At 51.5% G+C, this 112754-nt stretch carries 116 protein-coding genes, 2 tRNA genes and 1 other RNA gene (2 of these 119 running past the window's edge); 63 read left to right on the top strand and 56 right to left on the bottom strand.

All coding sequences use genetic code 11. The features are described 5' to 3' along the window. Positions 1-550 carry the start of a Lon protease family protein gene (locus ACH0VJ_RS04390; protein WP_000156457.1) on the bottom strand. 1211 nt of this gene lie to the left of the window's left edge, so 550 of the gene's 1761 nt are visible here — the first part of the coding sequence; the start codon lies at positions 548-550; its stop codon lies off the left edge, out of view. A 185-nt stretch (positions 551-735) separates the two neighbouring features. Between ACH0VJ_RS04390 and matP the strand changes: the two genes are divergently transcribed. Then, the gene (matP, locus tag ACH0VJ_RS04385) at positions 736-1188 is read left to right on the top strand and encodes a macrodomain Ter protein MatP (RefSeq protein WP_000877172.1); all 453 of its coding nucleotides are present in this window, start codon (positions 736-738) and stop codon (positions 1186-1188) included. Between the two features lie 71 nt (positions 1189-1259). On the opposite strand, the gene ompA is transcribed toward matP, so the two are convergent. Both ompA and sulA read right to left on the bottom strand, forming a co-directional pair. Then, on the bottom strand, positions 1260-2312 hold the full coding sequence (gene ompA, locus ACH0VJ_RS04380; RefSeq protein WP_001670727.1) for a porin OmpA: 1053 nt from the start codon (positions 2310-2312) through the stop codon (positions 1260-1262). A gap of 356 nt (positions 2313-2668) precedes the next feature. Continuing rightward, positions 2669-3178, bottom strand: coding sequence for an SOS-induced cell division inhibitor SulA (gene sulA / locus ACH0VJ_RS04375; RefSeq protein ID WP_000288732.1), 510 nt, complete (start codon positions 3176-3178; stop codon positions 2669-2671). Between the two features lie 216 nt (positions 3179-3394). On the opposite strand from sulA, the gene ACH0VJ_RS04370 reads away from it, so the two are divergent. Beyond that, a complete protein-coding gene (locus ACH0VJ_RS04370) occupies positions 3395-4000 on the top strand; it encodes a TfoX/Sxy family DNA transformation protein (protein WP_001202375.1) in 606 nt (201 codons plus the stop codon). On the opposite strand, the gene yccS is transcribed toward ACH0VJ_RS04370, so the two are convergent. Continuing rightward, entirely contained in the window at positions 3987-6140 is a 2154-nt protein-coding gene (yccS, locus tag ACH0VJ_RS04365) for a YccS family putative transporter (protein ID WP_000950861.1), read from the bottom strand. The two genes, ACH0VJ_RS04370 and yccS, sit on opposite strands and share 14 nt — an antisense overlap. A gap of 18 nt (positions 6141-6158) precedes the next feature. Continuing rightward, positions 6159-6605, bottom strand: coding sequence for a YccF domain-containing protein (locus ACH0VJ_RS04360; RefSeq protein ID WP_001261222.1), 447 nt, complete (start codon positions 6603-6605; stop codon positions 6159-6161). Between the two features lie 123 nt (positions 6606-6728). Between ACH0VJ_RS04360 and helD the strand changes: the two genes are divergently transcribed. Then, complete coding sequence (gene helD, locus ACH0VJ_RS04355; protein ID WP_000420519.1) at positions 6729-8783, top strand: DNA helicase IV; 2055 nt, start codon at positions 6729-6731, stop codon at positions 8781-8783. A 35-nt stretch (positions 8784-8818) separates the two neighbouring features. Here helD and mgsA read toward each other — a convergent pair whose 3' ends face one another. Together mgsA and ACH0VJ_RS04345 are read right to left on the bottom strand one after the other, a co-directional pair. Further along, positions 8819-9277, bottom strand: a complete 459-nt coding sequence (gene mgsA / locus ACH0VJ_RS04350) for a methylglyoxal synthase (protein ID WP_000424187.1) — start codon at positions 9275-9277, stop codon at positions 8819-8821. Positions 9278-9371: 94 nt separating this feature from the next. Then, positions 9372-10034, bottom strand: a complete 663-nt coding sequence (locus tag ACH0VJ_RS04345; RefSeq protein WP_000847719.1) for a DUF2057 family protein — start codon at positions 10032-10034, stop codon at positions 9372-9374. A gap of 173 nt (positions 10035-10207) precedes the next feature. Between ACH0VJ_RS04345 and ACH0VJ_RS04340 the strand changes: the two genes are divergently transcribed. Beyond that, positions 10208-10621, top strand: coding sequence for a CoA-binding protein (locus tag ACH0VJ_RS04340; protein ID WP_001537782.1), 414 nt, complete (start codon positions 10208-10210; stop codon positions 10619-10621). Positions 10622-10665: 44 nt separating this feature from the next. Here the strand turns inward: ACH0VJ_RS04340 and hspQ are convergent, their stop codons facing one another. Beyond that, positions 10666-10983: a heat shock protein HspQ gene (gene hspQ, locus ACH0VJ_RS04335; protein WP_000561983.1), complete on the bottom strand. Its 318-nt coding sequence runs from the start codon at positions 10981-10983 to the stop codon at positions 10666-10668. Positions 10984-11040: 57 nt separating this feature from the next. Further along, entirely contained in the window at positions 11041-12252 is a 1212-nt protein-coding gene (gene rlmI, locus ACH0VJ_RS04330) for a 23S rRNA (cytosine(1962)-C(5))-methyltransferase RlmI (RefSeq protein WP_000140480.1), read from the bottom strand. A 214-nt stretch (positions 12253-12466) separates the two neighbouring features. On the opposite strand from rlmI, the gene ACH0VJ_RS04325 reads away from it, so the two are divergent. From ACH0VJ_RS04325 to yccX, 3 genes are read left to right on the top strand one after another with little or no spacing between them, the layout of a single operon-like run. Next, positions 12467-13015 (top strand): YbhB/YbcL family Raf kinase inhibitor-like protein, encoded by a 549-nt coding sequence (locus ACH0VJ_RS04325; RefSeq protein WP_000859416.1) that lies wholly within the window; start codon positions 12467-12469, stop codon positions 13013-13015. A gap of 25 nt (positions 13016-13040) precedes the next feature. Then, positions 13041-13820: an AraC family transcriptional regulator gene (locus ACH0VJ_RS04320; RefSeq protein ID WP_000548080.1), complete on the top strand. Its 780-nt coding sequence runs from the start codon at positions 13041-13043 to the stop codon at positions 13818-13820. A 48-nt stretch (positions 13821-13868) separates the two neighbouring features. Further along, positions 13869-14150, top strand: a complete 282-nt coding sequence (gene yccX / locus ACH0VJ_RS04315) for an acylphosphatase (protein WP_000072884.1) — start codon at positions 13869-13871, stop codon at positions 14148-14150. On the opposite strand, the gene tusE is transcribed toward yccX, so the two are convergent. Beyond that, complete coding sequence (gene tusE / locus ACH0VJ_RS04310; RefSeq protein ID WP_000904446.1) at positions 14147-14476, bottom strand: sulfurtransferase TusE; 330 nt, start codon at positions 14474-14476, stop codon at positions 14147-14149. The genes yccX and tusE overlap by 4 nt on opposite strands. Positions 14477-14562: 86 nt before the next feature. Further along, positions 14563-15222, bottom strand: a complete 660-nt coding sequence (gene yccA / locus ACH0VJ_RS04305) for an FtsH protease modulator YccA (RefSeq protein ID WP_000374046.1) — start codon at positions 15220-15222, stop codon at positions 14563-14565. A 394-nt stretch (positions 15223-15616) separates the two neighbouring features. On the opposite strand from yccA, the gene ACH0VJ_RS04300 reads away from it, so the two are divergent. Continuing rightward, positions 15617-15704, top strand: a tRNA-Ser gene (locus ACH0VJ_RS04300). A 137-nt stretch (positions 15705-15841) separates the two neighbouring features. Here ACH0VJ_RS04300 and pipA read toward each other — a convergent pair. Together pipA and pipB are read right to left on the bottom strand one after the other, a co-directional pair. Next, complete coding sequence (gene pipA / locus ACH0VJ_RS04295) at positions 15842-16522, bottom strand: type III secretion system effector protease PipA (RefSeq protein WP_023196027.1); 681 nt, start codon at positions 16520-16522, stop codon at positions 15842-15844. Positions 16523-16743: 221 nt separating this feature from the next. Further along, positions 16744-17619, bottom strand: a complete 876-nt coding sequence (pipB, locus tag ACH0VJ_RS04290) for an SPI-2 type III secretion system effector PipB (protein ID WP_001123026.1) — start codon at positions 17617-17619, stop codon at positions 16744-16746. 217 nt (positions 17620-17836) lie between these two features. Between pipB and ACH0VJ_RS04285 the strand changes: the two genes are divergently transcribed. Continuing rightward, complete coding sequence (locus ACH0VJ_RS04285) at positions 17837-18157, top strand: hypothetical protein (RefSeq protein ID WP_077907596.1); 321 nt, start codon at positions 17837-17839, stop codon at positions 18155-18157. Between the two features lie 9 nt (positions 18158-18166). Here ACH0VJ_RS04285 and sigE read toward each other — a convergent pair whose 3' ends face one another. Both sigE and sopB read right to left on the bottom strand, forming a co-directional pair. Continuing rightward, positions 18167-18508 (bottom strand): type III secretion system chaperone SigE, encoded by a 342-nt coding sequence (sigE, locus tag ACH0VJ_RS04280; RefSeq protein WP_000444720.1) that lies wholly within the window; start codon positions 18506-18508, stop codon positions 18167-18169. 16 nt (positions 18509-18524) lie between these two features. Beyond that, positions 18525-20210 (bottom strand): SPI-1 type III secretion system effector inositol phosphate phosphatase SopB, encoded by a 1686-nt coding sequence (sopB, locus tag ACH0VJ_RS04275; protein ID WP_001166953.1) that lies wholly within the window; start codon positions 20208-20210, stop codon positions 18525-18527. A 332-nt stretch (positions 20211-20542) separates the two neighbouring features. On the opposite strand from sopB, the gene ACH0VJ_RS04270 reads away from it, so the two are divergent. Continuing rightward, complete coding sequence (locus tag ACH0VJ_RS04270; RefSeq protein WP_001111006.1) at positions 20543-20713, top strand: YlcI/YnfO family protein; 171 nt, start codon at positions 20543-20545, stop codon at positions 20711-20713. On the opposite strand, the gene ACH0VJ_RS04265 is transcribed toward ACH0VJ_RS04270, so the two are convergent. From ACH0VJ_RS04265 to hprR, 4 genes are all read right to left on the bottom strand, one after another. Further along, on the bottom strand, positions 20714-20824 hold the full coding sequence (locus tag ACH0VJ_RS04265) for a hypothetical protein (RefSeq protein ID WP_000174813.1): 111 nt from the start codon (positions 20822-20824) through the stop codon (positions 20714-20716). A gap of 108 nt (positions 20825-20932) precedes the next feature. After that, positions 20933-22402, bottom strand: a complete 1470-nt coding sequence (locus tag ACH0VJ_RS04260; RefSeq protein ID WP_000760226.1) for a C69 family dipeptidase — start codon at positions 22400-22402, stop codon at positions 20933-20935. Positions 22403-22574: 172 nt separating this feature from the next. Continuing rightward, positions 22575-23939 carry a heavy metal sensor histidine kinase gene (locus ACH0VJ_RS04255; protein WP_000240031.1) on the bottom strand — a complete coding sequence of 455 codons (1365 nt, stop codon included), beginning with the start codon at positions 23937-23939 and terminating at the stop codon, positions 22575-22577. Beyond that, positions 23932-24612 carry a response regulator transcription factor HprR gene (gene hprR, locus ACH0VJ_RS04250; RefSeq protein ID WP_000698207.1) on the bottom strand — a complete coding sequence of 227 codons (681 nt, stop codon included), beginning with the start codon at positions 24610-24612 and terminating at the stop codon, positions 23932-23934. Before hprR ends, ACH0VJ_RS04255 begins: the two co-directional genes overlap by 8 nt. A gap of 135 nt (positions 24613-24747) precedes the next feature. On the opposite strand from hprR, the gene hiuH reads away from it, so the two are divergent. Continuing rightward, a complete protein-coding gene (gene hiuH, locus ACH0VJ_RS04245; protein ID WP_000833182.1) occupies positions 24748-25158 on the top strand; it encodes a hydroxyisourate hydrolase in 411 nt (136 codons plus the stop codon). Between the two features lie 332 nt (positions 25159-25490). On the opposite strand, the gene ACH0VJ_RS04240 is transcribed toward hiuH, so the two are convergent. From ACH0VJ_RS04240 to hpaR, 3 genes are all read right to left on the bottom strand, one after another. Continuing rightward, on the bottom strand, positions 25491-26003 hold the full coding sequence (locus ACH0VJ_RS04240) for a 4-hydroxyphenylacetate 3-monooxygenase reductase subunit (RefSeq protein ID WP_001195551.1): 513 nt from the start codon (positions 26001-26003) through the stop codon (positions 25491-25493). Positions 26004-26020: 17 nt separating this feature from the next. Continuing rightward, positions 26021-27583: a 4-hydroxyphenylacetate 3-monooxygenase, oxygenase component gene (hpaB, locus tag ACH0VJ_RS04235; RefSeq protein ID WP_000801496.1), complete on the bottom strand. Its 1563-nt coding sequence runs from the start codon at positions 27581-27583 to the stop codon at positions 26021-26023. A 217-nt stretch (positions 27584-27800) separates the two neighbouring features. Next, entirely contained in the window at positions 27801-28241 is a 441-nt protein-coding gene (gene hpaR / locus ACH0VJ_RS04230) for a homoprotocatechuate degradation operon regulator HpaR (RefSeq protein ID WP_000543922.1), read from the bottom strand. A gap of 274 nt (positions 28242-28515) precedes the next feature. Between hpaR and hpaG the strand changes: the two genes are divergently transcribed. The 9 genes from hpaG to ACH0VJ_RS04185 all read left to right on the top strand — a co-directional run bounded on the left by hpaG (position 28516) and on the right by ACH0VJ_RS04185 (position 37567). Then, positions 28516-29805, top strand: coding sequence for a 4-hydroxyphenylacetate degradation bifunctional isomerase/decarboxylase (gene hpaG / locus ACH0VJ_RS04225; RefSeq protein WP_000679210.1), 1290 nt, complete (start codon positions 28516-28518; stop codon positions 29803-29805). Continuing rightward, the gene (gene hpaE / locus ACH0VJ_RS04220; RefSeq protein ID WP_000723524.1) at positions 29802-31268 is read left to right on the top strand and encodes a 5-carboxymethyl-2-hydroxymuconate semialdehyde dehydrogenase; all 1467 of its coding nucleotides are present in this window, start codon (positions 29802-29804) and stop codon (positions 31266-31268) included. The genes hpaG and hpaE overlap by 4 nt, the downstream gene beginning before the upstream one ends. 1 nt (position 31269) lies before the next feature. Beyond that, the gene (gene hpaD / locus ACH0VJ_RS04215) at positions 31270-32121 is read left to right on the top strand and encodes a 3,4-dihydroxyphenylacetate 2,3-dioxygenase (protein WP_000516978.1); all 852 of its coding nucleotides are present in this window, start codon (positions 31270-31272) and stop codon (positions 32119-32121) included. Positions 32122-32130: 9 nt separating this feature from the next. After that, positions 32131-32511: a 5-carboxymethyl-2-hydroxymuconate Delta-isomerase gene (locus ACH0VJ_RS04210; protein WP_001119849.1), complete on the top strand. Its 381-nt coding sequence runs from the start codon at positions 32131-32133 to the stop codon at positions 32509-32511. A gap of 144 nt (positions 32512-32655) precedes the next feature. Continuing rightward, on the top strand, positions 32656-33459 hold the full coding sequence (gene hpaH / locus ACH0VJ_RS04205) for a 2-oxo-hept-4-ene-1,7-dioate hydratase (RefSeq protein ID WP_000884795.1): 804 nt from the start codon (positions 32656-32658) through the stop codon (positions 33457-33459). Positions 33460-33469: 10 nt separating this feature from the next. Next, on the top strand, positions 33470-34261 hold the full coding sequence (hpaI, locus tag ACH0VJ_RS04200; RefSeq protein WP_000785082.1) for a 4-hydroxy-2-oxoheptanedioate aldolase: 792 nt from the start codon (positions 33470-33472) through the stop codon (positions 34259-34261). Positions 34262-34332: 71 nt separating this feature from the next. Then, positions 34333-35709, top strand: coding sequence for a 4-hydroxyphenylacetate permease (gene hpaX, locus ACH0VJ_RS04195; protein ID WP_001285795.1), 1377 nt, complete (start codon positions 34333-34335; stop codon positions 35707-35709). Between the two features lie 9 nt (positions 35710-35718). Further along, the gene (gene hpaA, locus ACH0VJ_RS04190) at positions 35719-36615 is read left to right on the top strand and encodes a 4-hydroxyphenylacetate catabolism regulatory protein HpaA (protein ID WP_000336602.1); all 897 of its coding nucleotides are present in this window, start codon (positions 35719-35721) and stop codon (positions 36613-36615) included. Positions 36616-36628: 13 nt separating this feature from the next. After that, entirely contained in the window at positions 36629-37567 is a 939-nt protein-coding gene (locus ACH0VJ_RS04185; RefSeq protein WP_000976561.1) for an MBL fold metallo-hydrolase, read from the top strand. Between the two features lie 407 nt (positions 37568-37974). Here ACH0VJ_RS04185 and ACH0VJ_RS04180 read toward each other — a convergent pair whose 3' ends face one another. The 3 genes from ACH0VJ_RS04180 to cbpA all read right to left on the bottom strand — a co-directional run bounded on the left by ACH0VJ_RS04180 (position 37975) and on the right by cbpA (position 40216). Continuing rightward, positions 37975-38337: an anti-adapter protein IraM gene (locus ACH0VJ_RS04180; RefSeq protein ID WP_001537781.1), complete on the bottom strand. Its 363-nt coding sequence runs from the start codon at positions 38335-38337 to the stop codon at positions 37975-37977. A gap of 653 nt (positions 38338-38990) precedes the next feature. Next, positions 38991-39296, bottom strand: a complete 306-nt coding sequence (cbpM, locus tag ACH0VJ_RS04175) for a chaperone modulator CbpM (protein ID WP_001284251.1) — start codon at positions 39294-39296, stop codon at positions 38991-38993. Then, positions 39296-40216, bottom strand: coding sequence for a curved DNA-binding protein (gene cbpA, locus ACH0VJ_RS04170; RefSeq protein WP_000420603.1), 921 nt, complete (start codon positions 40214-40216; stop codon positions 39296-39298). The genes cbpM and cbpA overlap by 1 nt, the downstream gene beginning before the upstream one ends. A gap of 235 nt (positions 40217-40451) precedes the next feature. On the opposite strand from cbpA, the gene ACH0VJ_RS04165 reads away from it, so the two are divergent. From ACH0VJ_RS04165 to agp, 5 genes are all read left to right on the top strand, one after another. Continuing rightward, on the top strand, positions 40452-40814 hold the full coding sequence (locus tag ACH0VJ_RS04165; protein ID WP_001118902.1) for a copper resistance protein: 363 nt from the start codon (positions 40452-40454) through the stop codon (positions 40812-40814). A 48-nt stretch (positions 40815-40862) separates the two neighbouring features. Continuing rightward, positions 40863-42749: a protein-disulfide reductase DsbD gene (locus ACH0VJ_RS04160; RefSeq protein ID WP_000972970.1), complete on the top strand. Its 1887-nt coding sequence runs from the start codon at positions 40863-40865 to the stop codon at positions 42747-42749. Continuing rightward, on the top strand, positions 42746-43369 hold the full coding sequence (locus tag ACH0VJ_RS04155; protein ID WP_000876682.1) for a DsbA family protein: 624 nt from the start codon (positions 42746-42748) through the stop codon (positions 43367-43369). The genes ACH0VJ_RS04160 and ACH0VJ_RS04155 overlap by 4 nt, the downstream gene beginning before the upstream one ends. Next, positions 43359-43865 (top strand): protein disulfide oxidoreductase, encoded by a 507-nt coding sequence (locus ACH0VJ_RS04150; RefSeq protein ID WP_000907528.1) that lies wholly within the window; start codon positions 43359-43361, stop codon positions 43863-43865. The genes ACH0VJ_RS04155 and ACH0VJ_RS04150 overlap by 11 nt, the downstream gene beginning before the upstream one ends. A 132-nt stretch (positions 43866-43997) precedes the next feature. Continuing rightward, a complete protein-coding gene (gene agp / locus ACH0VJ_RS04145; RefSeq protein WP_000749206.1) occupies positions 43998-45239 on the top strand; it encodes a bifunctional glucose-1-phosphatase/inositol phosphatase in 1242 nt (413 codons plus the stop codon). A gap of 33 nt (positions 45240-45272) precedes the next feature. Here agp and ACH0VJ_RS04140 read toward each other — a convergent pair whose 3' ends face one another. Then, the gene (locus ACH0VJ_RS04140; RefSeq protein WP_001143125.1) at positions 45273-45500 is read right to left on the bottom strand and encodes a YccJ family protein; all 228 of its coding nucleotides are present in this window, start codon (positions 45498-45500) and stop codon (positions 45273-45275) included. Positions 45501-45520: 20 nt separating this feature from the next. Continuing rightward, the gene (gene wrbA, locus ACH0VJ_RS04135; protein ID WP_001062898.1) at positions 45521-46117 is read right to left on the bottom strand and encodes an NAD(P)H:quinone oxidoreductase; all 597 of its coding nucleotides are present in this window, start codon (positions 46115-46117) and stop codon (positions 45521-45523) included. 384 nt (positions 46118-46501) lie between these two features. On the opposite strand from wrbA, the gene ACH0VJ_RS04130 reads away from it, so the two are divergent. Beyond that, positions 46502-46669, top strand: a complete 168-nt coding sequence (locus ACH0VJ_RS04130) for a general stress protein (RefSeq protein ID WP_001273663.1) — start codon at positions 46502-46504, stop codon at positions 46667-46669. A gap of 136 nt (positions 46670-46805) precedes the next feature. Further along, entirely contained in the window at positions 46806-47444 is a 639-nt protein-coding gene (gene rutR / locus ACH0VJ_RS04125) for an HTH-type transcriptional regulator RutR (RefSeq protein WP_000083128.1), read from the top strand. Here rutR and ACH0VJ_RS04120 read toward each other — a convergent pair. After that, positions 47441-47836: a lysozyme inhibitor LprI family protein gene (locus ACH0VJ_RS04120; RefSeq protein WP_000821068.1), complete on the bottom strand. Its 396-nt coding sequence runs from the start codon at positions 47834-47836 to the stop codon at positions 47441-47443. The genes rutR and ACH0VJ_RS04120 overlap by 4 nt on opposite strands. Before the next feature lie 58 nt (positions 47837-47894). Further along, on the bottom strand, positions 47895-51857 hold the full coding sequence (putA, locus tag ACH0VJ_RS04115; protein ID WP_000537513.1) for a trifunctional transcriptional regulator/proline dehydrogenase/L-glutamate gamma-semialdehyde dehydrogenase: 3963 nt from the start codon (positions 51855-51857) through the stop codon (positions 47895-47897). A 421-nt stretch (positions 51858-52278) separates the two neighbouring features. Here putA and putP point away from each other — a divergent pair, with 421 nt between their 5' ends. Both putP and phoH read left to right on the top strand, forming a co-directional pair. Then, positions 52279-53787, top strand: a complete 1509-nt coding sequence (gene putP / locus ACH0VJ_RS04110) for a sodium/proline symporter PutP (RefSeq protein ID WP_001018467.1) — start codon at positions 52279-52281, stop codon at positions 53785-53787. A gap of 892 nt (positions 53788-54679) precedes the next feature. Further along, entirely contained in the window at positions 54680-55468 is a 789-nt protein-coding gene (gene phoH / locus ACH0VJ_RS04105) for a phosphate starvation-inducible protein PhoH (protein ID WP_000533527.1), read from the top strand. A gap of 105 nt (positions 55469-55573) precedes the next feature. Here phoH and ACH0VJ_RS04100 read toward each other — a convergent pair whose 3' ends face one another. From ACH0VJ_RS04100 to ACH0VJ_RS04090, 3 genes are all read right to left on the bottom strand, one after another. Further along, positions 55574-56455, bottom strand: a complete 882-nt coding sequence (locus ACH0VJ_RS04100) for a MurR/RpiR family transcriptional regulator (protein WP_000433673.1) — start codon at positions 56453-56455, stop codon at positions 55574-55576. A 285-nt stretch (positions 56456-56740) separates the two neighbouring features. Continuing rightward, entirely contained in the window at positions 56741-58237 is a 1497-nt protein-coding gene (locus ACH0VJ_RS04095; RefSeq protein ID WP_000628085.1) for a sodium:solute symporter, read from the bottom strand. 336 nt (positions 58238-58573) lie between these two features. Continuing rightward, positions 58574-59254: an N-acetylmannosamine-6-phosphate 2-epimerase gene (locus ACH0VJ_RS04090; protein ID WP_001537455.1), complete on the bottom strand. Its 681-nt coding sequence runs from the start codon at positions 59252-59254 to the stop codon at positions 58574-58576. A gap of 505 nt (positions 59255-59759) precedes the next feature. Here ACH0VJ_RS04090 and ACH0VJ_RS04085 point away from each other — a divergent pair. The 4 genes from ACH0VJ_RS04085 (at position 59760) to ACH0VJ_RS04070 (ending at position 64338) form a co-directional block, all read left to right on the top strand. Beyond that, the gene (locus ACH0VJ_RS04085; protein WP_000525756.1) at positions 59760-60920 is read left to right on the top strand and encodes an N-acetylneuraminate epimerase; all 1161 of its coding nucleotides are present in this window, start codon (positions 59760-59762) and stop codon (positions 60918-60920) included. 45 nt (positions 60921-60965) lie between these two features. Beyond that, on the top strand, positions 60966-61658 hold the full coding sequence (locus tag ACH0VJ_RS04080) for an oligogalacturonate-specific porin KdgM family protein (RefSeq protein WP_000700610.1): 693 nt from the start codon (positions 60966-60968) through the stop codon (positions 61656-61658). 282 nt (positions 61659-61940) lie between these two features. Beyond that, positions 61941-63221, top strand: a complete 1281-nt coding sequence (locus ACH0VJ_RS04075; RefSeq protein ID WP_000560758.1) for an MFS transporter — start codon at positions 61941-61943, stop codon at positions 63219-63221. 10 nt (positions 63222-63231) lie between these two features. Then, the gene (locus ACH0VJ_RS04070) at positions 63232-64338 is read left to right on the top strand and encodes a Gfo/Idh/MocA family protein (protein ID WP_000988589.1); all 1107 of its coding nucleotides are present in this window, start codon (positions 63232-63234) and stop codon (positions 64336-64338) included. 150 nt (positions 64339-64488) lie between these two features. Here the strand turns inward: ACH0VJ_RS04070 and ACH0VJ_RS04065 are convergent. Beyond that, a non-coding RNA gene (locus ACH0VJ_RS04065) (RtT sRNA) lies at positions 64489-64624 on the bottom strand. Between the two features lie 48 nt (positions 64625-64672). Then, positions 64673-64760, bottom strand: a tRNA-Ser gene (locus tag ACH0VJ_RS04060). Positions 64761-64995: 235 nt separating this feature from the next. On the opposite strand from ACH0VJ_RS04060, the gene ghrA reads away from it, so the two are divergent. The 4 genes from ghrA (at position 64996) to ACH0VJ_RS04040 (ending at position 67917) form a co-directional block, all read left to right on the top strand. Next, positions 64996-65934, top strand: coding sequence for a glyoxylate/hydroxypyruvate reductase GhrA (gene ghrA, locus ACH0VJ_RS04055; RefSeq protein WP_000402551.1), 939 nt, complete (start codon positions 64996-64998; stop codon positions 65932-65934). Between the two features lie 84 nt (positions 65935-66018). Next, positions 66019-66756, top strand: a complete 738-nt coding sequence (locus ACH0VJ_RS04050) for a phosphatase (protein WP_000283643.1) — start codon at positions 66019-66021, stop codon at positions 66754-66756. Between the two features lie 23 nt (positions 66757-66779). Then, positions 66780-67334, top strand: a complete 555-nt coding sequence (locus ACH0VJ_RS04045; RefSeq protein WP_001001890.1) for a molecular chaperone — start codon at positions 66780-66782, stop codon at positions 67332-67334. A gap of 100 nt (positions 67335-67434) precedes the next feature. Next, positions 67435-67917 (top strand): DUF1097 domain-containing protein, encoded by a 483-nt coding sequence (locus tag ACH0VJ_RS04040; RefSeq protein ID WP_001546652.1) that lies wholly within the window; start codon positions 67435-67437, stop codon positions 67915-67917. A gap of 38 nt (positions 67918-67955) precedes the next feature. On the opposite strand, the gene csgG is transcribed toward ACH0VJ_RS04040, so the two are convergent. The 4 genes from csgG to csgD are packed head-to-tail and all read right to left on the bottom strand — an operon-like array spanning position 67956 to position 70309. Beyond that, positions 67956-68789 carry a curli production assembly/transport protein CsgG gene (csgG, locus tag ACH0VJ_RS04035; RefSeq protein WP_001137620.1) on the bottom strand — a complete coding sequence of 278 codons (834 nt, stop codon included), beginning with the start codon at positions 68787-68789 and terminating at the stop codon, positions 67956-67958. A gap of 26 nt (positions 68790-68815) precedes the next feature. Beyond that, entirely contained in the window at positions 68816-69232 is a 417-nt protein-coding gene (csgF, locus tag ACH0VJ_RS04030; protein ID WP_001264073.1) for a curli production assembly/transport protein CsgF, read from the bottom strand. A 26-nt stretch (positions 69233-69258) separates the two neighbouring features. Next, the gene (gene csgE, locus ACH0VJ_RS04025; protein ID WP_000833306.1) at positions 69259-69654 is read right to left on the bottom strand and encodes a curli production assembly/transport protein CsgE; all 396 of its coding nucleotides are present in this window, start codon (positions 69652-69654) and stop codon (positions 69259-69261) included. Between the two features lie 4 nt (positions 69655-69658). Continuing rightward, positions 69659-70309, bottom strand: a complete 651-nt coding sequence (gene csgD / locus ACH0VJ_RS04020; protein WP_000481517.1) for a biofilm master transcriptional regulator CsgD — start codon at positions 70307-70309, stop codon at positions 69659-69661. A gap of 754 nt (positions 70310-71063) precedes the next feature. Between csgD and csgB the strand changes: the two genes are divergently transcribed. The 6 genes from csgB (at position 71064) to ACH0VJ_RS03990 (ending at position 74904) form a co-directional block, all read left to right on the top strand. Next, positions 71064-71519, top strand: a complete 456-nt coding sequence (gene csgB, locus ACH0VJ_RS04015; protein ID WP_000791655.1) for a curli minor subunit CsgB — start codon at positions 71064-71066, stop codon at positions 71517-71519. A 41-nt stretch (positions 71520-71560) separates the two neighbouring features. Then, positions 71561-72016 carry a curli major subunit CsgA gene (gene csgA, locus ACH0VJ_RS04010; RefSeq protein WP_000771416.1) on the top strand — a complete coding sequence of 152 codons (456 nt, stop codon included), beginning with the start codon at positions 71561-71563 and terminating at the stop codon, positions 72014-72016. A gap of 61 nt (positions 72017-72077) precedes the next feature. Beyond that, on the top strand, positions 72078-72404 hold the full coding sequence (gene csgC, locus ACH0VJ_RS04005) for a curli assembly chaperone CsgC (RefSeq protein ID WP_000557256.1): 327 nt from the start codon (positions 72078-72080) through the stop codon (positions 72402-72404). Positions 72405-72534: 130 nt separating this feature from the next. Beyond that, complete coding sequence (locus ACH0VJ_RS04000; RefSeq protein ID WP_000111254.1) at positions 72535-72855, top strand: type 1 fimbrial protein; 321 nt, start codon at positions 72535-72537, stop codon at positions 72853-72855. A gap of 86 nt (positions 72856-72941) precedes the next feature. After that, positions 72942-73481, top strand: coding sequence for an O-acetyl-ADP-ribose deacetylase (ymdB, locus tag ACH0VJ_RS03995; protein WP_000203944.1), 540 nt, complete (start codon positions 72942-72944; stop codon positions 73479-73481). Then, complete coding sequence (locus tag ACH0VJ_RS03990; RefSeq protein ID WP_000976323.1) at positions 73417-74904, top strand: phospholipase D family protein; 1488 nt, start codon at positions 73417-73419, stop codon at positions 74902-74904. Before ymdB ends, ACH0VJ_RS03990 begins: the two co-directional genes overlap by 65 nt. 16 nt (positions 74905-74920) lie before the next feature. Here the strand turns inward: ACH0VJ_RS03990 and mdoC are convergent, their stop codons facing one another. Continuing rightward, the gene (gene mdoC, locus ACH0VJ_RS03985) at positions 74921-76075 is read right to left on the bottom strand and encodes a glucans biosynthesis protein MdoC (RefSeq protein ID WP_000100069.1); all 1155 of its coding nucleotides are present in this window, start codon (positions 76073-76075) and stop codon (positions 74921-74923) included. A 271-nt stretch (positions 76076-76346) separates the two neighbouring features. Here mdoC and mdoG point away from each other — a divergent pair, with 271 nt between their 5' ends. The 3 genes from mdoG (at position 76347) to ACH0VJ_RS03970 (ending at position 80719) form a co-directional block, all read left to right on the top strand. After that, entirely contained in the window at positions 76347-77882 is a 1536-nt protein-coding gene (gene mdoG, locus ACH0VJ_RS03980) for a glucans biosynthesis protein MdoG (RefSeq protein ID WP_023196183.1), read from the top strand. After that, on the top strand, positions 77875-80418 hold the full coding sequence (gene mdoH, locus ACH0VJ_RS03975) for a glucans biosynthesis glucosyltransferase MdoH (RefSeq protein ID WP_001044608.1): 2544 nt from the start codon (positions 77875-77877) through the stop codon (positions 80416-80418). Before mdoG ends, mdoH begins: the two co-directional genes overlap by 8 nt. A gap of 73 nt (positions 80419-80491) precedes the next feature. Next, on the top strand, positions 80492-80719 hold the full coding sequence (locus ACH0VJ_RS03970) for a YceK/YidQ family lipoprotein (RefSeq protein ID WP_001217832.1): 228 nt from the start codon (positions 80492-80494) through the stop codon (positions 80717-80719). Here ACH0VJ_RS03970 and ACH0VJ_RS03965 read toward each other — a convergent pair whose 3' ends face one another. The 3 genes from ACH0VJ_RS03965 to ACH0VJ_RS03955 form a co-directional block, all read right to left on the bottom strand. After that, on the bottom strand, positions 80720-81094 hold the full coding sequence (locus ACH0VJ_RS03965) for a MysB family protein (RefSeq protein ID WP_000180050.1): 375 nt from the start codon (positions 81092-81094) through the stop codon (positions 80720-80722). 81 nt (positions 81095-81175) lie between these two features. Next, complete coding sequence (gene mdtG, locus ACH0VJ_RS03960; protein WP_000075053.1) at positions 81176-82390, bottom strand: multidrug efflux MFS transporter MdtG; 1215 nt, start codon at positions 82388-82390, stop codon at positions 81176-81178. 154 nt (positions 82391-82544) lie between these two features. Further along, positions 82545-83465, bottom strand: coding sequence for a Kdo(2)-lipid IV(A) acyltransferase (locus ACH0VJ_RS03955; RefSeq protein WP_000163973.1), 921 nt, complete (start codon positions 83463-83465; stop codon positions 82545-82547). A gap of 219 nt (positions 83466-83684) precedes the next feature. Between ACH0VJ_RS03955 and ACH0VJ_RS03950 the strand changes: the two genes are divergently transcribed. After that, a complete protein-coding gene (locus tag ACH0VJ_RS03950) occupies positions 83685-84737 on the top strand; it encodes a rhodanese-related sulfurtransferase (RefSeq protein WP_001144637.1) in 1053 nt (350 codons plus the stop codon). A 51-nt stretch (positions 84738-84788) separates the two neighbouring features. On the opposite strand, the gene ACH0VJ_RS03945 is transcribed toward ACH0VJ_RS03950, so the two are convergent. From ACH0VJ_RS03945 to mdtH, 10 genes are all read right to left on the bottom strand, one after another. After that, a complete protein-coding gene (locus tag ACH0VJ_RS03945) occupies positions 84789-85364 on the bottom strand; it encodes a YceI family protein (RefSeq protein WP_000739886.1) in 576 nt (191 codons plus the stop codon). Next, complete coding sequence (locus tag ACH0VJ_RS03940; RefSeq protein ID WP_001159793.1) at positions 85361-85933, bottom strand: cytochrome b; 573 nt, start codon at positions 85931-85933, stop codon at positions 85361-85363. The genes ACH0VJ_RS03945 and ACH0VJ_RS03940 overlap by 4 nt, the downstream gene beginning before the upstream one ends. A gap of 262 nt (positions 85934-86195) precedes the next feature. Then, a complete protein-coding gene (locus ACH0VJ_RS03935; RefSeq protein WP_001253282.1) occupies positions 86196-86309 on the bottom strand; it encodes a YceO family protein in 114 nt (37 codons plus the stop codon). Positions 86310-86349: 40 nt separating this feature from the next. Then, a complete protein-coding gene (solA, locus tag ACH0VJ_RS03930; RefSeq protein ID WP_000872775.1) occupies positions 86350-87468 on the bottom strand; it encodes an N-methyl-L-tryptophan oxidase in 1119 nt (372 codons plus the stop codon). Positions 87469-87580: 112 nt separating this feature from the next. Continuing rightward, the gene (gene bssS / locus ACH0VJ_RS03925) at positions 87581-87835 is read right to left on the bottom strand and encodes a biofilm formation regulator BssS (protein WP_000414441.1); all 255 of its coding nucleotides are present in this window, start codon (positions 87833-87835) and stop codon (positions 87581-87583) included. 289 nt (positions 87836-88124) lie between these two features. After that, positions 88125-88370 (bottom strand): DNA damage-inducible protein I, encoded by a 246-nt coding sequence (dinI, locus tag ACH0VJ_RS03920; protein ID WP_001217764.1) that lies wholly within the window; start codon positions 88368-88370, stop codon positions 88125-88127. 73 nt (positions 88371-88443) lie between these two features. Continuing rightward, positions 88444-89490: a dihydroorotase gene (pyrC, locus tag ACH0VJ_RS03915; RefSeq protein ID WP_000126594.1), complete on the bottom strand. Its 1047-nt coding sequence runs from the start codon at positions 89488-89490 to the stop codon at positions 88444-88446. Between the two features lie 104 nt (positions 89491-89594). Next, positions 89595-90155: a lipoprotein gene (locus ACH0VJ_RS03910; RefSeq protein WP_000713054.1), complete on the bottom strand. Its 561-nt coding sequence runs from the start codon at positions 90153-90155 to the stop codon at positions 89595-89597. A gap of 124 nt (positions 90156-90279) precedes the next feature. Continuing rightward, positions 90280-90927 (bottom strand): glutaredoxin 2, encoded by a 648-nt coding sequence (gene grxB / locus ACH0VJ_RS03905; protein WP_000780888.1) that lies wholly within the window; start codon positions 90925-90927, stop codon positions 90280-90282. 63 nt (positions 90928-90990) lie between these two features. Continuing rightward, entirely contained in the window at positions 90991-92199 is a 1209-nt protein-coding gene (gene mdtH, locus ACH0VJ_RS03900) for a multidrug efflux MFS transporter MdtH (RefSeq protein WP_000092178.1), read from the bottom strand. A 236-nt stretch (positions 92200-92435) separates the two neighbouring features. Between mdtH and rimJ the strand changes: the two genes are divergently transcribed. The 4 genes from rimJ (at position 92436) to murJ (ending at position 96467) form a co-directional block, all read left to right on the top strand. Beyond that, the gene (rimJ, locus tag ACH0VJ_RS03895; protein WP_000468204.1) at positions 92436-93020 is read left to right on the top strand and encodes a ribosomal protein S5-alanine N-acetyltransferase; all 585 of its coding nucleotides are present in this window, start codon (positions 92436-92438) and stop codon (positions 93018-93020) included. Positions 93021-93055: 35 nt separating this feature from the next. Further along, on the top strand, positions 93056-93703 hold the full coding sequence (locus ACH0VJ_RS03890) for a YceH family protein (protein ID WP_000873048.1): 648 nt from the start codon (positions 93056-93058) through the stop codon (positions 93701-93703). A 1-nt stretch (position 93704) separates the two neighbouring features. After that, on the top strand, positions 93705-94628 hold the full coding sequence (locus tag ACH0VJ_RS03885; protein ID WP_001259727.1) for a Gfo/Idh/MocA family protein: 924 nt from the start codon (positions 93705-93707) through the stop codon (positions 94626-94628). A gap of 303 nt (positions 94629-94931) precedes the next feature. Then, positions 94932-96467 carry a murein biosynthesis integral membrane protein MurJ gene (gene murJ / locus ACH0VJ_RS03880; RefSeq protein ID WP_001537775.1) on the top strand — a complete coding sequence of 512 codons (1536 nt, stop codon included), beginning with the start codon at positions 94932-94934 and terminating at the stop codon, positions 96465-96467. An 81-nt stretch (positions 96468-96548) separates the two neighbouring features. Here murJ and flgN read toward each other — a convergent pair whose 3' ends face one another. The 3 genes from flgN to flgA form a co-directional block, all read right to left on the bottom strand. Further along, positions 96549-96971 carry a flagella biosynthesis chaperone FlgN gene (gene flgN / locus ACH0VJ_RS03875; protein ID WP_000197547.1) on the bottom strand — a complete coding sequence of 141 codons (423 nt, stop codon included), beginning with the start codon at positions 96969-96971 and terminating at the stop codon, positions 96549-96551. Between the two features lie 4 nt (positions 96972-96975). Continuing rightward, a complete protein-coding gene (gene flgM / locus ACH0VJ_RS03870) occupies positions 96976-97269 on the bottom strand; it encodes a flagellar biosynthesis anti-sigma factor FlgM (protein ID WP_000020893.1) in 294 nt (97 codons plus the stop codon). A 91-nt stretch (positions 97270-97360) separates the two neighbouring features. Next, positions 97361-98020, bottom strand: coding sequence for a flagellar basal body P-ring formation chaperone FlgA (gene flgA, locus ACH0VJ_RS03865; protein ID WP_001194074.1), 660 nt, complete (start codon positions 98018-98020; stop codon positions 97361-97363). 156 nt (positions 98021-98176) lie between these two features. Here flgA and flgB point away from each other — a divergent pair, with 156 nt between their 5' ends. From flgB to flgL, 11 genes are all read left to right on the top strand, one after another. After that, positions 98177-98593, top strand: coding sequence for a flagellar basal body rod protein FlgB (gene flgB, locus ACH0VJ_RS03860; protein WP_000887043.1), 417 nt, complete (start codon positions 98177-98179; stop codon positions 98591-98593). 3 nt (positions 98594-98596) lie between these two features. Next, positions 98597-99001, top strand: a complete 405-nt coding sequence (flgC, locus tag ACH0VJ_RS03855) for a flagellar basal body rod protein FlgC (RefSeq protein WP_001196448.1) — start codon at positions 98597-98599, stop codon at positions 98999-99001. An 11-nt stretch (positions 99002-99012) separates the two neighbouring features. Further along, positions 99013-99711 (top strand): flagellar hook assembly protein FlgD, encoded by a 699-nt coding sequence (gene flgD, locus ACH0VJ_RS03850; RefSeq protein WP_000020450.1) that lies wholly within the window; start codon positions 99013-99015, stop codon positions 99709-99711. A gap of 26 nt (positions 99712-99737) precedes the next feature. Then, positions 99738-100949, top strand: a complete 1212-nt coding sequence (flgE, locus tag ACH0VJ_RS03845) for a flagellar hook protein FlgE (RefSeq protein WP_000010563.1) — start codon at positions 99738-99740, stop codon at positions 100947-100949. Positions 100950-100969: 20 nt separating this feature from the next. Then, positions 100970-101725 (top strand): flagellar basal body rod protein FlgF, encoded by a 756-nt coding sequence (locus tag ACH0VJ_RS03840; protein ID WP_000349278.1) that lies wholly within the window; start codon positions 100970-100972, stop codon positions 101723-101725. Positions 101726-101738: 13 nt separating this feature from the next. Next, entirely contained in the window at positions 101739-102521 is a 783-nt protein-coding gene (gene flgG, locus ACH0VJ_RS03835; protein WP_000625851.1) for a flagellar basal-body rod protein FlgG, read from the top strand. Between the two features lie 54 nt (positions 102522-102575). Next, positions 102576-103274 carry a flagellar basal body L-ring protein FlgH gene (gene flgH, locus ACH0VJ_RS03830; protein WP_001174897.1) on the top strand — a complete coding sequence of 233 codons (699 nt, stop codon included), beginning with the start codon at positions 102576-102578 and terminating at the stop codon, positions 103272-103274. Between the two features lie 11 nt (positions 103275-103285). Next, complete coding sequence (locus tag ACH0VJ_RS03825; protein WP_001518955.1) at positions 103286-104383, top strand: flagellar basal body P-ring protein FlgI; 1098 nt, start codon at positions 103286-103288, stop codon at positions 104381-104383. Beyond that, positions 104383-105333: a flagellar assembly peptidoglycan hydrolase FlgJ gene (gene flgJ, locus ACH0VJ_RS03820; RefSeq protein WP_000578680.1), complete on the top strand. Its 951-nt coding sequence runs from the start codon at positions 104383-104385 to the stop codon at positions 105331-105333. The genes ACH0VJ_RS03825 and flgJ overlap by 1 nt, the downstream gene beginning before the upstream one ends. 64 nt (positions 105334-105397) lie before the next feature. Further along, on the top strand, positions 105398-107059 hold the full coding sequence (gene flgK / locus ACH0VJ_RS03815; protein WP_000096425.1) for a flagellar hook-associated protein FlgK: 1662 nt from the start codon (positions 105398-105400) through the stop codon (positions 107057-107059). Between the two features lie 14 nt (positions 107060-107073). Next, positions 107074-108027, top strand: a complete 954-nt coding sequence (gene flgL / locus ACH0VJ_RS03810) for a flagellar hook-associated protein FlgL (protein ID WP_001223032.1) — start codon at positions 107074-107076, stop codon at positions 108025-108027. 256 nt (positions 108028-108283) lie between these two features. Here flgL and rne read toward each other — a convergent pair whose 3' ends face one another. Next, entirely contained in the window at positions 108284-111490 is a 3207-nt protein-coding gene (gene rne / locus ACH0VJ_RS03805; protein WP_000827451.1) for a ribonuclease E, read from the bottom strand. Between the two features lie 573 nt (positions 111491-112063). Between rne and rluC the strand changes: the two genes are divergently transcribed. Continuing rightward, positions 112064-112754, top strand: partial view of a 23S rRNA pseudouridine(955/2504/2580) synthase RluC gene (gene rluC / locus ACH0VJ_RS03800; RefSeq protein WP_000846313.1) — the 5' portion only. Its footprint extends 269 nt past the window's final position; only the first 691 of its 960 coding nucleotides appear in the window; the start codon lies at positions 112064-112066; its stop codon lies beyond the right edge, outside the window.

The following is a 112754-nucleotide window of genomic DNA, read 5'->3' as shown; positions in this document are numbered from 1 at the left end:
CCACCCAGTCAAAACGCTCGCGGCTAACGATGGCTTTCAGACGCATCCACAGTAACGGCTGCGCCAGAAGGGTTCGTAAGGAAATAATCAGCACGCCGCCGTTCGCCTGATGAACCAGTCCCGGCTGCAGGGTAATGTCGCCGTTATACTGCCGCAGGCAACCAAAGAGCTGCTCGGCTTCGACCCAGTCCGCGCTGACGACTTGTGTGACGGTGGCAAAGTTGTCTTGCGCATTCTGCGCGGCGCGGTAATGAACAGTATGCCCGGAAACGTCATAATGTCCGCCGGTTAATTGTCCGGCATCGGTTTGCAGAGCGCGGACGGCATCTGAAAGTAAAGTGAGATACTCTTGCTCTTCAGGCGCTTTAGTCAGCATAAAAGAGGATGAGCTCCACGGCTGAATAAGCTGCTCAAGCGCAAATTGCAGTCGTGGCTGAGTATCACTGAGTAAGGTGTCGTTTTCGTCAGTCGCGTGTGGCTGTGCAAATATCTCCTGATAGCTTTCGCTATCCGGAACCAGATCACGCCATGCAAGTTTCGTAATGGTCAAAGTTGAGGTTTTTTAGTCTGTTGTAAAAGGGGGGATTATAGCCTAACCCGTCACGCTGCACACGCGGAAAGCGAATGCAAAGTAATATGAAGACGTGTAACCATTCACAGGTTCGAGATTCTTTTCTTCAGATGGCTAAAAAACTGATATTCTGATAACAGTTACACGGTAACGTTGGGATCACAATGAAATATCAACAACTTGAAAATCTTGAAAGCGGTTGGAAATGGAAATATCTGGTGAAAAAGCACCGCGAAGGGGAGTTGATCACCCGCTACGTGGAAGCCAGTGCTGCCCAGGAAGCCGTCAATTTGTTGTTGGCCCTCGAAAATGAACCGGTGCGGGTAAATGTCTGGATAGACAGGCATATGAATCCTGCCTTGCTTAATCGGATGAAACAAACCATTCGGGCAAGACGCAAACGACACTTCAATGCGGAACATCAGCATACGCGCAAAAAATCTATCGATTTAGAGTTTATGGTCTGGCAGCGTCTGGCGGGCCTTGCGCAGCGACGCGGTAAAACATTATCCGAAACGATAGTGCAACTGATAGAAGACGCGGAGCATAAAGAGAAATATGCCACGCAAATGACCACGTTAAAGCAGGATTTACAGGCGTTATTAGGCAAGAAGTAACGCTGAAAGGCGTTGTCATCCAGACCAGAGCAAAAAACCCCGCGACGCGGGGTTTTTTATCAGACGGAAACTTAAGCCTGCGGCTGAGTTACCACGTCTTTAACGCCTTTAACTTCGATCTCTACGCGACGATCCGGAGCCAGGCAATCGATCAGGGCAGCGCGAGGTTTCACGTTGTCACAGGTGTTGCCGGTAACCGGGTTAGATTCGCCCATACCACGTGCGGAGATTTTGTCAGACGGAATACCTTTGGAGATCAGGTAATCAACAACAGACTGAGCACGTTTCTCGGACAGACCCTGGTTGTAAGCGTCAGAACCGATACGGTCAGTGAAGCCCAGAACGACAACGGAACCGTCTTTCGGATCCAGGTTGCTCAGCTGGCTGTACAGCTGATCCAGAGCCTGCTGGCCTTCCGGCTTCAGGGTAGATTTGTTGAAGTTGAACAGTACGTCAGACTTCAGAGTGAAGTGCTTGGTCTGTACTTCCGGAGCCGGAGCCGGAGCCGGAGCGACTACCGGAGCAGCTTCTTGCTGGCCGAAACGGTAGGAAACACCTACGCTCAGCAGGCCGTTGTCCGGACGGGTGCCGATGGTGTTGGCATCACCGATGTTGTTAGTCCACTGGTATTCCAGACGGGTTGCGATTTCAGGGGTGATGGCATACTCGATACCGCCCGCGAATACCGGGGAAACGCCGGTGTCGTGGTCTTTAGTAGACGGGCCGCCAGGGACGTTAGACTTGGTGTCTGCACGCCATACCATACCACCCAGACGGGTATAAACGTCCAGATCGTCAGTGATTGGATAACCCAGTTTAGCGGTCAACTGAACGCCCTGAGCTTTATAAGCGCCATTGATGTTGTCGCCTTTGTACGGCATACGGCCTAACCAGTCGTAGCCCATTTCAAAGCCAACGTACGGGTTAACCTGGTAACCACCAAAAGCACCTGCGCCCAGTTGGTTTTCATGAGTCGGGCCATCATTGTTAATGAAGCCGGTGTCATGGTACTGAGACCAGCCCAGTTTAGCACCAGCGTACCAGGTGTTATCTTTCGGAGCGGCCTGCGCTACGGTAGCGAAACCAGCCAGTGCCACTGCAATCGCGATAGCTGTCTTTTTCATTTTTTGCGCCTCGTTATCATCCAAAATACGCCATGAATATCTCCAACGAGATAACACGGTTAAATCCTTCACCGGGGGATCTGCTCAATAGTTACTCTACCGATATCTACGGCTTATGCTGAGCACCCCTGGCGATGTAAAGTCTACAACGTAGTTGGAAACTTACAAGTGTGAACTCCGTCAGACATGTGAAAAAAACATGACGGATATACACATCATTTAACAGTTTCAGATGATAAATCGTACAGCAAAAATTGCGGAAACCGCTTCTGGCAAGCGTTCTCGCAAAAAAAACGTTAGCACTCAAAGGAGATACGTTCGCGTAAAAAAAAGTCCAGGATAAATCCTAATTTTACTTAATGATACAAATTAGAGTGAATTTTTAGCCCGGAATGCTGTCTCCTGGGTAAAGCGTGCGCACGTACAGGGCGCATGATAAACCCTACCGCATTACCTACCTTCGCTGCTTCAACCAGGCTGGCATGTTCTTCTTCTGTCAGTTCTTCAGTCATCCAACCAATTACCACGCTGTAATTTCCTGTACGCAAAGCGCGGATCATCGACTCCAGCGTATGACGAGGCGCAAGCTGGCTAATTTGCATCACTTTCGTTAATGGCAAACCTGAAGACTGTACCCATTCACGGCTGAGCTTTTGCTGCGGCGTGAGCCAGAGCTGCCAGCGTGATTGTTGGCCTAACTGACGGAGTAAAGGCAAAAGCAGGAGTTGCGCCATCATGGGCTGGTCTTCGTGGTAGACAACTTCACTGACCAGTCCTGCCGCGGCATTTTCCGTAGCGGTGCGCGCAGCGTTGTGGGTAGTGGTAGGAAATGACGAAGAACGATTTGCATAACCTGAAGTGTACATAATCAATCCAGCCCTGTGAGTTACTGTATATTCATACAGTACTCCTGTGGCGATGAAAGATCAACTCTATTTTCGGAAACTGTCTCGCAATTTTTATTCTTAGTGGCGTCAAAAATAAAAATCATCTTGCTCGCGGAGTATAAGTTGCCTATTTTCGTCATTAACGGATCCGTTACTGCAAATCATTCTTTTACTTTATGATTTAAAAGGAATTTTATGAGAGCACTCTCTTATGACAGGATCTATAAATCGCAAGAATATTTGGCCTCTTTGGGGACGATCCAGTATCGATCTTTATTCGGTAGCTATAGTCTGACCGTGGAGGATACCGTCTTTGCGATGGTGGCTAATGGCGAGCTTTATCTCCGCGCCTGTGAAGAAAGCGTACCCTACTGTGTGAAGCATCCTCCCGCCTGGCTCATGTTCATGAAATGCGGACGTCCCGTTATGCTCAACTATTACCGGGTGGATGAAAGCCTGTGGCGCGATCAGCAGCAGCTGGTACGTTTATCGAAGTATTCTCTCGACGCGGCAATGAAGGAAAAACACAGCCGTATTTTACAGCACAGACTCAAAGATCTCCCCAATATGACCTTCCATCTGGAAACATTGCTCAATGAGTCAGGGATAAAGGACGAAAATATGTTACGCATACTGGGCGCGAAAATGTGCTGGCTAAGGTTGCGACAAAGCAATCCCTTGCTGACGGTGAAAGTTTTGTATGCCCTGGAAGGCGCAATTGTCGGCGTACATGAAGCGGCGCTCCCGGCGAGTCGTCGCCAGGAGCTTGCCGACTGGGCTCATTCGCTTACGGCTGGGTAATTAATGTAGAAGTCGGCGGTGAAATTTGCCGTTGCAAGCGTCCAATCTCGGGCAGTAAGGCAATGAGCAAACCAATTTGTTGAACAACCAGAGGTTCTTTGCTGTCCGGACGTGTTTCCAGCGACTGAACTCGCTGCTTTAAACCCTCCAGCGCCTGGTGTACGCGCTGTTCGTCTTCAGGTTGATGATGAAGCGCATCATCAACGTAGCAGACCGCGTCATCCAGAAGCCCCAACACGTCCGGATTACTGAGCTTTTCGCGGTGCGCGCCGAGGGCGGAGATATAGCTGGTAAAAGTGTGATTGAGGCAAAGCAGCCTGAACGCCGCCTCCCGGGTTTCAGCCGTGACGTCGGGTTCGCTCGACATATTAGAAACCACGGATGCCAGTTCTGCATCGCGGTTGTGCGCGTCGCGTCTGGCAATGCGATAGGCCAGGCGGTTATCCCGTCCCTGGTGATATTGCTCAAGGATCGCATCAAGGTAGCGGCAATTAGCATCGGTGGCGCGCTGGAGTACCCGGGGAAGGTTGCGAAAGCGCCAGTCCGGCCAAATAAAGCTGACCGCAGCCCAGGCGATAGCGCAGCCAATTAACGTGTCGACGACGCGCGGTAACGCTACCTCGAAGCCTTCGCCCAGGAGGTTAAAGCAGAGTAATACCAGCAGGGTGATGAACATCGTTGCATGGGCATACTGCACATTACGGAATGCGAAGAAAAGCACGCCGGTAATCACCAGCAGAACTAACTGTCCTTCAAGCGAAGGAACAAACCATAAAATCGGCAGGCCGATCGCAACGCCTACCAATGTACCGATAATCCTGAGCGCAAGGCGATGGCGGGTCGCGTTATAGTTAGGCTGACAAACGAACAGGCTGGTGAGCAATATCCAGTACCCGTGGCGCATCCCGGTAATTTGGATGAGAGCATAACCGATGCACAATACCAGCGACATGCGTACCGCATGGCGAAAAAGAGCGGACTCCGGGGTAAAATTACGGCTCAGACGCAGCCAGATGTCGCTAAACCCGTGCAGGCTATCATCAGCCAACTGGTTTTCTGACTCATTGCGCGGCATTGCCTGGGCCTGCTCCGACTCGATCGTCGCCAATTGCGCATCAATGGCGCGTAGGTTGGTTAATAAGAATCCAAGCGTATTTAACAGCTCTAAAGAAGCGCCGCTGGCGCGCATACGTTCAAGCGCGGCGTCAATGTGGGTAAAGACGCGTTCAAAACGCGGATCATGCTGGTACGGCGTACGCAGTAAGATACAGCGCGCCAGCTGCGTACAGGCCTGCGCCTGCATCGACATCAGACGCTGAAAGCGGAACATGACGTCGCTATGGCGAAAATAATCGCGCAGCGTCTGGTATTGAATATGCGAAGAACTGGCGCGTTCATGAATATCCTGCGCCACAAAATAGTAATGGAGGGTGCGGCGCGTACCGCGTTGACCGCGATCGCCGCGCAGGCGACTCAATAACGACACTTTCGTTTGGTTCAGCGTCGCCATTAACTGCCCGTTCGCTAACGCTAAATCATAGAGCGGCGCCTGGCTTTCATCTTCAATATCAGGATCAAACAGACGTGATTTCAGTTCCAGATAGTGCGCCAACTGTTCGTAACTGCGTGCCAGATTATCCTGCAACGGACGGATCGGAAATAGCAGATGCCCGGTTAGCGTCAGTAGGTTATACCATACTGCGCCTGCCAGCAGGAGCAGTGGTTGCTGATACCAGTGATCATATAAAGAAGCGCCCAGCATCGTATAAATCGCAATGAGTAACGCGCCGAACGCGATGGTGGCATAGCGTTGCCCTAATCCTCCCAACAAAATAAACCCGCTGGTGGATAACGTTAAGCCCAACGCAAATAGCCACGGCCAGGGAAAGAGCAGCTCCACAGAAGCCGACGCGATAAAAAAGCAAATTAAGGTAATGATTAAATTACGCAAGCGTCCGGCAAGGCGGTCGTCGAGATCGGTTAGCGCCGCGGCAACCATACCGAGCGTGAGCGGGATGGTCAGTTTGACGTCGCCCAGCCACCAGGGCAGGGCGGTGGTGCCGCACAGAGCGATAAAAATGCGGATGTAATACAGCCAGGTACTGTTCCAGGTATAACGGCGAATCAACGGACTTAACATAAAGGCTATTTGTCCCGATCATTCAAAACGGCGGCGCGCGTTAGCTTCTCGCGCGGCGCGAGCGGTTTCTACAGAGACGACGCGGCGACCGACAGGCCAAAGCGCAATCGCGGCAATTTTAAAGTTCGCAATACCGACAGGTATCCCGATGATAGTGACACACTGCGCGATACCGGAGGCAATGTGCATCAGGCATAGCCACCAGCCGAAAAAAAGTAACCAGAAAATATTCAGCAAGGTACCGCCAGTATTCATTAATACGCTTTTCGCCGCCGGATTAAGTTCGTCAACGTGAATGGCTTCATTACCGTAAGGGAACAGGGACAGCTTGGTTATCTCCCAGCAGGAGCGGGTCAACGGCAGGGTAAAAATAAGCACAATACTGACCAGCGTCGCCAGCAGCCAGGCCAGCGTAGTGGCAAAGCCGCCCAGTACAAAGTTTAAAATATTCAGAACGGTACGCATAAACCCTCAGTTCATTCCGGTTTTCTATCACTGCGGGCAATTGTAACGTTTTTTTAGACTGGAGCACGTTTTCTCTGGCGGTTACACTGATAAGCACATCTTTACGTCTGGATTCGCTGAGTCATGGAACTGAAAGCAACTTCTCTTGGAAAACGTCTGGCGCAACACCCGTATGATCGTGCCGTGATCCTCAACGCTGGGGTGAAAGTGTCTGGCGACAGGCATGAATATCTTATTCCATTCAATCAGTTATTGGCGATTCACTGTAAGCGTGGGCTGGTATGGGGCGAGCTGGAGTTTGTCCTCCCCGAGGATAAAGTCGTGCGTTTGCACGGTACCGAGTGGTCGGAAACCCAGCAATTCCATCGCTATCTGGACGCGCACTGGCGTCGCTGGAGCCAGGAGATGAGTGATGTCGCCGCGCAGGCATTACAAGAGCAATGGGCGCGTATTAGTGAGCGAACGGGCGAAAACCAATGGCTTACCCGTGAACGCGTTCGGGGGCTGGAACACGAAATTCGCCAGACGTTTGCCGCCTTGCCGCTGCCGGTCTCACGTCTGGAGGAGTTTGCTCACTGTCGCGAGATATGGCGTAAGTGTCTGGCATGGTTACAGGATAGCGAGGGAAGTCGGCAGCGGCATAATCAGGCGTATGCTGATGCCATGCTGGAAGCGCATGCCGACTTTTTTACGCAGATAGAATCTTCTCCGCTTAATCCTTCCCAGGCCAGGGCGGTGGTTAACGGCGAATCATCGTTACTGGTACTGGCGGGCGCGGGAAGCGGTAAGACCTCGGTGCTGGTGGCGCGCGCGGGTTGGCTGTTGGCGCGCGGACAAGCAGATGCGGGGCAAATTCTTTTACTGGCGTTTGGTCGCAAGGCGGCAGAGGAGATGGATGAGCGTATCCGCGAGCGCTTACATACGGAAGAGATTACTGCCCGTACGTTCCATTCGCTGGCGCTGTATATTATTCAGCAAGGCAGTAAAAAAGCGCCGGTTATCAGTAAGCTGGAAAGTGACGCCACCGCGCGGCATCAGCTATTTCTGCGCACCTGGCGTCAGCAGTGTAGCGAGAAAAAAGCGCAGGCCAAAGGCTGGCGTCAGTGGCTGGAAGAGGAGATGCAGTGGGTAGTGCCGGAAGGTAATTTCTGGGACGATGAGACATTGCAGCGGCGTCTGGCCCCTCGCCTGGATCGTTGGGTCAGTTTGATGCGTATGCACGGCGGCGCGCAGGCAGAAATGATCGCTGGCGCGCCAGAGGAGTGCCGCGAGCTGTTTGGCAAACGCATTAAGCTGATGGCGCCGCTGCTAAAGGCCTGGAAAAGCGCGTTGAAAGCGGAAAATGCCGTTGATTTCTCCGGGCTGATCCATCAGGCAATGGTGATCCTCGAAAAAGGGCGTTTTATCAGCCCGTGGAAGCATATTCTGGTCGATGAATTTCAGGATATTTCCCCGCAACGGGCGGCGCTGTTAGAGGCGCTGCGCAAGCAGAATAGCCAGACTACGCTGTTTGCCGTTGGCGATGACTGGCAGGCGATTTACCGTTTTAGCGGGGCGCAGCTCTCCTTAACGACGGCGTTTCATCAGACGTTCGGCGAGGGCGAGCATTGCCACCTGGACACCACGTACCGCTTTAACAGTCGGATTGGCGATATTGCCAATCGCTTTGTACAGCAGAATCCGCACCAGCTTAAAAAACCGTTAAATAGTCTGACCCCAGGCGATAAAAAAGCGGTGACGTTATTGGATGAAAGCCAGTTGGACGCGTTACTGGATAAATTATCCGGCTATGCGAAGGAAGATGAACGTATCCTGGTGCTGGCGCGCTATCACCATCTGAAACCCGCGAGTCTACAAAAAGCGGCGACTCGCTGGCCGAAGTTACAGATAGACTTCATGACTATCCATGCCAGCAAAGGCCAACAGGCCGATTACGTGATTCTTGTCGGATTGCAGGAGGGTAACGACGGTTTCCCCGCCCCGGCGCGAGAATCCATTATGGAAAGTGCGCTTCTTCCTCAGGTTGAGGATTTTCCGGACGCTGAAGAGCGGCGTTTGTTATATGTGGCGTTGACGCGCGCGCGTGCGCGGGTCTGGCTGCTTTTTAATAAAGATAATCCCTCGCGCTTTGTGGAGGCGCTTAAACAGCTGGATGTGCCGGTGGCGAGGAAGCCCTAAAGCGCGGGCGGTACAGCATCCCGCCCGCGTAGCGGTTATTTCAGGCGCTCGGCCAGATAACGCGCATAATCCGGAATAAGAATATCTACAGCGTCATTAAAATGCGGGGACTGGATGATAAAGTCCGCCGTTGAGACGTTAGTGGCGACAGGGATATTCCATACGGTGGCCAGACGCAGTAGCGCTTTGACATCGGGGTCGTGCGGTACCGCGTTAAGCGGGTCCCAGAAGAAAATCAACACGTCGATTTTCCCTTCTGAAATGAGTGCGCCAACCTGCTGGTCGCCGCCCATCGGGCCGCTCAGCATCGCATTAACGTCCATACCGGTTGCGCGCTGGATCAGATTCCCCGTGGTGCCGGTTGCATAAAGAACGTGTTTTTCCAGCAACGGCTGATGGCGTTCCACCCAGTTCATTAACATCTGTTTGCAGTGGTCGTGAGCAACCAACGCGATATGTTTGCGCGTCGGCAAGGTGCGAGTCGTCAGTTCCATAATTCGATTCCGTAGTTAACCTGTCTACAGATTACTGGAAGCGCTTGATGCTGCAAGAGAAAGAGAAAAAAATTGCGCGCTGGGACAACTCATATCAAGAGGGCGGCTGTTTTTCCGCCCATTGCAGAAAATGATGGCGTGTCTGCGGGTCGGCCAGTCGGAACCAATATTTCAGCCGCTGTTCTGTCAGAGTTTGTGATTGCGGCGGTACGGTATCAAGCTCTGAGACGTCGGAAAGTAATGTGCTGTCGTCTGCCATCATCGTGGCGAACTGAGGAAGCGAGGCGCGTTTCGCCGATTTATTATAACGCTCGGTCTCTATTTCATAATCGACCACTTTAGCCGTAGAAGTAATGGCCAGAATATCGAGTTTTACCGGAATGGGCATGGCGTCGCCGTCCAAAAGCGCCAGACGCGGCGCCGCGTTAAAATGCGAGGCTTCGCGCTCGTTTTCCAGCCGCGGGAGCTGGAAATTGACCTGACTTATCAGTTGGGTATCGAAACTTATCACCAGCGGCGGAGAAATATAAAGCCGCTCTTCATTACCGGGCAGGCGGATGGTTTTTTCCACCCGGAAAACGAGTTGATGCGGCCCGTTTTCCAGTTCAATGCTCTCTGCGCCGCGTAATAAAGAGCTGGACACCTTTTTGCCGTCCAGCACCAGCAGATCAACCTCATTAGACAAACGGAGCGTTGTGGCAAAAACAGTCACCGGCAAACAGAGAGCAAGGAAGGTGGCTAGCGCGCCGGTTTTCATAAGGTTCTCCTGTCCAAAGGCCGTCTGGCTAATAATGTATCGAAATTTTTCTTAGATCATGTTTACTAACATATAGACATATTTTGGCGTTTTGCTCTCATACATCGGTATGGGATGAATGGTTGCTATGTCAGGTTTGTCGTACACTTTGCAAAACAGCCAGGAGAAAGATGATGAAAGAGACCGATATTGCTGATGTTTTGACGTCCACTCGCACTATCGCGCTGGTAGGTGCGAGCGATAAACCCGATCGTCCAAGTTATCGGGTAATGAAATACCTGCTTGAACAGGGCTACCATGTGATTCCGGTTGCGCCAAAAGTCGCGGGTAAGACATTGCTGGGGCAACAGGGGTATGCCACGCTGGCGGACATTCCCGAAAAAGTCGATATGGTGGATGTTTTTCGCAACTCTGAAGCTGCATGGGGCGTCGCGCAGGAAGCTATCGCCATCGGCGCAAAAACGCTATGGCTACAGCTTGGCGTGATCAACGAACAGGCGGCGGTGCTGGCGCGGGATGCAGGCATGACCGTGGTGATGGATCGCTGCCCGGCGATTGAGATCCCTCGCCTGGGGCTGGCGAAATAAAAGTTTAAATGGCCGGATATCGCTTTCCGGCCTTTTAAATACAATCAGTTACGTAGTCGCGGCGCCTGAAGCTGCTTGCGAATGGTACGCGCCAGTTCATCCATCGATGGCTGTTCTGGATGCTCGTCCCGCATTTCGCTTCGCAACTGGGCCTCGGCCAGATAAGTATGCACTGGCTGACCATCATCATCTTCCATTACCACGTGGTACCACGGAGCGGCGCGAAGTTCGTCGTTAACCGCCAGTTCATCAGGCGACGGCTCATCAAGCGAATATTCCGGGTCGATATCGACGACCACTCCGAGGTAACCTAACAGGGAATGGCGGACCTGTTGGCCGATACCGAATTTGCTGGCTATCATAGTCACCTCCCGGGAAATAGATACCCTTTATATGAGGATACTATTCCACTTTTCAAGTTACATGACGCGACAGGCAAACCCTTTCAGATACAGCCCTTCCGGGTAGGTGGCGATCACCGGGTGATCGGCGGCCTGACGGAACTGCTCTATAAATTGTACATCACGACCGGCATCTATTGCGGCATCGGCAATGATTTTCTGAAATAAATCGCTGGTCATCAGTCCGGAGCAAGAGAATGTCAGCAGTATGCCGCCCGGATTGAGCAGTTGAATCGCTAACATGTTAATGTCTTTATAGCCCCGGCAGGCGCCCATTAACTGGCTTTTATTTTCAACGAATTTGGGCGGGTCCATGATGATGACGTCGAATTTTTCGCCGTGTTCACGGTAAGCGCGCAGCAACTTAAACACGTCGTCGCGCACGAATTCGGCTTTGCTCAAGTCCAGTTGGTTCAGTTCAACGTTTTGCCTGGCGATATCCAGCGCATCCTGTGAGGTATCCACGCTGACAACCTGGCGACAACCGCCCATTAACGCCGACACGGCAAAACCGCCGGTATAAGAGAAGCAGTTCAGTACCCGCTGATTTTCCACGTAGCGGCGCGTCGCCAGACGACTGTCGCGCTGATCAAGATAATAACCGGTTTTGTGGCCGCCCTGGATATCGACCAGTAATTTCATACCGTGTTCTTCAATTGGCAGAAGCGCAGGCGGCAGTTCGCCAGTGACCGGGCCTTGCGTCAGCGCCATCCCTTCTTTTTTCCGCACGGCGACGTCGCTGCGATCGTAAATAGCGCAATCCGGATAGCATGTTTGCAGAGCGCTAATTAATGCGGCGCGTTGATATTCGGCCCCGGCGCTGAGCAGTTGCAGCACCAAAAAATGACCAAAACGATCGATAGTGACGCCAGGTAGACCATCGGATTCACCGGCGATCAGACGATAGCTATCCAGGCCGTCTTTTTTCGCCAGCCAGTCGCGCCACTGCTGCGCCTGGCGCAGGCGGCGGGTGAAAAACGCAATATCAATGGATTCTGCTTTATCAAATGTCCAGACGCGCGCGCGGATCTGGGATGCTGGCGACCAGGCGCCGCGTGCTAACCACTTTCCCTGATGGTCGACGATATCGATAGTTTCACCGAGGTTGGCTTTGCCTTCCAGGCGGGAGACGGCGCCGGAAAAGACCCATGGGTGGCGGCGGAGTAAAGATTTTTCTCGCCCTTTGCTGAGGACTAAACGGGGATATTGCGGAAATGTAGATTCAGTCATGCGGAGTAACCTCTCACAAACAGTGACGCGAGCCGGATGATAGCTCCAGCCAGGGACCGTGAAAACGAAATGGCGCGTAGGGTAGCACAGATGAGAGAGGCAATCACCAGCGTATGGCGGTGAGCGTTTCTGCACAAAATAGAATCGTAAAGGCACAGTTTCTTCAGCGGACGCTTTTTATAGTGTTATTTCTTTACATGAAGAAGGAAATACAATGAAAACAGTCTTCTCTTTGACCGCAGCCGCAATGATGGCATTGAGTGGCGGCGTATCTGCCGCGTCGGCGTTTAGCCTCAGTAGCGCGGATATTCCGGCGGATTTTCGTTTAACGCAACAGCACGTCTTTAAAGGATTTGGTTGTAGCGGAGAAAATATTTCGCCGCAGCTGAGCTGGCGCAATCCGCCTGCCGGAACCAAAAGCTACGCTATTACCGTCTTCGATCCTGATGCGCCCACCGGAAGCGGCTGGTGGCACTGGACGATGGTGAATATTCCTGCGCAGATTCACGACCTGCCGACGGGGGCTGATAAAAAAACGTTACCCGCTGGAGTGGTGCAGGGACGGAATGATTTCGGTTATGCTGGTTTTGGCGGCGCCTGTCCGCCGCCGGGCGATAAGCCTCATCGCTATCAGTTTACTGTGTGGGCGCTGAATACGGCAACACTGCCGCTCGACAGTGAGTCGAGTGGCGCGTTGGTAGGTTTTATGCTTAACGCGCATGTGATTGCGAAAGCGAAATTCACGGCCACATACGGAAGATAAAACAGAGGACGGCACGGTGCAGGAGATGCATATTCGACATCAGGATCTTACGACGGCAGAGGTGCGTTCCAGTCATCTGCACCGTTTGCATCGTGTTACGCTTTTTTCCGCCGCTATCTGCCATATTACGCAGGGCAGTAAAGTCATCATTCAGGATGATAGCCGCCTTGTCGCCGGGCCGGGCGAGTTGATTATTATTCCGGCGAACACGCCGCTGGAGATTATTAATCAGCCTGCGCAGAACGGTTTTCGCTCCGACCTGTTGTTACTTTCACCGGAGATTATTGCTCGCTTTAAAACGATGTACGTTCAGGATTATCCACCGGCAAACCTGACATCGCTGTGTACGCCGATGAGCCGTAGCCTGACATTTATGTGGGAGAACGTGTTGGATGCTGTGCGCCAGGGGTTGCCCGTTGGGCTACAGGAACATCAGGCGATGGGGTTACTGCTAGCGCTTTTGCATGATGGCGCGGCGGGACCGCTGCTTATTGAACGGCGTTACACCCTCACGGAGCAGGTGCGGCAACTGATTATGCTCTCACCTGCTAAGCTATGGACAGCCCAGGAGATAGCCCGCCGTCTTGCTATGGGAACATCGACGCTGCGTCGGCGTTTGCAGCGCGAATCGCAGAGTTATCGGCAAATTATTGAAGAGGTACGCATGTCCTGCGCGCTTTCTCAACTGCAATCGACGACGCTGCCGATCGGCGAAATAGCGCTACGGTGCGGCTACCTGTCGGGGTCGCGATTTACGGCCAGATTCCGCCAACATTATGGGTGTCTGCCCAGTCAGGTACGTTAAGTATGTCCTGTATGCGTCTTCACCGTTGATTATGAAAGGAGAACCATCATGTCGAACGTCTGCATTATCGCCTGGGTTTATGGTCGCGTTCAGGGCGTCGGATTTCGTTATACCACGCAGCATGAGGCGCAGCGACTGGGGTTAACCGGCTATGCGAAGAATATGGATGACGGAAGCGTAGAAGTGGTGGCCTGTGGCGACGCGGCGCAGGTGGAAAAGCTCATCAAGTGGCTGAAAGAAGGCGGACCGCGCTCTGCTCGTGTGGACAAAATCCTCACTGAACCGCACAGCCCTCGCGAGACGTTAACAGGCTTTAGTATTCGGTATTAAATACATTTTACCGGCTTGGGCAGACCGGCGATTTTGGTCGCTTGCTTTGCCGGGCCTTTCGGGAACAGACGATACAGATAGCGGCTATTGCCTTTTTCTTCGCCGAACTTATTCGCCATCGCTTTGACCAGCATTCGGATGGCGGGAGAGGTATTAAACTCCAGGTAAAATTCGCGCACGAAGCGCACGACTTCCCAGTGTTCCGCAGAGAGCTCAATGCCTTCATTGGCGGCGATAGCGACTGCCAACGCTTCACTCCACTGCGTCGTCTCTTTCAGATAGCCTTCGCTATCAGTACTGATTTCTTTACCTTCAAAGATCAACATAACGTTTCACTGCGTAATCAACACGGACGGCAGTGTAGCAAAAAATAAAGCCCTGCATAAGCAGGGCTGGAAGAGGGGAATGTCGATTAGTCGCGGCTGGCGAAGCCCAGAATGCTGAGCAGGCTGACAAAGATGTTGTACAGCGAAACGTACAGGCTGACGGTCGCACGAATATAGTTGGTTTCACCGCCGTGAATGATGTTACTGGTTTCATACAGGATAGCGCCCGAGGAAATCAGGATAAACACCGCGCTAATCGCCAGGTGCAATGCAGGCAGTTGCAGGAAAATATTCGCCACCATACCAATCAGCACGACGACGATCCCGGCCATTAACATACCGCCCAGGAAAGACATATCCTTACGGGTGGTCAAAACGTAAGCGGAGCAGCAGAAAAATACTAACGCGGTACCACCCAGCGCCAGGCCAATCACATCGCCCATGCCTGCTGACAGATAGGCGTTAAGAATCGGGCCCAGGATATACCCGAGGAAGCCGGTAAACGCAAAAGCAGACAGGATACCGACCGGCTTATTGGCGGTTTTATAGGTCAGGAACATCAGCCCATACATACCGACCAGCGTCAGAATCAGGCCGGGGGAGGGCAGCATCAGTACCGTACTGGCTGTCGCGGTAATTGCGGAGAAAGCCAGCGTCAGGCTCAACAGAAAATAGGTGTTGCGCAGTACTTTGTGCGTACTCAGTAGCGAGCTACGATCACGCGATGATGTAATGATACGATCCATTAGTCACTCTCTTATGACAGATGTAATTAATAAAGGAGAATAATAAAAACAGTCACTGTCACCCAGTGGTTTTACCCATCTTTACGCATTCGTTTACGTTTAGTTTCCTTTAGAGATTTCAGGTGATTACCGTCGTTAAAACGGTCTGCTCATGCCTGGCGCTACGCCATAAAACAGGCGGCAGCGCCAACCACGCGTTACCGATAAAAAAATCGCTAATCACAGCGGTGAAACAGTGGAGGCGATCAATACGTATTCAGCCAGTTTTGTGTTGAAGAAATGGTCAATATGCTGCTATTTCAGGCAATTAACAAAGTTTTGCCTGTTTTTCACGCAAACGAACACATTCGGTCTTTACATGACGCACCGGGATGTTTATAGTGCGCCTCATTCCGGAAGTGTGGCCGAGCGGTTGAAGGCACCGGTCTTGAAAACCGGCGACCCGAAAGGGTTCCAGAGTTCGAATCTCTGCGCTTCCGCCAGATTAAACAAGGGGTTACCGAAAGGTAGCCCCTTTGTTTTTTGGGCGCTTAGAATATAGTTAGAAAATACTGCCAGAACATTTCCCGAAAAAAAGGGACTACGTGGGTTTTTAGTTTCTTTTCGTTTCCTGATGTGTCTATTTATTGAAGATGTAGACCATTCTGGGAGGTGAAGGATGCCCCATCTCTTTCAGAATAATGTTGGTATATTCGACAACAGGGCCTCTTGGATGATTTTCTTCTTTATCCTGAAGATGGGTCAGTGCATGTACAACTTCATGAATAAATGAACGTTTTGTGTCAAAAAGTTGTCTTCCTTCGTTACTTTCATAATGTTCGGTATATGAATCATCAGAATCGTCCAGATTGAGACAAATAACTTTCCTGCCTTCTGAAAGTTTGAAGTGTTCCTGAGCCACGGTAGTTTCAAAGGCTTCGCCTGCCCCCAGTAGCCAGCGCTGCTCCACATCATGTAGTTCTTTTTCATATGCGTAATTCATCAGTCTGCGGAATGTTTCGCTTTGGGTGTACGCATTTTGAAGTACGGAGGATAGTTCATCGTAGCATTCGTCATAAATGTCGTCATCAATTTCTGTATCAGGGTCTATTCCACCCGCGCCTGAGATAAGGTACTCCACCACACACTCTGGCTCCAGACGGAATTCCCTGTTTATGGCAAGGCTGTCATGAGCAAGGCGTAGCCGTGAGGGGTTTGGTGCATGTTCGGGAATATCGGGGAAAACAGGTGTATCTGCGGTATTTAATCCATATGTGGATACTCCGCTTTGAGGTATTAATCTGTAGGTGACCGGAAGCATAACTTCTTATTTCCTGACTACAATTATGAATTATTTAAATTAAACAATAATAGTGTTTTTAGTTAATGTGCCACATACAGATAACGCTATGATTCAGACAAAGCCAAAAAGTAATACGCTGAAAATGTTATTTATAATGAAACTTAGGGGCGGGGTTTATTTAATAAAACAAGGGGGCCTCTGTTTGAATACTTCTTGTTTATAAAATCCCTTTATCTCGACTAAAATATCGGATGGGGGAAAAGAGTTCTATCATTGTAATCCGGGAGTGGAGTAGGGGTATGTTGACTACCTGTCAGATCGGCTCCTGTTAATGCTTTCGCTAAAGTTAGAGCTATCTTATCTAATTTCGCACCATTTAGTTTGGTGTCAGTTAAGTCTGAGCCGAATAGAATTGCAGCGGTTAAGTTTACACCGGACATGTTAGCGCAAGTCAGGTCTGCGTGAGTCAGGTTTGCTTTAGTCATGTTTGAACCCATTAGATTTACAGCGTGTAGATTTGTACAACACAAATTTGCACCGACTAAATTTACATTAGAAAGATTTGTTTCACGGAAATCTGCATTAGAAGCATCTATTTCTGACAAATCTTCCCCCTGGAAATTTTTATTAGCCAGGTTTACTCCGCGCAGGTTCAGAAAACCACCCTCGGTTATAAGTGAATCAGGCTGTTGTATATTATGTTTACTCATCAGTTTTAACATTCGACATACATTCCAAAATCTCTCACTATCAACTTTATCCGTTACAGTTTTTCCATTTTTGTTCACTTCAATAATGACCATGGGATCCGTATTTTCGGATGCTGCTCCACATGACAGACATATAGTACACCCGTTGACATCCTCCAGAAATATTTTATTACCATCGAAGAAAGCATCTTTATTTACATATAATAATGATGTGGTCAGTTTTCCAATTACCTCCCGAAAGCATCTTTCATTGCTTCTTCTTACTCCACCACAGGTAAAAAAATTGACAAACCATTCCAGTATACCGCGTGGTGAAGTTGCACTTTTCATTGCTTCTTCCGTACCGGTACCGGCCGCATGCAAATATCTTAATATATTTTCTGGGGACGCGTTAGTTATTGGCATTTTGATTCCTTCTTATGGAAGTGAGCCGATTCCTTATAGGTGTGAGTCAAGTCACATTTATACAAGGAATAATAAAAAAAGATATAAGGTGATTTTTGTATTTAGAGCTTTGGTTGAGTATGAGTAGGTGTCTGGCATCTGACAAGAGGCGATGATATCTGCCATAACGGTGAAGCAGAAGTAATATCACCCGTGAATAATAAGATTATCCTTGCTATTGACTTCCTTCATTTCCAGCATAGCTTACGCTTCATCATCATTGAATAAACAATTAAGTTTGTTGAGCGAAAATTTACTTAAAGAAAAAATAATAAGTACCAATATTTTTTGCAGAATTTCAACTTATAGCAGAATAAATGTGCGTAGATGGCGTAAAAACCTGATGAGCAGGAATACTTACACACTAAAAATGCTCCCGCAAACAGAGCAAAATGAGAAAGAGGAACGTTTGCCCCTTACATTTCCACCAAAGATTCTGGTTTTGTCTCTTGTAAAGGGCATACGTATCGCGTTTTATCTCATTAAGAAAGTATGTTGACGTATTAAATTATGCATAATGCTCTTTCAATTGTTTCACGTTTGAAATGAATAATTCAAAACCAGTGAGCGCCTCTTCTTCGGTACTGGTTTGCGGCAAGCGATAAAGCGCCACTAAAGCAGTATTGTCTGCGTCAGCGCCGATAGTGACGGCGCTGGCATAGTTAAGACGTAAAAAATGCTGCAAAGTCAGGATGTCGTCAGGCAATGGCATAAAGGGACAGCACATTTCCAGTGTATGATCGGATTCATTAAAATAAACCTGTATCCCATCATCAATGATGAGAAGTGGCTCATCTTCTGGTGCATCCAGGCCTAACGCGGCATATAAACGATTTAATAGACTTTCCATATAGTTACCTCAAGACTCAAGATGTGATTAATGAAGAAATGCCTTTTACTGACTGCCAAATATTTTCATCCCCAACTCGTTTTTGATAGGAAAGATTGAGCACCTCTGGCGATAAATTTTTCATTACTTTGTTTCCCGCCCCGCCCGTATTTTGTTTCTGAATCTCCAGGTTACCGCTATTCAGTAATACTTTTTGGAAAATTTTCTGTCCACCGCTATCCGGAAGACTGCCAGGCGCACTTAACATATGGGTCTGATGTAAGGAAATGATCTCTCGCTTGATTTCTGAATCCATCATCCCTGTACGATCTTTGCCGCTTTTACAATTCCAGGCGGGTACCGCGTCAATTTCATGGGCTAACATGGCAAGGCGTTGTGCGAGTTTATAGGGTTCGCCGCCATCTTTATGATGTTGGTTATTTTTCCATATATCCTTAATCTGGCGCGCTAATGTATTGACGACCTCATAATTATCCGGGTATTGCGCCAGCCATTCGCCAACCCAGCCACCTGGTCTGGCTTCAGGGCGTAAATCATTGCCTAATAACTGATGTAGCGCCTCGGCATTATAGCTATCCGATGCCTTAAGGCCAAAGCCGAGCTTGAGCGCCAGCTCATTAACACCCACATTAAATGCGGCGACGTCCGGTTTTATTTTTACCGTCTGTAGATCGCCATCTTTATTGCGGATTTTTAAATGAATCATTTTTCCCGGCTGGGTCAACGATTGCCATGCGCGCATTTGATCCTCGACCATCGTTCCCTCTTTGCCGAAAATATTCGACGCGGTGAGTAACCCGACGGATACCAGTTTCAGGCTTACCGCCTCGCCCGCTAAGGCTTTGTTAAGCAACTCAGGTTTACTAAAAAGTGCCGCAGTTAATACTTCTTTGGCTTTGTTTTCAGCGCCGACCTGACGCAGAAGCGGATCTTTTTCATGATAGGGGGAAAGCACGCCATGACGTATCCCGCAGAAAAGCGTTTTATCTTTACCGTCCTCATGCACACTCACCGTGGACATCCACAAATTATTGGCGTGATGAATATTCCTGGTATCCCAACTGCATACGCCCTTTCCCTCATAAGCACTGGGAAAGATATCTTTTGCGCCGATTTTCATCTCTGCTGCAGGGAGCTGCGTGTTGGTATAGTGATGCCCGTTATGCGTGAGTGTATTTTTTATGGTTTGCCAGGGCTGGTTATTAAGCTGCTTGACCTGAGCGTCTCTAAACGCTACTGCCGCAAAGCGATGAGCTTCTTTTGCAGGTAAGCCATCCTGCTGCTGAGTGCGTGCTGCAATAAGTTCGATAAGATTTTTCTTCAATGCTTTTGCCGCGGCTTCTTCTTGTTTTGTTGCTGGCCGGTCCGCTTTAACTTTGGCTAACTCCATTTGGTTTGCCATTGACGTTAGAACCGGGTCTTGTTTACCCAGAACGGTTGCCGCGACGGTAAGAAGATCGCGCTGTAAGTTATAGAGGTTATGCAGCGAGTGGTTAGACGTCTTCTGATGCTGTAGATAATTCCCCCATGTCGCGCCGGGTTCTCGCAGGACAATAATTTCCGGGCGAGCGTCGGGCGCTTTAGCCGGCGCTTTGCCCTGGCCTGAGAGAATCTGCATTCCGTTGTATAAGGTTTTTTGTAGGCTTTTAAAAGCCTCCTGGGTTTTTAGTGAAGCTGAATGATAGAAGCTCTGTATTTGCATAGCGTTTTTAATATTCCTGAATAGGGGAGTGGGAACATTCAACAGGGTTAACAACCCTTTAAAAGGATGTGACTTTTATGCACCAGGAACTTTAAAAAAATGTCCTTTTTAGTGAGAAAACGCTTCTGATCAGGCGGGGAGGTGTCCTGACGTCCATACGTAGTGGCGATCATGGGGGGAGATCGGTACATCAAATGTTCATAAAATCTACAAACTTCACAATTTAGGGCACAACTTTTATTGAAAACCCACCTTCTTGACTCAGATCAAATTCACCGATTTGCTCCTGCGTAAAGTAACGGCGTTACATCAAATGTTATACAGGTGTGTGTATGCCAGCAAAGCCCCGGACAAGTAAGACCGTGACGAAGAATATTCGTTTTTCCTATTCCATGCTTGAACAGATAGAATTCGCGTTGAAATCTGAAAAGACGCGGAATTTTTCAGCATGGGTAAAAGAGGCCTGTCGGGAAAAGTTATGTAACACGGGACATAAGCTGTAGTTATCGTCTTATGTAAGAGGGGGCGGCCATTTTGAAAAGAACAACGTGCTTATATACCTCCTGGGTTTTTGCCGCTTTTGTCTCTCTGCTGATATTTGCCTGGAGTGTCATAAACTATCCTCTCTATGAATCCATAATAATTATTGTCTTTTATATCTGGCTAATTCTGGTACCGCTTTATCTTATTGTGTATGAGTGGCTAATAGATTGTCATTAAATTTATGGTTGCGTACTTGAAAAGTGATATTTCATATCTGTACGGTAAGTCATTGTCGTAATAATATTATTGGTCAGGCGACGGGCGAGCGTCTGCGCATTTTGCATCGTTTTATCTTCAAAATTTTGCAGTAAGCGTTGCGCTTCTTTCGGATGCGACGCATATAATCTCAGATAGCTCTGCTCCATCTTATACTGCTGCTTAGCTGTTTGCTGTTCAAATGTTTTCCAGGCGTGTTGCACATCTGGCGCAAACGCATTGTAGTCCTGCATAACCAGCGTTTGCAGCGTGCGGAATGTCCAGTAGGTAGAGTCGTTGCTCGCCCGATCGGTTCCTTTATCATCTCCGGGTTGATAATGACGCATCCCCTGATAATAGGGGAGATAGACGCTAAGAGATGGCATTCCATAGGCGATGTATTCTACGTTGCCGATAGCCTGCGGTAATTTCGGTCTGACCTGTAAAATATGTGACTCCTGGGTACGAAAAACGGATATCGGTCGCCATGGTTCTTGTGGATTATGACTGGCATAAGGGTCGTGCGACGTTCCCTGATAGTGATTGCGTAGCGCGTTTTTTACTGCCGCCACGCCGATCTTCGTTATTGGCGTTAAAAAAACAGGAAATGTTTCCCCTTCGCTAACGACCGTATCCAGATGCGGATTAAACTGGTGTTGTAGCGTCCAGACGCGCGGATAATTATAGGTGGTATCGTTTTTGTTATCCTGCGAATAGGCTTGATGAAAGTCGAATTCGCCGCGGGCCGGATCATATAATCCCTGCTTTTTCGCAAAGCTTACTAACGTTGGTGACGCCATATAATTCGCGTTATCATTCGGATCGTAATGGCGTAAACGTCCCTGATTGGCGGAAACGAAATAGCTATCTGCCGGAAGTCGTACTGCCAGCCATTGATGACCGCTTCCCGTCTCCAGATACCATATCTCTTTGCTATCAATAAACGCGACGCCGAAACCTTCGCCAGCGCCTTTTTGTTCAATAATGTCTCCCAGTAATTTGGCGCCCTGACGCGCCGATTGCGCCACTGGCAGGATCACGGACTCAATGGCGTCTTCCGTGATCCCCGTTTTTGTCACGTAAGGATCGGCAGCCAGCGCCGCTCTGCCGTTATAAATGGTTTCCGTTGCGCTCATTCCGACGCCCGCCGAATTGAAACCGGCTTCACCCATGGCGTTATCGTTAGTATCAAAGTCATGAATTGCCGTATAGCGCATCGCTGTCTCCGGAAGCGGCCAGCTAAAATTGTTCCGATGTGCTTTATACTCGCCTTGTTGATGAAACGCGATGGGATGAATAACCTTATGCTTGGCGTTATTTGCCGAGCCATCTTCGTTGCGCGCGATAATGAAGGAGCCGTCAGCCGAAGCCTGATTGCCTACCAAAAGGGTAGTACAGGCGATGACTTTACCCATACCCAGCAGCGTAACGGCGAATGCAAGATACTTTTTCATAAAGGTTCCCACTGAATAACGCGTTATGGGATGAATTGACCCTGGATTGGAAACCGAGAAAGTGATCGAGCCAGCAATATTCTTTGCCGGCATCCTTTATTTTCTCTTTATTGAGGTTGTATTGATAACCACAGCCCTGTGGCAGGGAAGGGGAACAGAACCTGTACTGACCTTAGCTATCACCGCTATCGGGCAGACGAACCGAAAAGATATTATGTTCATCGGCATAGCGGTAAGATGCCGCGCCACCGTGCAATAGAGCAATCGCATTAACCAACGATAGCCCCAGGCCGAAACCGGCAGTGTGGCGGGCATTATCTCCTCGCCAAAAACGCCTGAAAAGCTTATCCGCATCGGCGGGGTGGCTGCCCGGATTAGCGACCCGAATTTCTGCAACGTTATCATCATAAGCGCTTTCAATACGTATCACGGCGTTTTCATCAGAATAACGGATGGCATTCGTCAGCAGGTTTGAGAGCACTCTTTGTAATAATATTTCGTCAGCCCATACCGTTCCCTGACATTGATTTATAAAACAGATGCGCTTCTCCTCGGCAAGGGGGCTAAGATAATCCAGCATATTTTCGACCAGCGCATTGAGCGAAACAGGCTGTTTTTTTACCGTTATATTCTGGTGCTCCGCGCGTGCCAGAAAGAGAATATTTTCTGTCAGTCGCGACAGTCCCTCCAGCTCTTCAATATTATCGACAAGGGCTTGTTGATACTCTTCGGCGCTGCGTTCCTGACTCAGCATCACCTGATTCTTCCCCAGTAAAATATTAACCGGCGTGCGCAGCTCATGCGCCAGATCGTCGGCAAATTGGTTCAGGCGTTCAAAATCGTCGGAAAGCTTCTGGCGCATGGTATTTAGCGCTTGTCCAAGCGGCCTGAGCTCAACGGGTAACGCCTGTTCCGCCAACGGCTGGCGAAGTGTGCCGCTATCTGTCGCCGCGGTGAGTCGGCTGAGCGACGTAATGGCCCGCAGCCCGTTTCTGATGACTAATGGACTGAGCGCCGAACAGACGAGGATCGCGATAAGGCTAATCAGCAAACTGTTGCGGCGATATTGCGTCAGCATTTGCCGCCTTTCCGTCGCCAGCCTGGCAATAGTAAGGGTCAGCGGGTCATCGCCGCTTCTGGCGTTTACTCGTACCGCGGTAAGTTCCGTGCCTTGTACCGCCTGGCGAAATAAGGTTTCGCGGGTGATGTTTTTAGCCAGCGGAATCTCGTTAAAGCGTTGGTCGGGGATGCCGCTATGATTAATCGCAACATTGTGGCCTGTTGCTGAATGGATCAATAAGATATCCTGCTTCGTATCCACCATCCGATTGAAATAGAGCGGCAGATTTTCCGGCCTGGCGCCATCCAGTAACAGTTGCTGCATTTGCGCCGCCCGATTTATTAGCGTCATATCATCACGATACGTTAATTCTTTGCTCAGCGCGTTATAGAGCGTCCAGCTAATGCCGGTACAGGCGAGGATAAGGATGGCGATAAAAGAAATTGTCAGGCGCAGCGTCATTGATAACTTAACCATTCTGCGACGTTTCCGCCTGTAATCGATAACCCATCCCCCGGACGGTCATAATGAGCTTCTTTTCAAATGGATCGTCTACTTTGGCGCGCAGCCGACGAATCGCGACATCAACGGTGTTGGTTTCACTATCAAAGTTAATTCCCCAAACTTCGCTGGCGATCGCGGTTCGGGGCACGATTTCTCCTGCCCGGGACGCCAGTAACCAGAGGAGCAGGAATTCTTTGCGGGTCAGGGAAATCGGTTTGCCATTTCGTGACACCGATTGCTTTGTGGCATCCATGTCCAGACCATTGATCGTCAGTCGGGTAAAGACCGGGACATGCTGTCTGAGTTGAGCTCTCACCCGGGCCAGCAGTTCGGCGAAGGAAAAAGGCTTAACAAGGTAATCATTAGCGCCCGCCTCAAGACCTTTGACGCGATCCTCAACCGAGTCGCGCGCCGTCAGGCAAATAACAGGGGACTGATGCGCAGTGCGTAACGCGCGTAAAACCTGCCATCCATCAAGCCCCGGCAGCATAATATCAAGAATAATCAATGAATAATGTTCCTGAAGGGCGAGGTGTAATCCGTCTCGTCCATCACAGGCATAATCAACCACATAGCCTGCTTCCGTGAGTCCCTGACGTACCCACTCAATGGTTTTCTGGTTATCTTCAATCAATAAAATCTTCATCGACGCAGTATGCCATAGGCTTGTTAGCGAATCCGTAAATCTCCAACAAGATGACATAATTGTCATGTCCGTGTAAGGTTAATCCTGGACGCGCCAGATATATTTTCCTGCATCAATACCGTAAAGGAGTGAAGCATGAAACGATATATACTGGCTACCGCGATAGCGTCTCTTGTTGCAGCCCCGGCAATGGCGCTGGCCGCTGGCAACAATATTCTCAGCGTACATATTCTCGATCAGCAAACAGGCAAACCGGCGCCCGGCGTGGAGGTGGTACTGGAGCAGAAAAAGGATAACGGATGGACGCAATTAAACACCGGGCATACCGACCAGGACGGACGTATTAAAGCACTGTGGCCCGAAAAAGCTGCCGCGCCGGGGGATTATCGCGTTATTTTTAAAACCGGCCAGTATTTTGAAAGTAAAAAACTGGATACGTTTTTCCCGGAGATTCCCGTCGAGTTTCATATCAGCAAAACGAATGAGCACTATCATGTGCCGCTGTTATTAAGTCAGTATGGTTATTCAACCTATCGCGGGAGCTAATTTAGAGCCTATCCCATTAGGGCTATTTTACTTGCCATTTTGGACCTGGGCAGTGCTCGCCAAAACGCGTTAGCGTTTTGAACGCCGCTTGCGGCGGCCCGAAGGGCGAGCGTAGCGAGTCAAACCTCACGTACTACGTGTACGCTCCGGTTTTTGCGCGCTGTCCGTGTCCAAACTGGCTGCGCCAATAACGCCTGGTGGGACAGGCTCTTAGATTTTATTAATCGCCGCGATTTATGGCGAGCAAACATCGCGGCGGGAATAAAAATCTTCAGCGTATCGACTCTTCTCCCACAAGCGGTGGTTATCCCGCTTGTGGGCATGAGTGACGGTTAAACAGGCGCTTCCATCTCAAGTCTGACCGGATGAAAACGGCGTTTGAAATAAATCAGGCCATGCCCATCCTGGCTAAGAATAATATTTTTGATCGCCACCAGATACACCAGATGCGTGCCAATGGTTTGTACCTCGCTGATCTCGCCTTCAAGACCGGCCAGCGCGCCGTTAAGTACCGGCTGGCCCAGCGGCCCGTTTTGCCAACATGGCTGGTGAAAACGCTCTTCCATCGCCATCCCCGTCATACCGGCAAAGTGGCGCGCCATCAGCTCCTGCTCATGGTTAAGTACATTAATGCACAGCTTGCCGTTGCCCTGAAAAACGGGGTTCATGGCGCTATTGGCATTAATACATACCATCACGGAGGGCGGCGTATCGGTGACGGAGCAGACCGCTGTTGCGGTGATACCGCAGCGTCCGGCGTGACCCGCCGTGGTTACGATGTTGACCGCTGCCGCCAGACTTGCCATCGCATCGCGAAAACGCAGACGTTGTTCATCTACTTGCATGAGAACCTCCTGCCGCGTTATTTCAGCAGCTTATCCAGTTGATTGATGTCGTCGTTATTGTGCAAATGCGAAACCGTCCAGCCATTCTGATCGTATTCGGAGAGGCAGCGATCGACCATTGCCATCATCTTATCCATATTGCCGGAGCTCTGGGCCTGACGCAGGCACTGCAGACGAATTTCATCCTGGCTGCCCGAGTAGTTAATCTCGTACAGCTCATGGCGACCGCCAAACTCGCTGCCGATGGCATCCCACATCAATTTAAGAATTTTGATACGTTCAACATGGTCCATTCCGTTAGAGCCGCGTACGTATTTCGCCAGGTACTGGTCGATTTGCGGATTATTCAGATCGCGGGCGCTGGAAGGCAGGTAAATCAGGCCGCTGGTAACGTTACGTTCAATAATATTTTTAATTTTCGCGTAGGCCATTGGGGCCATCACACGATAGGTTTGCAGCGCGGCGTGGTCCGGTAGCCAGGCGCCGTTTACCCACGGGGTTGCTTCGGAACACATAGAATCGCTCAATGCCCAGAACATATTGCGCCAGGCCACGACTTCGCCGAGATCGGCCTGCACACCCCGGAACTCTACGGTACCCGTACATTCGAGCGATTTTTTCAGCAGCGCGGTAATGAAATCAAGTTTAACCGCCAGACGAACACAGGCTTGCAGTGGATACATACGGGCAAAGCCGCCTTCCATCGTCCAGCGACGGCAACGATCGAAATCACGGTAAATCAACACGTTTTCCCACGGGATCAACACCTTGTCCATCACCAGAATGGCATCGTTTTCATCAAAGCGGCTGGAGAGTGGATAATCAAACGGCGAGCCCGTCGCGCCCGCGACCATTTCATACGAGGCGCGTGAAATAAGTTTTACGCCTTCGGCATCCATTGGCGCGACAAACATCAGAGCGAAATCCGGGTTTTCGCCCATCACCTGGGCTGAGCCGAAACCAATCATGTTGTAGTGAGTCAGGGCGGAGTTAGTGGCGACGACTTTCGCCCCGCTGACAATAATCCCGGCGTCCGTCTCTTTCTCCAGCTTGATATAGACGTCTTTCACTTCGTCGGCAGGTTTGTGGCGGTCAATGGGCGGGTTGACGATTGCATGGTTAAAGTACAGGCCGGTCTCCTGAATACGGGTGTACCAGTTGCGGGCGTTCTGCTCAAACTGGCCGTAGAAGGCTGGGTTAGCGCCCAGGGCGCAACCAAAGGCGGCTTTGTAATCCGGTGTGCGTCCCATCCAGCCGTAACTCAGGCGTGACCACTCGGCGATAGCATCACGCTGTTGGCGCAGATCGTCTGCGCTTTTCGCAACGCGGAAAAATTTATGCGTATAACCGCCGCTGCCGGTATCGGTATTCCAGCATAGGGTATCTTGCATCGACGGTTTATGTAATGCGTCATACAGTTGTGCGACAGAGGCTGCGGCATTGCGGAATGCCGGATGTGTCGTAACATCTTTAACGCGTTCGCCGTAAATATAAATTTCCCGCCCGTCCTGCAGGCTTTTTAAATACTCTTCGCCCGTTAACGGACGCTTGTTATCAGTACGAAAATCTTCAGGTTTCATTGCGGCCTCTTCCTCGTTAATCGGAATGTTTTGTTAATAATATGTTTCTTATTTGTTGTTTAATTGAATAGGCAGAAGCGTAAACTGTGAAGAGACTTTCAGGACAACGGCGGGTACTTTTCAGATGAACGTCGAAGAAGAAGAGTAAAATGCGATCGCCGTCAACGTTGTAAGCGGGAGGGGATTCCCGTGTCGGCGGCGTGGGAAGGAAAGAATACTATGCTTCCGCTTCGCTATCAGGATGCTGGCGTCCCAGAGCAATAAGATCGTCCAGCAGCAGCATCAATTGCTGTGTTTTTTCGGGCGTGAAATCGGCCTCAATTTTTCGATAAGCCTCTTCTACCTGGCTCCGGGCACGGGCGTACAGCGTTTGTCCCTGCTCCGTCAACATGACATATAACTTACGCTGATCGTTAACCGGCTTGAGTCGCAACACCAGTCCGTCTCGCTCCATGCGCGTCAATATTCCGGTCAGACTTGGACGCAAAATACAGGTACGAAAGGCCAGCTCGTGAAAATCCATAGAGGGGCTATCGGCCAGGATTCGCACAATGCGCCATTGCTGGTCGGTCAGATTGTGGCTTTTAACGATGGGGCGGAAATAGGTCATTGCCGCTTCGCGCGCCTGAAGCAATGCGATGGTTAATGAATCATGCATAAGCGTTTCTCTTTTGCAGAATTATTAATACCTGAATAATCGTGTTTACCGATGTGAGCTATGACATCTGTTTTATGTCCAAAGTTTAACAGAAACAAAGGCTTTTATTTAACTATTTGATATATATGTATTTAATAATAAATTTGTGAAAATATTGTTAATCACATCACAAATACTTTACTTCAGCTTGCTAAATGTACAGCGAAAGCATAAATCTAATCATTAATATATTAATGAAATCACAGCCCGTTAAATCGGCCTGAGGAGTTTATGTATGAAGGGTACTGTTTTCGCCGTTGCGTTAAACCATCGCAGCCAGCTTGATGCCTGGCAAGAGGCTTTCTCTCAGCCTCCCTATAATGCGCCGCCTAAAACCGCAGTGTGGTTCATCAAGCCGCGTAATACGGTGATTCGTCACGGCGAACCCATTCCTTATCCGCAGGGAGAAAAGGTACTGAGCGGCGCGACAGTGGCGCTCATTGTGGGGAAAACCGCCAGCCGGATACGCCCTGAAGCGGCGGCGGACTATATCGCCGGGTATGCGCTGGCTAACGAGGTCAGCCTGCCGGAAGAGAGCTTTTATCGCCCGGCGATTAAAGCGAAATGTCGCGATGGCTTTTGCCCGCTGGGTGAAATGGCGCCGCTGAGTGATGTGGATAACCTCACCATTATCACTGAAATCAACGGACGAGAAGCGGACCACTGGAATACTGCTGATTTACAGCGTAGCGCCGCACAACTGCTTAGCGCGTTAAGTGAGTTCGCTACGCTTAACCCTGGCGATGCGATCTTACTCGGTACGCCGCAGAATCGCGTTGCGCTGCGTCCCGGCGATCGGGTGCGTATTCTGGCGAAAGGTTTACCCGCTCTGGAAAATCCGGTTGTCGCAGAAGATGAATTCGCCCGCCACCAGACTTTTACGTGGCCGCTGTCAGCGACGGGTACGTTATTTGCGCTGGGGTTGAACTACGCCGATCACGCCAGCGAGCTGGCATTTACGCCGCCGAAAGAGCCGCTGGTATTTATCAAAGCGCCAAACACCTTTACCGAACATCACCAAACGTCGGTGCGCCCGAACAACGTCGAATATATGCACTACGAAGCCGAACTGGTCGTGGTGATTGGCAAAACGGCGCGTAAGGTGAGCGAAGCCGAAGCCATGGAGTATGTGGCCGGTTACACCGTCTGTAACGACTACGCGATCCGCGACTATCTGGAAAACTACTACCGTCCGAATCTGCGGGTAAAAAGCCGCGACGGCCTGACGCCGATAGGCCCGTGGATTGTGGATAAAGAGGCGGTTTCTGATCCGCACAACCTGACGTTACGCACCTTTGTCAACGGTGAGCTGCGGCAGGAAGGGACGACCGCCGATCTGATCTTCAGCATCCCGTTCCTGATTTCTTATCTGAGCGAATTTATGACGTTGCAACCGGGCGACATGATTGCCACCGGTACGCCGAAAGGGCTGTCCGATGTGGTGCCGGGGGATGAAGTTGTCGTGGAAGTAGAAGGCGTGGGTCGCCTGGTTAACCGAATCGTCAGTGAGGAGAGCGCAAAATGAAGAAAATAAATCATTGGATTAACGGCAAAAACGTTGCAGGTAACGACTACTTCCAGACCACTAACCCGGCGACCGGTGACGTGCTGGCGGAAGTGGCCTCCGGCGGTGAAGCAGAAGTGAACCAGGCTGTCGCGGCGGCAAAAGAGGCGTTCCCGAAATGGGCCAACCTGCCGATGAAAGAGCGCGCGCGCCTGATGCGTCGCCTTGGCGATCTGATTGACCAGCATGTGCCGGAAATCGCGGCGATGGAAACCGCCGACACCGGCTTGCCTATTCACCAGACTAAAAACGTGCTGATCCCGCGCGCCTCGCATAACTTCGAATTCTTCGCCGAAGTGTGCCAGCAGATGAACGGCAAGACCTATCCTGTTGACGATAAAATGCTCAATTATACGCTGGTGCAGCCCGTCGGCGTCTGCGCGCTGGTGTCGCCGTGGAACGTGCCGTTTATGACCGCGACCTGGAAAGTCGCGCCGTGCCTGGCGCTGGGCAACACCGCGGTGCTCAAAATGTCCGAGCTGTCGCCGTTGACTGCCGACAGGTTGGGCGAGTTGGCGCTGGAGGCAGGAATTCCGGCAGGCGTGCTGAACGTGGTGCAGGGCTACGGCGCGACGGCGGGCGATGCGCTGGTACGCCACCATGACGTGCGTGCGGTGTCGTTTACCGGCGGTACCGCCACCGGTCGCAATATCATGAAAAATGCCGGCCTGAAAAAATACTCGATGGAGCTGGGCGGCAAATCGCCGGTGCTGATTTTTGAAGATGCCGACATTGAGCGCGCGCTGGACGCCGCGCTGTTCACCATCTTCTCGATCAACGGCGAACGCTGCACCGCCGGGTCGCGCATCTTTATCCAGCAGAGCATTTACCCTGAGTTCGTGAAGCGCTTTGCCGAACGCGCGAATCGCCTGCGTGTCGGCGATCCGACCGACCCGAACACCCAGGTCGGCGCGCTGATTAGCCAACAGCACTGGGAAAAAGTCTCCGGTTATATCCGCCTCGGCATTGAAGAGGGCGCAACGCTGCTGGCGGGCGGTGCGGAAAAACCCACTGACCTGCCTGCGCATCTGAAAGGCGGTAACTTCCTGCGCCCAACCGTGCTGGCCGATGTCGACAACCGTATGCGCGTCGCGCAGGAAGAGATCTTTGGGCCAGTCGCCTGTCTGCTGCCATTCAAAGACGAAGCGGAAGGGTTACGTTTGGCGAACGACGTGGAATACGGTCTGGCCTCTTATATCTGGACCCAGGACGTGAGCAAAGTGTTGCGCCTGGCGCGTGGGATTGAAGCCGGCATGGTCTTCGTCAACACCCAGAACGTCCGCGACCTGCGTCAGCCGTTCGGTGGCGTGAAAGCCTCCGGTACCGGGCGCGAAGGCGGCGAATATAGCTTCGAAGTGTTTGCGGAAATGAAAAACGTCTGCATCTCAATGGGCGACCATCCTATCCCAAAATGGGGAGTTTGATATGGGCAAGTTAGCGTTAGCAGCAAAAATTACCCACGTGCCGTCGATGTATCTTTCTGAACTGCCGGGAAAAAATCACGGTTGTCGTCAGGCAGCCATTGATGGGCATATTGAAATAGGCAAGCGTTGCCGCGAAATGGGCGTTGACACCATTATCGTATTCGACACCCACTGGCTGGTGAATAGCGCTTACCACATTAATTGTGCCGACCATTTCCAGGGCGTCTATACCAGCAACGAATTGCCGCACTTTATTCGCGACATGACCTATGACTATGACGGTAATCCGGAGCTCGGCCACCTGATCGCCGACGAGGCAGTCAAACTGGGCGTGCGCGCTAAAGCGCATAACATCCCGAGCCTGAAGCTGGAGTATGGCACGCTGGTGCCGATGCGCTACATGAACAGCGACAAGCACTTCAAAGTGGTCTCCATCTCGGCGTTCTGTACTGTGCATGACTTTGCCGACAGTCGCAGACTGGGCGAAGCCATTCTCAAGGCGATTGAGAAATATGACGGTACCGTAGCGGTATTCGCCAGTGGTTCTCTGTCGCACCGTTTTATTGACGACCAACGGGCGGAAGAGGGGATGAACAGCTACACCCGCGAGTTCGATCATCAAATGGACGAGCGCGTGGTCAAGCTGTGGCGCGAAGGCAAATTCAAGGAGTTTTGCACCATGTTGCCGGAGTACGCCGACTACTGCTACGGCGAAGGCAACATGCACGACACGGTCATGCTGCTGGGAATGCTGGGTTGGGACAAATACGACGGCAAGGTGGAGTTCATCACCGACCTGTTCGCCAGCTCCGGTACCGGCCAGGTGAACGCTGTTTTCCCGCTGCCTGCGTAAGGGGGGGTTATGCCGCACTTTATTGCTGAATGTACTGAAAATATTCGCGAGCAGGCTGATTTACCCGGCCTGTTCAGCAAGGTAAACGAGGCGCTGGCCGCCAGCGGAATTTTCCCCATCGGCGGTATCCGCAGTCGCGCCCACTGGCTGGATACCTGGCAGATGGCTGACGGTAAGCATGATTACGCGTTTGTGCATATGACGCTGAAAATCGGTGCCGGGCGCAGCCTGGAGAGCCGTCAGGAAGTCGGCGAAATGCTGTTTGGGCTGATTAAAGCCCACTTCGCCGACCTGATGGAGAACCGCTATCTGGCTCTGTCGTTTGAGATTGCCGAGTTACATCCGACGCTCAATTACAAACAAAACAACGTACACGCGTTATTTAAATAGCACACTCTTTCGCCCGGTGGCGCTGCGCTTACCGGGCCTACAAAAAAAACGATGCACGAAGCAATACCGAACCGTAGGCCGGGTAAGACGCACCCGCGTCGCCACCCGGCGCAGCAGCACCGAATGACGTAACAGGAAGCAACTATGCTCGATAAACAGACCCATACCCTGATCGCCCAGCGGCTTAATCAGGCTGAAAAACAGCGTGAACAGATTCGCGCAGTGTCGCTGGATTATCCCAACATCACTATTGAAGATGCCTATGCCGTACAGCGTGAATGGGTCAATATCAAGATCGCCGAAGGGCGCACGCTCAAAGGCCACAAAATCGGCCTGACCTCAAAAGCGATGCAGGCCAGCTCGCAAATCAGCGAACCGGATTACGGCGCGCTGCTTGACGATATGTTCTTCCATGACGGCGGCGATATCCCCACCGACCGTTTTATCGTCCCGCGTATTGAAGTGGAGCTGGCGTTCGTGCTGGCGAAACCGCTGCGCGGCCCTCACTGCACGCTGTTCGACGTCTACAACGCCACGGATTATGTGATTCCGGCGCTGGAACTGATTGACGCCCGCAGCCACAACATCGACCCGGAAACCCAGCGCCCGCGCAAAGTGTTCGACACCATTTCCGACAACGCCGCCAACGCCGGGGTGATCCTCGGTGGTCGCCCCATCAAACCAGACGAGCTGGATCTGCGCTGGATCTCCGCGCTGCTCTATCGCAACGGCGTGATCGAAGAAACCGGCGTCGCCGCAGGCGTGCTGAATCATCCGGCCAACGGCGTGGCGTGGCTGGCGAACAAGCTTGCCCCCTACGATGTCCAGCTTGAAGCCGGGCAGATCATCCTCGGCGGCTCGTTCACCCGCCCGGTGCCGGCGCGCAAGGGCGACACCTTCCATGTCGACTACGGCAACATGGGCGCGATCAGTTGCCGGTTTGTGTAAGGAAAAAACGATGAAAAATGCTTTCAAAGACACGTTAAAAGCGGGGCGTCCGCAAATCGGTTTGTGGCTGGGGCTTGCCAACAGTTACAGCGCTGAACTGTTAGCGGGCGCCGGCTTCGACTGGCTACTGATCGACGGTGAACACGCGCCAAACAACGTGCAGACGGTGTTGACCCAGTTGCAGGCGATTGCGCCTTATCCCAGCCAGCCGGTGGTGCGTCCGTCGTGGAACGATCCGGTACAGATTAAGCAACTGCTCGACGTCGGTGCGCAAACGCTGCTGATACCGATGGTGCAGAATGCCGATGAAGCGCGAAACGCCGTAGCGGCTACGCGTTATCCGCCTGCCGGTATTCGCGGCGTGGGCAGCGCGCTGGCGCGGGCATCGCGCTGGAATCGCATTCCGGACTATCTCCACCAGGCCAACGACGCCATGTGCGTACTGGTGCAGATTGAAACGCGTGAGGCGATGAGCAATCTGGCGTCAATTCTCGACGTGGATGGCATTGACGGCGTGTTTATTGGTCCGGCGGACCTCAGCGCCGATATGGGCTTTGCCGGCAATCCGCAGCACCCGGAAGTGCAGGCGGCGATTGAGAACGCCATCGTGCAGATACGCGCGGCGGGGAAAGCGCCGGGGATTCTGATGGCCAATGAAGCACTGGCGAAACGTTATCTGGAACTGGGGGCGCTATTTGTCGCCGTCGGCGTTGACACCACGCTGCTGGCGCGCGGCGCGGAGGCGCTGGCGGCGCGCTTTGGCGCAGAAAAAAAGCTGTCCGGTGCGTCCGGCGTCTATTAAGCCTGGCCCGGTAAGCGTAGCGCTACCGGGCAACCGTAGTACCCTACAAAATTCCCATCAGAGGAAAAAAAATGAGCGACACATCATCTGCACTTCCGGAAAGCCCCGAGTCTGTCCGTTCGCACAACGCGCTCAGCACGGGTCAACAAACCGTCATAAATAAACTGTTCCGCCGACTGATCGTATTTTTATTCGTGTTGTTTATCTTCTCGTTTTTAGACCGTATCAACATCGGTTTTGCCGGGTTGACGATGGGGCAGGATCTGGGGTTAAGCGCCACCATGTTTGGCCTTGCCACGACGCTGTTTTACGCCACCTACGTCATTTTCGGCATTCCCAGCAACGTGATGTTGAGCATCGTCGGCGCCCGCCGCTGGATTGCGACCATTATGGTGCTATGGGGCATTGCATCTACCGCCACGATGTTCGCGGTGGGACCGAAAAGCCTGTATGTGCTGCGAATGCTGGTGGGCATTACCGAAGCGGGCTTTTTGCCAGGAATATTGCTCTATTTAACTTACTGGTTTCCGGCATTTTTCCGCGCCCGCGCCAACGCATTATTTATGATTGCCATGCCGGCCACTACCGCGTTGGGGTCGATTGTCTCCGGCTATATTTTATCGCTGGACGGCATATTCAATCTGCATGGATGGCAGTGGTTATTCCTGTTGGAAGGATTTCCGTCAGTTTTGTTAGGCATTATGGTCTGGTTTTACCTGGATGATACCCCGGCAAAAGCCAAATGGCTGACGGCAGAGGATAAAAAATGTTTGCAGGAGATGATGGATAATGACCGCCTGACGCTGGTTCAGCCGGAGGGGGCCATCAGCCATAACGCCATGCAGCAGCGTAGTCTGTGGCGCGAAGTATTCACGCCAATTGTACTGATGTATACGCTGGCCTATTTTTGCCTTACCAATACGCTTAGCGCCATTAGTATCTGGACGCCGCAAATCCTGAAAAGTTTTAATGAAGGCAGCAGCAATATCACCATCGGCCTGCTGGCGGCGATCCCGCAGATTTGTACTATTCTGGGCATGATTTACTGGAGCCGCCATTCGGACAAACATCAGGAGCGTAAACATCACACGGCGTTGCCGTTCCTGTTTGCCGCCGCGGGCTGGCTGCTGGCGTCGGCGACCGACCATAACCTGATCCAGCTCCTGGGGATCGTGATGGCATCCACGGGTTCCTTTAGCGCGATGGCGATCTTCTGGACCACGCCGGATCAGTCGATCAGTTTACGCGCCAGGGCGATAGGCATTGCGGTCATCAATGCCACCGGCAATATTGGCTCCGCGCTCAGCCCGTTTATGATTGGCTGGCTAAAAGATATCACCGGTAGCTTCAATAGCGGCCTCTGGTTTGTCGCTTCTCTGTTAGTCGTCGGTGCCGCCATTATCTGGCTCATTCCCATGAAAGCATCGCGTCCGCGCGCCACCCCTTGAGGAGAAACTATGTGCCAACGTGCGATCGCCAATATTGATATCAGCAAAGAGTATGACGAAAGCATGGGCAGTAACGATGTGCATTATCAGTCGTTTGCTCGTATGGCGGATTTCTTTGGTCGTGATATGCAGGCGCATCGCCACGACCAGTTTTTTCAAATGCACTTTCTTGATACCGGGCAGATTGAGCTACAGCTCGACGATCATCGCTATTCGGTGCAGGCGCCGCTATTTGTGCTTACGCCGCCCTCGGTGCCGCATGCTTTTATTACCGAATCGGATAGCGATGGCCATGTTCTGACGGTACGCGAAGAGCTGGTTTGGCCGCTGCTGGAAGTGCTTTATCCCGGCACCAGAGAGGCCTTCGGCCTGCCGGGAATCTGTCTGTCGCTGGCGGATAAACCCAACGAGCTGGCGGCGCTCAAACATTACTGGCAGCTAATTGAGCGGGAGTCCACGGAACAACTGGCTGGCTGCGAACATACCCTGGTGCTACTGGCGCAGGCTGTATTTACCTTGCTGTTGCGTAATGCGAAGCTGGACGATCACGCCGCAACCGGGATGCGCGGTGAACTGAAACTTTTTCAGCGCTTTACCCTGTTAATTGACAACCACTTCCATCAGCACTGGACGGTGCCCGATTATGCCTGCGAGCTGCATATTACCGAATCTCGTTTGACCGATATTTGCCGACGTTTTGCTAATCGCCCGCCTAAACGCCTGATTTTTGATCGGCAATTACGCGAGGCGAAACGACTGCTGCTTTTTTCCGACAATGCTGTCAACGAGATCGCCTGGCAATTAGGTTTTAAAGATCCGGCTTATTTCGCCCGTTTCTTTAATCGCCTTGCTGGCTGTTCTCCTTCGCAGTTTCGCCAACGTGAAGTTCCCTCTTTTCTCAACTAAGAAGAGTAAAAACATGATGAAAAAAAGCGTCGCTATGCTGGCGGTTTGTATGCTGGCGCAAAGCCACCTTGCCATTGCTGCCGGTACTCCTGCGCCTCAAGAGATCAACATTGTTTTACTGGGCACCAAAGGCGGGCCTTCTTTGCTCAATACAGCCAGACTACCGCAAGCGACGGCGCTCACTATCGGCGATAAAATATGGCTGATAGATGCCGGCTACGGCGCCAGTCTGCAACTGGTGAAAAACGGCATTCCACTGCGCAACATCAATACTATTTTGCTCACCCATCTGCACAGCGACCACATACTGGATTATCCTTCCTTGCTGATGAATGCCTGGGCAAGTGGTCTGAAAGACCATACCATACAGGTTTATGGCCCGCCGGGAACCCAGGCGATGACGAAGGCTAGCTGGAAGGTCTTTGACAGGGATATCACGTTACGCATGGAAGAAGAGGGGAAACCCGATCCGCGCAACCTGGTTAAGGCGACCGATATTGGCCAGGGCGTCATCTATAAAGATGAACTGGTCACAATAAGCGCGCTGAAAGTGCCTCATTCCCCTTTTCCGGACGGTGAAGCGTTTGCTTACCGTTTTGATACCCAGGGTAAGCGAATCGTCTTCTCTGGCGATACGTCCTGGTTTCCGCCGCTTGCAACGTTTGCCCAAGGGGCGGATATCCTGGTACATGAGGCGGTACATGTCCCTTCGGTAGCAAAACTGGCTAATAGTATTGGCAACGGAAAAACGCTGGCTGAAGCGATTGCGTCGCATCACACCACGATTGAAGATGTCGGTAAGATTGCTCGCGAGGCCCACGTGAAAAAACTGGTGTTAAGTCATCTGGTGCCTGCGACGGTTGCGGATGACGTCTGGCAACAGGAAGCCATGAAAAATTACCCGGGCCCTGTCATTGTCGGTCATGACAATATGACGATAAGCGTACCGTAAGTATCAGGGCAGGGGTAAACCCACGGGCTGACATGATGTCAGCCCGTTATGCTTTTGGCGATCAGCATAACGCGCAGAGCTTTTGTCTAAAACATTATTTTTTCTAAACACTACTTGCTGATTTTTATGCACAATAAAGGTAAGATGATTGCTCTGGTGAAATATCACTAAATAAGAATGTCACGGATGGAATTTATACAGTGTTAAAAGCAATGCGTTTCTTTGTCTGCCGGCCATCAGTAATATCCTCTGTACCGGCTCCTCGTTGCCAAAGTGAAGGTTAGATTAAACGAATCAAAAAATATCCGAACTGTACAATTTTTATATCAAACATATTTAACTGCAAAATACTGCAAACGTGCGCGAATACACTTAATCAGTAGTATGGCTAATGCATACTTTATTTCCTAAACTTTCTTATTATCTATTTGAATATTTCTGGTTAAACCAAATGGACAAACGGATACCAGACACTCGAAAGGATAACTGCAGGCTTCTGGTTTAGGATTGCAGTTACCAGGACAGTGGCTATTTTCTTTAAGCGATTTCCATAGAACAGGATTAAACCTGGTAACGTTGTAAACAGTAACGGGATAAAGTTTATCGTTTATTAAGACCCCCTTATTAAAGGGGATGATAATGCTACCTGGAGGCATGTAAACATCTGCCTGATACCATAAGGTCAATCTAAGATTTTTTAGGCTATGTATGCATGAGAACGACACTCCGGTAGAGGGACTTATAACTGTATCAACGACCTTCCATTCCATTACAGAAACCTTTTAAGTGAAATAGTCAATGGTGTAAATTACATTTTCCGCAAGCCTATTCAGGATAGATGAAAATCTGAGAAACATAACTCGTTGAAAACGATCGTTTTTTATTGACCACTCTATTTATATTGATTTTTTAATAAGTTATTTATTTTATGCTCTTATTTTGTTTACATTCTATTACATTTTTGTATTTTATACGTGGTGTAAATATTGGGCGGTAGTGGATGTTATAACGCTCAATTATTAAACTGTAAGTGACTGTTGTATTTCTTATTTATAAATATCGCAACCTGTAAGCGCAGCGGTACATTTTACCCGGCATTGACAGGGAGAAGGTACGTATCAACCAGAGAGTACAAAACAGTGAAAGAATATATTCTTCAGGCAATAAATGATCGCTAACGTGTAAAAATAACCGACGTATCTAAAAAATGTGAACGTGTGGCTGGTCTTTATTTAAACGATGATCTTCGCAATGGCGCATTAATGGCTGACATTGGCGGTTCGTTGATCGGGTTGTGCGCGGTGAAAGGCTATATTTCTTCCGTTGGGGGAAGTATGTCAGAGGCATTCTGGTATTATACCGGGTGCATGTAAATCCGGGGTGGGCAGAAAGCCCACCCTCGGTTTATTGCCTTTATCGTGGATTAGGGATGCGAGATAAAGCGAGAAAGGCGTTGCAGCAGTAACCGGTTTTCTTCGCGCAGCCGTGAATTCTCTTCCAGCAGCGTTAACGCGACCGCGATCCCAGGCCAGTCGAGCGCCAGCTCCTCGCGTAAGCGTAGCGCGCGTTGTACCACGCTCGCTGCGCGATCGTCGAATTGCCAGTCGGCGTTATCGTCTTCGTAAGGCTCAATTACGCCAAGTCCGACGATTTCGTTTAGCTCTTCTTCCGTCACGCCGGTGTGCAAACAAAATTCGGTGATGGTAAAGGTGACAGTGATGTTAGCCATTATGCTTTCCCCCATTGCTGGCGTGGGTCAAAGGACGACTGCGCGTCCGCCAGTTGTTGCCACAGGGCAGCTGTTTTCTCGTCAGGTTTCGGCGGCATAACGATTTTGATGATGGCATAGAGATCGCCAGTGTGCTTTTTACTGGCTAATCCTTTTCCTTTGATACGCAGCCGCTGACCTGCCTGGCTGCCGGGGGGAATGGTCAGCAAAATACGCTCTTTAAGCGTTGGCACAGACACCTTAGCGCCGAGCGCCGCCTCCCATGGGGCAAGCGGAAGGACGACTTCCAGATCCTGATTGACGATATCAAAGAGCGGATGCGGGGCAATATGGATAACGAGCCATAAATCGCCATTAGGTCCGCCGTTTTCCCCCGGCGTGCCCTGGCCTTTCAGTCTGATTCGTTGCCCATTGCTGACGCCAGCCGGGATTTTCACATTCAATGTTTTGGGAATTTCCCGCTCCACCAGGCCGAACGCGTTATAAACGGGGACGGAATAGCTAATCGTACGCTGGTGCTCTTCCAGCGTTTCTTCCAGGAATACCGCCACTTCAATTTCGATATCATGACCGCGTGCGGCGTGGCGGTGGTGCGAATGGCGACCGTGCTGACCAAAAATAGACGAGAAAATATCATCAAAATCTTCAGCGTTATACGGCTGGCCTTCGTGTTGCTGGAACTGGCGATTAAATTGTGGATCGTTACGGTGTTGCCATAACTGGTCATACTCGGCGCGCCGTTGCTCATCACTCAGCACTTCCCATGCTTCAGCAACCTCTTTGAAACGGGCTTCGGCATCGGGTTCTTTGCTGACATCTGGATGGTACTTGCGGGCCAGTCGGCGATAGGCGGTCTTAATCGTCTTGAGATCGTCCGTCGGTTTCACGCCCATAATGGCGTAATAATCCTTAAGTTCCATAGCATCATCTCGCTAAATCAATACATACAGAAGGGACCCCAAAAAGGTTTCTCCACTAAGTGTAGGGTAAACCTGAAAAGTGCGTATGAAAACACCAGTTATATCATTAGTAAGAATAAATTACGTTGTTCGACTATCAGAAGGTTGCGCAGCGCGCCGACATAACTTTACAGGGGAAAGGTTGCCAAAACCGCGCCAGTGGCTAAGATAACTCGCGTTAAACAGTGAGGGCGCAATGGCGAAACAACAACGGATGGGCTGGTGGTTTCTTTGCCTTGCATGTGTCGTGGTAATGGTTTGTACCGCGCAACGCATGGCGGGTCTGCACGCCTTGCAGATGCAGGCGACGGCCTCTGCTGCGGTGGTCAGCGCTCCCTCCTCGACAGATGACGGCTCGCCGGTCACCCCCTGCGAATTAAGCGCCAAGTCGCTGCTGGCGGCGCCTCCGGTACTCTTTGAAGGCGCTATCCTTGCGCTTTGTCTACTGCTTTCCTTACTGGCGCCTGTCCGGGTCATGCGCCTGCCGTTTTCGCCTCCACGGGCTATTTCGCCGCCCACATTACGGGTACATCTACGATTTTGTGTCTTCCGTGAATGACAGACCGGTTATTGCTAACGGTTAATTACTCATTCACGGAGAAAAAATATGATGATTTTGTTCAGGCGGATACTGTTCTGCCTGTTATGGCTTTGGCTGCCCGTTTCCTGGGCGGCGGAAAGCGGCTGGCTGCGTTCGCCCGATAACGACCATGCCAGCATACGGCTACGTGCCGATACGTCCGCTAACGGTGAGACCCGGCTGTTGCTGGATGTCAAACTGGAAAACGGCTGGAAAACCTACTGGCGCGCGCCGGGGGAAGGGGGCGTGGCGCCCTCTATCGCCTGGAAAGGCGACATGCCTGAGGTAAGTTGGTTCTGGCCAACCCCCTCGCGCTTTGATGTGGCGAATATCACCACCCAGGGATATCACGACGAGGTGACCTTTCCGATGATCGTGCGCGGTACGCCGCCCGCGACCTTGAGCGGCGTGTTGACGTTATCAACCTGCAGCAATGTTTGTCTGTTGACCGATTACCCCTTTTCCGTGACGCCCACTGTGCAGAATGCCGATTTTGCCCATGACTATGCGCGGGCGATGGGTAAAGTTCCGCTCCGCAGTGGACTAACGGACTCGCTTGACGTCGGCTATCGCCCGGGAGAACTGGTGGTCACTGCTACGCGAGCGGCGGGCTGGTCATCGCCCGGGCTCTATCTTGACACCATAGATGACGTCGATTTTGCGAAGCCTCGCCTGCGCGTAGAGGGCGACAGGTTACAGGCGACGGTGCCGGTGACGGACAGTTGGGGCGAAAAGGCGCCCGATTTGCGCAACAAATCGCTGACCCTCGTGTTAGCCGATGGCGCTATCGCCCAGGAGAGCACGCAAACCATTGGCGCTGCGCCAGCGCAAACGCCGGACAATGCGGCGCTACCTTTCTGGCAAGTTGTAATGATGGCGCTGATCGGCGGACTGATTCTTAATTTAATGCCCTGCGTACTGCCGGTTCTGGGCATGAAACTTGGCTCTATTTTATTGGTAGAGGAAAAAAGCCGCTCTCACATCAGGCGACAATTTTTGGCTTCGGTCGCCGGTATCATTGCGTCATTTATGGCGCTGGCGGCGTTTATGACCCTCCTTCGCCTGTCAAACCATGCGCTGGCCTGGGGAGTCCAGTTCCAGAATGCATGGTTTATTGGTTTTATGGCGCTGGTGATGTTGTTGTTTAGCGCCAGCCTGTTCGGGCTTTTTGAGTTCAGGCTTCCCTCATCTATGACCACGAAACTGGCCACTTACGGCGGTAACGGTATGTCGGGACATTTCTGGCAGGGGGCATTCGCCACGCTGCTGGCGACGCCTTGTAGCGCGCCGTTTCTGGGCACGGCGGTCGCGGTGGCGCTCACGGCGTCGCTGCCGACGCTGTGGGGGCTGTTCCTTGCGCTTGGCCTGGGAATGAGCGCGCCGTGGCTACTGGTCGCGATACGACCAGGGCTTGCGCTACGTTTACCGCGCCCCGGGCGCTGGATGAATGTCCTGCGCAGGATCCTCGGTCTGATGATGCTGGGGTCGGCTATCTGGCTGGCGACGTTACTCCTGCCGCATTTCGGCTTCACTGCGTCAAAGAGCGCGCAAGACACGGTTCAGTGGCAACCGTTGAGTGAACAGGCAATCCAGTCGGCGCTGGCGCAGCATAAGCGGGTATTTGTCGATGTCACTGCGGACTGGTGTATTACCTGTAAAGTGAATAAATACAACGTCCTGCAAAAAGAGGATGTGCAGGCCGCCTTGCAACAGCCGGATGTTGTGGCGCTGCGGGGAGACTGGACGCTGCCGTCCGATGCTATTACAGATTTTCTGAAAACGCGTGGCCAGGTCGCCGTGCCGTTTAATCAGGTATATGGCCCCGGCTTGCCGGAAGGGGAGGCATTGCCCACTTTGCTGACCCGCGATGCGGTATTACAAACGTTGAAAAAAGCGAAAGGAATAACCCAATGAAATACATGATTGTTTTGCTGCTGGCGCTGTTTTCGACGCTGAGCATCGCGCAAGAAACCGCCCCTTTTACGCCGGATCAAGAAAAGCAGATTGAAAATCTGATCCATGCGGCGTTGTTTAACGATCCTGCCAGCCCGCGGATAGGCGCTAAACACCCTAAGCTGACGCTGGTGAACTTTACGGATTACAACTGCCCGTACTGCAAACAGCTCGATCCGATGCTGGAAAAGATTGTGCAGAAATATCCTGACGTTGCGGTCATTATTAAACCGCTGCCATTCAAAGGAGAGAGTTCCATACTGGCGGCGCGTATTGCGCTGACTACCTGGCGCGAGCATCCGCAACAGTTCCTCGCGCTACATGAAAAACTCATGCAAAAGCGCGGTTACCATACGGATGACAGTATTAAACATGCCCAGCAGAAAGCAGGGGCTACGCCAGTGACTCTGGATGAAAAAAGCATGGAAACGATACGCACTAATTTGCAGTTGGCAAGGCTGGTCGGCGTGCAAGGAACGCCAGCGACGATCATTGGCGACGAGCTGATTCCGGGCGCAGTGCCCTGGGATACGCTGGAAGCGGTGGTGAAAGAAAAACTGGCGGCTGCCAATGGCGGGTAAACTGCGGCGTTGGCTGCGTGAAGCCGCGGTTTTTCTGGCGCTCCTCATCGCGATAATGGTGGTCATGGACGTCTGGCGCGCGCCGCAGGCACCTCCGGCGTTTGCCGCGACACCATTACGTACGCTGACGGGAGAGTCGACAACTCTGGCGACATTGAGCGAAGAACGCCCCGTACTGCTCTATTTTTGGGCCAGCTGGTGCGGGGTATGCCGCTTTACTACGCCTGCGGTCGCTCGCCTGGCGGCGGAAGGGGAAAACGTCATGACCGTTGCGCTCCGCTCCGGCGATGACGCTGAGGTTGCCCGCTGGCTGGCGCGCAAGGGCGTTGACTTCCCGGTCATCAATGATGCTAACGGCGCCTTATCCGCTGGATGGGAAATCAGCGTGACGCCAACGCTGGTGGTGGTTTCACAAGGTCGGGTTGTGTTCACCACCAGCGGCTGGACCAGCTATTGGGGCATGAAGCTTCGGCTGTGGTGGGCAAAAACGTTCTGAATATGCGCCGGGGTTTCCCGGCGCTAACGCGTTTACTGTAAGAAAAACCCCCGTTTTGCGAAATCGTTCCCGGAAAAATGATCCATTTCTGTCACACTCAGAACGATTTGATAACAACAAGAGGTCATAGGGATGAAAAAATCATTACTCGCTGTTGCTGTGGCAGGGGCTGTTTTGTTGTCATCCGCCGTACAGGCGCAGACAACGCCGGAGGGTTATCAATTACAACAGGTGCTGATGATGAGCCGCCATAATCTGCGGGCGCCGCTGGCGAATAATGGCAGCGTACTGGCGCAGTCGACGCCGAACGCCTGGCCGGCGTGGGACGTTCCCGGCGGGCAACTGACGACGAAAGGCGGCGTGCTGGAAGTCTATATGGGACACTACACACGTGAATGGCTGGTCGCGCAGGGGCTGATACCGTCGGGAGAATGTCCGGCGCCCGACACGGTATATGCCTATGCGAATAGTTTGCAGCGCACCGTCGCCACCGCGCAATTTTTCATTACCGGCGCTTTCCCCGGCTGTGATATTCCTGTTCATCATCAGGAAAAAATGGGCACTATGGACCCTACCTTCAATCCGGTAATTACCGATGATTCCGCCGCGATCCGGCAACAGGCCGTACAGGCGATGGAAAAGGCGCGTAGTCAGCTACATCTTGATGAGAGTTATAAACTGCTTGAGCAGATAACGCATTATCAGGACTCGCCGTCCTGCAAAGAGAAGCATCAGTGTTCGCTAATCGACGCGAAAGATACCTTCAGCGCGAACTATCAGCAAGAGCCTGGCGTGCAGGGGCCGCTTAAAGTAGGGAACTCGCTGGTGGATGCGTTTACCCTGCAATATTACGAAGGGTTTCCGATGGATCAGGTCGCCTGGGGCGGCATCCACACCGATCGGCAGTGGAAGGTGCTGTCAAAACTGAAAAACGGTTACCAGGACAGCCTGTTTACCTCACCCACGGTGGCGCGCAATGTCGCTGCGCCGCTGGTGAAATATATCGATAAGGTGCTGGTTGCCGATCGCGTTAGCGCGCCGAAGGTTACCGTGCTGGTGGGGCATGATTCCAATATCGCGTCGCTGCTGACGGCGCTGGATTTTAAACCCTATCAGCTCCATGACCAGTATGAGAGAACGCCGATTGGCGGTCAGCTTGTCTTCCAACGCTGGCATGACGGCAACGCTAACCGGGATTTGATGAAAATCGAGTATGTCTACCAGAGCGCCCGGCAGTTACGCAATGCGGAAGCGTTAACGCTCAAATCGCCCGCGCAAAGGGTAACCCTGGAACTGAAAGGATGTCCGGTGGATGCGAACGGCTTCTGTCCGCTGGATAAGTTCGATAACGTCATGAACACTGCTGCAAAATAGCCATATGCCCCCGCGCAGGCGGGGGCGTTTGTGTTATACGTTTTTACGTTCGATGATTTGTTCGCCCCAGAAGAGCGAGTCTTTGTCCGTTTTCTCAAAGGCTTTGATCAGCACCTCATCGCTACCTTCTTCCCATATTTTTTCTGCCAGTTTCTCGTCATAGTGAGCGACTTCAAAAATGGCTTCGGCAATTTCCGGCGACGTATTACGCAGGCTTGCCCATTCGCCGACGCGGTGCGCTTTTGCTTCTTGAGTTGGCATTCGAATCCTCCTGTTGAAGATTAGCCGTTGAGTTTGACTGCCAGACCGGCGACGTATTCCCCCTGATAGCGAGCGATAGAGAGTTCCTCCTGGCTTGGTTGACGTGAACCGTCGCCTCCGGCGATAGTCGTTGCGCCGTAAGGCGTGCCGCCGCGAACCTGGGAGACGTCAAAGAGTTCCTGTGCGGCATAGCCTATCGGGACGATCACCATCCCATGATGGGCAAGAGTAGTCCAGGTCGAGGTGATGGTCTGCTCCTGGCCGCCGCCTGTTCCGGTAGAACTGAACACGCTGCCGAGCTTGCCGTATAGCGCGCCGGATGCCCACAGTCCGCCGGTTTGGTCCAGGAAGGTACGCATCTGGCCTGACATATTGCCAAACCGGGTTGGCGTACCAAAAATAATGGCATCGTAATCCGCCAGCTCCTGTGGGGTGGCAACCGGTGCGTTTTGCGTTTTACCGCCAGCTTTTGCGAAGATTTCAGGCGGCATTGTTTCTGGCACACGCTTTATAATGACCTCTGCGCCGTCGACTTTCTTTGCCCCTTCCGCCACCGCGTGCGCCATGGTTTCAATGTGTCCGTACATGGAATAATAGAGCACCAGAATCTTTGCCATTTGTACTACTCCTCAGATTAATCAGGTGTGTAGCGATTCGCTACGTCTATTTAAAGATATGCTCTCCTGTGAAGAGTGCAAATTTCAGCGCCATTTCTTTGATTTATAACAATAATTAATTTGGCGACCTTTGTTGCAAAATGATACATTTTTAAGCGCTTTGATTTTCCCAAATATAAGAATAACTTATTTATTTCTTATTGTTATTATTCTGCGTATTCGGCTTCCAATGTTGCAGAATATTTCGGTAAGCGGCCTACCACGACGTTTTTCACTATGCTTAATGTTACGCGGCGTTACTGATGATATCGTTCATACGCTGCGCGAGGAGATACTCCTCATTACCTATGCAATATGATGTCTAATCTATGACGGAGGTCAGTAATGGCAAACCATCGTGGCGGTTCCGGTAATTTTGCGGAAGACCGCGAAAGAGCATCAGAAGCAGGTCGTAAAGGTGGTCAGCACAGCGGGGGCAATTTTAAGAATGACCCGCAGCGTGCATCCGAAGCAGGCAAAAAAGGGGGCAAAAGCAGTAACCGTAATAGCTAGCCTGCGTCACAACAGCAAGACGCTGAGCGTTTCGCGCTAAAAAGCGTCATGCGCCACCGCCGCCGGATTTCCGGCGGTTTTTTTGTTTATAAGCCGGATTTGGTATGCTTGCGTCCTGACGAAAAGGAGAGGGCGCATGTCGCAACGCACAGAGAAAAAAATCGGAAAACGTTCGCAGGCCACCGGTGCAAAACGGCAGCTTATCTTAACCGCCGCGCTTGCCGTTTTTTCCCAGTATGGCATTCATGGCGCGCGTCTTGAGCAGGTCGCCGAGCGGGCTGGCGTCTCCAAAACCAATCTGCTTTATTATTATCCCTCGAAAGAGGCGCTGTATGTCGCAGTAATGCGACAGATCCTGGATGTCTGGCTGGCGCCGCTCAAGGCGTTTCGCGCAGAATTTTCCCCTCTGGAGGCCATCAAAGAGTATATCCGTCTCAAGCTGGAGGTTTCGCGTGATTATCCGCAGGCGTCGCGGCTCTTCTGCATGGAGATGCTGGCGGGCGCGCCGCTCTTAATGGAGGAACTGACCGGCGATCTAAAAGCGTTGATAGATGAAAAATCCGCGCTGATTGCCGGATGGGTGCACAGCGGGAAACTGGCGCCCGTTTCTCCGCATCATTTGATCTTCATGATTTGGGCCGCCACGCAACATTATGCCGATTTCGCCCCTCAGGTTGAAGCGGTAACCGGCGCGACGCTTCGCGATGAAGCCTTTTTCAACCAAACGGTCGAAAGCGTTCAGCGCATTATTATTGAAGGGATTCGCGTGCGTTAACCGGCTGGCGGCAGTGGGCAGCTCAAATCACCCTCTTCACATTGCAGCAGCGAGGCTAAAAACGCTTCGCGTTCGTTCGTTTTATCGGTCAGGCACTGGCTGGCGATCATGGGTTGCACGCTGCCGCCCTCCGTACCTGAGCGAATCAGAGCGCAATCGGCGTCCCGCAGGGCAATCCATGCCACCTGCGCTTTTTGCAACAGCTCGCGCTGCGGCGGTTGCGCACGCTTAATCGCGCTTTGATAGGTTTCGTTCAGCTTTTTATCTGCCGCCTGGTATTGCGCGGCGGCGCAGCGATTCATTTCCAGCTGCGTACTGGCGCTGGCACACTCATCGGCCAACGCCTGACTGCTGAACCACAACGCCGCGCAGGTAAGGAAAATTCGTTTCATACGGTCCTCTGACGCGAGTAAAAAGGCTCCATTGACGGAGCCTTAATTAACCACAGTATTAGCCAATTGTCATCAGGCTGGCATTACCGCCAGCGGCGGCAGTGTTTACGCTCAGCGAACGTTCAATATAGAGCCGTTCCAGCAGTATATTGCTTTCGCCGCGGGCGAACCCCTGTACCGACACTATCGCGCCTTCGCGGGCGGCGACGGCTTCGCACACGGTTCGCAGCTTGTCGGAGTCGCCGTGGAAAATCACCGCGTCAAACGGCTGCGCCATCAGCGTTTCCGCTTTCGCAAACTGGACACGCGCCGCAACGGCGGCGGGGAGACGTTTCGCCAGATCGCGGTGGAAGGCGTCGTCTGACCATAGCGCCTGACTGCCGACGGCGAGAACGGCGGCAAGCTGCGTCAACGCGTCCTGTTCGTCATCAGCCAGGCATAATACCCGTTCACGCGGCAACAGCGTCCAGGTATTGCGCTCGCCGGTCGGTCCCGGTAGCAGGCGCTGCGTGCCGGCCTGCGCCAGATCGGCGAATTGTCGGCAGAGCGTCTGTAGCGCCGGGCGATCCGCCGCCCATTGCGTCAGAGCGGTCAACGGCGCGAGTAGCGTGGTTTTAAGCTGCGCATCCACCGGGTAACGCGCATCCTGACGAGTCAGCGTCGTATTGAGCGCATTGGGCGGGCGGTGTGCCAGCAGGCGGTAGAGATAGAGCGGTCCTCCCGCTTTTGGCCCGGTGCCGGACAGGCCTTCGCCGCCAAACGGCTGGACGCCGACGACCGCGCCCACCATATTACGGTTAACGTACAGGTTGCCGACATGGGCGGAACCGGTGACTTGCGCAATGGTTTCATCAATACGGGTATGTACGCCCAGCGTTAGCCCGTAGCCGGAAGCGTTAATCTGTTCGATAAGCTCCGCCAGTTGGTTACGGTTATAACGCACGACGTGCAGCACGGGCCCGAAGACCTCTTTTTCCAGTTCTGCGAAGTTTTCCAGCTCAATAAGCGTGGGCATAACAAACGTACCGGTCTGCCATTCCTGCGCATCATCGCTGTTTTCACGTGCGGCCTGGAAAACCGGGCGGCCTTTGGCGCGCATCGTCTGGATGTGACGTTCAATGTTGGCTTTGGCCTCGCTATCGATCACCGGCCCGATATCGGTCGTCAGACGGCCTGGATTCCCCATCCGACACTCCGCCATCGCGCCGCGTAACATTTTCAGCGTATGTTCGGCGATATCGTCCTGCAAACACAGCACGCGGAGCGCGGAACAGCGTTGTCCGGCGCTGTCGAAAGCGGAAGCCAGCACATCCACGACCACCTGCTCGGTGAGCGCGGAAGAGTCGACAATCATAGCGTTCATACCGCCGGTTTCCGCAATCAACGGAATAGGGCGGCCCTGGGCGTCAAGACGCGTGGCGATGTTGCGCTGCAACAACGTCGCGACCTCCGTGGAGCCGGTAAACATCACGCCGCGTACACGCGCATCGGCGGTAAGCTGGGCGCCGACGGTTTCTCCCCGTCCCGGCAACAGTTGCACGACGCCCGGCGGTACGCCCGCTTCCAGCAAAATGGCAATGCCCTGGGCGGCAATCAGCGATGTCTGCTCTGCCGGTTTCGCCAGAACGCTGTTACCTGCCGCCAGCGCGGCGGCGATTTGGCCGGTGAAAATGGCCAGCGGGAAGTTCCACGGACTGATGCAGACTACCGGCCCTAACGGGCGATGCGTTTCGTTATCGAAATCGTCACGCACTTGACCGGCATAATAATGGAGGAAGTCTACCGCTTCGCGCACTTCGGCAATGGCGTTGCTGAACGTTTTCCCCGCTTCACGCACCAACAGGCCAATCAACTGCTGCATTTGGTCTTCCATTAATACCGCCGCCCGCTGCAAAATAGCGGCGCGTTCTTGCGGCGGCGTCGCAAACCAAACCGGCGCCTGATTGACCGCGTTTTGCAATGCCTGTTCAACCTCGCTTTCTGTCGCTTCGCGTCCCCAGCCAACAATATCTTTCGGTTCCGCCGGGTTGATAACCGGCGTCATCTCACCGTCGGCCACCGGTTGTTCCAGCACAGGTTTGGCCTGCCATTTCTGCATGGCGTTGCTTAACAGGGCAGAAGAAAGCGAGGCGAGGCGATGTTCATTCGCTAAATCAAGTCCGGCGGAGTTTATCCGACCTTCGCCGTACAGATCGCGCGGCAGCGGAATTTTCGGATGCGGTATGCCAGCCTGACCTTCCTGCTGCGCCAGTTTTTCCACGGCCTCGACCGGGTCCGCCACCAGTTCATCGAGCGGTAGGGTGGCATCGGCGATACGGTTGACAAAAGAGGTGTTGGCGCCGTTTTCCAGCAGGCGTCGTACCAGATAGGCCAGCAGGGTTTCGTGTGTTCCCACCGGCGCGTAAATACGGCAGGGACGGTTAAGTTTTCCGTCCGCCACTTTACCGGTGACCTGTTCATACAGCGGTTCGCCCATGCCGTGCAGGCACTGGAATTCGTACTGACCCGGATAGTAATTTTGCCCGGCCAGATGATAAATCGCCGCCAGTGTGTGAGCGTTATGGGTCGCGAACTGCGGGTAGATCAGATTAGGGACGGCGAGCAGTTTTTTCGCGCAGGCCAGATAAGAGACATCGGTATACACTTTGCGAGTATAAACCGGATAGCCCTCCAGCCCTTCCATTTGCGCGCGTTTGATTTCGCTATCCCAGTAGGCGCCTTTCACCAGACGAATCATCAGCCGCCGGCGGCTACGGGAGGCCAGTTCGACTAAATAATCAATGACCAGCGGGCAGCGTTTCTGGTAAGCCTGGATCACAAAGCCAATGCCGTTCCAGCCCGCCAGTTCGGGTTCGAAGCAGAGTTTTTCCAGCAGATCGAGCGAGATCTCCAGACGATCCGCCTCTTCGGCGTCGATATTGAGACCGATATCATACTGGCGCGCCAGCAGCGTCAGTGATTTCAGGCGCGGATAAAGCTCCTCCATTACCCGATCGTATTGCGCGCGACTATAGCGTGGATGCAGGGCGGACAGCTTAATCGAGATGCCTGGCCCTTCGTAAATACCGCGACCGTTAGACGCTTTGCCGATGGCATGAATCGCTTGCTGGTAAGAGACCATATAGGCCTGCGCATCGGCGGCGGTTAACGCGGCTTCGCCCAGCATATCGTAAGAATAGCGGAACCCTTTCTCTTCCAGTTTTCGGGCATTCGCCAGCGCTTGAGCAATGGTTTCGCCAGTCACGAACTGCTCGCCCATTAAACGCATCGCCATGTCGACGCCTTTGCGGATTAACGGTTCGCCGCTCTTGCCGATAATGCGGTTCAGCGAGCGCGAAAGATTGGCTTCGTTATGCGTTGAGACCAGTCGGCCGGTAAAGAGCAGCCCCCAGGTAGCGGCGTTTACAAACAGCGACGGGCTACGGCCAATATGCGACTGCCAGTTGCCATTACTGATTTTGTCGCGAATTAACGCATCGCGCGTAGCTTTGTCGGGAATACGCAGCAGCGCTTCCGCCAGACACATCAGCGCAACGCCTTCTTGCGAAGAGAGGGAAAACTCCTGCAACAGGCCTTGCACCATACCCGCGCGACCGCTGGCGGATTTTTGATTGCGCAATTTCTCCGCCAGTCGATACGCCAGTTTATGCGCCTGCTCAGCGACAGGCGGCGACAGGCGCGCCTGTTCCATTAGCATTGACACCGCATCGGTTTCCGGGCGGCGCCAGGCGGCGGTGATGGCGGCGCGAGAGACGGATTGGGGAAGAATCTGTTCGGCAAACTCCAGAAAGGGCTGATGCGGCTCATCCTGCGGCGCGACCGGCTCCTCGCTTTCATTTGCCGCGCCGGCAAACAGCGCAGGTAGCTCCGGTAGCGTATCGCTATTTTCCAGCTTGTCCAGATAGCTAAAGATTGCCTGTTTTATTAACCAGTGCGGCGTGCGATCGATACGCGACGCGGCCATTTTGATCCGTTCGCGCGTGGCGTCGTCCAGCTTAACCCCCATCGTGGTGGTTCCCATACCCTCTACTCCTGTTATTCGCTCTATCTGCTAACCAATAGTTAGCGGAAAATATCCACTATGTTGCAACTTTGTGCAACCGCGTTAAATGTGACCTGCGTTGCAAGCTTAAAAATGAATAAATTGTTAAAAAAAGAAAGAGAGAGTCTGACGGGGAAAACCATCTGGATTTATTTTCTCTGCGGTAGTTAACACTTTTAAAAGGTGCAACCGCAAAAAATGTGAGAGAGTGCAACCTGGAGAAAAATAGTATCCCTCTGCAATCAAATTTGATGTAAATGGTGTGTTAAATCGATTGTGAATAACCACCGCTTCCGGCAGGATACGGTCGCCCTGGTAAACATAACACCCTTGCCACGTTCCGGCAGGGTACAAAACGGCACGCTACGGTAGTGCCAATGAATAAATTTGGAGAACCTTGATGGCTATTAGCACACCGATGTTGGTGACATTCTGTGTCTATATTTTTGGCATGATATTGATTGGGTTTATCGCCTGGCGCTCAACCAAAAACTTTGATGACTATATTCTTGGCGGTCGCAGCCTGGGGCCGTTTGTTACGGCTTTATCAGCCGGCGCGTCGGATATGAGCGGCTGGCTGTTAATGGGGCTGCCTGGCGCTATCTTTCTGTCGGGGATCTCTGAAAGCTGGATCGCCATTGGCCTGACGTTAGGCGCATGGATTAACTGGAAGCTGGTGGCCGGGCGCCTGCGCGTGCATACCGAATTTAACAATAACGCGCTCACGCTACCGGACTATTTTACCGGTCGGTTTGAAGATAAGAGCCGAGTCCTGCGTATTATTTCCGCGCTGGTCATTCTGCTGTTTTTCACTATCTATTGCGCATCAGGTATTGTCGCTGGGGCACGACTGTTCGAAAGCACCTTCGGTATGAGCTATGAAACCGCACTGTGGGCGGGGGCCGCGGCAACCATTATTTATACCTTTATCGGCGGGTTTCTTGCCGTTAGCTGGACGGATACCGTTCAGGCCAGCCTGATGATTTTTGCGTTAATCCTGACGCCGGTGATGGTTATTGTTGGCGTAGGCGGTTTCAGCGAGTCGCTGGAGGTGATCAAGCAAAAGAGCATCGAGAATGTCGACATGCTCAAGGGGCTGAATTTTGTCGCCATTATTTCCCTGATGGGCTGGGGACTGGGTTACTTCGGTCAGCCGCATATCCTGGCGCGCTTTATGGCGGCGGATTCCCATCACAGTATTGTTCATGCGCGTCGTATCAGTATGACCTGGATGATTCTGTGTCTGGCGGGCGCGGTGGCGGTGGGCTTCTTTGGCATTGCGTACTTTAACAATAACCCCGCGCTGGCCGGGGCGGTGAACCAAAACTCAGAACGCGTATTTATTGAACTGGCGCAGATCCTGTTTAACCCGTGGATTGCCGGTGTTCTGCTGTCTGCTATCCTGGCGGCGGTGATGTCGACGTTGAGCTGTCAGTTGCTGGTATGCTCCAGCGCGATTACAGAAGATTTATATAAGGCTTTTCTGCGTAAAAGCGCCAGCCAGCAAGAGCTGGTATGGGTAGGGCGAGTGATGGTGCTGGTGGTAGCGCTGATCGCCATTGCGCTGGCGGCGAATCCCGATAACCGTGTGCTGGGGCTGGTGAGCTACGCCTGGGCTGGATTCGGCGCGGCATTTGGACCTGTTGTCCTGTTTTCTGTGATGTGGTCGCGTATGACACGTAACGGCGCGCTGGCGGGAATGATTATTGGCGCGGTGACGGTTATCGTCTGGAAACAATATGGCTGGCTGGATCTGTATGAGATTATCCCTGGCTTCATTTTCGGCAGCCTGGGGATCGTAATCTTTAGCCTGCTTGGCAAAGCGCCGACAGCAGCGATGCAGGAACGCTTTGCAAAAGCGGACGCGCATTATCATTCCGCGCCGCCGTCGAAGCTACAGGCGGAATAACCGACATGTCCGATAGCATTATCGCCATCGGACATATTTTACCAGGCGGCGTTATACGCCTGCCTGGTCCTCTGATAAGTCCCGGACCGATTGACTGAAGATGTTCAGGTAAATGAGGACGCTCTCTCAAACTATTTTTAGCCCTTGAGCGCCGTTAACGCGGCCGTAATACGTCTCGAGTAATCACTAACTGGCCATATATGAAATCGCCTGTTAATGGTACCAATAGCCTTGACGCAATAGGGTAATGACAAAAATTAAAACGAGTCAGCGTTACTCGCGTAAGTATGCCGCACAAAATTTTGCATAAATAATGCCGTTTTAGTGATGGGAGAGAGGATACGTTAATTACTCCATTTTAACCTTTTATATGTTGAATATTCAATGGCTTATGGGTAGTTTCACCATTAATACCCGCAGTAGCTAATGATTATCTTTTTTAGTCTCCTGCCGATGAAATAATCGTGTAATCTTTCTGTAAGAGACTGACAATGACGCAATAATGTTTGGTTAATACTTGGTGAATATATTGTTGCATTATTGATGTTTTGTGTTGTACTTAGTAGTAATAGCGGTAGTTCCCCGGCAGTGATGGTCACTCACTATGGAGATCGCGAATGGTAATGTCCGCACCAGGACACATTGTTTACAGTAGTTACAACACCCTGTACGGACATTCTCTCTCCGGTGGTGGTCTTGTCATCTTAAAAGCTCTCATCATTTCTCTTACTGTCCATACCCATGACGTCATATGTGGTGCGCGTAGCCGTGTGTGGCGTCGTTTCAAAAAGCAAGCTAAGGCTTACAAGGAAGCCAACCCTCAGATGTGTGTGCGCATAATCGCGTTCAAGAGAACGCGGGTGATGTATACCTACAACTCAAGGTGCTATCCATGGGAAGACAAAAAGCAGTGATCAAAGCTCGTCGTGAAGCAAAGCGTGTGTTGAGACGAGATTCGCGTAGTCATAAGCAACGTGAAGAAGAATCGGTCACGTCACTGGTACAGATGGGCGGAGTAGAAGCCATTGGCATGGCGCGCGATAGTCGCGATACCTCTCCTGTTAAGGCGCGAAATGAAGCGCAGGCGCATTATCTGAACGCTATTGACAGTAAACAGCTTATTTTTGCGACCGGCGAAGCCGGCTGTGGAAAAACATGGATCAGTGCGGCAAAGGCGGCAGAAGCATTGATTCATAAGGACGTCGAGAGGATCATTGTGACGCGTCCGGTATTGCAGGCTGATGAAGATCTTGGTTTTTTGCCCGGTGATATCGCTGAAAAATTCGCGCCTTATTTTCGTCCCGTCTACGATGTCCTGCTTAAACGGTTGGGCGCGTCCTTTATGCAATATTGTTTGCGCCCGGAAATCGGTAAGGTAGAAATTGCCCCGTTCGCCTATATGCGTGGGCGTACTTTTGAAAATGCGGTCGTGATCCTCGACGAGGCGCAAAATGTGACTGCGGCGCAAATGAAAATGTTTTTGACGCGACTAGGCGAAAATGTCACGGTCATTGTCAATGGCGATATTACGCAATGCGACCTGCCGCGCGGCGTGCGTTCCGGGTTGAGCGATGCGTTGGAACGCTTTGAAGAAGATGAAATGGTAGGGATTGTGCATTTCAACAAAGACGACTGCGTGCGCTCGGCGCTTTGTCAGCGAACGCTTCACGCATACAGCTAATATAGCATTGACTTTCAGAGCCCGGGAGACCGGGCTTTGTTGTCTATAAAGCGTCCAGCAGACTCATGAACAAAAAAGGAAAATGACGCCTGTACGTGAAGGGAATTATTTTGTCATGTCCAGGGCATTCATTGTCCGTAATTTGCTTTCTCGGGCCTGTTCCGGCGAGGACTGTACAAGAAGGGTATAGAGCAGGTCAAAGACGAAAAGCTGCGCGGCTTTCGTACCGATCGAGTCACCCTGCAACATTCCTTGCCGATTACCATTGATCAGGCAAAAATCGGCCTCTTCACATAATGGAGAACCCAGATTATGGGTAATGGCGACTGTGGTGGCGCCAGCCTGTCGGGCCAATCGGAGTGAATGCACTGTTTCTGGCGATGTGCCCGAGTGACTGACACCCATCGCGACATCGCCTGCTTTTAATAGCGTAGCCTGCATGTACATAAAATGGTTATTGCTTACCGCATCGCCCCGTAAACCAATACGCATTAGCTTGTGTTTCATATCCAGCGCCGTGATCCCCGATGAGCCCACACCAAAGATATAAACTGAGTGACAGTGACGTAGGGCGTCCACGACACCGAGAACCTGTTGCATATCAAGCAGATTTAGCGTTTCAGATAATACATTACTAATGGTGTTCTGCAATTTTAAACCAATGGCGTGGGCATCGTCGGATTCGCTAACTTCGGCATCCAGTAGAGGACTACTGTCATCAGACTCGGTAGTGGCAAGTTCAATGGCCAGGTCCATTTTAAAATCCTGAAAACCTTTATAGCCCAGGGTGCGACAAAAGCGAATAACCGTGGCTTCTCCGGCCTGTGTGTCGCGCGACAAATCGGCAATAGATGACTGTGTCACCTGTCTGGGGAAGGCTAAAATATATTGCGCAATACGCTGGGAGGCACGTGTCAGGCTTTTTTGCATAGCACCCAGAGTGTCAAGGATTTTTCCGGGTTTAAGACGTGGGGGTTGAGGCTCCATATAGTTCCTGCTCTTGAGGGCTGATTGCGGCACAAAGCCTGCAATATCGAACAGAGCAGAGCCTATCAAGTCTGCGGCATGAAAAAAAGCGCGATGTAAGTAAAGGAGGGGGAATATTTACATCGCGTTGCCAACTTATGACAGAACATCACTGGAGAGTAATCTGTTTGCTCTTACGGTGTTTATAGCGCGCCATCTGTCGGATGGTTTATATCTGGCCCGGTATTGTCGCCCCGGGCGTTGGCGTCACCGTGTGCTGTGTCGGTATAGCGTGGTATCATGAAATCATAATGTCACCTTTGGTTCAGGTTTTTCATCCAGCGTCAATGGCGGTGCCGGGGCAAATAACGGGGCGAAAATAACGCCGCTGATCACCACGCTTAGCGAGCCAATGACCCCATAAAAGAAGAAGTTAAGGTCAGTGGCATAGCGTGCGCCCAGCACGGTAATGACGCTGATAATAATTCCTAAAACCGCACTCCCGGCATTTGCTCGTTTAAAGAAAATGCCCAGCATGAACAGACCGGTCATTGGCCCTCCCATCAGACCTATCAGACTATTAAATGCATCCCAGATTTCTGATTCATCGGCCATGACCAGCCATACCGAGGCCGCGCTACTTATCAGGCCCGCGACCAGAATAACTAACTTAGCTATTTTCATACGGTTTTCTGGCGTTCTTTTTTTATGACTCAAACGCTGATAGATATCGGAATTAAAACAACTGGAAATGCTGTTTAAGCTGCTGGAGATGCTGGACTGCGCGGCAGCGAAAATAGCGGCGATTATCAACCCTGCAATGCCGACTGGCATTTCGGTGACCACGAATAAGGGTAAAATGCCGCCAGTGTTGAATCCCGCCGGTAATAATTGTGGATGTTGCTGATAGTAGACAAACAATGCCGAGCCGATAGCAAAAAAGAAAACAGGGATCACAGCAACCAGTTTGGCATTTGTAAGTAATGTTTTCTTCGTTTCCTCTATGGAGTCAGTCACGATATAGCGTTGGACCACATCCTGACTGGCAGTAAATTGCTGAATATTGGCAAACAGAAAACCAATCATCAATACAGGTACTGTGCTTTCCGTCCAGCTCCAGTGGAACTGCGTAGCCGGAAAGAATTTATCCGCCTGCTGCGTCACCGTAAAAATTTCACCAATGCCGCCCTGGACTTTGAGACATATCACTATAAAAATCAGTATCGCGCTGCCAGAAAGTAAGAGGCCTTGAATAACATCAGTCCATATTACTCCTTCAATTCCACCCATCCAGGTATAAATGATACACATCACGCTAATCAACAGTACCAAAATCACCGGGTCTATAGCGATGAAGGGGCGCAAGGCCAGCACGGTGAGGAAAGTGATAATGGCGATACGTCCGATATGAAACAACATAAATGACATGCTGGCGAATAGACGGCAGCGCACATCGAACCGTGCTTCGAGATATTCATAGGCTGATGTGACTTTCAATTTCCGAAAAAACGGAATATAGAAATAAAAAACCAGCGGTAAAATTGCGATAGCCAGATACTGACCAATGATAAACGTCCAGTCGGAAGTAAACGCTTTGGCAGGAATTGACATAAATGTAATTGAGCTTAACGTAGTAGCAAATACACTGACCCCAGCCGCCCAACCAGGAACCCGGCCACCACCGCGAAAATAATCGTCTGCTGTTTTTTGCCGTCTGGAAAAATAGACACCGACTAACATCATGGCCAGGAGGTAGCCAAATAATACAAGATAGTTAACGATGCCGAAAGAATGTGTAATCATAGTTCTTTCCTGCTTATGGTTTTGAGTAGAGTTGCGGTCATCGTCTGTGTATTTTTATCTTCCCATCATTCAGACGATACGATATTCAGATCAAGTAATAGTTTTTGTTACTCTCAATGACGGTAATCATGAGATGTAAAAGGCAGAGCATTTATGCTCCACCAATGGTGATGCCCAGACGTATGTCCTGCCGGATACCTGAAATAGCAGATATCCGATATTGCGTTCAAACAGGCTTCAGGCCTGGGGATCGTATTTGCCGATAGCATTATTAACGTCGGATTATTATCTGAGACATAAATATCAATAGTAAGCGTGTTCATTTTCTTTTCCTGTTCAGCGTTTTACTGCGTGACTGAACCACTGACAGATATGCTCGATACGGGTGATAGCGGAACCAACGGTAACTGCCCAGGCACCATGCTCAATAGCATTGGCCGCCAGTGCAGGCGTGTTATAGCGCCCCTCGGCAATAACACGACAACCTGCATGGCTCAGTTGTGTCACCATTGCCAAATCTGGCTCAACCGGCGTGGTGGGGCCGGTATAGCCAGACAGTGTTGTACCAATGAATTCGATTCCTTTCTGATGGCAACTTATGCCTTCATTCACGGTTGAACAGTCTGCCATCGCCAGTAATCCATGCAGGCGAATACGTGTCAGTAAACTATCAATATCAACCGGGCGAGAGCGGAATGAGGCATCAAAAGCGATAATATCGGCACCTGCCTGCGCCAGGGCGTCAACATCCTGTAAATAGGGAGTGATACGGACTGGCGACCCTGTAAGGTCACGTTTAATTATCCCAATAATAGGAACAGAAAGATGGGGACGAACAGCCCGCAGATTCTCAATGCCTTCAATGCGCACAGCGACCGCACCCGCCGAAGCCGCTGCCTGTGCCATTGCAGCCACAATTTCAGGTTTATCCATAGGGCTGCCTGGTACCGGTTGGCATGAGACAATCAGCCCACCGTTTTCGTGTACACTTTGTTCCAGCCTGGCTAATAGTGACATCCAGTTCCGCCTTATATATTTTGAAGTTTTGCTCCGTTTTATGTTATGTTGTGGAGTGTTGCTGCATCAAGCAAAAAGATAGAAAAATGTGAACACAGTCATAAGGTATGTTTGTTATTCAATTACTGCGCCAGCGGATTTGAGGCTATAACCTGAAGCTACAAGACAAATACAATTCACTCTGACGGCAGCATGCTGTATTTTATTAACTGCTTCCGGCATAAAGATAAAATGCTCAGAAGGAGCTTATACGCCACGGGATAGCCAGTATGAAATGCATCACATAATTCTTGTTGTATTTATTCGAATGCTATCACTAATGAGTTTGACCATAACAGGTCACCCATAATCACTTCTAACATCACCATGGTGTGCTTTTACCTCGCACATGATAACCCCATGTAATTATTTTTAGCGCTTGGTCACATTTTGTCATTATCATTGTTGAAATTGTGCACCATAAGATCACTAATGATGAAGCTTTACTCCAATTGTATTTCTTCGCATGGGGATGCAGATGAAAAATTTTAAGAAAATGATGACGCTAATGGCGCTATGTTTATCAGTCGCTATCACCACATCAGGATATGCAACGACGCTTCCTGATATACCAGAACCACTGAAAAATGGTACTGGCGCTATTGATAATAATGGCGTGATTTATGTCGGCTTAGGTACCGCAGGGACATCCTGGTATAAAATTGATCTTAAAAAGCAACATAAAGACTGGGAGCGTATAAAGTCGTTTCCTGGTGGAGCTCGTGAGCAATCCGTGTCGGTATTTTTAAATGATGAGCTTTATGTTTTTGGTGGCGTAGGGAAAAAAAACAGTGAATCACCGTTGCAGGTTTATAGCGATGTGTACAAATACTCACCGGTGAAAAATACATGGCAAAAAGTTGACACTATATCTCCAGTTGGATTAACAGGGCATACGGGAGTAAAATTAAACGAAACGATGGTACTTATTACCGGAGGGGTTAATGAGCATATCTTTGATAAGTATTTTATTGATATAGCGGCTGCGGCTGCGGATGAAAGTGAAAAAAATAAAGTCATCTATAATTATTTTAATAAACCTGCCAAAGATTATTTTTTTAATAAAATCGTATTTATCTACAATGCTAAAGAGAACACATGGAAGAATGCCGGTGAGCTGCCAGACGCGGGGACGGCAGGATCGTCATCGGTAATGGAAAATAATTTCCTGATGCTGATTAATGGTGAGCTCAAACCGGGTTTACGTACCGATGTGATTTACCGCGCCATGTGGGATAACGACAAGCTAACATGGTTGAAGAACAGCCAGTTACCGCCATCGCCTGGAGAACAACAGCAAGAAGGGTTGGCCGGAGCATTTTCGGGCTATAGTCACGGTGTCCTGCTTGTCGGTGGTGGCGCGAATTTTCCGGGAGCAAAACAAAATTATACCAATGGAAAGTTTTATTCCCACGAAGGAATAAATAAAAAATGGCGAGATGAAGTCTATGGTTTGGTTAATGGCCATTGGCAATATATGGGTAAAATGAAACAACCTCTCGGCTATGGTGTATCAGTAAGTTATGGTGATGAAGTTTTCCTTATTGGTGGTGAAAATGCTAAAGGGAAACCTGTTTCGTCTGTAACCTCCTTTACCATGCGTGATGGTAATTTATTAATAAAATAATTTTTTAAATACAAAAATAAAGTTAATTGATGAGCGGAGTATTTTATGAAAATCAACAAATATCTTCTGGGTATGGTTTCGTTTATAGCATTTTCATCATATCTACAAGCGGCAACCCTTGATTATCGGCATGAATATGCTGATAGAACCAGAATTAATAAAGACCGTATTGCTATAATTGAAAAGCTTCCTAACGGCATTGGTTTTTATGTCGATGCCAGCGTTAAATCGGGAGGAGTAGATGGTGAGCAGGATAAGCATTTAAGCGATCTCGTCGCAAACGCTATAGAACTGGGCGTAAGTTATAATTATAAAGTTACGGACAATTTTGTTTTGCAGCCTGGATTTATATTTGAAAGCGGTCCAGACACTTCAATTTATAAGCCTTATTTAAGGGGGCAATATAATTTTGATTCTGGTGTTTATATGGCTGGTCGTTACCGTTATGACTATGCAAGGAAGACAGCTAACTATAGTGATGATGAGAAAACGAATAGATTTGATACTTATATAGGTTATGTTTTTGATGAGTTGAAATTAGAATATAACTTTACCTGGATGGATAGCGATCAAATTAAATTTGATAACAAAAAAACAAACTATGAACATAATGTGGCTTTAGCCTGGAAACTGAATAAGTCATTTACACCATACGTTGAGGTCGGAAATGTAGCGGTGAGAAATAATACCGATGAGAGACAGACCCGTTATCGCGTTGGATTACAATACCACTTTTGAGAAAGGTTAAAGAGTTACTGTACTAATCTTTGCTTAGTATTCATATCGATAATCTTATAGCCCGTAGCTACGTTACAGAACGTTAGACTTTGTCTTGAGTATTCACGTCCTTAACGTAGCTACGAACAAGCATGATAAACAATGAATATACGCCTTACATAGCTACGATCTCAGGCGGTTGTCGGAAAGTGCCGATTGATAGTGTCTTATTCGGCAATTGATATGACTTAAAAATTAATTCCGTAAGCATTTCAGACGGTAACAGCAAATAAGGGTTTTATTGTGATAGCAAAATTCTTCCCGTGGTATAGCGAGATAACTCGTCCACAAAAAAATGCTTTATTTTCAGCATGGCTGGGTTACGTTTTTGATGGCTTCGACTTTATGCTGATTTTCTACATTATGTATCTGATCAAGGCTGACTTAGGATTGACAGATATGGAGGGCGCATTCCTTGCCACAGCGGCCTTTATTGGGCGACCATTTGGCGGGGCGCTATTTGGTCTGCTGGCAGACAAATTTGGCCGTAAGCCGTTAATGATGTGGTCGATAGTTGCCTATTCTGTAGGTACAGGGTTAAGTGGCCTGGCTTCCGGTGTAATTATGCTGACGCTTAGTCGCTTCATTGTCGGTATGGGGATGGCGGGGGAGTATGCTTGCGCTTCTACTTATGCCGTGGAAAGTTGGCCAAAGCATTTAAAATCTAAAGCGAGCGCATTTCTGGTTTCAGGTTTCGGTATTGGTAACATCATAGCAGCCTATTTTATGCCGTCATTTGCCGAAGCGTATGGTTGGCGTGCTGCTTTTTTTGTCGGTTTGCTACCCGTTCTTTTAGTAATCTACATCCGGGCCAGGGCTCCTGAATCTAAAGAGTGGGAAGAAGCCAAACTCAGTGGTCCCGGAAAGCATTCACAAAGTGCCTGGTCAGTTTTCTCTTTGTCAATGAAAGGGCTATTTAATCGAGCTCAATTTCCACTGACATTATGTGTATTTATTGTTCTGTTCTCTATTTTCGGCGCAAACTGGCCGATCTTTGGTCTACTGCCTACATATTTGGCGGGAGAGGGCTTTGATACGGGCGTGGTCTCTAATTTAATGACGGCGGCGGCATTCGGCACTGTATTGGGAAATATCGTTTGGGGTCTGTGCGCAGATAGAATTGGTTTGAAGAAAACGTTCAGCATTGGTCTTCTCATGTCCTTTTTATTCATTTTCCCGTTATTCAGAATTCCGCAAGATAATTATTTACTGCTGGGCGCATGTTTATTCGGTTTAATGGCGACTAACGTAGGTGTTGGCGGGTTGGTTCCCAAATTTCTCTACGACTACTTTCCTCTTGAGGTTCGTGGTTTGGGTACCGGGCTGATTTATAATCTTGCTGCGACATCAGGCACATTCAATTCAATGGCGGCGACCTGGCTTGGAATAACAATGGGGCTAGGCGCTGCGCTAACGTTCATTGTTGCTTTCTGGACCGCAACAATTCTACTCATTATTGGCCTATCCATTCCGGACAGACTAAAAGCACGTCGTGAAAGTTTTCAATCAACAAAAGAATTTTAATAGAGGATAAATGATGACGAAATACGGTGTTGTAGGTACAGGTTATTTTGGCGCTGAACTGGCGCGATTTATGTCTAAGGTTGAAGGGGCGAAAATCACTGCGATTTACGATCCGGTAAATGCGGCTCCGATAGCGAAAGAGTTGAACTGTGTCGCCACTGCAACGATGGAGGCGCTTTGTACCCATCCTGATGTGGATTGCGTAATTATTGCTTCACCAAATTACTTACATAAAGCGCCGGTCATTGCGGCGGCTAAAGCGGGTAAACACGTGTTTTGTGAAAAACCTATCGCCTTAAATTACCAGGATTGTAAGGATATGGTTGATGCCTGCAAAGAAGCGGGTGTTACCTTTATGGCGGGTCACGTTATGAACTTTTTTCACGGGGTTCGCCACGCTAAAGCGCTCATCAAAGCCGGTGAAATCGGTGAAGTTACACAAGTTCACACTAAACGTAATGGTTTTGAAGACGTGCAGGATGAGATCTCATGGAAGAAGATTCGCGCAAAGTCAGGTGGGCATCTGTACCATCACATTCACGAGCTAGATTGTACACTGTTCATCATGGATGAAACCCCATCCCTGGTTTCAATGGCGGCGGGGAATGTTGCGCACAAAGGTGAAAAATTTGGTGATGAAGATGATGTTGTCCTAATCACTCTTGAGTTCGAAAGCGGTCGTTTCGCGACACTTCAGTGGGGATCATCGTTCCACTACCCTGAGCACTATGTATTAATTGAGGGCACGACAGGTGCAATTCTCATTGATATGCAAAACACGGCGGGTTATCTAATAAAAGCGGGCAAAAAAACACACTTTCTTGTGCATGAAAGCCAGGCGGAGGATGATGATCGTCGCAACGGTAACATATCCAGCGAGATGGATGGCGCAATCGCTTATGGTAAACCCGGTAAACGTACGCCGATGTGGCTCTCATCAATTATGAAACTGGAGATGCAGTACTTGCATGATGTGATAAACGGTCTGGAGCCAGGCGAGGAGTTTGCTAAATTGCTAACGGGAGAAGCGGCGACAAATGCCATTGCTACCGCTGATGCTGCGACGCTTTCCTCAAACGAGGGGCGCAAAGTAAAACTCACTGAAATTCTTGGCTAAAATGGGAAGCCGGATGGTGGTGTTATTACCCGGTGGCGCTGCGCTTATGTAGACCGGATAAGGCGCCTGTGAACTGTGCCGCCATCCGGCAATGGACGGGTCACATATAAGCAAAAAGCCCGTACTTTCGTACGAGCTCTTTCTTAAATATGGCGGTGAGGGGGGGATTGACTCGCTGCGCTCGCCCTTCGGGCAGTCTCCTCGCAAGCTCGTCGTCTGTCCAACTGGCTGCGCCAGTTGTCGAACCCCGGTCGGTGGTTCTCATCCCCCCTTGGTTTGGGGGATACATATAAGCAAAAAGCCCGTACTTCTGTACAGGCTCTCAACTTGAATATGGCGGTGAGGGGGGGATTCGAACCCCCGATACGTTGCCGTATACACACTTTCCAGGCGTGCTCCTTCAGCCACTCGGACACCTCACCATATTGTCGCTCCAGCATTACTGGAACGGGCGCTAATGTAGGGAAATATCCATTCTACGTCAATCAACTTTTTTAAAAAAAAGCGCGTTTATACAAACTTCCACCAATCTGTGGCTTTAATAAGCGAAAACTGCTTTTTTTGCCCGCGCCGGGAAATTTGCTATGCTGCACATCCCGTTGAAAACGCTGATAACAGGCGCAATCACATTCCGCACCATACTGCTCAGGAGATAACATGGAGATAATTTTTTATCACCCGACATTTAACGCCGCCTGGTGGGTAAATGCGCTGGAGAAGGCTCTCCCACATGCGCGCGTTCGTGAATGGAAGGTCGGTGATAACAACCCCGCAGACTATGCGCTTGTATGGCAGCCCCCGGTTGAAATGCTGGCCGGAAGACGCTTAAAAGCCGTCTTTGCGCTGGGCGCGGGGGTGGATGCAATTCTGAGTAAATTAAATGCGCATCCGGAAATGCTGGACGCCTCCATTCCTCTATTCCGTCTGGAAGATACCGGAATGGGCCTGCAAATGCAGGAGTATGCCGTCAGCCAGGTATTACACTGGTTCCGTCGTTTCGATGATTATCAGGCGCTGAAAAATCAGGCGCTATGGAAACCGTTGCCGGAATATACCCGCGAAGAGTTTAGCGTCGGTATCATGGGCGCAGGGGTACTGGGTGCAAAAGTGGCAGAAAGTCTACAGGCGTGGGGGTTCCCGTTACGTTGCTGGAGTCGTAGTCGCAAATCCTGGCCTGGCGTGGAAAGTTATGTTGGGCGTGAAGAGCTGCACGCTTTCCTGAACCAGACGCGGGTGCTGATTAATCTGCTGCCGAATACGGCCCAAACGGTAGGAATTATTAATAGCGAATTGTTGGATCAATTGCCGGATGGCGCTTACGTGTTGAATCTCGCGCGCGGCGTGCATGTTCAGGAGGCGGATCTGCTGGCTGCGCTTGATAGCGGTAAGCTAAAAGGCGCGATGTTGGATGTCTTTAGCCAGGAACCGTTACCGCAGGAAAGTCCATTATGGCGCCATCCGCGAGTCGCCATGACGCCGCACATTGCGGCAGTCACCCGTCCGGCGGAAGCCATCGATTATATTAGCCGCACCATTACCCAGCTGGAGAAGGGAGAGCCGGTAACGGGGCAGGTGGATCGGGCGAGAGGATATTGATATCAACCCGGCGCAGGCCGGGTTTCGCTAAAAAACGCTGGCGATACCTGCTATCCTTGTCGGAAATGACTACAGGAGAGAGCAATGTATCCCGTTGACCTGCATATGCATACCGTCGCCAGCACTCATGCCTACAGTACTCTGAGCGATTATATCGCGGAAGCCAAACGCAAAGGCATTAAACTTTTTGCGATTACCGATCATGGTCCGGACATGGAAGATGCGCCGCATCACTGGCATTTTATTAACATGCGCATCTGGCCGCGTCTGGTTGACGGCGTGGGGATACTGCGTGGCATTGAGGCGAATATCAAGAATATTAACGGTGAAATTGATTGTTCCGGAAAGATGTTCGACTCGCTGGATCTGATTATCGCAGGCTTTCATGAGCCCGTTTTTGCGCCGCATGATAAAGAAACCAATACTCAGGCGATGATCGCGACCATCGCCAGCGGCAAGGTGCATATAATTAGTCACCCCGGAAATCCAAAGTATCCAGTGGAGGTTAAAGCCATCGCGCAGGCGGCGGCGAAACACCATGTAGCGCTGGAAATCAACAACTCTTCCTTTCTGCATTCGCGTAAAGGAAGCGAAGATAATTGCCGCGCGGTCGCTGCTGCCGTACGCGATGCGGGAGGCTGGGTAGCGTTAGGATCTGATTCCCATACGGCCTTTACGCTTGGCGATTTCACCGAATGCCGGAAAATTCTGGATGCGGTGAATTTTCCGGAAGATCGAATCCTGAACGTCTCGCCGCAGCGCTTACTGGCCTTCCTCGAATCACGCGGTATGGCGCCTGTACCGGAATTTGCCGAACTTTAATCGTTATTTACGGGAAGATATCAATGAATGAGTTTTCAATCCTGTGCCGTGTGCTGGGATCGTTGTATTACCGCCAACCGCAAGATCCTTTACTGGTTCCGCTGTTTACGTTAATCCGTGAAGGTAAACTGGCGGCAAACTGGCCGCTGGAGCAGGATGACATGCTGGCGCGTTTACAGAAAAGCTGCGATATCACGCAGATTTCCACTGATTACAATGCGTTATTTGTTGGGGAAGAGTGCGCGGTAGCGCCATACCGCAGTGCGTGGGTCGAAGGCGCGGAAGAGTCTGAGGTGCGCGCTTTTTTAACGTCGCGAGGGATGCCGCTGGCCGATACGCCTGCCGATCACATTGGCACTTTATTGCTCGCGGCCTCCTGGCTGGAAGATCAGTCTGCCGAAGATGAAAGTGAAGCGCTGGAAACCTTATTTGCCGATTATCTGCTTCCCTGGTGCAATACCTTCCTCGGTAAAGTTGAAGCCCATGCCGTTACGCCATTCTGGCGCACTCTGGCGCCGCTAACGCGTGATGCGATAGGGGCCATGTGGGATGAACTTCAGGAAGAAGATGAAGAATAATGTGATGTAAATCACCATTAACTGCAACGACTTTTACATCATTGCATAAAATGTGTGCGCGATCTCATTAATGTGCCGCTTTTCTGTTATGATGCGCGCCATGAACATACTTCTTTCTATTGCTATCACGACGGGCATCCTTTCTGGAATATGGGGATGGGTGGCCGTCTCCCTGGGGTTACTAAGCTGGGCCGGTTTTTTAGGCTGTACGGCTTATTTCGCCTGTCCGCAGGGCGGCTTTAAGGGATTGTTGATTTCCGCCTGTACGCTGTTAAGCGGTATGGTGTGGGCGCTGGTCATTATTCACGGTAGCGCGCTGGCGCCGCATCTGGAAATTGTCAGTTACGTGTTGACGGGGATCGTGGCATTCCTGATGTGTATCCAGGCAAAGCAGCTATTGCTTTCTTTTGTTCCGGGAACATTTATCGGCGCCTGCGCGACATTTGCAGGGCAGGGTGACTGGCGGTTGGTATTACCGTCGCTGGCGCTGGGGCTAATCTTTGGCTATGCCATGAAAAATAGTGGGCTATGGCTGGCATCACGCCGCGAGCAACATTCAGCGAATACGGCGGTCACAAAATAAAAAAGCGTGGGGTTCTTCCCCACGCTTTGTCGTATTGATCAGGATTCTGGCGGTACTGACAGCTCACGGTATTTCACCAGAATATCATTTTGCCTGTCCGCTTTATTCTGCAAATCCCACAGTCCGCGATCGATACCATCATTAATGAGGAAGATAACGCCGGTTTCAATGGCTGACATCAGACACAGCATCACCGGTTCGTTCGAGGTATAGCCGATTTCGCCTTCCAGTAAGCGCTGGTAATCAATAAAACGGAACACGCCTGCCTGTACTTCATAGGAAAGGATCGTTTTACTGGTGTTCACCGAAGAAAGGATCTCGCCTGTACTGACGTTAACCACGCGCAGGTTGACAGCAATCTGATCCAGCTGATACTGCGTATCGGCGCCAATACCGAAATATCTTGCGCCGACCCCGCCGGATTTGACGTTACTTTCATAACCAATAATAGAACCTTCCACCATAATATTTGCCGCCGTCAGCGACTGAAGCGGGATACGGTTATTCATCGCCACGGTGCCGTTTTCCTGGGCTGCGCGAATAATTTTCCGTTCATTCAAAAGATTCTGTAAGCCTTGTCGTTCCAGCGGGATAAACCAGCGCGAATCTTTCAGCGCGGTGACCAACATAGCGGTGGCGCTCTGCGGCACAGCCGTAGAAAAGTTACTTGCCGGGTAAGGTTTAAATTGGCCCGTTTCATCCTGAATGTTATATACCGAAACAAAGATCTTACCGGTGGGAGCAGGTAAGTGCGTCAAATCTTTGTAACTTTGTGCGCGGGGCATTAATGTCGGTTTCGCAGCTTGTTTCGGCGGGGCAGTTAAGCATCCACTCAACAATAAAACGGCAACCAAAATAAGTAAGCGCGGCATGATTTATATCCTTTAGTGACTGTAGCTTAAAAATCGGTTGACTGAGTTTGTAAACCTGACACTTCGATGGTCGAGGTTCTTCCCGTTTTTCTGTCCGTGACGTTGAGCTGGAGCTGTCCGTCGCGATTAGCGATATCGATAATAAAATCGTTGGTCACCATACGTCCTGGTTTCCCGGTATTAATATTGGTCAACAAGCCGCCCAGAATTTGCGATTGAATAGCCTGCGTAAAGTTATCCAACGCTGAGGGGGTTTCGATACCAAAATCGTTATCATAAGCGGGGTCTTTATATGAATTTTGCGCCTGGGCGCTATTCAATAAAAAGGAACCGTTATTGGGGTTTCCACCAAAGTTAGGATTACGGAACTGGAACGTCATATTTCCAGCCCAGGTTAATGGCGAAAAAAGCATGAGCAGCACTACTGCATGTTTAACACGCATGACAGCCTCCGGATAAAAATCATGTTTTAGAATTCATCACGCGCTAAATCACTCGTACTTAATAGCGTTTGATCTATTTTTCGGCGATTTAATGCTTCCTCTGTTTGCGCTAATGCGAAGACGACGGTTTTCTCGAAGTCTCTTTTCATTGGAAATAAAAAGGTCTGGAAAATAACGTCCTGATTTACCGTTATGGTGATCCAGCTTCCCCAACGCGCACTGGGTCTTTCATTAATGGTCAGATTGCCGGTGTATTCGCTTTCCCATTTGTCGCTGAATGCACGATAGAATTCATGTCCTATCGAAGAGACGGTATGGTCGGTTAACAATCCGGGAACCTCGACTTCAACTTCATTGGCATGCAGGTTTCCGGTAGCGAACAGTAACTCTGCTGCTACAATCCAGGTCAGATAGCGTTTCATGGCCTTACCGCCTGAGATTATCGTTTGCCCATGAAACTGCCTGGGTGCGATTTTTGACAGCTATCTTTTTGAAAAGATTATAAAGATGTGTCTTAACCGTATTCTCGCTGATAAATAGCGACCTCGCGATTTCATTATTAGAGGCACCAATACGTAACTTATTGAGGATCTCTTTTTCGCGATGAGTGAGTAATGCGGACTCGGTGCTGTTGTAGCGGTAATTTCCTGAGTGCGTAATCAGGTAACTGGCTAATTTTTGTGAAAAATAGCATTCGCCACGCAGAATACCCTGTAATCCGCTGACCACGTGTTCCTGGTCTTCAGTGGCGTAAAACACGCCGTTAATATGAGGCCAGTTTTCAATTTCACGGTAGGGATAATCGTCAGGGGTATTTAACAATAATGTTTTTATATTATTGTTTTTGCGGCTTAAATTATCCTGCCAATAGTGGATAAGCTTCTTATCCGCTTCCATCATATCCATTAAAACAATGCAACCGGCTGAGATATCTTCCAGAGAACGTTGAATATTATGCAGTTTTCCGGTTATGGCCAGCGATTGCTTTAAATGTTGCAATAATGCCGTAGCTTGCAGAGATGGCTTTGTGATCAACAATAGTGTGTGACCATGACTACTATGGACTTCATTAAACATGATGAAACTCCACTTTTTTTAATCGCACATCTGACAGCTGCCCCCATAAAATAAAGGCACCAGAAGTACTGACAGATGTTGCACTGCTGTGGGTTGAAATAGCCCATTATCCAGAAAGAGAAAAATATTTACGAAAATACTTTTAACTGTTTTCAATCTAGCCATTACAAATCTTAAAGCAAGTGTTAAACTTGTAACCAGATGTAAAAATATATATTAAAATGTTGTTTTTGGGTTTTTTTGAAGTTTAGATTTGATAGTAAAGTTGTACATTTCGCTGTTATTGCATAGATTTAAAAAATCATACAAATTATAATAACTAATTGATTTTTAATCATTTTAATTATTGTGTGTCATGTTTTGATTTTATTTTTTCTTAAAATTTGAGACGTGGCATTAACCTGGACAGCACAAAGACAAAAAAAACGAAGTGTGTCACGTCTTGTGCGTATTGCCCCACATGGGAAGCATAAGAACATCCCCATGGCGGCATAACACACACCAACACTTCATTTTTTAGGTGCGCGATACACTATCTTCTGTGGCCAAAAATCAATTATAAAAAATCACATGGCTATCGTTTTATTAGCACTTTGGTATGAGCTTAAATAACAAAATACCACGCGTGGGTGAGTTATTAAAAATGTTTCCACGGACATACTCTTCATCGTAACGACGCGTTAACAAAAAACGCATGTCGCTAACAAGGTAATAGATAATTTTCGCTATGTACGACCAGGTCCAGGGTGACAGCATGAAAAACAAATTGTTATTTATGATGTTGACAATACTGGGTGCGCCTGGGATTGCAACCGCGACAAATTATGATCTGGCTCGTTCAGAGTATAATTTTGCGGTAAATGAATTAAGCAAGTCTTCATTTAATCAGGCGGCCATTATTGGTCAAGTCGGCACGGATAATAGTGCCAGAGTACGCCAGGAAGGATCAAAACTATTGTCCGTTATTTCACAAGAAGGAGGAAATAATCGGGCGAAAGTCGACCAGGCAGGGAATTATAACTTTGCGTATATTGAGCAAACGGGCAATGCCAACGATGCCAGTATATCGCAAAGCGCTTACGGTAATAGTGCGGCTATTATACAGAAAGGTTCTGGAAATAAGGCCAATATTACCCAGTACGGTACGCAGAAAACAGCAGTTGTAGTGCAGAAACAGTCGCATATGGCTATTCGCGTCACCCAACGCTAATACCGTTACGACTTTTAAATCAATCCGATGGGGGTTTTACCATGAAACTTTTAAAAGTGGCAGCATTCGCAGCAATCGTAGTTTCTGGCAGTGCTCTGGCTGGCGTCGTTCCACAATGGGGCGGCGGCGGTAATCATAACGGCGGCGGCAATAGTTCCGGCCCGGATTCCACGTTGAGCATTTATCAGTACGGTTCCGCTAACGCTGCGCTTGCTCTGCAAAGCGATGCCCGTAAATCTGAAACGACTATTACCCAGAGCGGTTATGGTAACGGCGCCGATGTAGGCCAGGGTGCGGATAATAGTACTATTGAACTGACTCAGAATGGTTTCAGAAACAATGCCACCATCGACCAGTGGAACGCTAAAAACTCCGATATTACTGTCGGTCAATACGGCGGTAATAACGCTGCGCTGGTTAATCAGACCGCATCTGATTCCAGCGTAATGGTACGTCAGGTTGGTTTTGGCAACAACGCCACGGCTAACCAGTATTAATTTAGCGTCTGCGCTAATAAAAAAACAGGGCGTAAGCCCTGTTTTTTTTCGGGAGGAAATTATGCATACTTTATTGCTCCTTGCCGCACTTTCAAATCAGATTACGTTTACCACGACTCAGCAAGGCGATATTTACACGGTGATCCCTCAGGTCACATTAAACGAACCCTGCGTCTGTCAGGTGCAAATTCTCTCTGTGCGCGACGGCGTCGGGGGACAAAGCCATACACAGCAAAAACAAACGCTATCTTTACCTGCTAATCAACCGATTGAGTTGTCTCGTCTTAGTGTAAATATATCTTCAGAGGACTCGGTTAAAATTATTGTTACTGTTTCGGACGGACAATCACTGCATTTATCACAACAATGGCCGCCTTCTGCACAGTAGTTTTTGATGGTGGCGGAAATGGATTGGCTGACCTGGGTATAAAGAGGCGATAAAAGCGTCTCATCGTCTCGGCATGTCGCTATAAGGTAACGCCGAACCCTCGAGGATGACTAATCATTGAGGAGTTAACATGTCCGTGATCAAGAAAAATATCCCTGCCATAGGCCTGTGTATCTGCGCTTTTTTTATCCATTCTGCGGTAGGGCAACAAACGGTACAGGGCGGCGTTATCCATTTTCGCGGCGCGATTGTTGAGCCACTGTGCGATATTTCTACTCACGCCGAAAATATTGATTTAACCTGCCTACGCGAAGGTAAAAAGCAAATGCACCGGATTGACCTTCGGCAGGCATCTGGATTACCGCAGGATATTCAGTCCATTGCGACGGTGCGGCTGCATTATCTCGATGCGCAAAAAAGCCTGGCGGTGATGAATATTGAGTACCGTTAACGGCGGTGTCATAGATATAAAAAGAGCGACTCTGTTGAAAGCCCTGCTGTACACTTTGCAGATAAGGTGAGACAAAGGGGGGGGTTATGACATCACGTCTTCAGGTCATACAGGGTGATATCACTCAACTTAGCGTCGATGCGATTGTGAATGCCGCTAACGCATCATTAATGGGCGGCGGCGGCGTAGACGGCGCGATTCATCGCGCGGCGGGGCCGGCATTGCTGGACGCCTGTAAACTCATCCGTCAGCAACAGGGCGAATGTCAGACGGGACATGCGGTTATCACGCCTGCTGGCAAGCTTTCGGCAAAGGCGGTTATTCACACAGTGGGGCCCGTCTGGCGAGGCGGCGAACACCAGGAAGCTGAGCTACTCGAAGAGGCATACCGGAATTGTTTGCTGCTTGCCGAGGCGAATCACTTTCGTTCCATCGCTTTTCCGGCAATCAGTACCGGCGTTTATGGCTATCCACGCGCCCAGGCCGCTGAAGTCGCCGTCAGGACGGTTTCAGATTTTATTACCCGTTACGCTCTGCCTGAACAGGTATACTTTGTCTGTTATGATGAAGAAACTGCCCGGCTTTACGCAAGATTACTTACTCAGCAAGGCGACGACCCTGCCTGATAAAACACGCCTGGAGCGTGCCGTTGAACCGCTATGCGCGCGCCATCCCGGAGAGTGCGGCATTCTCGCGCTGGATAACAGTCTGGACGCTTTTGCCGCCCGCTACCGCCTGACTGAAATGGCGGCGCGGACGCTGGATGTGCAGTATTATATTTGGGAAGACGATATGTCCGGGCGGCTGCTCTTTTCGGTACTGCTGTCGGCGGCGAAGCGCGGCGTTCATGTTCGTCTGCTGCTGGATGATAACAATACGCCTGGTCTGGATGATACGTTGCGCTTGCTGGATAGCCATCCTAATATCGAAGTTCGTCTGTTTAATCCTTTCTCTTTTCGTACGCTACGCGCGCTGGGATATTTGACGGATTTTGCGCGGCTGAATCGGCGGATGCACAATAAAAGTTACACTGCCGACGGCGTAGTGACGCTGGTCGGTGGGCGCAACATCGGCGATGCCTATTTCGGCGCTGGCGAGGAGCCGCTATTTTCCGATCTGGACGTGATGGCCATTGGCCCGGTGGTCAATGATGTCGCCAATGATTTTGAACGTTACTGGCGCTGTAGTTCAGTGTCGACATTGCAGCAAGTATTATCCCTTTCTGAGCAGGAACTGACGCAGCGTATCGAACTTCCCGAATCCTGGTATAACGATGAGATCACCCGCCGTTATCTGCATAAGCTGGAAACCAGCCAGTTTATGGCGGATCTCGATCGCGGAACGTTGCCGCTGATTTGGGCAAAAACACGCTTGCTTAGCGATGACCCTTCTAAAGGCGAGGGGAAGGCGCAGCGCCATTCGCTTCTTCCGCAGCGATTATTTGACGTGATGGGGTCGCCGACGGAGCGTATCGACATTATTTCCGCTTACTTTGTCCCTACGCGCGCAGGCGTGGCGCAGTTGCTTAATCTGGTCAGGAAAGGCGTGAAGATCGCCATCTTAACTAACTCTCTGGCGGCCAACGATGTGGCGGTCGTTCACGCAGGGTACGCGCGCTGGCGCAAGAAATTACTGCGCTATGGCGTGGAGCTCTACGAACTGAAACCGACCCGCGAACATGAAACCGCCGTACATGATCGCGGACTCACCGGGAACTCAGGTTCCAGCTTACATGCTAAAACGTTCAGTATTGATGGTAGTAAGGTGTTTATCGGGTCGCTTAATTTTGATCCCCGTTCAACGCTTTTAAATACCGAAATGGGCTTTGTCATTGAAAGTGAAACGCTGGCGACGCTTATTCATAAGCGTTTTACGCAGAGCCAACGCGATGCGGCCTGGCAACTGCGGCTGGATCGCTGGGGACGAATTAACTGGATCGATCGTCAGCAAGAAGAGGAAAAGGTGTTAAAGAAAGAACCCGCTACGCGTTTCTGGCAGCGAGTTCTGGTACGGTTGGCGGCAATTTTACCTGTGGAATGGTTGCTGTGAACCCGCGCGCGGAAAACTACCCGATCGCGGCGCGGCTTTCTTGTTTTACCGGCGGTTTACCTGAAAAGAGAAATTTCAGGAGCGGGATGCGTAAATGAATTTCATACAGAATTAACGCAATACCCATAACAAATATCAGCCCGCACAAGAACCCGATCAGGTTGGAGGAGATATGCGGCGTAATATACGCGCCAAAGAAAAGCGTTAAGGGATGATGCACCAGATAGATAAACAGCGAAGCATTTACGAAATAGGTGACACGCGCGGACTGGAAGTTTAACAAGCGATGCCCCAGTGAGAATACCACGTTCACCATCCACAGCCCCATTACCATCGTAATCACGGATTCGGTTTCGTACATCCAGGCGTCGCCGCTCCCATAACGTTGATTCAGCAGATAGGCGATAAAAGCAACGGCAGCGCCTAAAGTGCATCCGCGTGAGGGCGTGGTGAAGCGCGCTTTCAGATCGGGGTGAATGAAGGCCAACGCGCCGAGAATAAAAAACGGCACATAAAATAGCGTTTGCATCACAATAAAATTGAACATGCCGTCACTGAGGATTGCCGGATATACGATGAAAATAATGCGCCTGATAGCGGCGTAAGCCATCCCCAGCAGGAAAAAAATAAGCGAAAGCCTGGCCAGTGAAATAGCGGCGGGACGAGGCTTGCTTGTTTCCTGCCTTTTTTGGAACCAGGTAAAAATCCCGATGCTGACTGTGGTTAATATCACCAGCACCAGTAAAAACCACAGGTGTGAAATGAGTTCCCACGCTAACGTATTATATTTTTCATAGGCAGAGAGTGTAGGCCAGTTCTCTGTTTTCTCTTTGACATATTGCAACAGGATAAATTGCGGCAAGGTAAGCAAAGGGATTGCGGTAAGCATGGGAATACCCACACGTTCTACCCGTACTTTCCACCAGCGTTTTAACGGATAACGTAAAAACAACATGTACGAAAAATAACCAGAAATAACAAAAAACACCTGCATACGAAAAGCGTGGATAAAATCGTTAAACAGGGTTAGCCACCACGATGGCGTGGCGCTATTGACATGCCAACTGTGAGTGGAATAGATCAACGAGATATGAAAGGGAATCCCTAACAACATCAGCCATGCGCGGATAGAGTCAAGAAAATATTCACGCGGCGCGGGTACAGAGCTCATATAAGGTCACGTATTCTCAGATTTTTCACCTTATCCATAAGGCGAATTATAGTTACATTCGGTAGCAACCCTACACCAACTCCGACAACCTGTCTCCAGGATAAGCACGCAAAGTGAAAACAGGCGCGGGAGGTGCTTAATCCATGAGCCAGCGCGCTGAACAAAGCCTGGATTCAGTTGTCGTAATGCCTGATTATCCATTAAAATGGATCGGATCGATATAAGCACACAAAGGGGGAAGTGCTTACTTATTATGAAACATAAACGACAAATGATGAAAATGCGTTGGTTGGGCGCAGCTATTATGTTAACGCTTTACGCATCATCGAGCTGGGCGTTCAGTATTGATGACGTGGCAAAACAAGCTCAATCTTTAGCCGGGAAAGGCTATGAGGCGCCTAAAAGCAACTTGCCCTCCGTTTTCCGCGACATGAAATATGCGGATTATCAGCAGATCCAGTTTAACAGCGATAAAGCCTACTGGAACAACTTAAAGACCCCTTTTAAGCTCGAATTTTACCATCAGGGGATGTACTTCGATACGCCGGTCAAGATTAACGAAGTGACGGCGACGACGGTCAAAAGAATCAAATACAGCCCGGATTACTTCAATTTTGGCAATGTTCAGCACGATAAAGACACGGTAAAAGATTTAGGTTTCGCCGGGTTCAAAGTTCTGTACCCCATCAACAGTAAAGATAAGAACGACGAAATCGTCAGTATGCTTGGCGCCAGCTATTTCCGCGTTATCGGCGCAGGCCAGGTATATGGCTTATCTGCGCGCGGCCTGGCGATTGATACCGCCTTACCATCTGGTGAAGAGTTTCCCCGCTTTCGCGAGTTCTGGATTGAGCGTCCAAAACCCACCGATAAGCGTTTGACCGTCTATGCATTACTGGATTCTCCGCGCGCGACCGGCGCTTACCGTTTTGTGATCATTCCTGGCCGCGATACCGTGGTGGACGTGCAGTCAAAAGTCTATCTGCGCGATAAAGTGGGCAAGCTGGGCGTTGCGCCATTAACCAGTATGTTCCTGTTTGGGCCAAACCAGCCGTCGCCGACGACCAACTATCGTCCGGAACTGCATGACTCGAACGGCTTATCCATTCATGCGGGTAATGGCGAGTGGATTTGGCGTCCGCTGAACAATCCAAAACACCTCGCTGTGAGCAGCTATGCAATGGAAAACCCTCAGGGATTCGGCCTGTTGCAGCGTGGTCGCGAGTTCTCGCGCTTTGAAGATTTAGACGATCGCTACGACCTGCGTCCAAGCGCCTGGATTACCCCGAAAGGCGACTGGGGCAAAGGTAAGGTTGAACTGGTTGAAATTCCGACCAATGATGAAACCAACGATAACATCGTCGCTTACTGGACTCCGGATCAACTGCCGGAACCGGGTAAAGAGATGAACTTCAAGTACACTATGACCTTCAGCCGCGATGAAGATAAACTTCATGCGCCGGATAATGCCTGGGTGCTGCAAACACGCCGCTCAACGGGCGACGTTAAACAGTCAAATCTGATTCGCCAGCCCGACGGCACTATTGCCTTTGTGGTGGATTTCGTTGGCGCCGACATGAAAAAACTGCCGCCGGATACGCCCGTCGCTGCGCAAACCAGCATTGGCGATAACGGTGAAATCGTTGACAGTAATGTACGCTATAACCCAGTCACTAAAGGCTGGCGTTTAATGCTGCGCGTGAAAGTCAAAGACGCGAAGAAAACCACGGAAATGCGTGCCGCATTGGTGAATGCCGATCAGACGCTAAGTGAAACCTGGAGCTACCAGTTACCTGCCAATGAATAAAACAACTGAGTATATTGACGCATTGCTGCTTTCTGAACGTGAGAAAGCGGCATTGCCGAAAACTGACATCCGCGCCGTGCATCAGGCGCTGGATGCCGAGCATCGGACTTACTCGCGAGAAGACGATTCACCGCAGGGTTCCGTAAAAGCCCGCCTTGAACACGCCTGGCCGGATTCATTGGCGAAGGGGCAGTTAATTAAAGATGATGAAGGGCGCGATCAGTTGCAGGCTATGCCAAAAGCGACGCGCTCTTCGATGTTTCCCGATCCCTGGCGAACCAACCCGGTTGGCCGTTTCTGGGATCGTCTGCGTGGGCGGGATGTAACGCCGCGCTATGTTTCTCGTCTGACAAAAGAAGAGCAGGCGAGCGAGCAAAAATGGCGTACCGTCGGCACTATACGCCGCTATATTTTGTTAATTTTGACTCTGGCGCAAACCGTCGTCGCGACCTGGTATATGAAGACCATTCTGCCTTATCAGGGATGGGCGCTCATCAATCCTATGGATATGGTGGGGCAGGATATTTGGGTCTCTTTTATGCAGCTCCTGCCCTACATGCTGCAAACCGGTATCCTGATTTTGTTTGCCGTGCTGTTCTGCTGGGTGTCAGCCGGATTCTGGACGGCGCTGATGGGCTTCCTGCAACTGCTTATCGGGCGCGATAAGTACAGCATCTCCGCGTCTACGGTTGGCGATGAGCCCCTCAATCCGGAACACCGGACGGCGCTGATCATGCCTATCTGTAATGAAGACGTTAGCCGCGTTTTCGCCGGTCTGCGCGCGACCTGGGAGTCCGTTAAAGCCACAGGCAACGCCGCGCATTTTGACGTCTATATCCTTAGCGACAGTTATAACCCGGATATCTGCGTGGCGGAGCAAAAGGCGTGGATGGAGCTTATTGCGGAAGTGCAGGGCGAAGGCCAAATTTTTTACCGTCGCCGCCGCCGCCGTATGAAACGCAAAAGCGGCAATATTGACGATTTTTGCCGCCGCTGGGGCAATCAGTACAGCTATATGGTGGTGCTGGACGCGGACTCAGTGATGAGCGGCGAGTGTCTGAGCGGTCTGGTGCGCCTGATGGAAGCGAACCCAAACGCCGGGATTATCCAGTCTTCGCCGAAAGCGTCGGGAATGGATACTCTGTATGCCCGCTGCCAACAGTTCGCGACCCGTGTTTATGGGCCGCTGTTTACCGCCGGGCTGCACTTCTGGCAGTTGGGGGAGTCGCACTACTGGGGGCACAATGCCATTATCCGCGTGAAGCCGTTTATCGAGCACTGCGCTCTGGCGCCGCTGCCGGGAGAAGGTTCGTTCGCCGGATCGATTCTTTCCCACGACTTTGTGGAGGCGGCGCTAATGCGTCGGGCAGGGTGGGGCGTCTGGATTGCCTACGATCTCCCCGGCTCCTATGAAGAGCTGCCGCCAAACCTGCTGGATGAGCTTAAACGCGACCGCCGCTGGTGTCACGGCAACCTGATGAACTTTCGTCTGTTCCTGGTGAAAGGAATGCACCCGGTGCATCGCGCCGTGTTCCTGACCGGGGTAATGTCATACCTGTCCGCGCCGTTATGGTTTATGTTCCTCGCGCTTTCTACCGCGCTGCAGGTCGTTCATGCGTTAACAGAGCCGCAATATTTCCTTCAGCCGCGCCAGCTTTTTCCGGTCTGGCCGCAGTGGCGTCCGGAACTGGCAATCGCGCTGTTTGCGTCAACGATGGTGCTGCTGTTCCTGCCGAAGCTGCTCAGTATTATGCTGATCTGGTGTAAAGGCACCAAAGAGTATGGCGGTTTCTGGCGCGTTACGCTGTCGCTGTTGCTGGAAGTGCTGTTCTCCGTGTTGCTGGCGCCGGTGCGTATGCTGTTTCATACCGTGTTTGTGGTCAGCGCGTTCCTCGGCTGGGAAGTGGTCTGGAACTCACCGCAACGCGACGATGATTCTACGCCGTGGGGAGAAGCCTTTATGCGTCACGGTTCTCAACTGCTGCTGGGGCTGGTCTGGGCGGTGGGTATGGCGTGGCTGGATTTACGCTTTCTGTTCTGGCTGGCGCCGATTGTCTTTTCGCTGATTCTGTCGCCATTTGTTTCGGTGATCTCCAGTCGTTCAACGGTAGGATTACGCACCAAACGCTGGAAGCTGTTCCTGATCCCGGAAGAGTATTCGCCGCCTCAGGTGTTGGTCGATACCGATAAATATCTGGAGATGAATCGCCGCCGTATTCTGGACGATGGCTTTATGCATGCGGTATTTAACCCGTCGCTTAATGCGCTGGCGACCGCGATGGCCACCGCGCGTCACCGCGCCAGTAAGGTGCTGGAAATAGCCCGCGATCGTCATGTGGAGCAGGCGCTAAACGAAACGCCGGAGAAACTGAACCGCGATCGGCGTCTGGTTTTGCTCAGCGATCCGGTGACGATGGCGCGTTTACACTATCGGGTCTGGAATGCGCCAGAGAGATACTCTTCCTGGGTAAACCATTATCAGTCTCTCGTCCTGAATCCGCAGGCGTTGCAGGGACGAGCATCGTCAGTGGGATAAGGTCTTCAGGTCTGGAGTGAGGTGAAAAATACCGGCGTGATGCCGGTATTTTTATAGTGAAATGAGGTATCAGGTGCGTATATTCGCGGTGAGCATAATGGTGATTACCCTGAGCGGCTGCGGCAGTATTATCAGCAGAACGATCCCCGGACAAGGACACGGCAACCAGTATTACCCTGGCGTGCAGTGGGATATGCGTGATTCCGCATGGCGCTATATCACTATCCTCGATCTGCCCTTCTCACTGATCTTCGATACATTGCTGCTGCCGCTCGATATTCACCACGGGCCTTATGAGTAATTAACGCTCATCCCATTCGTCTGCTGCAGTACGGCCTTCCTCGGTATCAAGCGGGGGTTCAAGCTGGAATTCCCCTTCATCCCATTCATGCAAGGTATTCTCTTCCTGCCACTCCTGGCGGATCTCTATCTCATCATAATCGCCGTCAAACACGCTCTGCGCGGCTTCACCACTCAGCATCGGCAGACATTCGCCATCTTCACCTTCATCGGCGAAAAATTCGACCTGCCACATGATGTCCCCATCCTGCAGTACATATTTCTGAACGTTGAACTGCTGCACATTCGCTTCATCTTGTTCGAGGCCTGGATGGTCAGCCAGAAATTCTTCCCGGGCTGCATCGATAGCTTCTTCCAGCGTGGCATACATGGTCATCAGTGTCTCCCTTTGATTTGACGAGGTATTTAGGGAAAGAATAGCTGATTCTGTGATATTGCAAGTATGAAAGCGCAAAAATCATTCTATTGCCAGTCTGCGCCGTCGTAAGCTGTTCCATGAATAGATAGCATTGAACAACACCACGCCTGCCGTGACGCAGAATACGGCGCGGAAGCCATAGCTCGCGGAAATTGCGGCGCCCATGAGAGGGCCAGTGACGTTGCCGATATCGCGGAAAGATTGGTTGTAACTGAATATGCGCCCGGCTATCTGGTTGGTAGAGTTGTAAACCAGCAGAGTTTGAACGGCTGGCAGCAGCGCGCCATCCGCCGCGCCAAGCAGAAACCGCAATAGCGCGAGCTGCCACGGCGTTTGCACAAAAGACATTGGAATCAGCAGTAGTACGGAAATAATCAGCGCGACGATAAGGATCTTTTCCGGGCCAATTCTGTCGCCGAGTTTGCCGAGTCGGGGGGCGCTAAGTAATGCCGCCACGCCGGGAACGGACGCTATCATCCCGCTAATGAACGCAATATTACTGACATTTCCCGCCAGTTCGCGCACATAGAGCGTCAGGATGGGCGCAATAGACCCCGTCGCCACCTGAATAATCAGCGTGGTGACAAACAGGCTTAACACCAGGCGGGGATTTTTTAACGAGGCGACCACTTCCCGAACGTGAAGCATCTCTTTTTTGCTCACCGGCAGGAAATTCTCGCGAATAAAAAAGAAGGTGAGCAGAAAACAGATAAACAAAACGCTGGCGGTAATAAAAAAGACCGGGCGAAGGCCGTAATGGTCGGCGAGCAGACCACCCGCAAGTGGGCCAAGCAGAGCGCCGCTGACGCCGCCAGTAGAGAGCGTCCCTAGCGCCCAGCCGCTTTTGTGGCGCGGCACCTGAGTGGCGATGAGCGCATTGGCGTTGGGAATAAATCCGCCCAACAGGCCTAATAACGCGCGGAGGATCAGAAATTGCCAGATATTTTGCGCCATGCCCATTAACAGCATGACAATGGCCATGCCGAGAGCGGAACGCAACAGCATGATCTTACGCCCTTTACGATCCGCCAGACCGCCCCAAAAAGGGGAAGCGATAGCTGAAAAGAGGAACGTAATACTAAAGACCAGCCCGGACCACATGTTGAGCGCGCTATGGCCTGTTACGCCGAGTTGCTCAACGTAGAGAGGGAGAAAAGGCATGACCAGACTGAATGCCGCGCCGGTTAAAAAACAGCCCAGCCAGGTAACGGTTAGATTGCGTTTCCAGTTTATGGGGACATCAGAGGGTGACATAGCGTTCCACAGTATGATGCGCGTTTTGCGCTATCATCAATTTAATTATGAGCGTACTAATTATAATTATGCGCCGACCTTACCAGCCTCGCAATGTGGGGAGCTTTTAAAGCTAAAAGAGGGGAAAAATTGCAGCCTGACGGCTGCAATCCTGTTAATAGCGCGACGGTACGCCTTCAGGGCGAGTTTTAAAGCGGCGATGCAGCCACATATATTGCTCTGGCGCCATCATAATGCACTGCTCAACAATCTTATTCATCCACGCGGCAGTCGCTTCTGCGCTCTCCAGCGGAGGCGAATATTCCGCAGGAAGAATGATCAGTTCGTAGCCTTTTCCATCGGGTTTACGGCGAGGCACGAAGGGGATAATACAGGCTTTAGACATGCGCGCCAGCATCCAGGTACCGGAGGTCGTGGCAGCCTGGTCGACGGCAAATAATGGTACAAAAACGCTGGCGCGCGGACCATAATCGTGATCCGGCGCATACCAGATCAATTCGCCGCTTTTCAATGCCTTAACCATGCCTTTCAGATCTTTGCGATCCAACATTGATTTATTGGAGCGTAAGCGTCCCCAGGTCTGTAACCAGTCGAGCAACGGATTATCATTCGGGCGATAAACTCCGATCCCTGGGTTATGCATACCAAACATGCGGGCGCCAAACTCAAGGGTAAGAAAATGTATTCCTACCAGAATGAACCCCAGCCCCTGCGCCTTAACTTCACGGATATGCTCCAGACCGCTCGCTTCCATCCAGCGGTTCACTCGCCGATCGGGCCAGAACCAGGCCATGCCGGTTTCCATCACGCCCATACCGACGGATTCAAAGTTTTTGACCACCATGGTGTGGCGTTCCTGCGCGCTCATTTCCGGAAAGCATAATTCAAGGTTGCGATAGGCGATTTTCGCGCGGCGTTTCATTACGCGTCGCGCCAGGTGGCCCAATGCGCAACCCAATTTATAGATGACCGGGTAGGGGAGTTGCACGACCAACCAAAGCGCGCCTATACCCAACCAGGTTAACCAATAGCGCGGGTGCAGTAAGGCCACGGAGAACTTAGGCAACTTCGTCATTTCTATCCTGTCTTTCAACGAACAATTCCCCGTATTCTCGCATCTTTTTGCGTTGAGCAAAAATATGTAGCAGGAGAGTGGCGATTAAATCGACAATTGTTGTTAATTATTTAGTGTAAAGCAGGAAATGTAGCGCAAAATGTGTGGATGTAAATTGGCGAGACTTGCCTTATCATGCCTGCCCACTTTATTTTTTGCTGATTGCAGGATACGTACACCATGCCAGTGTTACACAACCGCATCTCTAATGACGAGCTGAAAGCCAAAATGCTGGCGGAAAGCGAGCCGCGTACGACAATTTCTTTTTATAAATATTTCACAATCGCCTCGCCGCAACAGACGCGGGACGCGTTGTATCAGGTGTTTACGGCGTTGGACGTTTTTGGTCGCGTTTACCTGGCGCATGAGGGCATCAATGCGCAAATCAGCGTGCCGCAAAGCAAGGTCGAGACCTTTCGTCAACAGCTTTATACGTTCGATCCCGCGCTGGACGGGCTGCGTTTAAATATCGCGCTGGAGGATGACGGAAAGTCATTTTGGGTGCTGCGTATGAAAGTTCGCGACCGTATCGTTGCTGACGGTATTGACGATCCGACTTTTGACGCCAGTAATGTCGGCGATTATCTGAAGGCGGCAGATGTGAATGCGATGCTGGACGATCCTGATGCGGTCTTTATTGATATGCGCAACCACTATGAGTATGAAGTCGGCCATTTCGAAAATGCTCTGGAAATCCCGGCGGATACGTTTCGTGAACAGTTGCCAAAAGCGGTTGAAATGCTGCGGGAACATGCAGATAAAAAGATAGTGATGTACTGTACCGGCGGTATTCGTTGTGAGAAAGCCAGCGCCTGGATGAAACACAACGGTTTCAATAAAGTCTGGCATATTGAGGGTGGCATCATTGAATACGCCCGTCGCGCGCGCGAGCAGGGGCTTCCCGTTCGCTTTATCGGCAAAAATTTTGTATTTGATGAGCGAATGGGCGAACGAATCTCGGATGAGGTTATCGCGCATTGCCATCAGTGCGGCGCACCCTGCGATAGCCATACCAACTGCAAAAACGACGGTTGCCATCTGCTGTTTATCCAGTGTCCGCAGTGCGCCAGTAAATTTAACGGCTGCTGTAGTGAACAATGCTGTGAAGAGTTGGCCTTGCCGGAGGAAGAACAGCGCCGACGTCGCGCGGGTCGCGAGAACGGCAACAAAATTTTTAATAAATCGCGTGGTCGGCTTAATAGCAAACTGAGCATTCCCGATCCGGCTGAGTAATATTTTGCCGGATAGCAGCGTAAAGGCCGCTATCCGGCATTTCGCCAGGCGTTACTTCTGCTGAACGCCTTCTACTGAGATGATAAGCTCAACCTCTTGTGAGGCCGGGCCGAGATCGGTAGTTATATTGAAATCCTTCAGCTTAATTTTTCCTTCGGCCTCAAAGCCCGCGCGCTTACCGCCCCACGGATCGTCGCCCTGGCCCATCAGCTTCGCTTCCAGCGTCACCGGTTTAGTCACGCCATTGAGCGTCAGATTGCCGGTAATATCCAGTTCATCGCCCTCTTTTTTCACGCTGGTAGAGGTGAAGGTTGCCTGCGGGAATTTCGCAACATTAAGAAATTCCGCGCTACGCAGGTGTTTGTCACGTTCGGCATGGTTAGTGTCGACGCTATTGGTGTTAATGGTCACGTTCACTTTGTCGGCCGACGGATTTTTTTCGTCAAAAGTGAACGTGCCGTCGAAATCTTTAAAGGTGCCGTACAGCCAGCTGTAACCCAGATGCTGAATGCGGAAATTGACGAACGCATGTTGGCCTTCTTTATCAATTTTATACTCCGCCGCCACGGCGGAACCGGTCGTGAATAACAAGGATGCGAGGGTGAATCCCAGCAGGTTTTTTTTCATTTTTGAGCTCCATAGTCAGATGACGACATTCCTGTCATACGTTTCAGTGTGTCGTCTTTATCGATAAAATGGTGTTTTAGCGCCATAACCCCATGCGAGAGCGAGATAATGACCAGCGACCAGGCAAACCACAGATGCAGCGTTCCGGCGATGTCAGCCTGCGCGCCCGCGTCCGTAAGCGTGGCCGGAATCTCAAACCAGCCAAAGACGCTAATCGGTTTACCGTCGGCGGTGGAAATCAGGTAGCCGCTAATGATTATCGCAAAGAGCAGGAGATACAGGAGAAGATGACCCGCGGCGGCGCCAGCGCGCGTTAAACGGGAATAGCTGGTCAACGCAACGGGCGGTGGCGAATAAAGCCGCCAGACAATACGCACGATCAGCGCCATCATCAGTAACATGCCAATACTTTTATGTATTTCCGGCGCCTGGTGATACCAGCCGTCGTAATAACTGAGCGTGACCATCCATAAACCCAACGCAAACATGCCATAGACCACCAGGGCGGTCAGCCAGTGGAGCGCGGCGGAAACCACGCCATAACGCTGTGGAGTATTTTTAAATTGCATAAACACACCAATGAATATTTCACGAGAGAATGAAAATGGCGTGGAAAAGCGCCGAATGCAACTTATAAATAAGAATTTGAATGATATTTATTTTTATTTCAATAATTTTGATGTTGTTTGCGGTTCAGCTTCAGAAGTTTCGAGATATTTCACTCCTGTAACCGCGCAACGGCAGGAACTGGCATTATTGTCGTGCTTCAACGTTATGAAATAAAAAGTGAGGAATTTTCAGGAAGTGTCAGTTAACGTCAATGAAAAGCAATCAGAAGAAAAGGAGATAAACAATATCCATCACCGCTAGCAGTGACCAAAGAATAACGTAAAGCATGAAATGTTCGCGAATATTATTCATCAGAAAATGAAAGAGACGGCGCATAGCTTACCTTAATAAACAGCCCCTTTACGGGGCCGACAAATTATTGGCTAAAACGGGAAAGCCGGAACGGCGTCAGATCAAAGGAGGATGTTTTTCCCAACGCAAAATCCGCAGCGATTTCTCCTAACACCGGGGCGAATTTAAAACCATGTCCGCTGAGTCCAGTGATGACAAGCGTGTTCTCATGGCCAGGCAGCGTATCGATAATAAAATCCTCGTCCGGCGAATTATCATAGGTACATGCCGCCCCATGTAAACAACCGCCGATACCCGGCAGTACGTTACGCAGGAAAGGAAATGCTTCCGCGCCATCGCTGGCAACGGCGGCAAAGGGCTTGCGCTCTTCCTGAGCCTGTATTAGCTGTCCGCCATTGTGTTTGCCGATTTTTAACTCGTCGTTCTCCGCCGGGAAGCCGTAATATTGATCGCCGTTGGGCATTTCGCCGGTAAAGGCCGGAAAGCGGTTTTTAGTGCTGTAACGTCCATCCGCCTTAAACCAGGCAAAAACTTTACGTACGGGCTGAACGGGCAGCTCCGGTACCAGCGCTTTGACCCAGGTGCCCGCGCTAATCAGCGCCTTGCTGGCGTGGTAGCTGCCTTCACTCGTCTCTATCGTCACACCGTTATCATCATGATGAATATGGCTTACCGGGCTGTTAAATAGCTGTGCGCAGCCTGCCTCTCGGGCCAGACGAAGCCATGTGGTAATGGCTAATTCGCTGCGCAGGAAACCGGAGTCAGCTTCAAACAGCCCGATATAATTATCGGGCACGCGAATTTCCGGCCAGCGCGTCATGAGGGCCGTCGCGTCCAGGCGCTCGACGTTCAATTGCCACTGTTGCGCGCTTCGTGCGACGTTGGCTAAGAAAGCGGAATCGGCCGGGCCGAGGTTGACGACGCCGGAGCGGACAAAAATAGGCTCTTCATTGTGTGTGGAGAGTTCATCCCAAAGCGTCTGGGCGCGAAGCACCAGCGGGACATATTTTTCGCCTTCACCATAAGCGTGGCGGATAAGACGGGTATCGCCGTGGTGGCTGCCCTGTTGATGAGGCGGCATATGCGCATCGGTCATCAGGACCTTTAGCCCGGCGCGGGTGGCGTAATAACCAGCGGCGGCGCCAACCGAACCGCTGCCGATAATAATAAGGTCGTATTTCATCAGCTTCTCTCTGCTATCGCGATGATTTCAGGGTAAATAACTGCGCTGAGATATACAAGCCAGAAATAAGTGAGGCACCTTACGGTGCCTGAGAGAGGGGGAGCGCGTCACGCTAATGGCGACGATACTCGTTTTCCTGGTAATCGCCTGATTCTATTTTGGCGATGCCGGCTTCTAATATTGAAATAAATTGCCTGGCTACATCTGTTGTTAACCAGAGCGTTTGACCAACTTCAGTCCCTTCCGGTTCCGGACGATTTGGGGTCTGGTAGTGTAAACGCAGCATCAGCGCATCATAGCTATCGACGGTGCTGATGTCCCATCCTACAAGCGGATGGGTCTGAATGACTTCATTATTCTTTTCCATCATGCCCCCCTGGTACGTGTTATAAGACAACGGTTCTCGAGGTTCAATGCGTGTTTTTCTTCTGAAGCAACTTCAGTATACCAATTAATAAGGCTATTCACTGCGTTTTTAAAGAGACCGGAGGATAAATTTCTCTTTTTAAGAATTATATGAACAATAAAGCGGCAGTTCATTCATATTTTTTTAGGATGTTGTGCAATTATTTTGACGGTCAGGCGAAATATTCATCAGTTGCGCAAATAAAAAAGCCGGGGCGACCCGGCAAACATACATCACTGCATATCATTTTTTATTCATTGATGAACCAGTCATCAGCGCTCTCCCAGGTCTCCTGGAGAATCTCGCTAATGCGTTCTTTTTCCTCTTTTGATGCGCCAATGACGGACAAGTTGTTGGCGGTAGCGTAACGCACGGTGACGTTACCCAAGTTCTCAGGAAAATGATGGCTAATACGACGGGAGAGTTCGCCCGCCAGCGCATCAATCGCACCGGCAGGCAGAGGTGACGTTTTGGCTATAGTGACTTCAATACGCATAATGGCCCCCTGTTGAATATACTGGATATATATACAGTTAAATCCAATATATAGCAACAGGTAAGCGCATTTTTTATTTTTTTACTGACCAGCGTATTGTTTCACCCGCTAAAAAAGGCACCAGCGAATCATCAGCCAGCGCGATATTTCCCGGTATCTGTTGTTCATCGCGAACCAGTTCCACCCACCCCGCATTCACCGGCAGGCCATAGAATTGCGGGCCATTCAGTGAACAGAACGCTTCAAAGTGCGCCAGCGCGTTCATTTCCTCAAACACGGCGGCATAACTGCCAAGGGCGGATGGAGCGTTGAAACAACCGGCGCAGCCGCAACTAGTCTCTTTACGATGACGTGAATGCGGCGCTGAATCCGTCCCCAGGAAGGCGCGCGTAAAACCACTGGCAACCAGTTCGCGTAACGCCTGTTGGTGAATATTGCGTTTCAGAATCGGCAGACAGTACAGGTGAGGACGAATGCCGCCGACCAGCATATCATTACGGTTAAACATTAAATGTTGAGGCGTAATGGTAGCCGCCAGGTAGTCGTTGCCGTCACGGACATACTGCGCGGCATCTTTGGTCGTGATGTGCTCAAAGACCACTTTAAGCGTGGTCAGACGCTGGCGTAGCGGTTCCATTACGGTGTCGATAAAACGCGCTTCGCGATCGAAGATATCAACATCCGCATGGGTCACCTCACCGTGGACCAGTAATGGCATTCCGAGTTTTTCCATCCGCTCCAGTACCGGCATGATAGCGTCGACTGACGTTACGCCATGACTGGAGTTAGTGGTGGCATTGGCCGGGTAAAGCTTAGCCGCAGTAAATACGCCTTCATGGAAACCACGCTCCAGTTCATCGGCATCGAGCGAATCCGTTAAATAGCAGGTCATTAACGGCGTGAAATCATGCCCGGCGGGCACCGCATCGAGAATACGCTGGCGGTAGGCGATCGCTGCATCAACGGTCGTGATGGGGGACGCCAGGTTCGGCATCACGATAGCGCGACCATAAATTTCGCTGGTATAGGGTACGACCGTTTTTAACATGTCGCCATCGCGAAGGTGAACGTGCCAGTCGTCCGGGCGGCGGATCTTTAAAACCTGGGATGGTGCAGTCATTAATAAGCTCCGGCTGAGGAATAGTCTTTTTGCCGGAAACAAAGGATAAGCGGAAACGTTTTCGTTTGCACGTAAAAAAAAGGGCGCGAGCGCGCCCTCCGAAATCAATTGGTGAAAGGAATAACGATTTCACCAGGTTTAACTTCAATGCCTTTCGCGAGTTTCTTCGCTAACGCTTCGCCTTTACTGCTGTCCTCACGCAACACGTAAGCGGGCCGCTGGTTAAAGTAGCTACGTAAAGACTGATTTAAATAGGGCAGGAGCGTTTGTAGCACCGATTGCATTTTCTCCGGCGTCACGGTGGCATCTACTACTTCCATCTCCTGAAGATAGATGGCGCCTTTTTCTTTATCAAAGACCGGCAGGGCTTTTAGCTTGAGTTTCATCGTCGCTTTTTGACTGCCAAACAGGGAATTCATATCCAGCCTGGCATCGCCAGTAAGGGTGACTTTATTAGGCTCTTCCCGACCAATCTGGCTGGCAAGATTAGTCAATACGATATGCGCGTCGGCAATGCCGGGCAGACCAATATCTTTTGAGAAATTATTCCGTTTTTCAAGCGCTTGATTGATTTCTTGTTCGCTAATGGTGTATTGCGTAAGTTGATTACAACCCACTAACAGGCCGCTAACTACCAGCGCAGCGGCAAAAAAAAACTTTTTCATGGCGTTCCTTAGCATGTTGCCTGTGCCCTAATCTTGACACAAAGCAGCATGTCGCGCCAGCGGACATGGCGCCACTAGAAAAAGCTGAAAAAGGCGGCAAGAAAGGGTTGCCGCCTGGCGGGCGTTAGATAGCCATTGAGGAGAGTAAATTAATTTGCGTCTGCTTTGCCATATTATCGCGATAGTCCGCGACTTTTGTCGGCCAGTGAATACCGGCGACCAGCGTCAGATTACGCAGAAGCGGAAACAGATGAATATCATCTTCCGATAATTCGCCGTTAACGGCGTTAGGCTGTACGATGAGTTTATCCAGCAAACGTAAATCATCGCCGATCTTTTTAATCAGTCCGGCAGAGTGCGCAAGATGGTTGTCAAAACTGCCAGATGAGGCTTCTTTTTTGCGGATAAAATACTGGCGCGCCGCAGGGGTAGAAAATTCATCGAAAGCGGATTTTGCAAATCGCGGCAGCAGTAGCTGATTAACGTAACCGTTAACTTTGCGCAACCACTCTTCAATGGCTGGATTGCGTTTCCCGGTTAACAGCGGTTTGCCGTCGAGGTTGTCGACATAATGTACAATATCCATACTTTCAGGAAGGTAGCGATTATCATCTTTTTGCAGGATGGGCACCATCTTTTGACCAATCATCCGGGTGGGCGTCGCCTCGTCGTCATTTTGTAACACGTTAAGTTCAACGGGGATGTTCTTCAGGCCGAAAATCATGCGGGCTTTAACGCAGAAAGGGCAATGATCGTAAATATAAAGCTTCACGTTTCTCCTCCATTTGACTGTCGGTATCTGACCAGTATGGAGGAGATAGCGACAGGTATCAAATCAGGCGCCGGGTTCCAGCATCCGGCGCGGCGTGCGTTTATGACTAAATTGCCAGCCTAAAGCCAAAAAGGTGATGAAACCGATAATACCGAGCATCATCCACGGTAGTTCAGGCTGCGCAAGCGCTTTACCCATATCAAACAACCAGCCGCCGCCGATATAACCAATCGCGCCGCCAATGGCTAATCCCAGACGGCTAAAGCCCATATAGCTTCCCCGCGCCCTCGCGTCCGCGAGCGACGCGCTGAGCGTTTCGCGCGCCGGTTCGGCGATAACCGAGCCGATGTAGAAAGCGCAAATAAGCGTAAAAAGCTGCTGTAAATTGCCCACCATCCCGATGGGGAGCATGCTCAGCGACATGACGAGCAAACCGGCCATCAGCCGATGCTCCAGCCGAAAACGCTTTTCGCTCCAGCGGGCAATCGGGTAGAGCAACGTCAGCGAGAGACACGCCTCTATAGCGTACATCCATTTCACGGCAGCAGGCGAACCGGCGATATCGTTTACCATAATCGGCAGCATTAACATGACCTGTACCGCCAGCATATAGTAGCCCGCCAGCGTCAGCACGTAGGTGACAAACCTTTTATCGCTCATGACGCGGCGCATTCCTTCACGCACCGGCGTTCTGACCGTTGATAGCTTCCAGGCCGGAAGCAGCCATGCGTTGAAAAGGGCGCATAATATGAACAAAATAGCGCCTGTCGCGCAGACCAGGCGAAAATCGTATTGTAGCAACCAGCTTCCCAGCAGCGCGCCAATCACCGCGCCCGCGCTGTCCTGCATCATCAATAGAGAGAAGAAGCGGCCCCGTTGCTCCGGACGAATTAATTTGACCACCAGCGCTGAACGCGGCGGGTCAAAAAGCGTACCGCCGAGACCGGAAAGAAAGCAGGAAAACCACAAGAGCCAGGGCTCATGCGCGATACCCATGGTGGCAAAGCCTGCGGCGCGCATCAGCATACCGGTGACAATCATCGGTTTCGCGCCAAAGCGATCGGCGATGGCGCCGCCAAAAATGCCCAGACCTTGTTGAATAAACTGGCGCAGGCCGAGCGCGATCCCTACCATTACGGCAGCCCACCCCATTTGATCGACAAAGCGAATAGAGATGAGCGGGAAGACGACGAAAAAACCCAGCACCACCAACATGTTATCGATGAGAAGAAAATATTTACCCAGGTTCCTCGCCTGCGAGACGCGCGACATTTCCCCTCCCGGGAAATAAAAGATGAGCGTCTTCTATTCTGCGGCGGCGTTTCGTTTTTTCCTACCGTTAGCGGGACAATATTTTTTTATCAAAAGTCCTTTTTAATCGAGAGTTTTCATCAAAATGTGGCAGCAATTCAAAAAATGACGATTTGCGCTTTTCACAGAGCCTGGTTGCGCAGGTATAGTAATGTTACTGGCGTGCTGAAGACGTTACAGGAAGGAGTAGGTATAGAATGTTTGGCTATCGTAGTAACGTGCCAAAAGTGCGCTTAACCACCGATCGTCTGGTGGTACGTTTAGTGCATGAGCGTGATGCCTGGCGTCTGGCCGATTATTACGCGGAAAATCGTCATTTTTTAAAACCCTGGGAACCGGTCCGTGATGAAAGTCATTGTTATCCTTCAGGATGGCAGGCGCGTCTGGGAATGATCGGTGAATTTCACAAACAGGGCTCCGCCTTCTATTTCGCGCTACTTGATCCGGAAGAAAAAGAAATTATCGGCGTGGCGAATTTTTCCAATGTGGTGCGCGGTTCTTTTCATGCCTGTTATCTGGGCTATTCCATTGCGCAGAAGTGGCAGGGGCAGGGGCTGATGTTTGAAGCCTTAACCGCTGCGATTCGCTATATGCAGCGCACTCAGCATATCCACCGTATCATGGCGAACTATATGCCGCACAACAAACGTAGCGGCGCGTTGCTGGCGCGGCTTGGCTTTGAGAAAGAAGGCTATGCGAAAGATTACCTGTTGATTGATGGACAATGGCGCGACCATGTCCTGACGGCGTTAACCACGCCGTTATGGACGCCGGGGCGTTGAGCGGCTTACGGAATGAGAGGCAAAGGGAGAAAACGATGAAATATGAATTAACCGCCACTGAAGCGCGAGTGATTGGCTGTCTGCTGGAAAAGCAGGTGACAACGCCGGAACAGTATCCGCTTTCCGTCAACGGGGTGGTGACAGCCTGTAATCAGAAAACCAACCGTGAACCGGTGATGAACCTGACGGAACAAGAGGTGCAGGAACAGCTCGATAACCTGGTGAAACGCCACTTTTTGCGTACGGTCAGCGGGTTTGGCAATCGCGTCACCAAATATGAACAGCGCTTCTGTAATTCCGAATTTGGCGATCTGAAACTTAGCGCGGCGGAAGTGGCGCTTGTCACTACGCTGCTGCTGCGCGGCGCGCAAACGCCCGGCGAGTTGCGTAGCCGGGCGTCGCGGATGCATGAATTCAGCGATATGACGGAAGTTGAATCCACGCTGGAACGGCTTGCCAGTCGTGAGGACGGCCCATATGTCGTCCGTCTGGCGCGTGAACCGGGTAAGCGCGAAAGCCGTTATATGCACCTTTTTTGCGGCGACGTCGATGAACTGTCTCTCCAGACGTCTGCGCCGGAAAGTGCGTCGGGCGATCTTCAGTCGCGCGTCGAAGCGCTGGAAAGCGAAGTGGCGGAGTTAAAGCAGCGGCTGGATTCTTTGTTAGCTCACCTGGGAGAGTAATGTGAGAACATTACGGATTGGCATTGTCGGGTTAGGGGGTATTGCGCAGAAGGCCTGGCTGCCGGTATTAACCAACACCGCCGGATGGACGTTACAGGGCGCCTGGTCTCCTTCGCGGGATAAAGCCTTACGTATCTGCGAAAGCTGGCGCATACCGTATGTGGATTCGCTGGCGAATTTAGCGTCCGGCTGCGATGCGGTCTTCGTCCACTCCAGTACCGCAAGCCATTATGCCGTGGTCAGCGAACTTCTCAATGCCGGCGTCCATGTTTGCGTGGATAAACCGCTGGCGGAAAATCTACGTGATGCCGAACGGCTGGTGGCGCTGGCGGCGCAAAAAAAATTGACGCTGATGGTTGGCTTTAATCGCCGTTTCGCGCCGCTGTACCGCGAACTGAAGACGCGCCTCGGCACTGCGGCGTCACTGCGTATGGATAAACATCGTACCGATAGCGTCGGGCCGCACGACTTACGTTTTACTTTGCTCGATGACTATCTGCATGTCGTGGATATCGCACTGTGGCTGGCGGGCGGCGAGGCGCGCCTTGCCAGCGGCACGTTGCTCACCAGCGAGTCCGGCGAAATGTGCTATGCGGAACATCATTTTTCCGCCGACAAACTACAAATTACCACCAGTATGCACCGGCGCGCCGGAAGTCAGCGTGAATCGGTCCAGGCCGTCACCGACGGCGGGTTGTATGACGTGACGGATATGCGTGAATGGCGCGAAGAGCGCGGGCAGGGTATTCTCATCAAACCCATTCCGGGTTGGCAAACGACGCTTGAACAGCGTGGTTTTGTCGGATGCGCGCGGCATTTCATTGACTGCGTACAAAATCAGACGGTTCCGGAAACGGCGGGGGAGCAGGCGATTTTGGCCCAGCGCGTCGTGGAGGCGCTGTGGCGGGACGCCATCAGCGAATAACCCTCTGTAACATCTGGCGGTAGTAATTCATCGTAATCCAGGTACTATACCCTCAATAATTCGAGTTGCAGAAAAGCTAACGCACATGCAGCTCGAAGTATGGCGGGTATATATGCCCACTCTACACAATACCTCTTTTCACAGTGAATAATGGCAAACCGTGGGGAGTCTGTAAGGCCTGATAAGACGTTTTGACGCCGCCGTCAGGCGCGGTGATACAGCCGGATACGGCAGAAGTTGCGTTATCCGGTCGATGGATCAGCCATGCAGGAGTTTTACGCCAGGGTCTGGAATACAAAAGAAATGAATTTATTGAAATCGCTGGCTGCCGTCAGCTCGATGACTATGTTTTCACGCGTGTTGGGCTTTGCCCGTGATGCGATTGTCGCCAGAATTTTTGGCGCAGGGATGGCGACCGACGCCTTTTTTGTGGCGTTTAAACTCCCCAATCTACTACGCCGGATCTTTGCCGAAGGCGCTTTTTCTCAGGCCTTTGTGCCTATCCTGGCGGAATATAAGAGCAAGCAGGGTGAAGAAGCGACGCGGATCTTTGTCGCTTACGTTTCCGGCCTGTTGACGCTGGCATTGGCCGTCGTGACGGTGGCCGGTATGCTGGCCGCCCCGTGGGTGATTATGGTAACCGCGCCGGGTTTTGCCGATACTGCGGATAAATTCGCGCTGACGACGCAACTGCTGCGGATTACGTTTCCCTATATTCTGCTGATCTCGCTGGCTTCACTGGTTGGCGCCATTCTCAACACCTGGAATCGCTTCTCTATTCCCGCTTTTGCGCCGACATTTCTTAATATCAGCATGATCGGTTTTGCATTATTCGCCGCGCCATACTTTAATCCGCCAGTGCTGGCGTTAGCCTGGGCAGTCACCGTCGGCGGCGTGCTGCAACTGGTGTATCAACTTCCGTATTTGAAAAAGATCGGTATGCTGGTGCTGCCGCGCATTAACTTTCGCGACACTGGGGCGATGCGGGTGGTCAAACAGATGGGGCCGGCGATTTTGGGCGTTTCCGTCAGTCAGATCTCCCTTATCATCAATACCATTTTCGCCTCGTTTCTGGCCTCCGGCTCGGTCTCATGGATGTACTATGCCGATCGGTTGATGGAGTTCCCGTCCGGCGTGCTGGGCGTGGCGTTGGGGACCATCCTGTTGCCGTCATTGTCGAAAAGCTTTGCCAGCGGCAATCATGATGAGTACTGCCGCCTGATGGACTGGGGGCTGCGTTTGTGCTTTTTACTGGCGTTGCCGAGCGCGGTAGCGTTAGGCATTCTGGCGAAGCCGCTGACGGTCTCGCTGTTTCAGTACGGTAAATTCACCGCCTTTGATGCGGCAATGACGCAGCGGGCGTTAATCGCCTATTCGGTGGGGCTGATTGGCTTGATCGTCGTAAAAGTGCTGGCTCCGGGCTTCTATTCTCGCCAGGATATTAAAACGCCGGTGAAAATCGCCATCGTGACGTTAATCATGACGCAGTTAATGAACCTGGCGTTTATTGGACCGCTGAAACACGCCGGGCTGTCGCTCTCTATTGGTCTGGCGGCATGTCTCAATGCGTCGCTGCTGTACTGGCAACTGCGCAAACAGAATATCTTTACGCCACAACCGGGCTGGATGTGGTTCCTGATGCGTCTGATCATTTCCGTACTGGTGATGGCCGCCGTATTGTTCGGCGTGTTGCATATTATGCCGGAGTGGTCGCAAGGGTCGATGCTATGGCGTTTGCTACGTTTGATGGCGGTAGTGATTGCGGGTATCGCGGCCTATTTCGCCGCGCTTGCCGTGTTGGGCTTTAAAGTGAAAGAGTTTGTTCGCCGGACGGCGTAAATTCAGTGCCTGATAGCGCTGTGCTATCAGGCCTACAAGGCATTCAGGCCGGAAAGGCGCAACGTCGCCATCCGGCAATGATTAGATAGAAATTTTTTTACCGCCGCGGTGAGAGACGGAAGTCTGACCGTCAGCCCCGTACAAGGTCGGCTCCTGGTGAGGTTTCAGCACCTCCAGCGCCTGTTGATTACGCTCGATTTGCCCTTCCAGCAGCCAGCCGTTGTGCTGGTTGAGGTCGCGAAGATGCTGCGTTTTTTCGGTAATCGCCTGCCAGCGCTCTGCAATGTCATCGTTTGCGCTACGCTGCGCATTCTGCTCCAGACGGCGCTGTTGTTCCAGATAATCCAGCGTCGCCAGCAACGAGCTTTTTTCTTCTGTAATACGCTGTAGCTGGCTGCCGTTAATCTGGCCTACGGAAAGCTGTTGTTGCTCGGCGTCCATCACCGTCTTCAGGTCATTCAGGACGGTGGTCATCTGGTCAAGTATTTCTGACAAACGAGTCATACGCTTATTTACTCTGTAAGTAGCTCTGCGCCTCGCGAATGAGCGAGTCTGCTATTTTTCCCGTATCCATTTTTAACTCACCGTTACGGATAGCCGTTTTTAATGCTTCGACGCGTTCCATATTAATGTCGCTGACGCCTGGCTGCATGAGCTTCGCTTGCGCGTCGCTTAACGTTACGCTGGCGCTCGTCGCGGCGGACGTTTTTTCCTGACGCGTTTTTTGTACCGGCGTGTCGCTGGTTTCGCGCGTCTGGACAGTGCTAACGGGTTTCAAAGGTGAGGTACGGTCAATGCTCATTTATTTATCCTCATCGAGGGTTACGTTGTAGCGGCCAGCTACCATCATGGTTGAATATCTCATCGGCAGCCGCGACAAAATCTTTACACAATTATAGGTTAATAAGAATATTCCCATCAGAATCGACGGTTCCACTCACGATTTGACCCGATGTCATGCGTACGCGCGCATTTTGCGCGACGGCGGCATTATTCATCGCCTGACCTTCCGCATTGACGCTAAACCCCTCGCCATTGGCGATGACCTGTACTCGTTGCCCCGCTTTGACGCGCCAGGCCTGACGTATCATCGTAAGCTGTACCGGCTGCCCGGGAGCGAGATCGCGCAAACTGACGGCATCCTGAATCTGACGGATATCCAGTACCGTCTTCGGCGGTAACTGATCCAGCCTGCCACGTTTTAGCGTGACGTTGGCCGGCGTCAATTTTCCGCCGCGCGCGACGGGCGCGGCAACGGCGACATAATTGCCGATCGCTTGCACATTCACCTGCAAATAACGTTTTTCATTGGCGCAGCGCGCCACCACATTGACGTTGCCCCACAGCTTCGCGCTGCCCGTCATGCTGAAGGCTGGCTGCTCGCAGCTCGGCAGCAGATTGGGCGGTGAACGGAGCGTGACAACCACCTCGTCGCTGAAGCCAGCCAGACGCTGGGAAAACCACGTGGTCAGCTGGGCGTTGATGTCCTGCGCCATTGTCAGGGGGCTGAACAGCAAAGCCGCCACGGCGAATCCTCGTTTTAACGTTTGCATGGTACTTCCCCCTGGTTGATGTCATGACAGGATTCTACCCGTGTGAAGCAAGCATCAACGCAATAAATAGCGACGCATTTTGCGTTTATTCCGGCGATAACGCGCGCGTGAAGGCATTTAAGCTGTCGGCTGAATTTTGCCATTTGCGGAGGAGATATGCTCGACAGGCTCGATGCCGCCTTACGATTTCAGCAGGAAGCGCTAAATCTGCGCGCGCAACGTCAGGAAATATTAGCGGCGAATATCGCCAATGCCGATACGCCGGGGTATCAGGCGCGCGATATTGATTTTGCCAGTGAGTTAAAAAAGGTGATGGTGCGTGGACGGGAAGAAACCGGCGGCGTCGCGTTAACGTTGACTTCCTCTCACCATATTCCCGCCCAGGCGGTCTCTTCTCCCGCAGTGGATCTGCTTTATCGCGTACCCGATCAGCCTTCTTTGGATGGTAACACCGTAGATATGGACAGGGAACGTACGCAGTTTGCGGATAACAGTCTCAAATATCAGATGGGGCTTACCGTTCTGGGTAGCCAACTCAAAGGCATGATGAATGTGCTACAGGGAGGAAACTAATTCGTGGCGCTGTTAAACATTTTTGATATTGCCGGATCGGCGCTTGCCGCGCAGTCCAAGCGGTTGAACGTTGCGGCCAGTAACCTGGCGAATGCGGATAGCGTCACCGGCCCGGACGGACAGCCTTATCGCGCCAAACAGGTGGTTTTTCAGGTGGACGCCGCGCCGGGTCAAGCCACTGGCGGGGTAAAGGTCGCCAGCGTGATTGAAAGTCAGGCACCGGAAAAGCTGGTTTATGAGCCAGGCAACCCGCTGGCGGACGCTAATGGTTACGTCAAAATGCCCAACGTCGATGTGGTCGGCGAAATGGTCAACACGATGTCAGCCTCGCGCAGCTATCAGGCAAATATCGAAGTCCTGAATACCGTAAAAAGCATGATGCTTAAAACGCTGACATTAGGCCAGTAAAGGAGGCGCGTATGTCTATTGCCGTAAATATGAATGACCCGACCAACACGGGCGTCAAAACGACGACCGGCAGCGGGTCGATGACCGGAAGCAACGCTGCCGATCTGCAAAGCAGTTTCCTGACCTTACTGGTCGCGCAATTGAAGAACCAGGACCCGACTAACCCATTACAAAATAATGAGTTAACGACACAGTTGGCGCAAATCAGTACCGTGAGCGGCATTGAAAAACTGAATACGACGCTGGGGGCTATTTCCGGGCAAATCGATAATAGTCAGTCCCTACAGGCGACCACGCTGATTGGACATGGCGTTATGGTGCCTGGCACCACAATTCTGGCGGGTAAAGGCGCGGAAGAAGGGGCCGTGACGTCCACGACGCCGTTTGGCGTGGAATTGCAACAGCCTGCGGACAAAGTGACGGCAACCATTACCGATAAAGATGGCCGGGTGGTACGGACGCTGGAGATCGGTGAGTTGCGAGCCGGGGTACACACCTTTACCTGGGATGGTAAGCAAACGGACGGAACAACGGTACCGAATGGTTCTTACAACATTGCGATTACCGCCAGCAATGGCGGGACGCAACTGGTGGCGCAGCCGCTGCAATTCGCTCTGGTACAGGGCGTGACGAAGGGCAGTAACGGCAACCTGTTGGATCTGGGTACCTACGGCACCACCACACTCGACGAAGTTCGGCAAATAATCTAAGCCCTTACACTTATCAGGAGTCAGTCATGTCTTTTTCTCAAGCGGTTAGCGGCCTGAACGCTGCGGCCACCAACCTTGATGTTATCGGTAATAACATCGCCAACTCCGCCACCTATGGCTTTAAGTCCGGTACGGCATCATTTGCCGATATGTTCGCCGGTTCCAAAGTGGGGCTGGGCGTAAAAGTGGCGGGGATTACCCAGGATTTTACCGACGGTACGACAACGAACACCGGGCGCGGGCTGGATGTCGCGATTAGCCAGAACGGTTTTTTCCGCCTGGTAGACAGCAACGGTTCCGTGTTCTATAGCCGCAACGGCCAGTTCAAACTGGACGAGAACCGTAACCTGGTCAATATGCAGGGGATGCAGTTGACCGGCTATCCGGCCACCGGTACGCCGCCGACCATTCAGCAGGGGGCGAATCCTGCGCCGATCACCATTCCGAACACGCTGATGGCGGCGAAATCGACCACCACCGCGTCAATGCAGATCAACCTGAACTCAACGGACCCTGTGCCGTCTAAAACGCCCTTTAGCGTGAGTGATGCGGATTCGTATAACAAAAAAGGCACCGTCACCGTTTATGACAGCCAGGGTAATGCCCATGACATGAACGTCTATTTTGTGAAAACCAAAGATAATGAATGGGCCGTGTACACCCATGACAGCAGCGATCCTGCAGCCACAGCGCCAACAACGGCGTCCACTACGCTGAAATTCAATGAAAACGGGATTCTGGAGTCTGGCGGTACGGTTGACATCGAAACCGGTGAAATTAATGGCGCGACTAAGGCCACCTTCTCCCTCAGCTTCCTTAACTCCATGCAGCAGAACACCGGGGCTAATAACATCGTCGCCACCAATCAAAACGGCTATAAGCCTGGCGACCTGGTGAGCTACCAGATTAACAATGATGGCACCGTGGTTGGCAACTACTCCAACGAGCAGGAGCAGGTGCTGGGGCAGATTGTGCTGGCTAACTTCGCCAACAACGAAGGTCTGGCATCCCAGGGCGATAACGTCTGGGCGGCGACGCAGGCCTCCGGGGTAGCGCTGCTGGGGACTGCCGGTTCCGGCAACTTCGGTAAGCTGACGAACGGCGCGCTGGAAGCCTCTAACGTGGATTTGAGTAAAGAGCTGGTGAATATGATCGTCGCGCAGCGTAACTACCAGTCGAATGCGCAGACCATCAAAACCCAGGACCAGATCCTCAATACGCTGGTTAACCTGCGCTAAGCGCCTGACGGGATAGCTTAATGGATCACGCAATTTATACCGCCATGGGGGCGGCCAGCCAGACGCTTAACCAGCAGGCGGTAACGGCCAGCAACCTGGCTAATGCCTCAACGCCGGGCTTTCGCGCGCAGCTTAACGCGTTACGCGCGGTGCCTGTTGATGGCCTCTCTTTAGCAACGCGCACGCTGGTTACGGCGTCGACGCCCGGGGCGGATATGACCCCGGGTCAGTTGGACTACACTTCCCGCCCGCTGGATGTTGCGTTACAGCAGGACGGCTGGCTGGTAGTGCAAGCGGCGGATGGCGCTGAAGGATATACCCGTAACGGGAATATCCAGGTGGGTCCGACCGGGCAGTTAACCATTCAGGGACATCCGGTTATCGGCGAAGGCGGCCCGATTACCGTTCCTGAAGGGTCGGAAATCACCATTGCGGCAGACGGCACGATCTCCGCGCTCAATCCCGGCGACCCGCCAAACACGGTGGCGCCCGTTGGGCGACTGAAGCTGGTCAAAGCGGAAGGCAATGAGGTGCAGCGGAGCGATGACGGTTTATTCCGCCTTACCGCCGAGGCACAGGCTGAACGCGGGGCGGTACTGGCCGCCGACCCGTCAATTCGCATTATGTCGGGCGTGCTGGAGGGCAGTAACGTCAAGCCGGTTGAAGCCATGACCGACATGATCGCCAACGCACGTCGTTTTGAAATGCAGATGAAGGTTATCACCAGCGTAGATGAGAACGAAGGGCGAGCTAACCAACTGCTGTCGATGAGTTAATACAGGACATTTTATGATCAGTTCATTATGGATCGCCAAAACCGGTCTGGACGCGCAGCAAACCAATATGGATGTGATTGCCAATAACCTGGCAAACGTCAGCACCAATGGTTTTAAGCGTCAGCGCGCGGTATTTGAAGATCTGTTGTATCAGACCATCCGCCAGCCGGGCGCGCAGTCGTCCGAGCAGACGACGCTGCCTTCAGGGCTGCAAATCGGTACCGGCGTGCGTCCGGTCGCCACGGAGCGTCTGCACAGTCAGGGGAACCTGTCGCAGACCAACAACAGTAAAGATGTGGCGATTAAAGGGCAGGGCTTTTTCCAGGTCATGCTGCCGGACGGTACGTCTGCCTATACCCGCGACGGCTCTTTCCAGGTGGATCAGAATGGTCAACTGGTGACGGCGGGCGGTTTTCAGGTGCAGCCGGCAATCACCATTCCGGCCAACGCGTTAAGCATCACGATTGGCCGCGACGGCGTGGTCAGCGTGACCCAGCAGGGGCAGGCCGCGCCGGTTCAGGTCGGGCAGCTTAACCTGACCACCTTTATGAACGACACCGGGCTGGAAAGCATCGGCGAGAACCTCTATATCGAAACGCAATCGTCCGGCGCGCCGAACGAAAGCACGCCGGGGCTCAACGGCGCGGGGTTGTTGTATCAAGGGTATGTCGAAACGTCGAACGTTAACGTGGCGGAAGAGCTGGTGAACATGATTCAGGTTCAACGCGCCTATGAAATTAACAGTAAAGCAGTATCGACGACCGATCAGATGCTGCAGAAACTGACGCAACTCTAAGGGGCCGCCGGTGGGGGATACGCCACCGGCTCCCTGATTTTGAAGATGAAGGTAATGCAAAAATACGCGCTTCACGCTTACCCAGTTATGGCCCTGATGGTCGCGACGCTGACAGGATGCGCCTGGATACCCGCTAAACCGCTCGTGCAGGGGGCGACCACGGCGCAGCCGATACCTGGCCCGGTACCGGTGGCGAATGGCTCCATATTTCAGTCTGCGCAGCCGATTAATTATGGCTATCAGCCGCTTTTTGAAGATCGTCGACCGCGTAATATCGGCGATACGCTCACGATTGTGTTACAGGAAAACGTCAGCGCCAGTAAAAGCTCGTCGGCAAATGCCAGCCGCGACGGCAAAACCAGCTTTGGTTTTGATACGGTACCGCGTTATCTGCAGGGATTATTCGGTAATTCCCGCGCGGATATGGAGGCCTCCGGCGGCAACTCTTTTAATGGTAAAGGCGGCGCGAATGCCAGCAATACCTTTAGCGGCACGCTGACCGTGACCGTCGATCAGGTTCTGGCCAATGGCAATTTACACGTCGTGGGGGAAAAACAGATCGCGATTAATCAGGGAACGGAATTCATCCGCTTCTCCGGCGTGGTAAATCCACGCACCATCAGCGGCAGCAACTCCGTTCCCTCGACACAGGTGGCGGATGCGCGGATTGAATATGTCGGGAACGGCTATATTAACGAAGCGCAAAATATGGGCTGGCTGCAACGTTTCTTCCTTAATTTGTCGCCGATGTAAGCGAGGTGTATGTGTTTAAAGCTCTTGCAGGAATCGTTCTGGCACTGGTTGCCACTCTGGCGCATGCCGAGCGTATCCGGGATCTGACCAGTGTCCAGGGAGTACGGGAAAACTCGCTGATCGGCTACGGGCTGGTGGTTGGGCTGGACGGTACGGGCGACCAGACCACCCAGACGCCATTTACCACCCAGACGCTGAATAACATGCTGTCACAACTGGGGATTACGGTCCCCACCGGCACCAACATGCAGTTGAAAAACGTGGCGGCGGTGATGGTGACGGCGTCGTATCCGCCTTTTGCGCGACAGGGACAAACGATCGATGTCGTCGTTTCCTCAATGGGGAACGCTAAAAGTCTGCGTGGCGGGACGTTATTAATGACGCCGTTAAAAGGGGTGGACAGCCAGGTGTATGCTCTGGCGCAGGGCAATATTCTGGTCGGCGGCGCGGGCGCTTCCGCAGGCGGCAGTAGCGTGCAGGTTAACCAGCTTAATGGCGGGCGCATCACTAATGGCGCGATTATCGAACGCGAGTTGCCGACTCAGTTCGGCGCTGGCAACACCATTAATCTGCAATTGAACGACGAAGATTTTACGATGGCGCAGCAAATTACCGACGCCATCAACCGCGCCCGCGGTTACGGCAGCGCCACTGCGCTTGATGCGCGAACGGTACAGGTACGCGTGCCCAGCGGCAACAGCTCGCAGGTGCGTTTTCTGGCGGACATTCAAAATATGGAAGTCAACGTGACGCCGCAGGATGCAAAAGTCGTGATCAACTCGCGTACCGGTTCGGTGGTCATGAATCGGGAAGTCACGCTGGATAGCTGCGCTGTGGCGCAGGGCAATTTGTCAGTGACAGTCAATCGCCAGCTCAACGTCAACCAGCCGAATACGCCATTTGGCGGCGGGCAGACCGTGGTGACGCCACAGACTCAAATAGATTTGCGTCAGAGCGGCGGATCGCTACAGAGCGTGCGTTCCAGCGCCAATCTGAACAGCGTAGTGCGTGCGCTGAATGCGCTTGGCGCGACGCCGATGGACCTGATGTCGATTTTGCAGTCCATGCAGAGCGCGGGCTGTCTACGCGCCAAACTGGAAATCATCTGATGATCGGAGACGGTAAATTGCTGGCCAGCGCGGCCTGGGATGCGCAATCTCTGAACGAACTGAAAGCGAAAGCGGGCCAGGACCCGGCGGCGAATATCCGTCCTGTGGCCCGTCAGGTGGAAGGGATGTTTGTGCAGATGATGCTGAAAAGTATGCGCGAGGCTTTACCCAAAGATGGTTTATTCAGCAGCGATCAGACGCGTCTGTATACCAGCATGTATGACCAGCAGATCGCCCAGCAGATGACCGCCGGTAAGGGACTGGGGCTGGCGGATATGATGGTTAAACAGATGACGGGCGGGCAGACGATGCCTGCAGATGATGCGCCGCAAGTACCGCTTAAATTCTCCCTGGAGACGGTAAACAGCTATCAAAATCAGGCGCTGACCCAACTGGTGCGCAAAGCCATACCGAAAACGCCGGACAGCAGCGATGCGCCGCTCTCCGGCGACAGTAAAGACTTTCTGGCCCGGCTTTCGCTCCCTGCGAGGCTGGCCAGCGAACAAAGCGGGGTGCCGCATCATCTGATTCTGGCGCAGGCGGCGCTGGAGTCCGGCTGGGGGCAACGGCAAATCCTGCGGGAGAATGGCGAACCCAGCTATAACGTATTTGGCGTGAAAGCGACCGCCAGTTGGAAAGGGCCGGTGACGGAAATCACCACCACTGAATACGAAAATGGCGAAGCGAAAAAAGTGAAAGCGAAATTCCGCGTCTATAACTCGTATCTGGAGGCGTTATCGGATTATGTCGCGCTGTTAACGCGTAACCCACGCTACGCTGCCGTGACCACTGCCGCCACGGCAGAGCAAGGCGCAGTGGCCCTGCAAAACGCCGGATACGCCACTGACCCGAATTACGCGCGTAAATTGACCAGCATGATTCAGCAGTTGAAAGCGATGAGTGAAAAGGTCAGCAAAACCTACAGCGCGAATCTCGACAATCTCTTTTAAATTGCTCAAGTCCACGTAGTCGCTGCCGATAACAACGAGTATTGAAGGATTAAAAGGAACCATCATGTCCAGCTTGATTAATCACGCCATGAGCGGACTTAACGCCGCGCAGGCCGCGTTAAATACGGTCAGTAATAACATCAACAATTATAACGTTGCGGGTTATACCCGGCAGACAACTATTCTGGCGCAGGCAAACAGTACGTTAGGGGCTGGCGGCTGGATAGGTAATGGCGTTTACGTTTCAGGCGTACAGCGCGAATATGATGCGTTTATCACTAATCAGCTACGCGGCGCGCAAAACCAGAGCAGCGGCTTAACCACGCGCTATGAACAAATGTCGAAAATCGACAACCTGCTGGCCGATAAATCCAGCTCACTGTCTGGCTCGCTGCAGAGTTTTTTTACCAGCCTGCAAACGTTAGTCAGTAACGCGGAAGATCCTGCGGCGCGTCAGGCGCTGATTGGTAAAGCGGAAGGGCTGGTAAACCAGTTCAAAACCACCGATCAGTATCTGCGCGATCAGGATAAACAGGTCAATATCGCGATTGGCTCCAGCGTGGCGCAAATCAACAATTACGCGAAGCAGATAGCTAACCTGAACGATCAAATCTCCCGTATGACGGGCGTAGGCGCGGGCGCATCGCCGAACGACCTGCTCGATCAGCGTGATCAGTTGGTCAGCGAGCTTAACAAGATCGTTGGCGTCGAGGTGAGTGTACAGGACGGCGGCACCTATAACCTGACGATGGCCAATGGCTATACGCTGGTGCAGGGGTCGACGGCGCGTCAGTTGGCGGCGGTTCCCTCCAGCGCCGACCCGACGCGAACGACTGTCGCTTATGTCGATGAGGCCGCCGGTAACATCGAAATTCCGGAAAAGTTGCTGAACACCGGTTCGCTCGGCGGGCTACTGACGTTCCGTTCTCAGGATCTGGATCAGACTCGTAATACGCTGGGCCAGTTGGCGTTGGCGTTTGCCGATGCGTTTAACGCGCAGCATACCAAAGGTTATGACGCCGACGGCAATAAAGGGAAAGACTTCTTTAGCATTGGCTCGCCGGTGGTATATAGCAACAGTAATAATGCCGATAAAACGGTATCGCTAACCGCTAAGGTGGTCGACAGCACGAAGGTTCAGGCGACGGATTATAAGATTGTTTTTGACGGTACAGACTGGCAGGTTACTCGCACTGCGGATAACACCACTTTCACGGCGACAAAAGATGCTGACGGAAAACTGGAGATTGACGGTCTGAAAGTGACGGTAGGGACTGGCGCACAGAAAAACGACAGTTTTCTTCTCAAGCCGGTCAGCAATGCTATCGTCGACATGAACGTTAAAGTGACAAATGAAGCCGAGATTGCGATGGCGTCTGAGTCAAAACTCGATCCTGATGTGGATACCGGCGACAGCGATAACCGCAATGGTCAGGCATTGCTGGACTTACAAAACAGCAACGTAGTGGGCGGCAACAAAACCTTTAACGATGCTTACGCCACGTTGGTCAGCGATGTGGGTAACAAAACGTCAACGCTGAAAACCAGCAGCACCACGCAGGCGAATGTGGTTAAACAGCTTTATAAACAGCAACAGTCGGTTTCCGGCGTTAACCTCGACGAAGAGTACGGCAATTTGCAGCGTTATCAGCAGTATTATCTGGCGAATGCGCAAGTATTGCAGACCGCGAATGCGCTGTTTGATGCGTTATTGAATATTCGCTAAAGGAGAAGGATGACATGCGTATCAGTACCCAGATGATGTACGAACAAAATATGAGCGGCATCACTAATTCTCAGGCCGAATGGATGAAGCTGGGCGAGCAGATGTCTACCGGTAAGCGCGTTACCAACCCATCTGACGATCCGATCGCCGCGTCGCAGGCGGTAGTACTCTCTCAGGCGCAGGCGCAGAATAGCCAGTACGCCCTGGCGCGTACGTTTGCCACCCAAAAAGTGTCGCTGGAAGAAAGCGTACTCAGTCAGGTGACGACGGCGATTCAAACCGCGCAGGAAAAAATCGTCTATGCCGGAAACGGCACGTTAAGCGACGATGACCGCGCGTCGCTGGCGACGGATTTACAGGGCATCCGCGATCAGCTGATGAACCTGGCAAACAGCACTGACGGCAATGGTCGCTATATCTTTGCCGGGTATAAAACGGAAGCGGCGCCATTCGACCAGGCGACAGGTGGTTATCATGGCGGCGAGAAAAGTGTTACCCAGCAGGTGGATTCCGCACGCACGATGGTAATTGGCCATACGGGAGCGCAAATTTTTAATAGCATCACCAGCAATGCGGTGCCGGAACCGGATGGCTCGGACTCCGAAAAGAATCTGTTTGTCATGCTCGATACGGCAATTGCCGCACTCAAGACCCCGGTGGAAGGCAATGACGTGGAAAAAGAAAAGGCCGCTGCCGCCATTGATAAAACCAATCGCGGCTTAAAAAATTCGCTTAATAACGTCCTGACCGTTCGTGCGGAACTGGGAACGCAACTGAGCGAACTCAGTACGCTGGATTCACTGGGAAGCGATCGTGCGCTGGGACAGAAACTGCAGATGAGCAACCTGGTAGATGTGGACTGGAACTCGGTCATCTCCTCCTACGTCATGCAACAGGCGGCATTACAGGCGTCCTATAAAACGTTTACCGACATGCAGGGAATGTCGCTTTTCCAGTTGAACCGGTAACGCCTCTTTTTGAAACATATCACGAAACTGGATATGTTTTGTCTGCCCGCGCCATCCACCCCGGCGCGGGCATTTTTTTAGTCGTCATTGAGTTAGTGGTCATATTGTCGCGCCCGTAGCGACGCCATCCGTACGTATTATCCCGCCCGATCTCATAAACGCCTGGAGTGACTAAAAGACGCCATGGGGTGAGGCATCGCCCTGTAAGGGGCATAAAAAAGCCGACCTGGCGGTCGGCTTTGTATCAGCATTTACATCATTCTACCGGCTGTGGTCGTGTTGCCGGGGCGCTGGCGTGGCGTGTGGCGCTGTGTCCGCCTGCTGCGCCTTTACCTTCAAAGTGGAAGGAAGGGCGCTGCCAGTCGCTATGGTGCGGGGTTTCCGGCACATATTCCGGCGCTGGCGCACGCGTCATCGGCGCGCTGGCGTGGTTATGATCGTCGTCAACGCAGACAACGTCCTGCGGCTTTTCCACCACCTGGGCCGGTGCGATAACGGTTTCTTCTGCCGTGTGCTCCACAACAGCCGCTTCCGCTTTTGTCTCTTCTTCTGGCTCGACAACGACAACATCAGCTACGTTTTCAGCCACCGTAATGGACGCGTCGGCGGTTTCTGCTACCGGTTCGGCGTCAGCAATAACCTCTTGCGCTTCCGGCGTATCGCTTTCGGCAATCAGTTGCGGCTGTTCATCAACCGGTGCGGCAATCACTTCCGGATGCGTTGTCTCGACCTCGACGACTTCCGGCGCCTGTGGTTCGGCGACGGTCTGCGGCTCAACGGCAACGTTTTCTACCGCCTGTACCGACGCTTGTGGTTCGAGCGCTACGGTCGCAGCGATAACCTGCTGTTCAGCGACAACCGGTTGTGGCAGCGCCAGATCTGCTTCACGCTGCTCGTCAACAACCTGCGTTTCCTGAGGACGGACAATCGGGTAGCGGATCCAGACTTTACCGGACGCCATTTCCGGCGACGCGCAGGCGACGGTTAACGGCATTGGCGATTGTGTCGGGTAGCGCTCGTCACGATAGCGACGGCGACGCTGACCGCTTACGCGCAGGTGGCGCGGAGAACGGCGGGAGCGACGCGGCATACCGGTATTATCGCGAGGTTCTACGCTATCATCCTGCTCCGGCGCGATATCGGCAACGACAGGTAAATCAACTTTCGCCAGCTCGGTACGCTGCGCTGGAACGGGCTGTTCAACGTTTTCAACCGGGCGTGGTTCGTCGACGACGACCGGCGTGTCAACCGTTTCAACCACTGCGCTGTTGGTAAAGCGGACTTTCTGATTAAGCTGACGCTGCTTGCGGCGCGGCTGAACCTGCTGAACGCGTTCTTCCTGCTCGGTCTCCTGGACAGGCTGTTCTTCGCGGTTAAGCGCTTTTACTTCCTGCTGCGCCTGGCGCTTGTCATCATTGCGGCGGCGGCTGCGTTCGCGACGCGGAGTCTGTTGCTGCTCATCGCCGGTTTTCACTTTTTCCGCCGTTTCCTGCTGGCGGGTATCGCGCGTTTCCGCATTTTGCTGCTGCGCCTGGCGACGGTTACGACGATTATCGTCGCGGCTCTCGCCGCCGTCACGTCCGGCACGGTTATCACGGGTGTCGCGGCGTTCGTTACGATCGCGACGGTTGTTCTGCCGTGGCTTGCGACGATCCTGCTGACGCTCCGCTTTTTCTTCCGCTTTCGGCGCGGCTGTTTCGACGGCTTTCGTTTCTTCACCGCTGAACAGTTGTTTCAGCGCGTTAAGGAAGCGGCTAAACAGACCCGGCTGGGCAGGCTGCGCGGCGGCAACATTATCCTTTTTCGCCGTGGCGACGCTAACCGCCGGTTCGACAGGCGTCGGCGCCGGAGGCACATCTGGCATAGCGAATGTCGCCAGCGCAGGCTGTTCCGGGCGTTTACGCTCGGCGTACTCTTCTTCAGAAGGCAGCGCCATCGCTTCTTCGTGCAGCTTCGGCAGCATGTAGCTCAGGGTCGGCGTTTCTTCCCCTTTGCGTACACGCAGCACGGAATAGTGCGGCGTTTCCATCTGATCGTTCGGGACGATGACACAGCGGACGCCATCCTGACGCGTCTCAATAGCGTTAACTGCCGTCCGTTTTTCGTTAAGCAGATAAGAGGCGATCGGCACCGGAACAATGGCATGGACTTCCTGCGTATTCTCTTTCAGCGCTTCTTCTTCAATCAGGCGCAGAATGGACAACGACAGAGATTCGTTATCGCGCACGGTGCCGGTACCGCTACAGCGCGGACACACGTGATGGCTGGATTCGCCCAGCGACGGGCTCAGGCGCTGACGAGACATTTCGAGCAGGCCGAAGCGGGAAATATGGCTAATCTGAATACGCGCCCGGTCCTGACGTACCGCTTCACGCAGACGGTTTTCTACCGCGCGCTGGTGACGTACCGGCGTCATATCGATAAAGTCGATAACGATCAGGCCGCCCAGGTCGCGCAGACGCAACTGGCGGGCAATCTCATCGGCCGCTTCCAGGTTGGTATTAAACGCCGTTTCTTCGATATCGCCGCCGCGAGTCGCGCGGGCGGAGTTGATATCGATGGCGGTTAACGCTTCGGTACTGTCAATGACGATGGAGCCGCCGGAGGGCAGGCGCACTTCACGCTGGAACGCAGACTCGATCTGTGATTCGATCTGGTAATGGCTGAACAACGGGATTTCACCGGTGTATAGCTTAATTTTGCTGCTAAAATCCGGGCGGCCCAACGCGGCGATATGCTGACGCGCCATTTCCATCACTTTTGGATTGTCGATCAGGATTTCACCGATATCCTGACGCAGATAGTCGCGAAACGCGCGTACGATGACGTTGCTTTCCTGATGGATCAGGAACGGCGCGGGACGGCTTTCAGCGGCTTTCTGAATGGCTTCCCAGTGTTTCAGGCGGAAGCTTAAATCCCACTGCAACGCTTCGGCGGATTTACCCACGCCCGCGGTACGTACGATAAGCCCCATCCCTTCAGGAAGTTCCAGGCTGGCCAACGCTTCTTTTAACTCGGTACGATCGTCGCCTTCAATGCGACGGGAAATACCACCCGCGCGTGGGTTATTCGGCATCAGCACCAGGTAGCTGCCCGCCAGACTGATAAAGGTGGTTAACGCCGCGCCTTTGTTGCCGCGCTCTTCTTTATCGATTTGAACAATGACTTCCTGGCCTTCGCGTAACACGTCTTTAATGTTCGGGCGACCATGAGCGCTGTAGTTAGCGGGGAAATATTCGCGGGCAATTTCTTTTAACGGGAGGAAACCGTGGCGTTCTGCACCGTAATCAACAAAAGCCGCTTCCAGGCTCGGTTCAATACGGGTAATTTTGCCTTTATAGATGTTCGCTTTTTTCTGCTCGTGTCCGGGGCTTTCTATATCCAGATCGTACAGACGCTGCCCATCTACAAGGGCGACGCGCAACTCTTCCTGCTGAGTCGCGTTGATTAACATTCTTTTCATCGTAACTTACTCATTATTCTTACGTTGACGACTAAGCTGCGGGCATGGTGACGCCTTACCGGGCATGAACCGATGGCCTCGTGACTATTTCGCGTCGCCAACCTCACGGTTATCGTCAGCTCAAAGAGGCGCAGAGTGTCGGTTGCCTGTATTTCATACGGAAACACAGCGCAATTATCAGGGAAGCAGCCTGGGCATTACTCTCCAGAGAAGATCCTATCTACCGGTAAGGACTGCAACCCGCAGCCCGCTAACTGTCTGAAAAATCAATACGTCTTACGCCATTGCTGCGTTGATGATCGGTCAGACAAAATGGGTTATTCCGCTAAACTTTTTGTTTTAACAAGTTTCGGTGCGGAAACCGCATCATTATTCCACTGCTAACCTTGTTATAGCAAGATGACTTTTACCATTTATCACCCGCTTACTCACAGTTTTTTCACCAGCGCGAGCCAATCGCTTTAATAACCAGCAAAACCGCAGTGAAAAATGTTCATCCACTGGCGTAGACGTCTCTATAAGCATAGAAAAATGTGTGGCGCGAATCTCACAGGCTATTTAGAATCGCCCCCCATGAAAACAGAAACGCCATCCGTAAAAATTGTTGCCATCGCCGCTGACGAAGCGGGGCAACGCATTGATAACTTTTTGCGCACCCAACTGAAAGGGGTACCAAAAAGTATGATTTATCGCATCTTGCGTAAAGGCGAGGTGCGGGTGAACAAAAAACGCATTAAACCGGAATACAAACTGGAAGCGGGCGATGAAGTCCGCATTCCGCCGGTTCGCGTTGCTGAACGCGAAGAAGAGGCCGTGTCGCCGCATTTGCAAAAAGTGGCGGCGTTGGCGGACGTCATTTTGTATGAAGACGACCATATTCTGGTGCTGAATAAGCCTTCCGGCACCGCCGTACACGGCGGGAGCGGGTTAAGTTTTGGCGTCATCGAAGGGCTGCGGGCGTTGCGTCCGGAAGCGCGATTCCTGGAACTGGTGCATCGTCTTGACCGCGATACCTCCGGCGTGCTGTTGGTGGCGAAAAAACGCTCCGCGCTGCGTTCGCTGCATGAGCAACTGCGCGAAAAGGGAATGCAGAAAGATTATCTGGCGCTGGTGCGCGGCCAGTGGCAATCGCACGTTAAAACCGTACAGGCGCCATTATTAAAGAACATTCTGCAAAGCGGCGAACGCATTGTTCGCGTGAGCCAGGAAGGCAAACCGTCAGAAACGCGCTTCAAGGTGGAAGAGCGCTATGCCTTCGCCACGC

The organism is Salmonella sp. 2020_1459, from assembly GCF_043847915.1.
GTDB classification, from domain to species: Bacteria; Pseudomonadota; Gammaproteobacteria; order Enterobacterales; family Enterobacteriaceae; genus Salmonella; species Salmonella enterica.
Note: the sequence above shows the minus strand (reverse complement) of the source record. Positions and strands in the feature narration are given on the sequence as shown.

Excerpts from the sequence above, each read along its gene's own strand:
- ACH0VJ_RS04210 (WP_001119849.1), top strand. The coding sequence starts at position 32,131 with ATGCCGCACTTTATTGCTGAATGTACTGAAAATATTCGCGAGCAGGCT.
- ACH0VJ_RS03890 (WP_000873048.1), top strand. The coding sequence starts at position 93,056 with ATGAAATATGAATTAACCGCCACTGAAGCGCGAGTGATTGGCTGTCTG.
- pipA (WP_023196027.1), bottom strand. The coding sequence starts at position 16,522 with ATGCTTCCGGTCACCTACAGATTAATACCTCAAAGCGGAGTATCCACA.
- putP (WP_001018467.1), top strand. The coding sequence starts at position 52,279 with ATGGCTATTAGCACACCGATGTTGGTGACATTCTGTGTCTATATTTTT.
- yccA (WP_000374046.1), bottom strand. The coding sequence starts at position 15,222 with ATGGATCGTATCATTACATCATCGCGTGATCGTAGCTCGCTACTGAGT.
- flgL (WP_001223032.1), top strand. The coding sequence starts at position 107,074 with ATGCGTATCAGTACCCAGATGATGTACGAACAAAATATGAGCGGCATC.
- tusE (WP_000904446.1), bottom strand. The coding sequence starts at position 14,476 with ATGTTGATCTTTGAAGGTAAAGAAATCAGTACTGATAGCGAAGGCTAT.
- flgN (WP_000197547.1), bottom strand. The coding sequence starts at position 96,971 with ATGACTCGTTTGTCAGAAATACTTGACCAGATGACCACCGTCCTGAAT.
- mdtG (WP_000075053.1), bottom strand. The coding sequence starts at position 82,390 with ATGTCACCCTCTGATGTCCCCATAAACTGGAAACGCAATCTAACCGTT.
- ACH0VJ_RS04140 (WP_001143125.1), bottom strand. The coding sequence starts at position 45,500 with ATGCCAACTCAAGAAGCAAAAGCGCACCGCGTCGGCGAATGGGCAAGC.
- hpaD (WP_000516978.1), top strand. The coding sequence starts at position 31,270 with ATGGGCAAGTTAGCGTTAGCAGCAAAAATTACCCACGTGCCGTCGATG.
- ACH0VJ_RS04165 (WP_001118902.1), top strand. The coding sequence starts at position 40,452 with ATGGCGAAACAACAACGGATGGGCTGGTGGTTTCTTTGCCTTGCATGT.
- ghrA (WP_000402551.1), top strand. The coding sequence starts at position 64,996 with ATGGAGATAATTTTTTATCACCCGACATTTAACGCCGCCTGGTGGGTA.
- ACH0VJ_RS04185 (WP_000976561.1), top strand. The coding sequence starts at position 36,629 with ATGATGAAAAAAAGCGTCGCTATGCTGGCGGTTTGTATGCTGGCGCAA.
- flgM (WP_000020893.1), bottom strand. The coding sequence starts at position 97,269 with ATGAGCATTGACCGTACCTCACCTTTGAAACCCGTTAGCACTGTCCAG.
- yccS (WP_000950861.1), bottom strand. The coding sequence starts at position 6,140 with ATGTTAAGTCCGTTGATTCGCCGTTATACCTGGAACAGTACCTGGCTG.
- ACH0VJ_RS04080 (WP_000700610.1), top strand. The coding sequence starts at position 60,966 with ATGAAAATCAACAAATATCTTCTGGGTATGGTTTCGTTTATAGCATTT.
- ACH0VJ_RS04095 (WP_000628085.1), bottom strand. The coding sequence starts at position 58,237 with ATGATTACACATTCTTTCGGCATCGTTAACTATCTTGTATTATTTGGC.
- csgC (WP_000557256.1), top strand. The coding sequence starts at position 72,078 with ATGCATACTTTATTGCTCCTTGCCGCACTTTCAAATCAGATTACGTTT.
- hpaH (WP_000884795.1), top strand. The coding sequence starts at position 32,656 with ATGCTCGATAAACAGACCCATACCCTGATCGCCCAGCGGCTTAATCAG.
- flgB (WP_000887043.1), top strand. The coding sequence starts at position 98,177 with ATGCTCGACAGGCTCGATGCCGCCTTACGATTTCAGCAGGAAGCGCTA.
- hiuH (WP_000833182.1), top strand. The coding sequence starts at position 24,748 with ATGAAACGATATATACTGGCTACCGCGATAGCGTCTCTTGTTGCAGCC.
- ACH0VJ_RS03940 (WP_001159793.1), bottom strand. The coding sequence starts at position 85,933 with ATGCAATTTAAAAATACTCCACAGCGTTATGGCGTGGTTTCCGCCGCG.
- ACH0VJ_RS04090 (WP_001537455.1), bottom strand. The coding sequence starts at position 59,254 with ATGTCACTATTAGCCAGGCTGGAACAAAGTGTACACGAAAACGGTGGG.
- hpaE (WP_000723524.1), top strand. The coding sequence starts at position 29,802 with ATGAAGAAAATAAATCATTGGATTAACGGCAAAAACGTTGCAGGTAAC.
- yccX (WP_000072884.1), top strand. The coding sequence starts at position 13,869 with ATGTCGAACGTCTGCATTATCGCCTGGGTTTATGGTCGCGTTCAGGGC.
- ACH0VJ_RS04150 (WP_000907528.1), top strand. The coding sequence starts at position 43,359 with ATGGCGGGTAAACTGCGGCGTTGGCTGCGTGAAGCCGCGGTTTTTCTG.
- ACH0VJ_RS04325 (WP_000859416.1), top strand. The coding sequence starts at position 12,467 with ATGAAAACAGTCTTCTCTTTGACCGCAGCCGCAATGATGGCATTGAGT.
- ACH0VJ_RS04265 (WP_000174813.1), bottom strand. The coding sequence starts at position 20,824 with ATGACACTCCAGGCAAATATCAGCAGAGAGACAAAAGCGGCAAAAACC.
- csgE (WP_000833306.1), bottom strand. The coding sequence starts at position 69,654 with ATGAAACGCTATCTGACCTGGATTGTAGCAGCAGAGTTACTGTTCGCT.
- ymdB (WP_000203944.1), top strand. The coding sequence starts at position 72,942 with ATGACATCACGTCTTCAGGTCATACAGGGTGATATCACTCAACTTAGC.
- ACH0VJ_RS04085 (WP_000525756.1), top strand. The coding sequence starts at position 59,760 with ATGGGGATGCAGATGAAAAATTTTAAGAAAATGATGACGCTAATGGCG.
- ACH0VJ_RS04360 (WP_001261222.1), bottom strand. The coding sequence starts at position 6,605 with ATGCGTACCGTTCTGAATATTTTAAACTTTGTACTGGGCGGCTTTGCC.
- csgB (WP_000791655.1), top strand. The coding sequence starts at position 71,064 with ATGAAAAACAAATTGTTATTTATGATGTTGACAATACTGGGTGCGCCT.
- csgD (WP_000481517.1), bottom strand. The coding sequence starts at position 70,309 with ATGTTTAATGAAGTCCATAGTAGTCATGGTCACACACTATTGTTGATC.
- ACH0VJ_RS04240 (WP_001195551.1), bottom strand. The coding sequence starts at position 26,003 with ATGCAAGTAGATGAACAACGTCTGCGTTTTCGCGATGCGATGGCAAGT.
- rlmI (WP_000140480.1), bottom strand. The coding sequence starts at position 12,252 with ATGACTGAATCTACATTTCCGCAATATCCCCGTTTAGTCCTCAGCAAA.
- ompA (WP_001670727.1), bottom strand. The coding sequence starts at position 2,312 with ATGAAAAAGACAGCTATCGCGATTGCAGTGGCACTGGCTGGTTTCGCT.
- ACH0VJ_RS03945 (WP_000739886.1), bottom strand. The coding sequence starts at position 85,364 with ATGAAAAAAAACCTGCTGGGATTCACCCTCGCATCCTTGTTATTCACG.
- ACH0VJ_RS03910 (WP_000713054.1), bottom strand. The coding sequence starts at position 90,155 with ATGAAAAAGTTTTTTTTTGCCGCTGCGCTGGTAGTTAGCGGCCTGTTA.
- ACH0VJ_RS04260 (WP_000760226.1), bottom strand. The coding sequence starts at position 22,402 with ATGAAAAAGTATCTTGCATTCGCCGTTACGCTGCTGGGTATGGGTAAA.
- ACH0VJ_RS04340 (WP_001537782.1), top strand. The coding sequence starts at position 10,208 with ATGAAAGAGACCGATATTGCTGATGTTTTGACGTCCACTCGCACTATC.
- ACH0VJ_RS04130 (WP_001273663.1), top strand. The coding sequence starts at position 46,502 with ATGGCAAACCATCGTGGCGGTTCCGGTAATTTTGCGGAAGACCGCGAA.
- ACH0VJ_RS04320 (WP_000548080.1), top strand. The coding sequence starts at position 13,041 with ATGCATATTCGACATCAGGATCTTACGACGGCAGAGGTGCGTTCCAGT.
- csgG (WP_001137620.1), bottom strand. The coding sequence starts at position 68,789 with ATGCCGCGCTTACTTATTTTGGTTGCCGTTTTATTGTTGAGTGGATGC.
- ACH0VJ_RS04120 (WP_000821068.1), bottom strand. The coding sequence starts at position 47,836 with ATGAAACGAATTTTCCTTACCTGCGCGGCGTTGTGGTTCAGCAGTCAG.
- solA (WP_000872775.1), bottom strand. The coding sequence starts at position 87,468 with ATGAAATACGACCTTATTATTATCGGCAGCGGTTCGGTTGGCGCCGCC.
- ACH0VJ_RS04160 (WP_000972970.1), top strand. The coding sequence starts at position 40,863 with ATGATGATTTTGTTCAGGCGGATACTGTTCTGCCTGTTATGGCTTTGG.
- flgD (WP_000020450.1), top strand. The coding sequence starts at position 99,013 with ATGTCTATTGCCGTAAATATGAATGACCCGACCAACACGGGCGTCAAA.
- ACH0VJ_RS04180 (WP_001537781.1), bottom strand. The coding sequence starts at position 38,337 with ATGGAATGGAAGGTCGTTGATACAGTTATAAGTCCCTCTACCGGAGTG.
- dinI (WP_001217764.1), bottom strand. The coding sequence starts at position 88,370 with ATGCGTATTGAAGTCACTATAGCCAAAACGTCACCTCTGCCTGCCGGT.
- flgG (WP_000625851.1), top strand. The coding sequence starts at position 101,739 with ATGATCAGTTCATTATGGATCGCCAAAACCGGTCTGGACGCGCAGCAA.
- ACH0VJ_RS04100 (WP_000433673.1), bottom strand. The coding sequence starts at position 56,455 with ATGGAGCCTCAACCCCCACGTCTTAAACCCGGAAAAATCCTTGACACT.
- ACH0VJ_RS03990 (WP_000976323.1), top strand. The coding sequence starts at position 73,417 with ATGATGAAGAAACTGCCCGGCTTTACGCAAGATTACTTACTCAGCAAG.
- rne (WP_000827451.1), bottom strand. The coding sequence starts at position 111,490 with ATGAAAAGAATGTTAATCAACGCGACTCAGCAGGAAGAGTTGCGCGTC.
- pipB (WP_001123026.1), bottom strand. The coding sequence starts at position 17,619 with ATGCCAATAACTAACGCGTCCCCAGAAAATATATTAAGATATTTGCAT.
- matP (WP_000877172.1), top strand. The coding sequence starts at position 736 with ATGAAATATCAACAACTTGAAAATCTTGAAAGCGGTTGGAAATGGAAA.
- mdoH (WP_001044608.1), top strand. The coding sequence starts at position 77,875 with ATGAATAAAACAACTGAGTATATTGACGCATTGCTGCTTTCTGAACGT.
- hpaR (WP_000543922.1), bottom strand. The coding sequence starts at position 28,241 with ATGCATGATTCATTAACCATCGCATTGCTTCAGGCGCGCGAAGCGGCA.
- ACH0VJ_RS03955 (WP_000163973.1), bottom strand. The coding sequence starts at position 83,465 with ATGACGAAGTTGCCTAAGTTCTCCGTGGCCTTACTGCACCCGCGCTAT.
- rutR (WP_000083128.1), top strand. The coding sequence starts at position 46,806 with ATGTCGCAACGCACAGAGAAAAAAATCGGAAAACGTTCGCAGGCCACC.
- ACH0VJ_RS04045 (WP_001001890.1), top strand. The coding sequence starts at position 66,780 with ATGAATGAGTTTTCAATCCTGTGCCGTGTGCTGGGATCGTTGTATTAC.
- cbpA (WP_000420603.1), bottom strand. The coding sequence starts at position 40,216 with ATGGAACTTAAGGATTATTACGCCATTATGGGCGTGAAACCGACGGAC.
- wrbA (WP_001062898.1), bottom strand. The coding sequence starts at position 46,117 with ATGGCAAAGATTCTGGTGCTCTATTATTCCATGTACGGACACATTGAA.
- mdoC (WP_000100069.1), bottom strand. The coding sequence starts at position 76,075 with ATGAGCTCTGTACCCGCGCCGCGTGAATATTTTCTTGACTCTATCCGC.
- sigE (WP_000444720.1), bottom strand. The coding sequence starts at position 18,508 with ATGGAAAGTCTATTAAATCGTTTATATGCCGCGTTAGGCCTGGATGCA.
- flgH (WP_001174897.1), top strand. The coding sequence starts at position 102,576 with ATGCAAAAATACGCGCTTCACGCTTACCCAGTTATGGCCCTGATGGTC.
- hpaA (WP_000336602.1), top strand. The coding sequence starts at position 35,719 with ATGTGCCAACGTGCGATCGCCAATATTGATATCAGCAAAGAGTATGAC.
- ACH0VJ_RS03965 (WP_000180050.1), bottom strand. The coding sequence starts at position 81,094 with ATGACCATGTATGCCACGCTGGAAGAAGCTATCGATGCAGCCCGGGAA.
- murJ (WP_001537775.1), top strand. The coding sequence starts at position 94,932 with ATGAATTTATTGAAATCGCTGGCTGCCGTCAGCTCGATGACTATGTTT.
- helD (WP_000420519.1), top strand. The coding sequence starts at position 6,729 with ATGGAACTGAAAGCAACTTCTCTTGGAAAACGTCTGGCGCAACACCCG.
- hpaG (WP_000679210.1), top strand. The coding sequence starts at position 28,516 with ATGAAGGGTACTGTTTTCGCCGTTGCGTTAAACCATCGCAGCCAGCTT.
- hpaX (WP_001285795.1), top strand. The coding sequence starts at position 34,333 with ATGAGCGACACATCATCTGCACTTCCGGAAAGCCCCGAGTCTGTCCGT.
- ACH0VJ_RS04050 (WP_000283643.1), top strand. The coding sequence starts at position 66,019 with ATGTATCCCGTTGACCTGCATATGCATACCGTCGCCAGCACTCATGCC.
- bssS (WP_000414441.1), bottom strand. The coding sequence starts at position 87,835 with ATGGAAAAGAATAATGAAGTCATTCAGACCCATCCGCTTGTAGGATGG.
- ACH0VJ_RS04070 (WP_000988589.1), top strand. The coding sequence starts at position 63,232 with ATGATGACGAAATACGGTGTTGTAGGTACAGGTTATTTTGGCGCTGAA.
- pyrC (WP_000126594.1), bottom strand. The coding sequence starts at position 89,490 with ATGACTGCACCATCCCAGGTTTTAAAGATCCGCCGCCCGGACGACTGG.
- mdtH (WP_000092178.1), bottom strand. The coding sequence starts at position 92,199 with ATGTCGCGCGTCTCGCAGGCGAGGAACCTGGGTAAATATTTTCTTCTC.
- flgK (WP_000096425.1), top strand. The coding sequence starts at position 105,398 with ATGTCCAGCTTGATTAATCACGCCATGAGCGGACTTAACGCCGCGCAG.
- flgJ (WP_000578680.1), top strand. The coding sequence starts at position 104,383 with ATGATCGGAGACGGTAAATTGCTGGCCAGCGCGGCCTGGGATGCGCAA.
- rimJ (WP_000468204.1), top strand. The coding sequence starts at position 92,436 with ATGTTTGGCTATCGTAGTAACGTGCCAAAAGTGCGCTTAACCACCGAT.
- sopB (WP_001166953.1), bottom strand. The coding sequence starts at position 20,210 with ATGCAAATACAGAGCTTCTATCATTCAGCTTCACTAAAAACCCAGGAG.
- hspQ (WP_000561983.1), bottom strand. The coding sequence starts at position 10,983 with ATGATAGCCAGCAAATTCGGTATCGGCCAACAGGTCCGCCATTCCCTG.
- ACH0VJ_RS04040 (WP_001546652.1), top strand. The coding sequence starts at position 67,435 with ATGAACATACTTCTTTCTATTGCTATCACGACGGGCATCCTTTCTGGA.
- hprR (WP_000698207.1), bottom strand. The coding sequence starts at position 24,612 with ATGAAGATTTTATTGATTGAAGATAACCAGAAAACCATTGAGTGGGTA.
- flgE (WP_000010563.1), top strand. The coding sequence starts at position 99,738 with ATGTCTTTTTCTCAAGCGGTTAGCGGCCTGAACGCTGCGGCCACCAAC.
- ACH0VJ_RS04155 (WP_000876682.1), top strand. The coding sequence starts at position 42,746 with ATGAAATACATGATTGTTTTGCTGCTGGCGCTGTTTTCGACGCTGAGC.
- mgsA (WP_000424187.1), bottom strand. The coding sequence starts at position 9,277 with ATGGAACTGACGACTCGCACCTTGCCGACGCGCAAACATATCGCGTTG.
- ACH0VJ_RS03950 (WP_001144637.1), top strand. The coding sequence starts at position 83,685 with ATGCCAGTGTTACACAACCGCATCTCTAATGACGAGCTGAAAGCCAAA.
- ACH0VJ_RS03935 (WP_001253282.1), bottom strand. The coding sequence starts at position 86,309 with ATGCGCCGTCTCTTTCATTTTCTGATGAATAATATTCGCGAACATTTC.
- agp (WP_000749206.1), top strand. The coding sequence starts at position 43,998 with ATGAAAAAATCATTACTCGCTGTTGCTGTGGCAGGGGCTGTTTTGTTG.
- csgA (WP_000771416.1), top strand. The coding sequence starts at position 71,561 with ATGAAACTTTTAAAAGTGGCAGCATTCGCAGCAATCGTAGTTTCTGGC.
- ACH0VJ_RS04345 (WP_000847719.1), bottom strand. The coding sequence starts at position 10,034 with ATGAAAACCGGCGCGCTAGCCACCTTCCTTGCTCTCTGTTTGCCGGTG.
- phoH (WP_000533527.1), top strand. The coding sequence starts at position 54,680 with ATGGGAAGACAAAAAGCAGTGATCAAAGCTCGTCGTGAAGCAAAGCGT.
- sulA (WP_000288732.1), bottom strand. The coding sequence starts at position 3,178 with ATGTACACTTCAGGTTATGCAAATCGTTCTTCGTCATTTCCTACCACT.
- ACH0VJ_RS04000 (WP_000111254.1), top strand. The coding sequence starts at position 72,535 with ATGTCCGTGATCAAGAAAAATATCCCTGCCATAGGCCTGTGTATCTGC.
- flgA (WP_001194074.1), bottom strand. The coding sequence starts at position 98,020 with ATGCAAACGTTAAAACGAGGATTCGCCGTGGCGGCTTTGCTGTTCAGC.
- ACH0VJ_RS04370 (WP_001202375.1), top strand. The coding sequence starts at position 3,395 with ATGAGAGCACTCTCTTATGACAGGATCTATAAATCGCAAGAATATTTG.
- ACH0VJ_RS03840 (WP_000349278.1), top strand. The coding sequence starts at position 100,970 with ATGGATCACGCAATTTATACCGCCATGGGGGCGGCCAGCCAGACGCTT.
- ACH0VJ_RS04255 (WP_000240031.1), bottom strand. The coding sequence starts at position 23,939 with ATGGTTAAGTTATCAATGACGCTGCGCCTGACAATTTCTTTTATCGCC.
- ACH0VJ_RS04270 (WP_001111006.1), top strand. The coding sequence starts at position 20,543 with ATGCCAGCAAAGCCCCGGACAAGTAAGACCGTGACGAAGAATATTCGT.
- csgF (WP_001264073.1), bottom strand. The coding sequence starts at position 69,232 with ATGCGTGTTAAACATGCAGTAGTGCTGCTCATGCTTTTTTCGCCATTA.
- putA (WP_000537513.1), bottom strand. The coding sequence starts at position 51,857 with ATGGGAACCACCACGATGGGGGTTAAGCTGGACGACGCCACGCGCGAA.
- hpaI (WP_000785082.1), top strand. The coding sequence starts at position 33,470 with ATGAAAAATGCTTTCAAAGACACGTTAAAAGCGGGGCGTCCGCAAATC.
- mdoG (WP_023196183.1), top strand. The coding sequence starts at position 76,347 with ATGATGAAAATGCGTTGGTTGGGCGCAGCTATTATGTTAACGCTTTAC.
- cbpM (WP_001284251.1), bottom strand. The coding sequence starts at position 39,296 with ATGGCTAACATCACTGTCACCTTTACCATCACCGAATTTTGTTTGCAC.
- hpaB (WP_000801496.1), bottom strand. The coding sequence starts at position 27,583 with ATGAAACCTGAAGATTTTCGTACTGATAACAAGCGTCCGTTAACGGGC.